This window comes from Pseudomonas sp. UBA3149 (genome assembly GCF_002364655.1).
GTDB classification, from domain to species: domain Bacteria; phylum Pseudomonadota; class Gammaproteobacteria; order Pseudomonadales; family Pseudomonadaceae; genus Chryseomonas; species Chryseomonas luteola.
Genome location: NZ_DEYV01000010.1, coordinates 514,136 through 629,478, shown reverse-complemented (window position 1 = coordinate 629,478; position 115,343 = coordinate 514,136). Strand labels below are relative to the sequence as shown.

Annotated in this window: 103 protein-coding genes, 4 tRNA genes and 2 pseudogenes (2 of these 109 running past the window's edge); 44 read left to right on the top strand and 65 right to left on the bottom strand. The window is 55.6% G+C overall.

What is annotated here, in order from left to right:
* The 3 genes from B3729_RS08965 to msrB all read right to left on the bottom strand — a co-directional run.
* Nucleotides 1-540: the 5' portion of an ATP-binding protein gene (locus B3729_RS08965; protein ID WP_286787651.1), read on the bottom strand. Its footprint begins 357 nt before the window's first position; the window shows 540 of its 897 coding nt (coding positions 1-540); its start codon is at nucleotides 538-540; its stop codon lies beyond the left edge, outside the window.
* A gap of 76 nt (nucleotides 541-616) precedes the next feature.
* Entirely contained in the window at nucleotides 617-1,132 is a 516-nt protein-coding gene (locus B3729_RS08960) for a glutathione peroxidase (RefSeq protein ID WP_150348598.1), read from the bottom strand.
* Complete coding sequence (gene msrB / locus B3729_RS08955; protein WP_286787648.1) at nucleotides 1,125-1,523, bottom strand: peptide-methionine (R)-S-oxide reductase MsrB; 399 nt, start codon at nucleotides 1,521-1,523, stop codon at nucleotides 1,125-1,127. Before msrB ends, B3729_RS08960 begins: the two co-directional genes overlap by 8 nt.
* Before the next feature lie 196 nt (nucleotides 1,524-1,719).
* Between msrB and B3729_RS08950 the strand changes: the two genes are divergently transcribed.
* The 24 genes and pseudogenes from B3729_RS08950 (at nucleotide 1,720) to nuoN (ending at nucleotide 29,188) form a co-directional block, all read left to right on the top strand.
* Entirely contained in the window at nucleotides 1,720-2,931 is a 1,212-nt protein-coding gene (locus B3729_RS08950; protein ID WP_010794891.1) for a pyridoxal phosphate-dependent aminotransferase, read from the top strand.
* Between the two features lie 4 nt (nucleotides 2,932-2,935).
* Entirely contained in the window at nucleotides 2,936-3,376 is a 441-nt protein-coding gene (locus B3729_RS08945; RefSeq protein WP_010794892.1) for a hypothetical protein, read from the top strand.
* 93 nt (nucleotides 3,377-3,469) lie between these two features.
* Nucleotides 3,470-4,345, top strand: coding sequence for a protease HtpX (gene htpX, locus B3729_RS08940; protein ID WP_010794893.1), 876 nt, complete (start codon nucleotides 3,470-3,472; stop codon nucleotides 4,343-4,345).
* Between the two features lie 498 nt (nucleotides 4,346-4,843).
* Nucleotides 4,844-7,072, top strand: coding sequence for an NADP-dependent isocitrate dehydrogenase (locus tag B3729_RS08935; RefSeq protein WP_286787644.1), 2,229 nt, complete (start codon nucleotides 4,844-4,846; stop codon nucleotides 7,070-7,072).
* A 92-nt stretch (nucleotides 7,073-7,164) separates the two neighbouring features.
* Nucleotides 7,165-7,605 carry an NUDIX hydrolase gene (locus B3729_RS08930; RefSeq protein ID WP_286787643.1) on the top strand — a complete coding sequence of 147 codons (441 nt, stop codon included), beginning with the start codon at nucleotides 7,165-7,167 and terminating at the stop codon, nucleotides 7,603-7,605.
* Between the two features lie 57 nt (nucleotides 7,606-7,662).
* Nucleotides 7,663-8,781 carry a tRNA 2-thiouridine(34) synthase MnmA gene (mnmA, locus tag B3729_RS08925; RefSeq protein WP_125888304.1) on the top strand — a complete coding sequence of 373 codons (1,119 nt, stop codon included), beginning with the start codon at nucleotides 7,663-7,665 and terminating at the stop codon, nucleotides 8,779-8,781.
* Entirely contained in the window at nucleotides 8,778-9,398 is a 621-nt protein-coding gene (gene hflD / locus B3729_RS08920) for a high frequency lysogenization protein HflD (RefSeq protein WP_125888303.1), read from the top strand. The genes mnmA and hflD overlap by 4 nt, the downstream gene beginning before the upstream one ends.
* A gap of 89 nt (nucleotides 9,399-9,487) precedes the next feature.
* Nucleotides 9,488-10,858, top strand: a complete 1,371-nt coding sequence (purB, locus tag B3729_RS08915) for an adenylosuccinate lyase (protein WP_286787642.1) — start codon at nucleotides 9,488-9,490, stop codon at nucleotides 10,856-10,858.
* A 57-nt stretch (nucleotides 10,859-10,915) separates the two neighbouring features.
* Nucleotides 10,916-12,088, top strand: coding sequence for a cupin domain-containing protein (locus B3729_RS08910; RefSeq protein ID WP_019365794.1), 1,173 nt, complete (start codon nucleotides 10,916-10,918; stop codon nucleotides 12,086-12,088).
* Nucleotides 12,081-12,500 (top strand): annotated as a pseudogene (locus tag B3729_RS08905) (GNAT family N-acetyltransferase); the annotation flags it as partial. The gene B3729_RS08910 and the pseudogene B3729_RS08905, both read left to right, overlap by 8 nt.
* A 509-nt stretch (nucleotides 12,501-13,009) precedes the next feature.
* Complete coding sequence (locus B3729_RS08900) at nucleotides 13,010-13,798, top strand: secretin N-terminal domain-containing protein (protein WP_286787640.1); 789 nt, start codon at nucleotides 13,010-13,012, stop codon at nucleotides 13,796-13,798.
* 483 nt (nucleotides 13,799-14,281) lie between these two features.
* On the top strand, nucleotides 14,282-14,695 hold the full coding sequence (locus B3729_RS08895) for an NADH-quinone oxidoreductase subunit A (RefSeq protein WP_010794902.1): 414 nt from the start codon (nucleotides 14,282-14,284) through the stop codon (nucleotides 14,693-14,695).
* A gap of 10 nt (nucleotides 14,696-14,705) precedes the next feature.
* On the top strand, nucleotides 14,706-15,380 hold the full coding sequence (locus tag B3729_RS08890) for a NuoB/complex I 20 kDa subunit family protein (protein ID WP_010794903.1): 675 nt from the start codon (nucleotides 14,706-14,708) through the stop codon (nucleotides 15,378-15,380).
* Between the two features lie 45 nt (nucleotides 15,381-15,425).
* Complete coding sequence (nuoC, locus tag B3729_RS08885) at nucleotides 15,426-17,207, top strand: NADH-quinone oxidoreductase subunit C/D (RefSeq protein WP_286787639.1); 1,782 nt, start codon at nucleotides 15,426-15,428, stop codon at nucleotides 17,205-17,207.
* Nucleotides 17,204-17,704 carry an NADH-quinone oxidoreductase subunit NuoE gene (gene nuoE / locus B3729_RS08880; RefSeq protein WP_173869050.1) on the top strand — a complete coding sequence of 167 codons (501 nt, stop codon included), beginning with the start codon at nucleotides 17,204-17,206 and terminating at the stop codon, nucleotides 17,702-17,704. The genes nuoC and nuoE overlap by 4 nt, the downstream gene beginning before the upstream one ends.
* Nucleotides 17,701-19,050, top strand: a complete 1,350-nt coding sequence (gene nuoF, locus B3729_RS08875; protein WP_074823909.1) for an NADH-quinone oxidoreductase subunit NuoF — start codon at nucleotides 17,701-17,703, stop codon at nucleotides 19,048-19,050. The genes nuoE and nuoF overlap by 4 nt, the downstream gene beginning before the upstream one ends.
* A 151-nt stretch (nucleotides 19,051-19,201) precedes the next feature.
* Nucleotides 19,202-21,919 (top strand): NADH-quinone oxidoreductase subunit NuoG, encoded by a 2,718-nt coding sequence (gene nuoG / locus B3729_RS08870; RefSeq protein WP_074823906.1) that lies wholly within the window; start codon nucleotides 19,202-19,204, stop codon nucleotides 21,917-21,919.
* The gene (gene nuoH, locus B3729_RS08865; RefSeq protein WP_074823903.1) at nucleotides 21,916-22,911 is read left to right on the top strand and encodes an NADH-quinone oxidoreductase subunit NuoH; all 996 of its coding nucleotides are present in this window, start codon (nucleotides 21,916-21,918) and stop codon (nucleotides 22,909-22,911) included. The genes nuoG and nuoH overlap by 4 nt, the downstream gene beginning before the upstream one ends.
* 11 nt (nucleotides 22,912-22,922) lie before the next feature.
* Entirely contained in the window at nucleotides 22,923-23,471 is a 549-nt protein-coding gene (nuoI, locus tag B3729_RS08860) for an NADH-quinone oxidoreductase subunit NuoI (protein WP_010794909.1), read from the top strand.
* 10 nt (nucleotides 23,472-23,481) lie between these two features.
* Nucleotides 23,482-23,994 carry an NADH-quinone oxidoreductase subunit J gene (gene nuoJ, locus B3729_RS08855; protein ID WP_010794910.1) on the top strand — a complete coding sequence of 171 codons (513 nt, stop codon included), beginning with the start codon at nucleotides 23,482-23,484 and terminating at the stop codon, nucleotides 23,992-23,994.
* A gap of 19 nt (nucleotides 23,995-24,013) precedes the next feature.
* Nucleotides 24,014-24,322: an NADH-quinone oxidoreductase subunit NuoK gene (nuoK, locus tag B3729_RS08850; RefSeq protein ID WP_010794911.1), complete on the top strand. Its 309-nt coding sequence runs from the start codon at nucleotides 24,014-24,016 to the stop codon at nucleotides 24,320-24,322.
* Nucleotides 24,319-26,166 carry an NADH-quinone oxidoreductase subunit L gene (nuoL, locus tag B3729_RS08845; protein ID WP_286787638.1) on the top strand — a complete coding sequence of 616 codons (1,848 nt, stop codon included), beginning with the start codon at nucleotides 24,319-24,321 and terminating at the stop codon, nucleotides 26,164-26,166. Before nuoK ends, nuoL begins: the two co-directional genes overlap by 4 nt.
* Nucleotides 26,167-26,196: 30 nt before the next feature.
* Complete coding sequence (nuoM, locus tag B3729_RS08840) at nucleotides 26,197-27,729, top strand: NADH-quinone oxidoreductase subunit M (protein ID WP_010794913.1); 1,533 nt, start codon at nucleotides 26,197-26,199, stop codon at nucleotides 27,727-27,729.
* 7 nt (nucleotides 27,730-27,736) lie between these two features.
* Nucleotides 27,737-29,188 carry an NADH-quinone oxidoreductase subunit NuoN gene (nuoN, locus tag B3729_RS08835; protein ID WP_010794914.1) on the top strand — a complete coding sequence of 484 codons (1,452 nt, stop codon included), beginning with the start codon at nucleotides 27,737-27,739 and terminating at the stop codon, nucleotides 29,186-29,188.
* A 53-nt stretch (nucleotides 29,189-29,241) separates the two neighbouring features.
* Here the strand turns inward: nuoN and B3729_RS08830 are convergent, their stop codons facing one another.
* The 7 genes and pseudogenes from B3729_RS08830 to B3729_RS08805 form a co-directional block, all read right to left on the bottom strand.
* Nucleotides 29,242-30,291 carry an AI-2E family transporter gene (locus tag B3729_RS08830; protein WP_010794915.1) on the bottom strand — a complete coding sequence of 350 codons (1,050 nt, stop codon included), beginning with the start codon at nucleotides 30,289-30,291 and terminating at the stop codon, nucleotides 29,242-29,244.
* Nucleotides 30,292-30,399: 108 nt separating this feature from the next.
* Nucleotides 30,400-31,155, bottom strand: coding sequence for a methyl-accepting chemotaxis protein (locus B3729_RS24770; protein ID WP_409438652.1), 756 nt, complete (start codon nucleotides 31,153-31,155; stop codon nucleotides 30,400-30,402).
* A gap of 102 nt (nucleotides 31,156-31,257) precedes the next feature.
* Nucleotides 31,258-31,938, bottom strand: a pseudogene (locus tag B3729_RS24765) (cache domain-containing protein); the annotation flags it as partial.
* A 226-nt stretch (nucleotides 31,939-32,164) separates the two neighbouring features.
* A complete protein-coding gene (locus tag B3729_RS08820) occupies nucleotides 32,165-33,502 on the bottom strand; it encodes a sensor histidine kinase (RefSeq protein ID WP_286787634.1) in 1,338 nt (445 codons plus the stop codon).
* Nucleotides 33,499-34,164 (bottom strand): response regulator transcription factor, encoded by a 666-nt coding sequence (locus B3729_RS08815; RefSeq protein ID WP_286787633.1) that lies wholly within the window; start codon nucleotides 34,162-34,164, stop codon nucleotides 33,499-33,501. The genes B3729_RS08820 and B3729_RS08815 overlap by 4 nt, the downstream gene beginning before the upstream one ends.
* Entirely contained in the window at nucleotides 34,164-34,463 is a 300-nt protein-coding gene (locus B3729_RS08810) for a PepSY domain-containing protein (protein WP_371106363.1), read from the bottom strand. The genes B3729_RS08815 and B3729_RS08810 overlap by 1 nt, the downstream gene beginning before the upstream one ends.
* Before the next feature lie 14 nt (nucleotides 34,464-34,477).
* Entirely contained in the window at nucleotides 34,478-34,786 is a 309-nt protein-coding gene (locus tag B3729_RS08805) for a PepSY domain-containing protein (protein ID WP_019365781.1), read from the bottom strand.
* 173 nt (nucleotides 34,787-34,959) lie between these two features.
* Here B3729_RS08805 and B3729_RS08800 point away from each other — a divergent pair, with 173 nt between their 5' ends.
* Entirely contained in the window at nucleotides 34,960-36,042 is a 1,083-nt protein-coding gene (locus B3729_RS08800) for a patatin-like phospholipase family protein (protein WP_286787632.1), read from the top strand.
* Nucleotides 36,043-36,104: 62 nt separating this feature from the next.
* Nucleotides 36,105-37,214, top strand: a complete 1,110-nt coding sequence (locus B3729_RS08795; RefSeq protein WP_181123552.1) for a DNA topoisomerase IB — start codon at nucleotides 36,105-36,107, stop codon at nucleotides 37,212-37,214.
* Between the two features lie 16 nt (nucleotides 37,215-37,230).
* Here B3729_RS08795 and prmB read toward each other — a convergent pair whose 3' ends face one another.
* The 4 genes from prmB to B3729_RS08775 form a co-directional block, all read right to left on the bottom strand.
* On the bottom strand, nucleotides 37,231-38,139 hold the full coding sequence (prmB, locus tag B3729_RS08790) for a 50S ribosomal protein L3 N(5)-glutamine methyltransferase (protein ID WP_286787631.1): 909 nt from the start codon (nucleotides 38,137-38,139) through the stop codon (nucleotides 37,231-37,233).
* 73 nt (nucleotides 38,140-38,212) lie between these two features.
* Complete coding sequence (locus B3729_RS08785; RefSeq protein ID WP_286787630.1) at nucleotides 38,213-39,076, bottom strand: rhomboid family intramembrane serine protease; 864 nt, start codon at nucleotides 39,074-39,076, stop codon at nucleotides 38,213-38,215.
* On the bottom strand, nucleotides 39,073-40,044 hold the full coding sequence (locus tag B3729_RS08780) for a metallophosphoesterase (protein WP_286787629.1): 972 nt from the start codon (nucleotides 40,042-40,044) through the stop codon (nucleotides 39,073-39,075). Before B3729_RS08780 ends, B3729_RS08785 begins: the two co-directional genes overlap by 4 nt.
* Nucleotides 40,044-40,928: an NAD(+) kinase gene (locus B3729_RS08775; RefSeq protein WP_010794926.1), complete on the bottom strand. Its 885-nt coding sequence runs from the start codon at nucleotides 40,926-40,928 to the stop codon at nucleotides 40,044-40,046. The genes B3729_RS08780 and B3729_RS08775 overlap by 1 nt, the downstream gene beginning before the upstream one ends.
* 106 nt (nucleotides 40,929-41,034) lie before the next feature.
* Here B3729_RS08775 and B3729_RS08770 point away from each other — a divergent pair, with 106 nt between their 5' ends.
* On the top strand, nucleotides 41,035-41,925 hold the full coding sequence (locus B3729_RS08770; protein ID WP_286787628.1) for a DUF1853 family protein: 891 nt from the start codon (nucleotides 41,035-41,037) through the stop codon (nucleotides 41,923-41,925).
* Between the two features lies 1 nt (nucleotide 41,926).
* Here B3729_RS08770 and B3729_RS08765 read toward each other — a convergent pair whose 3' ends face one another.
* The 3 genes from B3729_RS08765 to B3729_RS08755 all read right to left on the bottom strand — a co-directional run bounded on the left by B3729_RS08765 (nucleotide 41,927) and on the right by B3729_RS08755 (nucleotide 46,457).
* On the bottom strand, nucleotides 41,927-42,832 hold the full coding sequence (locus B3729_RS08765; protein WP_409438651.1) for a 1-aminocyclopropane-1-carboxylate deaminase/D-cysteine desulfhydrase: 906 nt from the start codon (nucleotides 42,830-42,832) through the stop codon (nucleotides 41,927-41,929).
* A gap of 29 nt (nucleotides 42,833-42,861) precedes the next feature.
* Nucleotides 42,862-44,202 (bottom strand): chromosome partitioning protein ParA, encoded by a 1,341-nt coding sequence (locus B3729_RS08760; RefSeq protein ID WP_286787626.1) that lies wholly within the window; start codon nucleotides 44,200-44,202, stop codon nucleotides 42,862-42,864.
* 221 nt (nucleotides 44,203-44,423) lie between these two features.
* Entirely contained in the window at nucleotides 44,424-46,457 is a 2,034-nt protein-coding gene (locus B3729_RS08755) for an NADPH-dependent 2,4-dienoyl-CoA reductase (protein WP_286787625.1), read from the bottom strand.
* A 217-nt stretch (nucleotides 46,458-46,674) separates the two neighbouring features.
* On the opposite strand from B3729_RS08755, the gene B3729_RS08750 reads away from it, so the two are divergent.
* Together B3729_RS08750 and B3729_RS08745 are read left to right on the top strand one after the other, a co-directional pair.
* Nucleotides 46,675-47,670, top strand: coding sequence for a hypothetical protein (locus B3729_RS08750; RefSeq protein WP_010794931.1), 996 nt, complete (start codon nucleotides 46,675-46,677; stop codon nucleotides 47,668-47,670).
* Nucleotides 47,667-48,704 (top strand): AraC family transcriptional regulator, encoded by a 1,038-nt coding sequence (locus B3729_RS08745; protein ID WP_010794932.1) that lies wholly within the window; start codon nucleotides 47,667-47,669, stop codon nucleotides 48,702-48,704. The genes B3729_RS08750 and B3729_RS08745 overlap by 4 nt, the downstream gene beginning before the upstream one ends.
* 140 nt (nucleotides 48,705-48,844) lie before the next feature.
* On the opposite strand, the gene B3729_RS08740 is transcribed toward B3729_RS08745, so the two are convergent.
* The 17 genes from B3729_RS08740 to leuC form a co-directional block, all read right to left on the bottom strand.
* Nucleotides 48,845-48,921 (bottom strand) — tRNA-Asp (locus B3729_RS08740).
* 100 nt (nucleotides 48,922-49,021) lie between these two features.
* A complete protein-coding gene (locus B3729_RS08735; RefSeq protein WP_074823866.1) occupies nucleotides 49,022-49,774 on the bottom strand; it encodes an SDR family oxidoreductase in 753 nt (250 codons plus the stop codon).
* A 14-nt stretch (nucleotides 49,775-49,788) separates the two neighbouring features.
* Complete coding sequence (locus B3729_RS08730; protein ID WP_286787624.1) at nucleotides 49,789-51,000, bottom strand: O-succinylhomoserine sulfhydrylase; 1,212 nt, start codon at nucleotides 50,998-51,000, stop codon at nucleotides 49,789-49,791.
* Nucleotides 51,001-51,011: 11 nt separating this feature from the next.
* Nucleotides 51,012-52,517 (bottom strand): amidophosphoribosyltransferase, encoded by a 1,506-nt coding sequence (gene purF, locus B3729_RS08725; protein ID WP_010794935.1) that lies wholly within the window; start codon nucleotides 52,515-52,517, stop codon nucleotides 51,012-51,014.
* 53 nt (nucleotides 52,518-52,570) lie between these two features.
* A complete protein-coding gene (locus tag B3729_RS08720; RefSeq protein ID WP_197872261.1) occupies nucleotides 52,571-53,110 on the bottom strand; it encodes a CvpA family protein in 540 nt (179 codons plus the stop codon).
* A gap of 55 nt (nucleotides 53,111-53,165) precedes the next feature.
* Nucleotides 53,166-53,828, bottom strand: a complete 663-nt coding sequence (locus tag B3729_RS08715) for an SPOR domain-containing protein (protein ID WP_286787623.1) — start codon at nucleotides 53,826-53,828, stop codon at nucleotides 53,166-53,168.
* A gap of 3 nt (nucleotides 53,829-53,831) precedes the next feature.
* The gene (gene folC / locus B3729_RS08710) at nucleotides 53,832-55,118 is read right to left on the bottom strand and encodes a bifunctional tetrahydrofolate synthase/dihydrofolate synthase (protein ID WP_125888280.1); all 1,287 of its coding nucleotides are present in this window, start codon (nucleotides 55,116-55,118) and stop codon (nucleotides 53,832-53,834) included.
* Nucleotides 55,118-55,987 carry an acetyl-CoA carboxylase, carboxyltransferase subunit beta gene (accD, locus tag B3729_RS08705; protein ID WP_286787622.1) on the bottom strand — a complete coding sequence of 290 codons (870 nt, stop codon included), beginning with the start codon at nucleotides 55,985-55,987 and terminating at the stop codon, nucleotides 55,118-55,120. The genes folC and accD overlap by 1 nt, the downstream gene beginning before the upstream one ends.
* A 276-nt stretch (nucleotides 55,988-56,263) precedes the next feature.
* Complete coding sequence (locus B3729_RS08700) at nucleotides 56,264-56,884, bottom strand: phosphoribosylanthranilate isomerase (RefSeq protein ID WP_125888279.1); 621 nt, start codon at nucleotides 56,882-56,884, stop codon at nucleotides 56,264-56,266.
* Nucleotides 56,885-56,939: 55 nt separating this feature from the next.
* A complete protein-coding gene (gene truA, locus B3729_RS08695) occupies nucleotides 56,940-57,797 on the bottom strand; it encodes a tRNA pseudouridine(38-40) synthase TruA (protein WP_122042182.1) in 858 nt (285 codons plus the stop codon).
* 2 nt (nucleotides 57,798-57,799) lie between these two features.
* Nucleotides 57,800-60,592 (bottom strand): FimV/HubP family polar landmark protein, encoded by a 2,793-nt coding sequence (locus B3729_RS08690; RefSeq protein WP_286787621.1) that lies wholly within the window; start codon nucleotides 60,590-60,592, stop codon nucleotides 57,800-57,802.
* A gap of 132 nt (nucleotides 60,593-60,724) precedes the next feature.
* A complete protein-coding gene (locus B3729_RS08685) occupies nucleotides 60,725-61,735 on the bottom strand; it encodes an aspartate-semialdehyde dehydrogenase (RefSeq protein ID WP_286787620.1) in 1,011 nt (336 codons plus the stop codon).
* A gap of 110 nt (nucleotides 61,736-61,845) precedes the next feature.
* Complete coding sequence (gene asd, locus B3729_RS08680) at nucleotides 61,846-62,958, bottom strand: aspartate-semialdehyde dehydrogenase (RefSeq protein WP_010794944.1); 1,113 nt, start codon at nucleotides 62,956-62,958, stop codon at nucleotides 61,846-61,848.
* 57 nt (nucleotides 62,959-63,015) lie between these two features.
* Entirely contained in the window at nucleotides 63,016-64,098 is a 1,083-nt protein-coding gene (gene leuB, locus B3729_RS08675) for a 3-isopropylmalate dehydrogenase (protein ID WP_286787619.1), read from the bottom strand.
* Nucleotides 64,099-64,152: 54 nt separating this feature from the next.
* A complete protein-coding gene (locus B3729_RS08670) occupies nucleotides 64,153-64,917 on the bottom strand; it encodes a class I SAM-dependent methyltransferase (protein WP_286787618.1) in 765 nt (254 codons plus the stop codon).
* A gap of 10 nt (nucleotides 64,918-64,927) precedes the next feature.
* Nucleotides 64,928-65,572, bottom strand: a complete 645-nt coding sequence (gene leuD / locus B3729_RS08665) for a 3-isopropylmalate dehydratase small subunit (RefSeq protein WP_286787617.1) — start codon at nucleotides 65,570-65,572, stop codon at nucleotides 64,928-64,930.
* A gap of 10 nt (nucleotides 65,573-65,582) precedes the next feature.
* Nucleotides 65,583-67,007, bottom strand: a complete 1,425-nt coding sequence (gene leuC, locus B3729_RS08660) for a 3-isopropylmalate dehydratase large subunit (RefSeq protein ID WP_019365757.1) — start codon at nucleotides 67,005-67,007, stop codon at nucleotides 65,583-65,585.
* Nucleotides 67,008-67,131: 124 nt separating this feature from the next.
* On the opposite strand from leuC, the gene B3729_RS08655 reads away from it, so the two are divergent.
* A complete protein-coding gene (locus tag B3729_RS08655; RefSeq protein ID WP_286787616.1) occupies nucleotides 67,132-68,004 on the top strand; it encodes a LysR family transcriptional regulator in 873 nt (290 codons plus the stop codon).
* A gap of 56 nt (nucleotides 68,005-68,060) precedes the next feature.
* Here the strand turns inward: B3729_RS08655 and B3729_RS08650 are convergent, their stop codons facing one another.
* From B3729_RS08650 to B3729_RS08540, 23 genes are all read right to left on the bottom strand, one after another.
* Entirely contained in the window at nucleotides 68,061-68,531 is a 471-nt protein-coding gene (locus B3729_RS08650) for an Hsp20 family protein (protein ID WP_010794950.1), read from the bottom strand.
* Nucleotides 68,532-68,659: 128 nt separating this feature from the next.
* The gene (locus B3729_RS08645; RefSeq protein ID WP_010794951.1) at nucleotides 68,660-69,625 is read right to left on the bottom strand and encodes a tRNA dihydrouridine synthase; all 966 of its coding nucleotides are present in this window, start codon (nucleotides 69,623-69,625) and stop codon (nucleotides 68,660-68,662) included.
* 17 nt (nucleotides 69,626-69,642) lie between these two features.
* On the bottom strand, nucleotides 69,643-70,080 hold the full coding sequence (locus B3729_RS08640; RefSeq protein ID WP_019365431.1) for an acyl-CoA thioesterase: 438 nt from the start codon (nucleotides 70,078-70,080) through the stop codon (nucleotides 69,643-69,645).
* Between the two features lie 83 nt (nucleotides 70,081-70,163).
* Nucleotides 70,164-70,240, bottom strand: a tRNA-Arg gene (locus tag B3729_RS08635).
* A gap of 67 nt (nucleotides 70,241-70,307) precedes the next feature.
* Nucleotides 70,308-70,384: transfer RNA gene (locus B3729_RS08630), tRNA-Arg, on the bottom strand.
* 108 nt (nucleotides 70,385-70,492) lie between these two features.
* Nucleotides 70,493-70,583 (bottom strand) — tRNA-Ser (locus B3729_RS08625).
* Between the two features lie 59 nt (nucleotides 70,584-70,642).
* Nucleotides 70,643-70,828, bottom strand: coding sequence for a carbon storage regulator CsrA (gene csrA / locus B3729_RS08620; protein WP_010794953.1), 186 nt, complete (start codon nucleotides 70,826-70,828; stop codon nucleotides 70,643-70,645).
* Between the two features lie 165 nt (nucleotides 70,829-70,993).
* Nucleotides 70,994-72,229, bottom strand: a complete 1,236-nt coding sequence (locus B3729_RS08615; RefSeq protein WP_010794954.1) for an aspartate kinase — start codon at nucleotides 72,227-72,229, stop codon at nucleotides 70,994-70,996.
* 97 nt (nucleotides 72,230-72,326) lie between these two features.
* Complete coding sequence (gene alaS, locus B3729_RS08610; protein WP_286787615.1) at nucleotides 72,327-74,951, bottom strand: alanine--tRNA ligase; 2,625 nt, start codon at nucleotides 74,949-74,951, stop codon at nucleotides 72,327-72,329.
* Nucleotides 74,952-75,071: 120 nt separating this feature from the next.
* Nucleotides 75,072-76,076 (bottom strand): low-specificity L-threonine aldolase, encoded by a 1,005-nt coding sequence (gene ltaE, locus B3729_RS08605; protein WP_010794956.1) that lies wholly within the window; start codon nucleotides 76,074-76,076, stop codon nucleotides 75,072-75,074.
* A 55-nt stretch (nucleotides 76,077-76,131) separates the two neighbouring features.
* On the bottom strand, nucleotides 76,132-77,151 hold the full coding sequence (gene astE, locus B3729_RS08600) for a succinylglutamate desuccinylase (protein ID WP_286787614.1): 1,020 nt from the start codon (nucleotides 77,149-77,151) through the stop codon (nucleotides 76,132-76,134).
* Nucleotides 77,152-77,179: 28 nt separating this feature from the next.
* Nucleotides 77,180-77,464, bottom strand: a complete 285-nt coding sequence (locus B3729_RS08595; RefSeq protein WP_010794958.1) for a hypothetical protein — start codon at nucleotides 77,462-77,464, stop codon at nucleotides 77,180-77,182.
* A gap of 8 nt (nucleotides 77,465-77,472) precedes the next feature.
* Entirely contained in the window at nucleotides 77,473-78,819 is a 1,347-nt protein-coding gene (gene astB, locus B3729_RS08590) for an N-succinylarginine dihydrolase (RefSeq protein ID WP_286787613.1), read from the bottom strand.
* Nucleotides 78,816-80,279, bottom strand: a complete 1,464-nt coding sequence (gene astD / locus B3729_RS08585) for a succinylglutamate-semialdehyde dehydrogenase (RefSeq protein WP_286787612.1) — start codon at nucleotides 80,277-80,279, stop codon at nucleotides 78,816-78,818. The genes astB and astD overlap by 4 nt, the downstream gene beginning before the upstream one ends.
* 11 nt (nucleotides 80,280-80,290) lie before the next feature.
* Nucleotides 80,291-81,301, bottom strand: a complete 1,011-nt coding sequence (gene astA / locus B3729_RS08580) for an arginine N-succinyltransferase (RefSeq protein ID WP_010794961.1) — start codon at nucleotides 81,299-81,301, stop codon at nucleotides 80,291-80,293.
* Nucleotides 81,302-81,395: 94 nt separating this feature from the next.
* Nucleotides 81,396-82,412, bottom strand: a complete 1,017-nt coding sequence (gene aruF / locus B3729_RS08575) for an arginine/ornithine succinyltransferase subunit alpha (protein WP_286787611.1) — start codon at nucleotides 82,410-82,412, stop codon at nucleotides 81,396-81,398.
* 75 nt (nucleotides 82,413-82,487) lie between these two features.
* The gene (locus B3729_RS08570; RefSeq protein WP_286787610.1) at nucleotides 82,488-83,708 is read right to left on the bottom strand and encodes an aspartate aminotransferase family protein; all 1,221 of its coding nucleotides are present in this window, start codon (nucleotides 83,706-83,708) and stop codon (nucleotides 82,488-82,490) included.
* A 276-nt stretch (nucleotides 83,709-83,984) separates the two neighbouring features.
* Entirely contained in the window at nucleotides 83,985-84,458 is a 474-nt protein-coding gene (locus B3729_RS08565; RefSeq protein ID WP_010794964.1) for a glycine zipper 2TM domain-containing protein, read from the bottom strand.
* A 188-nt stretch (nucleotides 84,459-84,646) separates the two neighbouring features.
* Nucleotides 84,647-85,792, bottom strand: a complete 1,146-nt coding sequence (locus B3729_RS08560; RefSeq protein ID WP_010794965.1) for a glycerate kinase — start codon at nucleotides 85,790-85,792, stop codon at nucleotides 84,647-84,649.
* Nucleotides 85,793-85,841: 49 nt separating this feature from the next.
* Nucleotides 85,842-87,200, bottom strand: a complete 1,359-nt coding sequence (locus B3729_RS08555; RefSeq protein ID WP_286787609.1) for a GntP family permease — start codon at nucleotides 87,198-87,200, stop codon at nucleotides 85,842-85,844.
* A gap of 134 nt (nucleotides 87,201-87,334) precedes the next feature.
* Nucleotides 87,335-88,438: a sugar diacid recognition domain-containing protein gene (locus tag B3729_RS08550; protein ID WP_122042164.1), complete on the bottom strand. Its 1,104-nt coding sequence runs from the start codon at nucleotides 88,436-88,438 to the stop codon at nucleotides 87,335-87,337.
* Between the two features lie 29 nt (nucleotides 88,439-88,467).
* Entirely contained in the window at nucleotides 88,468-89,115 is a 648-nt protein-coding gene (gene pdxH, locus B3729_RS08545) for a pyridoxamine 5'-phosphate oxidase (protein WP_239381042.1), read from the bottom strand.
* Nucleotides 89,116-89,239: 124 nt separating this feature from the next.
* Nucleotides 89,240-89,947 carry an OmpA family protein gene (locus B3729_RS08540; protein ID WP_286787608.1) on the bottom strand — a complete coding sequence of 236 codons (708 nt, stop codon included), beginning with the start codon at nucleotides 89,945-89,947 and terminating at the stop codon, nucleotides 89,240-89,242.
* Between the two features lie 293 nt (nucleotides 89,948-90,240).
* Between B3729_RS08540 and B3729_RS08535 the strand changes: the two genes are divergently transcribed.
* The gene (locus B3729_RS08535; protein WP_010794970.1) at nucleotides 90,241-91,098 is read left to right on the top strand and encodes a formate/nitrite transporter family protein; all 858 of its coding nucleotides are present in this window, start codon (nucleotides 90,241-90,243) and stop codon (nucleotides 91,096-91,098) included.
* A 63-nt stretch (nucleotides 91,099-91,161) separates the two neighbouring features.
* Here the strand turns inward: B3729_RS08535 and B3729_RS08530 are convergent, their stop codons facing one another.
* The 3 genes from B3729_RS08530 to B3729_RS08520 all read right to left on the bottom strand — a co-directional run bounded on the left by B3729_RS08530 (nucleotide 91,162) and on the right by B3729_RS08520 (nucleotide 95,135).
* The gene (locus tag B3729_RS08530; RefSeq protein ID WP_122042163.1) at nucleotides 91,162-92,319 is read right to left on the bottom strand and encodes a serine hydrolase domain-containing protein; all 1,158 of its coding nucleotides are present in this window, start codon (nucleotides 92,317-92,319) and stop codon (nucleotides 91,162-91,164) included.
* Nucleotides 92,320-92,378: 59 nt separating this feature from the next.
* Nucleotides 92,379-94,523, bottom strand: a complete 2,145-nt coding sequence (dinG, locus tag B3729_RS08525) for an ATP-dependent DNA helicase DinG (RefSeq protein WP_074823795.1) — start codon at nucleotides 94,521-94,523, stop codon at nucleotides 92,379-92,381.
* 354 nt (nucleotides 94,524-94,877) lie between these two features.
* On the bottom strand, nucleotides 94,878-95,135 hold the full coding sequence (locus tag B3729_RS08520) for a DUF1145 domain-containing protein (RefSeq protein WP_286787704.1): 258 nt from the start codon (nucleotides 95,133-95,135) through the stop codon (nucleotides 94,878-94,880).
* Between the two features lie 225 nt (nucleotides 95,136-95,360).
* Here B3729_RS08520 and B3729_RS08515 point away from each other — a divergent pair, with 225 nt between their 5' ends.
* On the top strand, nucleotides 95,361-97,565 hold the full coding sequence (locus B3729_RS08515; protein ID WP_286787607.1) for a S8 family peptidase: 2,205 nt from the start codon (nucleotides 95,361-95,363) through the stop codon (nucleotides 97,563-97,565).
* A gap of 56 nt (nucleotides 97,566-97,621) precedes the next feature.
* Here the strand turns inward: B3729_RS08515 and B3729_RS08510 are convergent, their stop codons facing one another.
* Nucleotides 97,622-98,263 (bottom strand): OmpA family protein, encoded by a 642-nt coding sequence (locus B3729_RS08510; protein WP_286787606.1) that lies wholly within the window; start codon nucleotides 98,261-98,263, stop codon nucleotides 97,622-97,624.
* A 143-nt stretch (nucleotides 98,264-98,406) separates the two neighbouring features.
* Between B3729_RS08510 and B3729_RS08505 the strand changes: the two genes are divergently transcribed.
* The gene (locus B3729_RS08505) at nucleotides 98,407-98,904 is read left to right on the top strand and encodes a DUF6231 family protein (RefSeq protein WP_010794976.1); all 498 of its coding nucleotides are present in this window, start codon (nucleotides 98,407-98,409) and stop codon (nucleotides 98,902-98,904) included.
* A gap of 2 nt (nucleotides 98,905-98,906) precedes the next feature.
* The gene (locus B3729_RS08500; RefSeq protein WP_286787605.1) at nucleotides 98,907-99,380 is read left to right on the top strand and encodes a YchJ family protein; all 474 of its coding nucleotides are present in this window, start codon (nucleotides 98,907-98,909) and stop codon (nucleotides 99,378-99,380) included.
* A gap of 8 nt (nucleotides 99,381-99,388) precedes the next feature.
* Here B3729_RS08500 and B3729_RS08495 read toward each other — a convergent pair whose 3' ends face one another.
* Nucleotides 99,389-99,928 carry a hypothetical protein gene (locus B3729_RS08495; RefSeq protein ID WP_286787604.1) on the bottom strand — a complete coding sequence of 180 codons (540 nt, stop codon included), beginning with the start codon at nucleotides 99,926-99,928 and terminating at the stop codon, nucleotides 99,389-99,391.
* 257 nt (nucleotides 99,929-100,185) lie between these two features.
* Between B3729_RS08495 and B3729_RS08490 the strand changes: the two genes are divergently transcribed.
* The 3 genes from B3729_RS08490 (at nucleotide 100,186) to B3729_RS08480 (ending at nucleotide 101,639) form a co-directional block, all read left to right on the top strand.
* Entirely contained in the window at nucleotides 100,186-100,680 is a 495-nt protein-coding gene (locus B3729_RS08490) for an LEA type 2 family protein (protein ID WP_010794979.1), read from the top strand.
* Nucleotides 100,681-100,683: 3 nt separating this feature from the next.
* Nucleotides 100,684-100,881, top strand: coding sequence for an SEC-C metal-binding domain-containing protein (locus B3729_RS08485; RefSeq protein WP_010794980.1), 198 nt, complete (start codon nucleotides 100,684-100,686; stop codon nucleotides 100,879-100,881).
* A gap of 110 nt (nucleotides 100,882-100,991) precedes the next feature.
* Nucleotides 100,992-101,639 carry a glutathione binding-like protein gene (locus tag B3729_RS08480; RefSeq protein ID WP_074823778.1) on the top strand — a complete coding sequence of 216 codons (648 nt, stop codon included), beginning with the start codon at nucleotides 100,992-100,994 and terminating at the stop codon, nucleotides 101,637-101,639.
* A gap of 49 nt (nucleotides 101,640-101,688) precedes the next feature.
* Here B3729_RS08480 and B3729_RS08475 read toward each other — a convergent pair whose 3' ends face one another.
* Entirely contained in the window at nucleotides 101,689-103,302 is a 1,614-nt protein-coding gene (locus tag B3729_RS08475) for an APC family permease (RefSeq protein ID WP_286787603.1), read from the bottom strand.
* Between the two features lie 283 nt (nucleotides 103,303-103,585).
* Between B3729_RS08475 and B3729_RS08470 the strand changes: the two genes are divergently transcribed.
* The 3 genes from B3729_RS08470 (at nucleotide 103,586) to B3729_RS08460 (ending at nucleotide 108,027) form a co-directional block, all read left to right on the top strand.
* Entirely contained in the window at nucleotides 103,586-106,063 is a 2,478-nt protein-coding gene (locus B3729_RS08470) for a penicillin acylase family protein (protein ID WP_286787602.1), read from the top strand.
* 163 nt (nucleotides 106,064-106,226) lie between these two features.
* Nucleotides 106,227-107,432, top strand: a complete 1,206-nt coding sequence (locus tag B3729_RS08465; RefSeq protein WP_286787601.1) for a CmpA/NrtA family ABC transporter substrate-binding protein — start codon at nucleotides 106,227-106,229, stop codon at nucleotides 107,430-107,432.
* Between the two features lie 19 nt (nucleotides 107,433-107,451).
* Nucleotides 107,452-108,027 carry an ANTAR domain-containing response regulator gene (locus B3729_RS08460; RefSeq protein ID WP_010794985.1) on the top strand — a complete coding sequence of 192 codons (576 nt, stop codon included), beginning with the start codon at nucleotides 107,452-107,454 and terminating at the stop codon, nucleotides 108,025-108,027.
* 6 nt (nucleotides 108,028-108,033) lie between these two features.
* Here the strand turns inward: B3729_RS08460 and B3729_RS08455 are convergent, their stop codons facing one another.
* A complete protein-coding gene (locus B3729_RS08455; RefSeq protein WP_286787600.1) occupies nucleotides 108,034-109,746 on the bottom strand; it encodes a diguanylate cyclase in 1,713 nt (570 codons plus the stop codon).
* A gap of 207 nt (nucleotides 109,747-109,953) precedes the next feature.
* Here B3729_RS08455 and B3729_RS08450 point away from each other — a divergent pair, with 207 nt between their 5' ends.
* The 4 genes from B3729_RS08450 (at nucleotide 109,954) to B3729_RS08435 (ending at nucleotide 114,260) form a co-directional block, all read left to right on the top strand.
* Entirely contained in the window at nucleotides 109,954-110,160 is a 207-nt protein-coding gene (locus B3729_RS08450; protein ID WP_010794987.1) for a hypothetical protein, read from the top strand.
* The gene (locus B3729_RS08445; RefSeq protein WP_125889245.1) at nucleotides 110,161-110,937 is read left to right on the top strand and encodes a hypothetical protein; all 777 of its coding nucleotides are present in this window, start codon (nucleotides 110,161-110,163) and stop codon (nucleotides 110,935-110,937) included.
* Nucleotides 110,938-111,313: 376 nt separating this feature from the next.
* The gene (locus tag B3729_RS08440) at nucleotides 111,314-112,525 is read left to right on the top strand and encodes a nitrate/nitrite transporter (protein ID WP_010794989.1); all 1,212 of its coding nucleotides are present in this window, start codon (nucleotides 111,314-111,316) and stop codon (nucleotides 112,523-112,525) included.
* A 64-nt stretch (nucleotides 112,526-112,589) separates the two neighbouring features.
* A complete protein-coding gene (locus B3729_RS08435; RefSeq protein WP_286787599.1) occupies nucleotides 112,590-114,260 on the top strand; it encodes a bifunctional protein-serine/threonine kinase/phosphatase in 1,671 nt (556 codons plus the stop codon).
* A 41-nt stretch (nucleotides 114,261-114,301) separates the two neighbouring features.
* Here the strand turns inward: B3729_RS08435 and B3729_RS08430 are convergent, their stop codons facing one another.
* Nucleotides 114,302-115,343 carry the 3' portion of a phosphoethanolamine transferase gene (locus B3729_RS08430; protein WP_286787598.1) on the bottom strand. 644 nt of this gene lie beyond the right edge of the window, so only the last 1,042 of its 1,686 coding nucleotides appear in the window; its start codon lies beyond the right edge, outside the window; the stop codon is at nucleotides 114,302-114,304.

Sequence of the window (115,343 nt, the reverse complement as noted above, 5' to 3'; positions counted from 1 at the left end):
TGCATAAAGCAGAACGTTATCAGGCGCCTGCTCAAGCGAGCCATCCAGTACGCTTTTCAGCACTCGATAGTCATCGTTGCTGGCATCAAACGACAAATCATCACAAAACAACACAAACCGCTGAGGCTGTTTACTGATTTGCGCAACCACACGTGGCAGATCTGTCAGATGATCACGCTCAATCTCTATTAGCCGCAATCCGCGCTGTGCATACTCAGCGAGCAATGCTCTGACCAGGGATGACTTGCCTGTACCGCGAGCGCCCCATAACAGAGCATGATTGGCGGGCATGCCGTCTACAAACTGCTGCGTATTCTGCCCAAGCAGGACCTGCTGTCTATCAACGCCCTGTAAATCAGATAATCGCAGCTCCAGATTGACTTCAATAGGCTGCAGATACCCTCCCTGCCCTTCACGACGCCAGCGAGCCGCAACGGTTTGAGACCAATCAATCGGCTCGCGCAGTGCTGGCAATAAAGGCTCCAAACGGGCCAGCACGCCTTCCGCACGTGCCAGAAATGTATCGAGTCTAGATTCCACGTACTTATCCTTACACAAAAACGGCGGCTCACCTTTATACATAGCGAGAGCCGCAAGATTCAGCATGACATTCGAGTCACAGCGAAAGAAACCGCTCTACCTGTCCCTTTAGCGACGCAGGCTTCTCTAGCGGCGCGAAGCGTTTGATCTTTTCACCATCGCCACTAACCAGAAACTTTGTGAAATTCCACTTTATACGCTGCGTACCTAGCACCCCCGGTGCCTTCGCCTTTAGTACCTCGAATAAAGGATGGGCATCGGCACCGTTGACCTCTATCTTTTGAGATACGTTAAAGGAGACACCAAAGCGGGCCTTGCAAAACTGTTCGATCTCACCATTGTCAGCAGGCTCCTGATGACCGAACTGATCACATGGAAAGGCCACAATTACTAGCCCTTGAGCCTTGTAAGCCTGCCACAACGTCTCAAGCCCCTCGTATTGAGGCGTGAATCCACAGCGACTGGCAGTGTTGACCAACAGATAGGCTTGCGCAGAAAGATCAGCCAGGCAGCACACTTTCCCATTCATCAATGTAAACGGAATCTGCAAAAGGCTTTTGCCTTCCGCAGCTTGAGCGTCTGTTTTATTCATCACGCGGGACAAGATCCAGCGCAACGGAGTTTATGCAGTAACGCAAACCCGTCGGTCGTGGACCATCCGGGAACACATGCCCCAGGTGCGCATCGCAACGCGAACAAAGCACCTCTATACGATGCATCCCATGACTAAAATCCTCTTCCTCTCGCAAAGCATCATTCGAGATAGGCTGATAAAAGCTGGGCCAGCCACAGCCTGAACTGTATTTGGTCTCCGAGTCGAAAAGCGCTTGCCCACAACAGACACACTGGTACACCCCAGGCGTCTTGGTATCACAGTACTTACCTGTATACGGCGCTTCCGTCGCCTTTAGCCTGCACACCCGAAACTGGTCATTATCCAGCTGGTCACGCCAAATATCTTCGGATTTGATGACTTTATCCATAGGATGAACACCTCCGCCATGGAAAAGGCCCCATCTGTCTCTTTTGAAAACGCAGGGGCAGTCGTATGATCTGCTTCCAGTCTGTCACTCGTTGAGGGCGCTGCCAAGCCGATAGGCACGCCTACCTACAGTCAGACATCGACCATGCACCTTTCGCAGGTCGCTCTTCGCTATTACCAACCGGGATCCGTTACACATGCAGGTCAGTAAATCGAACAAGCTAGCCAACGTCTGCTATGACATTCGTGGGCCAGTGTTAAAGCATGCCAAGCGTCTGGAGGAGGAAGGCCACCGCATCCTCAAACTCAACATTGGCAACCCCGCACCGTTCGGTTTCGAAGCACCTGAAGAAATCCTTCAGGATGTGATCCGCAACCTGCCTACCGCACAAGGTTACAGCGATTCCAAGGGCCTGTTCAGCGCGCGCAAGGCAGTCATGCAGTACTACCAGCAAAAGCAGGTAGAGGGCGTTGGCATTGAAGACATCTATTTGGGTAACGGTGTATCCGAGCTGATCGTCATGGCCATGCAGGCCCTGCTCAACAACGGTGATGAGGTTTTGATCCCGGCGCCAGATTATCCCCTCTGGACTGCAGCTGTCAGCCTGGCGGGCGGCAAACCTGTCCACTACCTATGCGATGAGCAATCGGACTGGTTTCCGGACCTTTCAGACATGGCCAGCAAAATCACCTCCAATACCAAGGCCCTGGTGCTGATCAACCCGAACAATCCTACGGGTGCCGTGTACTCCAAAGAGGTGCTGGAAGATATCGTGGAGCTGGCGCGCCAGCATAACCTTGTCATTTTTTCGGACGAGATCTATGACAAGATCCTGTACGACGAAGCAGTGCATATTTCAACGGCTTCGCTTGCGCCCGATGTCCTGTGCCTGACGTTTAACGGCCTGTCGAAATCCTACCGCGTGGCAGGCTTCCGTTCGGGCTGGGTTGCCATTTCCGGTCCTAAACATAAAGCTCAGAGCTATATCGAAGGGCTTGATATCCTTGCCAACATGCGCCTATGTGCAAACGTGCCCAGCCAGCATGCCATTCAGACCGCCCTGGGCGGTTACCAGAGCATCAATGACCTGGTACTGCCCAACGGGCGCTTATTGGAACAGCGCAACCGGGCCTGGGCGCTATTGAACGACATCCCTGGCGTAAGCTGCGTAAAGCCTATGGGGGCGCTATATGCCTTCCCCAGGATCGATCCAAAGGTTTGCCCAATCCACAATGATGAAAAGTTTGTTCTGGATCTTCTGCTTTCGGAAAAACTGCTTATCGTTCAAGGCACCGCCTTCAACTGGCCTTGGCCTGACCACTTCCGTGTAGTGACCCTGCCACGCGTGGATGACCTTGAACAGGCTATTGGCCGAATTGGCAATTTCCTCAAACATTACCGGCAGTAGTCCCATGGACCTCCATATCGAAGACTTCTACAAGGATGCAGCGAAAGGCCTGCTGGCGCTTTATCAAAGCTTTCCACGCAAGGCGACGCTCTATGTCGAAGATCTGATTGGACGAGAGGAACCCGACCAGTTCGGGCTTCCCAGTGTTAGACATCAGAGCTGTTTTAGCGCGCTGCTCTGGCTGGCTGAAGAGGACTATCTGCGCTACACCACTAACCTTGGTTATGATGCACTTGACCAGGCCATCCTGACCGAAAAAGCGTTTCTACGTCTTTCAGCGAGTCACGCCCATTTACTCAAGGAAGCAGAAGCGCTTCCGCCTAGCGTGAGACGCCAACGTTCTACCCTAGCCCAGCATCTACGGGACGCTCTGGCAGAAAGCGATAGCGAACGAGTGGTGCTGTTGACGCGTCTTTTACTCAGGCCTGCCAACAAAACGACATAGTTTGAAATAGTCGATTGATTGAAACCCTAACAACCGGACCTTATATACGCCGCTAGGAAATAGTCTTCCGGTTGTTAGGAGAAGCTTTACACCATGATGCGAATTCTGCTGTTCCTTGGCACCAACTTGGCCGTACTGCTGATCGCCAGCATTACGCTTAAAGTGCTGGGAGTAGATCGTTTTACAGGCCAGAACTACGGAAGTCTTCTGATTTTCTGTGCCGTCTTCGGTTTTGCCGGCTCGCTATTCTCGCTATTCATTTCCAAGTGGATGGCCAAGATGAGTACCGGAACCGAAATCATCAGTCAGCCCCGGACTCGTCACGAGCAATGGCTACTGCAAACTGTTGAGGATCTGTCTCGCGAGGCGGGCATCCGGATGCCTGAGGTCGGCATCTTTCCTGCCTATGAAGCGAATGCCTTTGCAACGGGCTGGAACAAGAATGATGCACTGGTTGCGGTAAGCCAGGGTTTGCTTGAGCGCTTCTCACCTGAAGAAGTGCGCGCCGTCCTGGCGCACGAGATTGGTCACGTAGCCAACGGCGACATGGTGACACTGAGCCTGATCCAAGGCGTCGTGAACACCTTCGTCATGTTCTTTGCTCGCATATTCGGCAATTTCATCGACAAGGCCGTCTTCAAGACAGAGGAAGGTCATGGGCCCGCCTATTACATTACCAGTATCGTCGCTGAACTGGTTCTGGGCATCCTGGCGACTATCATCGTCATGTGGTTCTCGCGCTTTCGCGAATTCCGTGCCGACGAAGCAGGCGCACGCCTGGCAGGTACAAATGCAATGGTTTCTGCACTGCAGCGCTTGCGTGCGGAACAGAACATTCAAGGACAAATGCCAGACACCCTGACCGCTTTTGGTATCAAGAGCAGCAAGGGCCATGGCTTTGCTGGTCTATTCATGAGCCACCCTCCTTTGGAGGAGCGTATAGAGGCGCTACTGCGCCAACAACGCTAAATCAAATAAAAAGCCCCGACCTGCTCGGGGCTTTTTATTACGCAGCAGTTAAAAGACTTTATTCGTTTAAAAACTAATTTATTAAAACCAATAAATTAGCCAAGCCCCAAGCAGGAACTATGCTCTTTTAAAGAGCCAATTGTTCAGAAAATAAACATTTGAAAGGTAATCACTTCACTTATAAAGATTTGTGTAGTTATTCAAACAAACCCGGCAATGCGAAAGACCTCCCTAGCTGATATACTCCGTGACGATTTTTGGGCCCTAGAAGCCCGAGATCAATCCGGGACGGGTCCGGTCGGGCCTGCCTCAGTGTGTGCAGGCTTGAAACCCGGCGCGTCGTTAACGGCAAACCTTTCTGGCCTGCTCAAGTGCCCGGAATTGTTCTCAAATCTCGCGTTTTCATCTGCGTCTACCGGTGCCTTGTCGGTGAACTAGCTGGTTCGGTGCCATTCAAATAGGCGCAATCGCTATGATACAGAGAGGTTAACGTAACAAATGTCTACAACGTCGAAGATCATCTATACGCTTACAGACGAAGCACCTGCCCTTGCCACCTATTCCCTGCTTCCTATCGTCAAAGCGTTTACCGAATCATCAGGCATTGCTGTTGAAACCCGCGACATCTCTCTAGCTGGCCGCATCATCGCTACTTTTCCTGAATATCTAAGCGAAGACCAAAAGATTTCTGACCACTTGGCTGAACTGGGCCAACTGGCTACTACTCCCGAAGCCAACATCATCAAGCTGCCTAACATCAGCGCCTCGGTTCCTCAGCTGAAAGCAGCTATCAAGGAACTTCAGGATCAAGGCTACACACTACCGAACTACCCGGACGAGCCAAAAGACGACACGGAAAAAGACGTCAAATCTCGCTACGACAAGATCAAAGGCAGCGCTGTTAACCCGGTTCTCCGCGAGGGTAACTCTGACCGCCGCGCACCTCTTTCCGTCAAGAACTACGCCAAAAAGCATCCCCATAAAATGGGCGCCTGGAGCGCAGACTCCAAGACCAAGGTCGCGCACATGAATGAGGGCGACTTCTACGGCAGCGAAAAGTCTGCGCTGATCGAAGCATCAGGCACGGTCAAGATCGAGCTGACCACTAACGATGGCAGCACGCAGGTACTGAAGGAAAAAACATCCGTAACAGCTGGCGAGCTGATCGATGCATCAGTCATGAGCAAGAAGGCTCTGGCCAGCTTTATCGAAGCCGCCATTGCTGACGCAAAGAACAGCGACGTTCTGTTGTCCCTGCACCTCAAGGCAACCATGATGAAGGTCTCTGACCCCATCATGTTTGGTCACGTAGTTTCGGTGTTTTATGCTGATGCGCTCAAAAAGCACGCTGACACGTTGAATCAGTTGGGTGTTGATTTAAACAATGGTATTGGTGATCTGTACGCCAAGATCAAAACCTTGCCGGAAGACAAGCAGGCAGAAATCGAAGCGGATATCAAAGCCGTTTACGAGCAGCGCCCCCAGTTGGCCATGGTGAACTCTGACAAGGGTATTACCAACCTGCACGTTCCAAGCGATGTGATTGTCGATGCCTCCATGCCCGCCATGATTCGTGAATCAGGCAAGATGTGGGGCGCCGATGGCAAGCTGTACGATACCCTGGCCATGATCCCTGATCGCTGCTATGCCGGTGTCTATCAAGCGGTTATCGAAGACTGCAAGCAAAACGGCGCTTTCGATCCGGCTACCATGGGTAGCGTACCTAACGTAGGTCTGATGGCTCAGAAGGCCGAGGAATACGGCTCCCACGACAAGACGTTCAAGATCCCCGCTGACGGCGTGGTTCGTGTTACTGACACCAACGGCAATGTTCTTCTTGAGCATACTGTCGAGGCAGGTGATATCTGGCGCATGTGCCAGACCAAGGATGCTCCGGTCCGCGACTGGGTAAAACTGGCAGTTAACCGCGCACGTGCCAGTAACACCCCGGCAGTGTTCTGGCTGGATCCTGCACGCGCCCATGACGCCCAATTGATCAAAAAGGTACAGACCTACCTGAAAGATCACGACACCGCTGGCCTGGACATCCAGATCCTCTCTCCGGTTGAGGCAACTCGCCTGTCCCTTGAGCGCATCCGTGCAGGCAAGGACACGATTTCCGTTACCGGTAACGTGTTGCGTGACTACCTGACCGACCTGTTCCCCATCATGGAGCTTGGTACCAGTGCCAAGATGCTGTCCATCGTTCCGCTCATGAACGGTGGCGGTCTGTTCGAGACTGGCGCAGGCGGTTCTGCACCCAAGCACGTTCAGCAGTTCGTACAGGAAAACCATCTGCGTTGGGACTCTCTGGGTGAATTCCTGGCGCTCTCCGAATCGCTGGATCACTATGGCCATGCAACCAATAACGCCAAGGCTCGCCTGTTCGCCAAGACACTGGACCAGGCCAACGGTAAGTTCTTGGACAGCAACAAGTCGCCTTCACGCAAGGTAGGCGAACTGGACAACCGTGGCAGCCACTTCTACCTAGCCCTTTACTGGGCTCAGGCATTGGCTGAGCAAACCGAGGATGGTGAACTGCAGGCGAAGTTTTCCAAGCTGGCCAAGCAGCTTGCCGACAACGAAGCCAAGATCGTTGCCGAATTGAACGAAGTACAGGGCAAGCCTGTGGATATTGGGGGTTATTACCACCCGAGCGCAGAACTTGCCAGCAAGGCAATGCGCCCAAGCGCGACCCTCAACGAAGCCCTGGCCACGCTGTCCTAATATGACACGCTAGTGCTTACAGAACCCCGGCCCAGTGCCGGGGTTCTGCTTTCAGCCTTTACCTCTATGCTTCACTGAAAACAGGGCCTCTTATGAAATGGGAACCCCATATCACCGTCGCAACCGTTATTGAAGATCAGGGACGTTTTTTGTTTACTGAAGAACTGATTGATGGCCAGCCACGTCTCAATCAGCCGGCCGGGCACCTTGAGGCCAATGAAAGCCTGCTCGACGCCGCCCGTAGAGAAACCCTCGAAGAAACCGGTTGGGAGGTTGAGCTTACAGGTGTCACAGGCATTTATTTGTATACCGCTCCCAGCAACGGCGTGACCTACCAGCGCGTCTGCTTTTCAGCACGCCCGCTTCGCCACCTACCCGAGCACCCACTCGACGAGGGCATTATCGGCCCTAAGTGGATGACACGAGAGGAGCTGATTGCAAATGAGGCCTCCTGGCGCAGTGAGTTGGTCCTGCGCTGCGTTGATGATTATCTCAGCACTGGCTCCTTCCCCTTGGAAGTGATCCGTCTCTAAGTCGCCGCGCCCTGCCCTACCCTGTTAAACTGTGCTTTTTCCTGAATACTTCTGCATATGCATACGCCCTCTTCAACACGCGTCATCGTCGGCATGTCAGGCGGAGTGGACTCCTCTGTTTCAGCGCTGCTCCTGAAGGAACAGGGATACCAGGTCGAAGGCCTCTTCATGAAAAACTGGGAAGAGGATGACGGCACTGAATACTGTACAGCCAAAGAAGACCTGGCTGACGCCCAGGCAGTGTGCGACCGGATTGGTATCAAGCTGCACACGGCCAACTTCGCAGCCGAATATTGGGATAACGTCTTCGAACACTTCCTGGAAGAGTACAAGGCAGGCCGAACGCCCAATCCGGACATCCTGTGTAACCGGGAAATCAAGTTCAAGGCATTTCTTGACTACGCCTTGATGCTGGGGGGCGATCTTATCGCCACGGGTCACTATGTTCGCCGTCGGGACGAAAACGACCAGACCCAGCTACTAAAAGGCCTGGATCCCAACAAGGACCAGAGCTATTTCCTCCACGCAGTGGGTGGCGAACAGCTGGCCAAGACATTGTTCCCGGTAGGCGAACTGGAAAAGCCCGAAGTTCGCGCGATTGCCGAAAAATACGGACTGGCCACAGCACGAAAAAAAGACTCTACCGGTATCTGCTTTATCGGCGAGCGCCGCTTTGCCGATTTCCTCAAGCAGTACCTGCCCGCTCAGCCCGGCAATATCGAAACCACCGAAGGCAAGATCATCGGCAAACATCATGGGCTGATGTATCACACCATTGGTCAGCGGCAGGGGCTGGGCATCGGTGGCATGAAGGATTCCGGAGATGACCCATGGTACGTCCTGAGCAAAGACCTGAAGCGTAACGTTCTGATCGTTGGTCAGGGTAACGAACACCCCTGGCTGTATTCTCAGGCGTTGACCGTCAACACTATTTACTGGGTCAACCCGGTCGATTTGACGTCCCCTCTCAAGCTGAAAGCCAAAGTACGGTATCGCCAGCAGGATCAGGCCTGCCGCCTTGAAAGAACAGCCACCGGTTATCGTGCTGTCTTTGAAGCGCCACAAAGGGCTGTCACCCCAGGTCAATCTGTCGTTTTCTATGATGGAGAGATTTGCCTGGGCGGTGGTGTTATCGAAGACGCTGAGCCTGCATATAGGGAGAGCCCTGCAGCATGACGTCGATACATGAGCAACTGGTAGCACTGGGTGCTGTCTTCGAGGCCGCGTTTCTAGTCGATCGCCTGGCCAAGACGGGACAGATCAGCGAGGCGCCACTGGCCTGCATGTTGGGCAGCCTGCTGGTTACAAACCCACAAACCACGCTTGAGGTCTATGGCGGGGACAGTATCGACCTGCGCGATGGCATGAGGGCGTTGTCCAGCGCCCTAGAGCGCAACCCCTCAAGCCTGCAGCGAGAGCCTCTTAAATACGCCTTGTCGATGATCGCTCTGGAACGACGGCTAGACCGGCGCGAAGATATGCTGGAACTGATTGGCAAGCGCCTTGATCAGGTGCAGCAGCAGGTTCAACACTTTGGTTTGACGCATGAAAACGTCATTGCCAGCTTTGGCAGTATCTATGAAGACACACTGAGTACATTTCGCCAGCGTATTCAAGTGCATGGCGAGATGCGTTACCTACAGATACCGGCCAACGCCGCCAAGGTGAGAGCATTGCTATTGGCCGGCATTCGTTCTGCCCGTCTCTGGCGACAACTCGGCGGACACCGCTGGCAGATGGTCTTTAGTCGACGCAAAATGCTTGATGAGCTCTATCCTCTCCTGAACAGCTGATCAGCCATCTCGCTCGCGCTCAGCCAAACATGGCGCTTTGGTGTATGCTATCGCGCCTTTTTCCTCTCATTGACTGTCGAGAATGCCCCATGCAGCTTTCCTCGCTTACCGCGGTTTCGCCTATTGACGGCCGCTATGCCAGCAAAACCCAAGCCCTGCGCCCGATTTTCAGCGAATACGGTCTGATCCGTTTCCGCGCCATGGTTGAAGTTCGCTGGCTCCAGCGTCTGGCCTCGCATGATGCCATCCCCGAAGTAGCACCCTTCTCCACGCAGGCCAATGAGATTCTGGAAAAGCTGGTAACCAGTTTTAGCCTGGAGCAGGCAGAACGGGTAAAGGAAATCGAGCGCACGACCAACCACGACGTCAAGGCTATTGAGTATCTGCTGAAAGAGCAGGCTGCAGCACTACCTGAGCTCAATGCCGTCAGCGAATTCATCCACTTCGCTTGCACATCAGAAGATATCAATAACCTTTCTCATGCACTCATGCTTCGCGAAGGTCGTGATACCGTTCTATTACCACTGATGCGTAACATCTCGGGCGCCATCCGCGAGCTGGCACACCGTTTTGCCGACGTCCCGATGCTGTCGCGCACTCACGGACAGCCAGCCTCCCCTACTACACTGGGTAAGGAACTGGCCAACGTGGTGTATCGCCTGGACCGCCAGATCAAGCAGATTGCTGGTATCGAGCTGCTTGGCAAGATCAACGGCGCCGTAGGTAACTACAACGCACACCTGTCGGCCTATTCCCAAATCAATTGGGAGGCGAACGCACGAGCCTTCGTCGAGAATGACCTGGGTCTTACCTGGAACCCCTACACTACGCAAATCGAGCCGCATGACTATATTGCGGAACTGTTCGATGCCATTGCTCGCTTCAACACCATCCTGATCGATTTTGATCGGGATATCTGGGGCTATATTTCGCTAGGCTACTTCAAGCAGAAAACCGTTGCGGGCGAAATCGGTTCTTCGACCATGCCACATAAGGTCAATCCGATCGACTTCGAGAACTCCGAAGGCAACCTTGGTATTGCCAATGCACTTCTGCAGCACCTTGCCAGCAAGTTGCCTATCTCTCGCTGGCAGCGCGACCTGACCGACTCGACGGTGCTTCGTAATCTGGGTGTCGGCTTCGCCCATAGTGTTATTGCCTATGAAGCCACGCTCAAGGGCATCAGCAAGCTGGAGCTGAATGCGCAGCGTATCGCTGACGATCTGGACAACTGCTGGGAAGTCTTGGCCGAGCCGGTTCAAACCGTCATGCGTCGTTACGGCGTAGCTAATCCGTATGAAAAGCTCAAGGAATTGACCCGCGGCAAAGGCATCAGCGCCGAAGCCCTGCAAACTTTTATTGAAGGGTTGGACATTCCTGCAGAGGCCAAGGCAGAACTCAAGGCGCTGACACCTGCCAACTATATTGGTAATGCTATAGAGCAAGCCAAGCGTATTTGAATACCGAGCCTATTCTTATGCCCGGCTGCGCCGGGCTTTTTTATTTCAGAGACAGACATGAACGCAGACACTCCTTTGCAACTGTTGGGCGGCCTGACGGCTCGAGAATTCCTGCGCGACTATTGGCAGCGCAAACCCCTGTTGATCCGTCAGGCCATCCCGGATTTCGAAACACCGCTATCTCCTGACGAACTGGCTGGCCTCGCCCTTGAGGAAGAAGTTGAATCACGCATCATCGCGCCCGGAGAACAAGGCCTATGGCAGCTACGCCAAGGTCCCTTCAAGGAAGAAGACTTTTCTACCCTGCCTGAGCGTGAGTGGACACTGCTCGTTCAAGCGGTTGACCAGTTCGTTCCTGAAGTAGCCGAATTGGTCGAGCCATTCAAATTCCTGCCAAGCTGGCGCATCGACGACGTCATGATCAGCTATGCAGCACCAGGCGGCGGCGTTGGTCCCCACTACGACAACTACGACGTATTCCTTTTGCAAGGTTATGGTCGACGTCGCTGGAAGATCGGTCAGCGTTGCACCAGTGAAAGTCCTTTACAGGACAACCCGGATATCAAGATCCTGGCGGAATTTGAGCAGACCGATGAATGGGTGTTGGAACCCGGCGACATGTTGTATCTACCCCCTCAGCTTGCCCATGATGGCATTGCCGAGGATGAGTGCATGACCTATTCGATAGGTTTTCGCGCACCCAGTACCTCAGAGGTCTTGACGCACTTCACCGACTTTTTGACTCAGTTCATCCCGGAAGAAGAGCGCTATAGTGATGCAGGCACTGAACCTGTGCAGGCAGCAGACTCTGGCCAGATCAAGCAAGACGCTGTAGATCGCCTTAAAGCCCTTATACAAGAACACATCAATGATGAGCGGATGCTATTGGCCTGGTTTGGCCAATACATGACCGAGCCGCGCTACCCTGAGCTGATCAGCGGCGAGTCTCTTCAAGAAGGTGATCTGGTCCAAGCTCTGGAAGATGGCGCCTGCCTTATACGCAACCCCAGCGCACGACTGGCCTGGTCACAAATGGGCGACGATGTGATGATTTTCGCGAGCGGTCAAAGCAGATTACTTTCCGGCCACCTTCAACCCTTGCTTGCACTGGTATGCTCAGCTGACGCATTGCATCAAGAAAACCTGGGCAACTGGCTAGAGGATGAAGCCGGCCGGGAACTGATACGCGAACTCATTGAACAAGGCAGCCTGGTATTTGCTGATGAGTGACCTCTCTATCCGCGTCGCAGACTGGAAGCGTGACAACGAGGCCCTGAGACATATACGAGAAACCGTATTTATCCAAGAGCAGGCTGTACCGCCAGAAATGGAATGGGACTCGGAAGATGAGCATGCCATACACTTTCTGGCTCAAGAGGGTCTTTATCCAGTAGGCACTGCTCGCCTACTGGAGGATGGCCGCATAGGTCGCGTTGCGGTTTTACGCGATTGGCGCGGCCTCAATGTTGGCTCAACCATCATGCATGCAGTGATATCCGAGGCCGAGCGACGCGGATTACACCGTCAGGTTTTAAGCGCACAAATCCAGGCCATTCCGTTTTATCAGCGCCTGGGGTTTACTGTCACCGGTGATGAATATCTGGAGGCGGGTATTGCCCATGTCGACATGACCAGACACTCTACGCTGGAGCAAACAGAGGCCGTAGCAGCCGATGAAAAGCGTGAGATGCGCTTCGAGACTCCTGATGCTGCTGCTCTCCATATCGTTGAATTGCTTTCCCAGGCCCGACGCAGCATCTGTATCTATAGTCCAGACTTTGAACCACAACTCTACAACCGCAGCGATGTAGAGCACGCCATTACACGTTTTTTACTGACGCACCCTCGCAATCGCCTGCGCGTACTGCTCAAGGACTCAGGCCAAGCTGTACGCCAGAGCCATCGACTCATCAATCTGGCACGACGCCTGACCAGTAACTTTTTAATTCGCAGGTGCTCGCCTGATTATCCGGCAGACGACACCGCTTACGTACTGATAGACGATCAGGGCCTGGTGATTCGCAACAACCCACAGCTATATACCGGCACGGCCTATTACAACGCGAGAGCCACTGTTCGCTTGCAACAGAGCAGATTCGACAGCATCTGGCAAACCAGCCAATCGGACCCTAACGTGAGAAGCATGGTGTTATGAAGCCCTATCGCGCGTACTTGGCCTTATTTCTGTCCATGCTGATGACTGCTTTCGCAGCACAGGCGGCACCTCGTACTGAAGTGATTCCCCTTAATTACAGAACCGCCGATGAACTGCTGCCTATCGTGCAATCCACTTTGGGCTCAGAAGGCAAAGTCAGTACCTATGGCAATCAACTCATCGTTAATGCTGAGTCGAACAAAATCACTGAAATCAAAAGCCTGTTATCTCAATTGGATACAGAGCCGCATCGCCTTTTGATTACTGTCGATACACGCGATGCAGATGAGGGCGATGAGCAGGGTTACTCGGTTAACGGACGACTGGGTAATCATCCAGACACGCAGGTTCGCATCATCAGTAACAGCACCGGCACACAGCAAGACGGCACACAGCAGGTACAGGCAACGGAAGGCTCTCCTGCCTTGGTCAAGATTGGTCAAAGCGTGCCTATTTCCGCCACTGAAATCGACCCTTACGGTCGCCCTTATACCCGTACTGAGTATCGCGATCTCAACCGTGGCTTTTACGTTACTGCCAGCCTTACAGGCAATCTTGTACATTTGACAATAGATGGCGGCAACAACAGCCTGGACAGAAATCAGCCCAACACTATCAATACTCAATCCACCAGCACCCGCGTCAGCGGCCGGCTAGGTGAATGGATTACGCTGAGTGGTTTTTCACAGAATGCTTCACGTTCTGAGGACGGAATTCTGTATGAATATTCAACTCGGGGCAGTCAGGATACTCAACTCAGGGTTAAGGTAGACCTTCTCGAATAAAAAACACCCTGGCGTATCAACCTTCAAGACGCACATATCTCATTAGCGTCCATGCGCTGATTGCACTTCACAACACGCTTCATCTGACGTATTCGAATCCAGGTGATATCAATAAGATATTACCTGGACCCTTCATATTAAAACGCTCAACTTACGCAGCTTATTTATAAAGAACAATACTTCTAGCAATTGAGAGTGAGCCTGCTACGCTAATAACAAGAGCGATTTGCACGTATAAAACCAACTAAATCACTCAATTATTAGAGCGTCTAAACAGCGAATTTAGTTGAGAATAAATCTTAATAAACAAAGATTTAATCCACTTTACCTGAATACGATTGACGGAGATCATTTAAACAAATCTTTTTTCGTCAAAAATTTTACACACGCGTTATTCAGGAATAGAATTCCACCGCCGCTTGCGACGTCATGTCGCAGGATGAGGCAGGATTTTTACTAGCAAAAACGATAAGGACCATGAGCATGCCTGATACGACCGGTCTTCTAGCTCACAATTGGAGCTTTGCGATTTTCCTTTTGGGTGTAGTCGGTCTTATAGGATTCATGCTCGGCGTTTCCAGCCTGCTAGGCAGCCGTGCTGTTGGCCGTAGTAAAAACGATCCCTTCGAGTCGGGTATCGTTCCTACCGGTGGAGCGCGACTGCGCCTCTCCGCTAAATTCTATCTGGTCGCGATGCTGTTCGTGATCTTTGACGTCGAAGCGCTCTTTCTCTTCGCATGGTCCGTATCCGTCCGTGAGTCAGGATGGGCTGGATTCATCGAAGTTACAGTTTTCATAGCAATTCTGTTGGCGGGTCTTGTTTACCTATGGCGGATCGGGGCGCTCGACTGGGCTCCTGAAGGCCGCCGTAAGCGGCAGGCGAAGCTAAAACAATGAGGCTTTGGCGATGCAATACAAACTTACCAGGATCGATCCCGATGCGGTCGTAGAACGCTATCCGGCCGGGACACGGGAAACCGTTTCCGATCCGACTGAAGGGCAAGTCCATAAGAATATCTTTATGGGTAAGCTCGATGACGTCCTGCACAACACTGTCAACTGGGGGCGCAAGAACTCCCTCTGGCCTTACAACTTCGGTCTTTCGTGCTGCTATGTGGAAATGACCACAGCGTTTACCGCGCCGCACGATATCGCCCGCTTTGGTGCTGAAGTTATCCGGGCCTCACCGCGGCAGGCGGATTTCATGGTGGTGGCAGGTACCTGCTTTATAAAGATGGCTCCGGTCATTCAGCGTCTGTACGAACAGATGCTCGAACCCAAGTGGGTCATCTCAATGGGCGCCTGCGCTAATTCCGGTGGTATGTACGACGTGTACTCGGTAGTCCAGGGCGTGGACAAGTTCCTGCCTGTAGACGTCTATATTCCGGGCTGCCCTCCTCGCCCCGAGGCATTCCTCCAAGGCTTGATGCTCTTGCAGGACTCGATTGGCGAAGAGCGTCGTCCACTCTCATGGGTTGTTGGTGAGCAAGGTATTTATCGTGCCGAGATGCCAGCCCAACGAGAGCAGCGACGCGAACAGCGTATTCAGGTAACCAACCTGCGCAGCCCCGACGAAGTGTGAGCCCTCAGGCTCACACGTGACGTTGACCGATAGCGACGGATAATCATGACTGCAGACACTGTTCTGTCCGCACCCCTGCACGCTGCCCAAGATGAAGGTGTGGTGGGTGAACTCAAGGCACGCTTTAGCGCGGATGCGCTAACTGTTCAAACCACTCGTACGGGCATGCCCGTAGTGTGGGTGTCTCGTGAAAAGCTTAAAGAAGTACTGACCTACCTGCGTAACCTGCCGCGTCCGTACGTCATGCTGTACGACCTGCACGGCATAGATGAACGGCTGCGTACCCAGCGCCGCGGCCTGCCGCCGGCCGACTTCACTGTGTTCTATCAGTTGATGTCCATCGAGCGGAATAGCGATGTGATGATCAAGGTCGCGCTGTCGATGAACGACCTGACCTTGCCCACCGTGACTGATATCTGGCCGAACGCTAACTGGTACGAGCGTGAAGTCTGGGACATGTTCGGCATCCGGTTCGACGGCCATCCCCTGCTCAAGCGGATGCTGATGCCTGACAGCTGGCAAGGCCACCCGCTGCGCAAGGACTATCCAGCCCGCGCGACGGAATTCGACCCCTACGCCCTGAACGCGGCGAAGCAGGATCTGGAGCAGGAAACCCTGCGCTTCAAGCCTGAAGAATGGGGCATGAAGCAGCAGAGCGACACGTCTGACTTCATGTTCCTGAACCTGGGTCCGAACCACCCGTCCGCCCACGGTGCCTTCCGTATCATTCTTCAGCTGGACGGCGAAGAGATTGTCGACTGCGTTCCCGAGATCGGCTATCACCACCGCGCAGCCGAGAAAACTGGCGAACGTCAATCCTGGCACAGTTACATTCCTTATACCGACCGGGTTGACTACCTGGGCGGTGTCATGAACAACCTCCCCTACGTACTGGCCGTTGAAAAGCTTGCCGGAATTACAGTCCCTGCACGGGTTGAGGTGATTCGAATCATGATGTGTGAATACTTCCGCATCATGAGTCATCTCCTGTTCCTGGGTACCTATATTCAGGACGTGGGCGCCATGACACCGGTCTTCTTCGCCTTTACGGATCGTCAGCGCGCCTACAAGGTGGTAGAAGCCATTACCGGCTTCCGGATGCACCCGGCATGGTTCCGTATTGGCGGTGTGGCCCATGACCTGCCTCGAGGATGGGACAAGCTGGTCAAGGAGTTCGTTGACTGGCTACCCAAACGTCTGGATGAATACGAAAAATCAGCCATTCGGAACAGCATCCTAAAAGGTCGTACCGTAGGTGTAGCCCATTACAACACTGAAGAAGCGTTGCGCTGGGGCGTAACCGGCCCGAACTTGAGAGCCACCGGCCTGAACTTCGACATGCGCAAGGCAAGGCCTTATTCGGGTTATCAGAACTTCGAATTCGAAGTGCCTATCGCGCACAACGGCGATGCCTATGATCGTTGTCTGGTCCGTATCGAAGAGATGCGTCAGAGCCTGCGTATTATCGATCAGTGTCTGAAGAACATGCCTGAAGGCCCCTTCAAGGCAGACCATCCGCTGACGACGCCGCCGCCTAAAGAGCGCACGCTGCAACACATCGAGACCCTGATCACTCACTTCCTGCAAGTTTCCTGGGGACCGGTCATGCCGGCCAACGAATCCATGCAGATAATCGAGGCGACCAAAGGGTTGAACAGTTATTACCTGACGAGCGATGGCAGCACCATGAGCTACCGGACTCGCATTCGTACGCCCAGCTTCCCGCATCTGCAACAGATCCCCTCGGTGATCCGAGGCAGCATGGTGGCGGACCTGATCGCCTACCTGGGCAGTATCGATTTCGTCATGGCCGATGTGGACCGCTGATCATGAGTACACTGATTCAAACTGATCGTTTCGAGCTGAGTGAAACCGAACGCTCTGCCATCGAACATGAAATGCATCACTACGAGGATGCCCGTGCGGCATCTATCGAAGCACTGAAAATCGTTCAAACGGAACGTGGCTGGGTCCCGGATGGCGCTATCTATGCCATCGGTGAAATCCTCGGCATTCCTGCAAGCGATGTGGAAGGCGTAGCTACCTTCTATAGCCAGATTTTTCGTCAGCCCGTCGGCCGTCATATCATCCGCGTCTGCGACAGCATGGTCTGCTATATCGGTGGCCATGAATCCGTACTGGGACAAATCCAGGAGCAATTAGGTATCGGCCTGGGCCAGACGACCGCTGATGGTCGCTTTACCCTGCTCCCGACATGCTGCCTTGGCAACTGCGACAAAGCCCCTGCCCTGATGATCGATGAGGACACTTACGGCAATATCCAGCCGTCCGGTGTCGCCAAATTGCTGGAGGGTTATGTATGACGCTTACCTCCGTGGGTCCTGCGAACAAAATCGCTCGTACACCTGAAACTCACCCGCTTACCTGGCGTCTGCGTGACGATGCCGCGCCGGTCTGGCTTGAGGAATACACGTCCAAAGACGGCTATAGCGCTGCGCGCAAGGCGCTGGCTGACATGGCATCTACGGATATCGTTCAGACTGTCAAGGACTCGGGCCTCAAGGGCCGCGGTGGTGCGGGTTTCCCGACTGGCGTCAAATGGGGCCTGATGCCTGCTGATGAAAGTCTGAACATTCGTTATCTGCTGTGCAACGCTGACGAAATGGAACCTAACACCTGGAAGGACCGCCTGCTCATGGAGCAGCTGCCGCACCTCCTGGTAGAAGGCATGATCATCAGCGCACGGGCCTTGAAGGCCTACCGCGGTTATATCTTTCTTCGTGGTGAGTATGTCGATGCCGCACACAACCTGAATCGCGCCATCGAGGAAGCCAAGGCCGCCGGCTACCTTGGCAAAAACATCTTTGGCAGTGGCTTTGACTTCGAGCTGTTTGTTCACACCGGTGCAGGCCGCTACATCTGCGGTGAAGAAACCGCCCTGATCAATTCGCTTGAAGGCCGCCGGGCCAACCCACGTTCCAAACCGCCTTTCCCTGCTGCTGTTGGCGTCTGGGGCAAGCCGACTTGCGTAAATAATGTCGAAACCCTGTGCAACGTGCCAGCCATCGTCGCCAATGGCGTTGATTGGTACAAATCATTGGCGCGCGAGGGAAGCGAAGACATGGGTACAAAACTCATGGGCTTCTCCGGCAAGGTCAAGAATCCCGGGGTGTGGGAGTTGCCGTTTGGCATACCCGCTCAAGAGCTATTCGAAGACTATGCTGGCGGTATGCGCGAAGGCTATACCCTGAAGGCCTGGCAGCCAGGTGGTGCAGGCACGGGCTTTCTGCTGCCGGAGCATCTCTCGGCACCTATGTTTGCTGGCGGTATCGCCAAAGTGGGTACCCGTATGGGTACCGGCCTCGCCATGGCGGTAGACCATACCGTTAATATGGTTTCGCTGCTGCGCAACATGGAAGAGTTCTTTGCCCGTGAGTCCTGTGGCTGGTGTACGCCCTGCCGCGACGGTCTGCCATGGAGCGTCAAGCTCTTGCGCGCGCTGGAAAAAGGCGAAGGTCAAAGCGGCGATATCGAGACGCTACTGCAGCTATGCACCTTCCTTGGCCCAGGCAAAACGTTCTGTGCTCATGCCCCTGGTGCGGTCGAGCCACTGGCCAGCGCAATCAAGTATTTCCGCAGCGAATTCGAGGCGGGCGTGAAGAAGGCTCCCAGCGAGCCCCAGCCTTCCGTTGTAGAAACAGTCATTTGATTTGTGTGCCGGCTCGCTGAGCTGGCCACTGTCGCCGCCTGAACGCATGTGTAAAGACGGCGACACCGTGATTCCAATAGCCACGCCGCGGTAAGGCTGTGGAAAGGCTCAAGCCTTTCCAGGTCCCCCGGCAAACGAAGACTGAAGAACCATGGCCACTATCCACGTAGACGGCAAAGAGTACGAAGTCGACGGTGCGGACAACCTTTTGGAGGCTTGCCTGTCCCTCGGTCTCGATATTCCCTATTTCTGCTGGCACCCGGCGCTCGGTAGCGTCGGTGCCTGCCGACAGTGTGCGGTCAAGCAGTTTGCTGATGAGAACGACACCCGTGGTCGCCTCGTCATGTCCTGCATGACGCCTTCGACGGACAAGACCTATATATCCATTGATGACCAGGAAGCCAAAGACTTCCGCAGTAGTGTCATTGAATGGCTGATGACCAACCATCCGCACGACTGCCCGGTTTGTGAGGAAGGCGGTCATTGCCACTTGCAAGACATGACCGTGATGACAGGCCATAACAAGCGCCGTTATCGCTTCACCAAGCGCACCCACCAGAACCAGGACCTGGGCCCGTTCATTTCCCATGAGATGAACCGCTGTATCGCCTGCTACCGCTGCGTGCGCTATTACAAGGATTACGCGGGCGGCACTGATCTGGGCGTTTATGGCGCCCATGACAATGTGTATTTTGGCCGCGTTGAGGAAGGCACACTGGAAAGCGAGTTTTCCGGAAACCTGACTGAAGTCTGCCCAACCGGTGTGTTTACCGACAAGACCCACTCCGAGCGCTACAACCGCAAGTGGGACATGCAGTTTGCACCAAGCATCTGTCATGGCTGCTCGTCTGGTTGCAACATCAGCCCCGGTGAGCGCTATGGCGAGCTTCGTCGTATCGAGAACCGTTACAACGGCTCGGTTAATCATTATTTCCTGTGCGACCGTGGCCGCTTCGGGTATGGCTATGTGAACCGCAAGGATCGCCCTCGTCAGGCACTGCTGCGTAACGGCTCGCTCAACGCAGGGGTAGATGCTGCACTGGATAAGGCTGCCGAGCTATTGCGTGGGCGCAGGGTAATCGGTATCGGCTCTCCCCGTGCCAGCCTGGAAAGCAACTATGCACTACGTGAACTGGTAGGTGCAGAAAACTATTACAGCGGCATGGCCAAGCATGAGCTTGAACATGTCCGCCTTGTATTGGATGTCTTGCGTAACAGCCCTCTTCCTGTACCCACCATCCGCGACATCGAGCACCATGACGCTGTGCTGGTGCTAGGCGAAGACCTGACCCAGACCGCAGCCCGTGTCGCCCTGGCAGTCCGTCAGGCAGCCAAAGGCAAGGCAACCGATATTGCAGCGGCAGCTCGTATTCCTGAGTGGCACAAGGCGGCTGTCCAGACCATCGGGCAGTCCAGCAAAAACCCCGTGTTTCTGGCCAGCCTGGCTGAGACACGTCTAGATGACATCGCTGCGCAGACTATCCACGGTGCGCCGGAAGATCTGGCTCGCTTCGGCTTTGCACTGGCCAACGCTCTCGACGCTTCCGCTCCGGCAGTAGAAGGTCTGAGCGATGAAGTAGCGCAGCAGGTCAAGTTGGTGGCCGACACCCTGCTCAATGCCAAGCGTCCGCTCATTATCTCGGGTACTTCACTGGGATCACGCGCGCTGATCGAGGCTGCTGCCAACATTGCCAAGGCACTGGCGCTGAAGGAAAAGAACGGCTCGCTGAGCCTTGTCGTTCCCGAAGCCAACAGCATGGGCCTGGCCATTTTTGGCGGCGAGTCGGTAGATGATGCGTTCGACGCGCTGACAGCGGGTAAAGCCGACGCGCTGGTCGTGCTGGAAAACGACCTGTTCCGTCGCGCCGACTCTGCACGCGTAGAAGAAGCACTCAAGGCAGCCAAAACGTTGATCGTACTGGACCATCAGCGTACAGCTACGGCAGAGCGTGCCGACCTGATCCTGCCAGCCGCAAGCTTTGCGGAAGGTGATGGCACCCTGGTAAGCCAGGAGGGCCGTGCCCAGCGTTTCTTCCAGGTGTACGAGCCTACTTATTACGATCCGAGCAGTCTGATTCGTGAAGGCTGGCGTTGGCTACATGCACTGCATAGCACCTTGCAGGGCAAGGCCGTGGACTGGACGCAGCTGGACCAGGTTACTGAAGCCTGCGCAGCAAGCCATCCAAGCCTGGCTGGCATTCGGGATGCAGCGCCCAGCGCGTCCTTCCGTATCAAGGGCCAGAAGCTTTCCCGTGAGCCTCACCGTTACAGCGGCCGTACTGCAATGCGCGCCAATATCAGCGTTCACGAGCCGCGTACGCCACAGGATATAGACTCTGCCTTCGCCTTCTCCATGGAAGGCTATTACGGCAGCGCCGAACCCCGTCAGCAGATCGCATTTGCCTGGTCTCCTGGCTGGAACTCGCCGCAAGCCTGGAACAAGTTCCAGGACGAGGTAGGCGGACATCTGCGTGCGGGCGATCCTGGTATTCGTCTGATTGAGTCTTCTGGCGATCGCCTGAGCTGGTTCAACGCCATTCCGGCAGCCTATTCCGCTCAGGCGAACCAGTGGAAAGCCGTACCGATCCATCATTTGTTCGGCAGTGAAGAGACCTCGGCTCGCTCGGAGACTTTCCAGGAGCGTATCCCCGAAGTTTACGTCGCGCTTGCAAAAGCTGATGCAGACCGTCTGGGCGTCAATCCTGGTGCCAAGGTCAGCGTTACGGTTGCTGGTCAGGCGCTGAGCCTGCCGCTGATGGTCAAACCTGGTCTGGCTGCTGGCTTGATCGGCTTGCCGGTGGGGTTTGAAGGCATCCCAGCCCGCCTGGCGGGTCTTACCATCGATCGCGTCCAGGAGGCTGCGCAATGAGTTGGTTAACCCCTTCCGTCATCGCCATTATCCTGGCCGTCGTGAAGGCCATCGTGATCCTGTTGGCCGTCGTTATCTGCGGCGCGCTGCTTAGCTGGGTCGAGCGCCGTCTGCTTGGCCTTTGGCAGGATCGTCACGGGCCAAACCGTGTCGGTCCTTTCGGTGCCTTCCAGCTGGGCGCCGACATGATCAAGATGTTCTTCAAGGAAGACTGGACGCCACCGTTCGCGGACAAGACGACGTTCATGCTGGCACCCGTCATTGCGATGAGCGCCTTGCTGATCGCGTTTGCCGTGGTACCGATCACACCTACCTGGGGTGTGGCGGACCTGAACATTGGTCTTCTGTTCTTCTTTGCGATGGCTGGCCTTGCAGTCTATGCAGTGCTGTTCGCAGGCTGGTCTAGCAACAATAAGTTCGCCTTGCTGGGTAGCATGCGCGCTTCAGCCCAAACCGTCTCCTACGAGGTGTTCATGGGGCTTTCGCTCATGGGCGTCGTCGCGGTGACCGGCTCTTTCAACATGCGAGATATTGTTGAAGCGCAGCATCAGGGCTTGTGGTTCATCATCCCTCAGTTTTTCGGCTTTTGTACCTTCCTGATCGCAGGCGTTGCGGTGACTCACCGCCACCCCTTTGACCAGCCGGAGGCAGAACAGGAGCTGGCAGATGGTTACCACGTTGAATATGCCGGCATGAAGTGGGGCATGTTCTTCGTAGGCGAATACATTGGCATCGTGCTGGTGTCTGCCCTGCTCGTCACGCTGTTCTTTGGTGGCTGGCATGGTCCGCTGTTGCCACCCTTCATCTGGTTCGCCCTGAAGACTGCATTCTTCATCATGCTGTTCATTTTGCTGCGTGCGTCTATCCCACGTCCGCGCTATGACCAGGTGATGGCGTTCAGCTGGAAGGTGTGTCTGCCGCTGACCCTGATCAATCTGCTCGTTACCGGTGCGGTGGTTTTGTATAACGCCACCCCGGCCGTGGTTCACTGAGGAGAGCCGCCATGTTCAAAGAAATAGTCAATGTCGTGCATGGCACATGGACTCAGCTACGAAGCGTGCTGATGATCTTTTCCCATGCCTTTAGAAAGCGCGACACCCTGCAGTACCCCGAGGAGCCGGTTTATCTGCCGCCTCGTTATCGAGGCCGGATTGTCCTGACCCGTGATCCCGATGGGCAGGAGCGCTGCGTGGCGTGCAACCTGTGTGCGGTAGCGTGCCCGGTAGGCTGTATTTCCCTGCAGAAAACCGAAGCAGAAGACGGTCGCTGGTATCCGGAGTTCTTCCGTATCAACTTCTCCCGCTGCATTTTCTGCGGCATGTGTGAAGAGGCTTGTCCTACCACCGCTATCCAGCTGACACCGGACTTTGAGATGTGCGAGTACGAGCGTCAGAACCTGGTGTACGAGAAGGAGCATCTGCTCATCTCCGGACCCGGCAAGTACCCGGACTACAACTTCTATCGCGTCGCCGGTATGTCCATTGCGGGCAAACCTAAGGGTGCTGCGAAGAACGAGGCCGAGCCAATCAACGTCAAGAGCCTGCTGCCGTAAGGACGGAAAGATGGAATTTGCTTTCTATTTCGCTGCCGGTGTCGCCGTACTGGCCACGTTCAGGGTGATTACCAACCGTAATCCGGTACATGCCCTGCTCTACCTCATCATCTCGCTGCTAGCGGTCTCGATGACCTTCTTCAGCCTTGGCGCTCCATTCGCCGGTGCGCTTGAGGTCATCGTATACGCTGGCGCCATCATGGTGCTGTTCGTATTCGTCGTGATGATGCTCAACCTCGGCCCTGCCGTGGTTGAGCAGGAACGCAAGTGGTTAACGCCTGGCATCTGGGTTGGCCCTTCGATTCTTTCCATCGCGTTGCTGGTCGAGTTGCTGCTGGTACTGGGCAGAATGCCCGGCGGTGCAAGCATCGGTCATACCACGGTTGATGCAAAAGCGGTTGGTATCAGCCTGTTCGGCCCCTATCTGCTAGCGGTCGAACTGGCGTCGATGCTGCTCCTGGCTGCGCTGGTTGCGGCCTATCACCTAGGCCGGCAACAAGACGTCAAAGGCGTCGGCGAGTAACTCGTTAAGGAATGGACCTATGAATGCGATACCTCTGGAACATGGTCTGGCACTTGCCGGCGCGTTGTTCGCCCTGGGTCTGGTTGGCCTGATGGTACGGCGCAACATCCTGTTCATATTGATGAGTCTGGAAATCATGATGAATGCTTCCGCCCTGGCTTTTGTGGTCGGTGGCAGCCGTTGGGGGCAACCGGATGGTCAGGTGATGTTCATTCTGGTACTGAGCCTTGCTGCTGCCGAGGCGAGTATTGGCCTGGCGATCCTGCTGCAACTGTATCGCCGTTTCCAAACCCTCGATGTCGATGCTGCCAGCGAGATGCGCGGATGAACCTGTTACCTCTTACCTTCGTCTTTCCCCTTATCGGGTTTGTGCTGCTGGCGTTTTCCCGTAGCCGCTGGTCCGAAAACCTATCTGCCCTGATTGGAGTAGGCTCAATCGGGCTATCTGCGCTTACAGCCGCCTGGGTTAGCTGGCAGTTCCTGTCCAGCCCGCCGCCTTCCGGCGCTGTCACCCAGGTGCTGTGGAACTGGATGACCGTTGATGGCTTTGCACCCAACATCGCGTTGTACCTGGATGGTCTCTCGGTAACCATGCTGTGTGTGGTCACCGGTGTAGGCTTTCTGATTCACCTGTTTGCCTCCTGGTACATGCGCGGTGAAGCAGGCTATGCACGCTTTTTTGCCTATACCAACCTGTTCGTGGCAAGCATGTTGTTCCTGGTACTGGGCGATAACCTGCTCTTCCTCTACTTTGGTTGGGAAGGTGTAGGCCTGTGCAGTTACCTACTGATCGGGTTCTACTACAGCGAACGTGCCAACGGTAACGCCGCACTCAAGGCCTTTATCGTAACCCGCGTGGGCGACGTGTTCATGGCCTTCGGTCTGTTTATCCTGTTCATGACACTGGGCACGCTGGATATCCAGGAACTGCTGACTCGTGCGCCAGATGTGTTCACGATGAACGATCCGCTGCTGATGCTGGCTACGCTGATGCTGCTGGGTGGTGCGGTAGGTAAATCTGCCCAGCTGCCTTTGCAAACCTGGCTGGCCGATGCGATGGCAGGCCCGACCCCAGTATCGGCGCTGATCCACGCAGCGACCATGGTGACTGCCGGCGTATACCTGATCGCCCGTTGTCATGGATTGTTCGAGCTGACGCCTTCGATTTTGCATCTAGTGGGTATCGTGGGTGCGGTTACGCTGGTTCTGGCAGGCTTTGCAGCACTGGTACAGACCGACATCAAGCGTATCCTTGCTTACTCCACCATGAGTCAGATCGGCTACATGTTCCTAGCCCTGGGTGTAGGCGCCTGGAGCGGTGCGATCTTCCACCTGATGACCCATGCGTTCTTCAAGGCGCTTCTGTTCCTTGCATCCGGCTCGGTCATCCTGGCCTGCCATCACGAGCAGAACATCTTCAAGATGGGCGGTCTGTGGAAAAAAATTCCGCTGGCCTATGCAAGCTTCCTAGTTGGTGGCTCAGCGCTGGCAGCGCTACCGCTGATTACGGCTGGCTTCTACTCAAAAGACGAGATCCTCTGGGAAGCCTTTGCCAGTGGCCATCAGAATCTGCTGATTGCAGGCCTAGTAGGTGCCTTCCTGACCTCGATCTACACCTTCCGCCTGATCTTTATCGTGTTCCACGGTGAAGCCAAGACTGAGGCCCATGGTGGTCATGGGATCGCACATCACTTGCCACTAATCGTACTGATCGTATTGTCCACCTTTATCGGCGCCTGGATCATACCACCGCTGGCGGGTGTACTGCCTCAGTCGGCTGGCCATGCAGGTGGCGAAGCCAAGCACAGTCTGGAAATTGCCTCAGGCGCCATTGCATTGGCCGGCATCCTGTTGGCGGCCCTGCTCTTCCTGGGCAAGCGTCGCTTTGTCAGTGCACTTGCCAAGAGTGCTCCGGGTCGATTCTTTGGTACTTGGTGGTATCACGCCTGGGGCTTCGACTGGCTCTACAACTGGATCTTCGTGAAGCCTTACCTGGCGATTACCCGACTGCTGCGTAGCGATCCGATCGACAAGGCGATCCTGATTGTCCCGATCCTCGCGCGTGCCGGTAACCTCACGCTGAGCCTTACAGAGAACGGCCGCCTGCGTTGGTATGCTGCCTCCATCGTGGGTGGTGCAGTGCTGCTTCTGGCCGCACTGCTTCTGGCCTGACTTGAATCTACGAAAGGAATTGAGCCCGTCATGATTCTGCCTTGGCTAATCCTGATCCCCTTCATAGGCGGTCTGCTGTGCTGGCTGGGAGATCGCTCCGGCAATCTCCTGCCACGCTGGATTGCTTTATTAACCATGCTATTGGAGCTGGTGCTTGGCCTATGGGTCTGGTGGCACGGTGACTTCAGCTTGGCCCCCGCTCCGGGTAGCGAGCAGAACTGGACCGTTGAATTCCAGTATCCCTGGATTGAACGCTTTGGTATCAGCCTGCACTTCGCCATGGACGGCCTATCGCTGCTTATGGTGTTGCTGACTGGTCTGTTAGGTCTTTTGGCTGTTGTCTGCTCTTGGCGCGAGATCCAGAAGCATGTTGGCTTCTTCCATCTGAACCTGCTATGGATTCTAGGTGGTGTGGTTGGTGTGTTCCTGGCTGTCGACCTGTTCCTGTTCTTCTTCTTCTGGGAGATGATGCTGGTGCCGATGTATTTCCTCATCGCACTCTGGGGTCATAGCTCCGCCGACGGCAAGAAGAGCCGCATTACCGCTGCTACCAAGTTCTTCATTTTCACCCAGGCCAGCGGCCTGATCATGCTGGTGGCCATCGTGGCCCTAGTGCTGGTGCACTACAGCGCAACTGGTGTGCTGACCTTTGAATATGAAGACCTGCTGAAAACGCAGATGGATCCAACGACTGAATACCTGCTGATGCTGGGCTTCTTCATTGCCTTTGCCGTGAAGCTGCCTGCCGTGCCGGTTCACTCCTGGCTCCCCGATGCACACGCGCAGGCACCGACAGCCGGCTCCGTAGACCTTGCCGGTATTCTGTTGAAAACAGCTGCTTACGGCCTTCTCCGCTTTGCCGTACCGCTGTTCCCCAACGCTTCGGCCGAGTTTGCACCCATTGCGATGTGGCTCGGGATCATCGGAATCTTCTACGGTGCGTTCCTGTCCTTCGCACAGACTGACATCAAGCGTCTTGTGGCCTATTCCAGCGTTTCGCACATGGGCTTCGTGTTGATCGGTATCTACTCGGGCAGCCAGCATGCACTGCAGGGTGTCGTGGTACAGATGATTGCCCATGGTCTTTCGGCAGCAGGCTTGTTCATCCTGTGCGGTCAGCTCTATGAGCGCCTGCATACACGCGACATGCGTGAGATGGGTGGACTCTGGGGTCGCCTCCCCTACCTGCCGGCCCTCAGCCTGTTCTTCGCTTCGGCGTCGCTGGGCCTGCCGGGTACCGGTAACTTCGTAGGCGAGTTCCTGATTCTGATGGGTGCGTTCCCGATGGTGCCGCTGACCGTTGTGATCGCTACATTTGGTCTGGTTGCGGCTTCGGTGTACTCATTGATCATGATCCACCGTGCGTACTTCGGACCTGCGAAGTCTGAAGGGGAATTGCCGGGGCTCAATGCACGCGAGCTGTCCATGGTACTGCTTCTGGTCGGTCTGCTGATCCTCCTGGGTGTTTATCCGCAGCCCATTCTGGATACGTCGGCAGCCAGCATGAGTGGTGTACACCAGTGGCTGGGTACAGCTTTCTCTTCCATTGTTTCTGCCCGGTAGTAGCGCCATGACCTTTACAACGGAACATCTCATCGCACTTCTGCCGCTCCTCATCACCGGTCTGACCGCCGTCGTGGTGATGCTGGCGATAGCCTGGCGGCGCAACCACACCGTGATTCCGACACTGTCGGTAATCGGTTTGAACCTGGCCCTGCTATCCATTGTGTACTCGATGCGGGTCGTCGATATCGACGTCACCAGCCTCATGCGCATGGATGGCTACACCTACTTCTATACCGCACTGATCCTGATTACCACGTTGGCATGCATGACGCTGTCGCATGCTTACATGGAGGGATACTCCAGCAACCGTGAAGAGCTTTACCTACTGCTTTTACTGTCCTGTACGGGCGGTATCGTGTTGGTAAGCTCGCAGCATCTGGCTTCGCTGTTCATTGGCCTTGAGCTGCTGTCCGTACCGGTGTATGGCCTGGTGGCCTATTCCTACTTCAATCGCCGCTCCCTTGAGGCTGGCATGAAGTATCTGGTGCTATCTGCTGCTGGCTCGGCCATTCTGCTGTTTGGCATGGCCCTGCTGTATGCACAGTCCGGCACCCTGAGTTTTAGCGGAATCGGTGCGCAGCTGACTCAGCAAGCCTCGGCCGGCCTGCTGCTGGAACTCGGTATCGGCATGATGATCGTAGGTCTGGGCTTCAAACTGTCGCTGGTACCCTTCCATTTGTGGACGCCAGATGTCTATGAAGGCGCACCGGCACCGGTGGGCGCTTACCTGGCTACTGCGAGCAAGGTTGCCGTTTTCGCTGTCGTGGTTCGTCTGTTCCAGACCATGCCCGCTGCGCTGAACGATACATGGCTGCACAACCTGATCGCTTTCATCGCCATCATCTCCATTCTGGTCGGCAACCTCTTGGCCCTGATGCAGAGCAACCTCAAGCGTCTGCTGGGCTACTCTTCCATCTCACACTTCGGATACCTGCTCGTAGCCCTCGCTGCCAGCAATGGTATTGCGGTAGAGGCGATTGGGGTGTACTTGGCGACTTATGTCGTTACCAGCCTGGGAGCCTTTGGCGTGATCGTGCTCATGTCCAGCCCAAGCAATGGCACACGTGATGCCGATGCGCTGTTCGAGTACCGCGGACTGTTCTGGAGACGCCCGTATCTGACCGCCGTTCTAACAGTGATGATGCTGTCGCTTGCAGGTATTCCGCTGACGGCGGGCTTTATCGGCAAGTTCTATATTATTACGGTGGGTGTCGAGTCCCATCTGTGGTGGCAGACCGCGGCGGTCGTTATTGGTAGCGCCATCGGCCTGTTCTATTACCTGCGTGTCATGGTAACGATGTATCTGGTACAACCAGGTCTGAGCCGTCACGATGCCCCCATGAACTGGGGTGAGCGTGCCGGCGGTATCATGCTTATCGCCATTGCAGCCCTGACGCTGCTGTTGGGTGTTTACCCGCAGCCCTTGTTGCAAGTGCTTCAACATACAGGCCTGTAAGGGCCTCTCATAAAAAAGCCCCAGTGATGGGGCTTTTTTATTGCCTGAACTTTTTATTCCTCTTCACGGTGCATGAAGAGGTCCCATACCGACATGAAGAGCGCCGCCACCAATGGGCCAATGACGAACCCGTTGAGACCAAACAGTGCCATTCCGCCTAGTGTGGAAATCAGTACCACGTAGTCGGGTAGCTTGGTGTCCTTGCCTACCAAGATAGGACGCAGAATGTTATCTACCAGGCCGATGACGATAACGCCGAACAGAATCAATACAACCCCTTGCCATATCGAGCCTGTCAGCAGGAAGTAAACCGCAACCGGCCCCCAGATCAGCCCAGCGCCTACTGCCGGCAACAACGACAGGAACGCCATTATTACGCCCCAGAGAACAGCAGCCTCAACACCGAGTACTCCCAGGATAAATCCACCCAACGCACCCTGAACAACGGCCACGATAATGTTGCCCTTGACGGTGGCCCGGATAACAGCCGTGAACTTGCGTAGCAGGCTGCGCTTGTGAATCTCGCTCAAGGGAATGGCTTTGCGGATCAGCCCTACAAGGTATTGCCCGTCTCGAAGCAGGAAAAACAGCAGGTACAGCATAATGCCAAAGCTGATGACCAACTGAAACGTCCCCTGCCCTACCAACAAGGCCCTGCTTGCCAATGCCTGACTACCTTGGGCAACGCTTTGCGTCAGGCGCTCGCGAATACTTTCTGGGTCAGTGATATCGAATCGGTGCAGTACACTTTTGATACCGTTCGGTAGTGCCTGCCACATGTGCTGAAAATATTCGCCGAAATTCAGCTGGCCGCTGTTGATTCGCTGATACAGCGCACTGCCTTCCTGAACAAGAGAAATACTAATCGCTGTGACCGGCAGAATCACGATGAGTAAACAAACACCCAAGCTGCTCAGCGCGGCAAGGTTTTTACGATTGTTGTAGCGCCTGAGAAACCAGCGCTGCATAGGGGCGAAAATAATCGCCAGGATCGCTCCCCAAAAAACCGCGCCGTAATAGGGCAACAGAATCCAGGCAAATGCGATCGAGACAATAATCAGAAGAAAGATAAATGTTCTATTTTCAAGTCGCGTGCTTTTCATCAGGGTTCCAAAGTCCATTCAAGAGCAACGAGCGTCGCTTTTGGTTAGAACACTGGATACCACGCACTTGTTCCTGAGGGCTCAGCCAGAGCCCTCAGGAATGTCGATTTAAACGCGGAACTGCTTGACCAGGCCGTGGAGGCGATCCCCTAGCGAGACTAGCCCCTGGGTAGTGGTCGCACTCTGCTCAGCCCCTGCCGTCATGGTTTCAACCGCACCAGCAATCTCGTGGACGCTACGGTTGATTTCCTCGGAGACCGCCGTCTGCTCTTCGGCTGCACTGGCTATCTGGGCGTTCATGGCATTAATCGTACCGATCAGCTGGCTGATGGTATCGAGTGAGGCGCCTGCCTGACTGGCCTGGACAGTCGTACTTTCACCTGCCGCACCAGAGCGACGCATCGACTCAACCGCCTTTTGCGTACCCTGTTGCAGGCGATCGATCATTCCCTGGATCTCCTGGGTACTTTGCTGAGTACGGCTTGCCAGGGCACGAACTTCGTCGGCCACGACCGCAAAACCACGACCCGCCTCACCAGCCCGAGCCGCCTCGATAGCAGCGTTCAAGGCCAGCAAGTTGGTTTGCTCGGCAATCGAACGGATGACATCCAGCACGCTGACAATAGACTGCACGTCCTGCTGCAGACTGTCGAGCGACATGCCGCTGTCACGCACTTCATCGACCAGAGAATGGATGCCTGCCACACTACCCTCAACCACACGTTTGGCTACACGCCCTTGCTCATCGGTCTCACGGGCAGCTCCTGCCGCTTGCTGGGCACTTTGCGCCACTTCATGAGCCGCTGCGGACATCTCGTTGATAGCCGTGGCAACCTGATCGGTTTCGCTACGCTGGCGCTGCATGGCCTGCTCGGTACGACGAGCCTGGGCAGCCACCTCATCCAGCAAACCGGTGAGCTGCTGAGTGATGTCGATTACCTGCTGTACGGTTCCATGAATCTTGCCAACGAATCGATTGAACGAGCCAGCAAGCCGGCCCAACTCGTCGTTACTCTGCACCGGCAGTCGACGTGTCAGATCGCCTTCGCCATCAGCAATGTCATCAAGGTTTGCACGCATGAGCTCAAGCGGACGCAACACTCGCATGGCAAATAGATGAGCCGCAATGGCGATGATGACCAGCACTACCAGCGAGACGCCGATGATGGAGAACAGCTGAGTCAAGGTCTGCGCACGTACATCGGCCTCGATCTTGCCCAGCCGCTCCTCAACGCCATCCAGGTTGATGGCAGAGCCCAGGACCAGGTCCCACTTGGGCAGGTATTCGGTATAGCTCAACTTGGGAACCAAGGTAGTTTTGCCAGGCAATGTAGAGGAATAGCGGACATAATGAGTGCCATCCTTGCCTGCACGGACCAGCTCCTGGTTCAGGTAAACGCCGTTCGGATCCTTGTTATCACGAAAGCTCTTGCCTATGCCTTCAGTGTCGTTTCCCTTGAAAAGGCGGATGACGTTTGAGTCATAGCCAAACATATAGCCATCTTTGCCATAGGTGATGCCAGACAAAATCCTGATTGCCTCGGCGCGGGCCGCCTGATCACCGTCGGCTGAAGCATCGTAGAGCGGCTTGACCGCTGTCAGGGCAACCTGCACGTAATTCTTCAGGGTTACGTTGCTTTGCTCCATCAAGCGATCACGCGTTGTCTGTATATCGCGCTCGGCTTTATTGCTCAGCATCACATAGGAAATACCGCTAATGATCAGGGTAGTAATTACAACAGGTAGGAGCGCCAGCAGGAGCACCTTGGCTTTTAAACTCATCACTGAGACCTCTTAGGTTGTTATCTAAGTAGGTTTTCGGCCAAGCGAAACGAAAATGAAGGTCGATCGATAGTGCTCTATCCGTATGGTCTCAATCACCGGGAGCAGATCGGGAGGCTCGGAGCGGCAGCCGGACCAAAACTTTCAGCCCGCCCAGGGAACTGCTTTCCAGGCTGAGCGTACCTGCGCAACTGTCCACAATGTCACGCGCAATACCAAGGCCCAGGCCATGTCCCATGACTCGCTCATCCAGACGCGCACCTCGCTCGAGAATATCCTGTCTGGATTCAGGCGCGATACCTGGCCCATCATCATCAATACTGATCTCATAACAGGCATCTTTCTTCAGTACCGTCAGCTCTACCTGGCTGCTCGCCCATTTACAGGCGTTATCCAACAGCGTACCCAGCAATTCAAGCAGGTCTTCGCGATCCCAGGGCAGTTTCAAACCGGAAGGCACATGACAAGAGATCGTCAGGTCGTTGTCATGGATCTGCTTGAGCATGGCGCAGAGCGAAGGCAATTCAGCCTCGCAGTCCAGATAGACACCGGGAAGCTGGTCACCGGCCAGACGAGCACGGCGCAACTCCCGCTCAAGACGCTGCTGGATCTGCTCAAGCTGATCGCGCAGGATGTTCTGCAGTTCAGGATGCACACTCAGTTCTTGCCGCTCCGCAAGGCTTACCAGCACGGCCAGAGGCGTTTTCAATGCATGCCCCAGATTACCGATGCCATGGCGGGCACGCTTGAGATTATCCTCGGTATGACGCAGCAGATGATTGATCTGCTCCACCAGCAGCTCAAGCTCTTGGGGAACCTGCGTATCCAGCTGGCTGCGCTGCCCCTGTTGCAGTTGAGCCACTTGTTGCCGGACCCGCTCAAGTGGCTTTAAGGCGCGCCTTACCGTAATCCGTTGTAGAAAAAGGATTACGATTAACGCAACCAGCCCAATACCGGCACCTATACGTAGCATTCGACTGAAACTGGTCAGGAGCGGGTTGTAATCCTGTGCAACGACAATGCTGAGCTTTTGCCCCAACCGCTGATAATCCGCGCGATAGACCAGGAGGCGCTGATCTCCGGGGCCATTGACGAGATGTCTGGTCAGCCCTACGTGCGTAGGTCTCTCAAGCACATGATCCCATAACGACCGGGAGCGCCAGCGAGGTTCTCCTATGTCGATCTCGAAATAACGCCCGGAAAATGGCCGTTGATAGGCGGGATTAAGGCGCTGCTCATCCAGCTGCAGCCCGTTTGGCCCCCGCGCAATAGCCACCAGGAGGTTTTCGCTCTCTGTCTGAAGTCCGCTTCCCAGATAATCCCGTAGCGCCGTATCAACCAGCCAGCGTGCGCCCAGTATCAATAAAAGTCCGGATATCAGCAGAGCGGAGGCCAAGCCAATGCCCAATCGCTGCTGAATGGACTTCATGCAGATTTCCCGAAGCGGTAGCCCTGTCCTCGCCGTGTCTCGATAATATCGCGCCCCAATTTACGCCTGAGATGGTTCACGTGCACCTCGATGACATTGGAGTCACGCTCGCTTTCACCGTCGTAGAGATGTTCACCCAAATGACTTTTGGACAGGATCTGCCCTGCATGCAACATGAAATACCGCAGCAGCCTGAACTCTGCGGCGGTCAGCTCGATGCTTTCATCCCCGCGATTAACACATTGCCGTGACTCATCCAGACTCAGACCGGAAGCCTGCAATGCCGGCTGATTCACCAGCCCGCGGGCACGCCGCAATAATCCTTGAATCCGCAAGGAAAGCTCTTCAGGGTGGAACGGCTTGGTCAGGTAATCATCGGCGCCAGCCTTGAGCCCATCGATACGCTCGGCCCAACCACTGCGCGCCGTCAGAATCAGTACCGGCGTAGAAAGTCCCTGCGTGCGCCACTCCCTAAGCACATCAAGCCCAGAACGCCCCGGCAGTCCCAGATCAAGTACGATAAGGTCATAAGGTTCGACTGCCCCCTGGTATGCCGCATCACGGCCATCAGCCAGCCAGTCTACGGCATAGCCTTGTCGTGTCAGGCTGGCCATTAACTCATCCGCCAGCGGAACACTGTCCTCTACCAACAACAGACGCATCAGTCGTCTACCTCGTCCTTCAAAATCGTACCGTCAGTGGCGCTGATTTCCAGCTCGCGCACAACGCCCTTGTCTACCAGAAACTCGATCTCATAGACATAAACACCATCTTCCTCTTCAAGCTCCGCCTCCAGCAATGTTGCCTTTGGATAGCGCGCATAAGCCTGGTTGATAAGCTGCTCAAGAGGACGAATTCTTCCTTCCTGACGAAGCCGCAACGCCTCATCCTGGTCAAGGTCGCGAGCGCTTGAAAGCCCGCTGGCTGACAGCAATGTCAATACCAGCAGGCCTTTCATCATGCTGCTACCCAGGCTCAATCGTCCTGTACATCCTTGAGCACTTCGCCCGTTGCGGCATCGAGTTCCAGATCCCATGTCACACCTTTCTGGTCACGTAACTCAACCTGATAGATATAGCGTCCATATTCTTCTTCCAGCTCAGTGTCGTGAGTCGTCGAGCCAGGATGCTTGGCGATAGCCGCCTTGTTCAATACGTCGAAGGATTTGATGGTACCTGCATCACGCAGCTTGAGCGCTTCGTCAGGTCCCAGGTCGCGGGCTTGGGCCGCACCGGCCAGGGCGGTCAGGCTGGCAGCGGCAATCAATGTAGTCAGTGCTTTCATGTGTATGTCCTCACGGGTTATTCAGTAAGTTCACCTTAACGAGGCAGCCTTAATTCAGCCTTAATCTCATTTTGGAACTACATGGTCAGCCCAACGGTCTTTCGCAATCAATGCCATACCTGCTCCGCATCGCGGCGGTGCGTTTGTATACTGGCTGTCCGTATGGAGTCCTCATGACAGCTATTCACATCAAATCTCCTTCCCTCGTTATCCGCGCGGGCACGCAGGCGCTGGCGAATATTCGCCAGCAGGGCCTGTCACCCGCAGACGTAGGTATTATCCCAGGCGCAGCAGGCGGCCCGAAAGCACTAGGCTTGCAAGGGCTAGACATCGCGCTGTTTGGTGAATGGCTGCCTCGCTCACCACGGGTGCGCGCATTGGTTGGCGCATCCATTGGGGCCTGGCGCTCCGCATGTGTCTGCCTACCGGATCCGGCAGACTCATTACGCCGGCTGGGCGACCTCTATACCGGATTGCATTTTCCCAAAGGTATTGGAATCAGGCAGATCAGTCAGATTTGCGAAAGCATGCTGGATGAACTGCTGGGAGGGCGTGACGAGGCGATTCTGACCGCACCAGGCTATCGCCTGAACATCATGATTGTTCAGGCATTGGGCCCTCTGGCCAGTGACCAGCGCCGAACATTAAGCCTTGGCCTGGGCGCTGTGATCCGCGACAACCTGATAGCACGGTCTCGTCTGATTCGCCATTTCAGCCGTATCGTGGCCCATGATTTGCGCCAGGCGCCGCCGCTGGATGAACTGAATGATTTCCCAACGCGGTACCATGCGCTTCGCCCCGACAACCTTCGCCAGTCGTTGCTGGCGTCAGGCTCCATTCCACTGGTCATGGAGGGCGTAACAGATATCCCTGGCTTTGGCTCCGGTACTTACCGTGACGGGGGACTGCTCGATTACCATCTGGATCTTCCCTATCGCGGGAATGACATTGTGCTCTATCCACATTTTATCGATCGCATCATTCCTGGGTGGTTCGACAAGGGCATCTTCTGGCGCAAGGCCAATACACATAACCTGCGAAATGTGGTGCTACTGGCACCCTCACGGTCTTACCTTGAGCGGCTACCTGGTCGAAAGCTTCCCGACCGCAAGGATTTCACCCGTTATGCAACCGACCCTGCCACACGGCAACGTCACTGGCATACAGCCATGGCGGAAAGCCAGCGGCTAGGTGATGAGTTTTTGGAGCTTGCCGAAAGCGGTCGGTTAAAGGATCAGATATTGCCTCTCGTCTAGAGCGACGAACCGGCTACTAGCCCTGCGGTCTTCATAGAAAGCAGTCCACAGCCGGTGTTTTCATGTCAGAGAGTGCCTCATTTATTCCCCCGACCGCCGAGGGTACGCTGCCCGCCCCTGGAGACGAGCGCGACGATACAGGTACAGCCCTGTGCCCCCCGCTACCCTCGGACCTTCACTATGTGGATGACACGCAGCCAGGCCTGCGGCGAAAAAAGCTGCGCGGGAAGTTTATCTACCTGGATGCCCAAGGCGAACGTATTCGCGATCAGGCTGAAATTGACCGCATCAACAAACTGGCCATTCCACCCGCCTATACGGATGTTTGGATCTGTGCCGATCCTTGTGGCCATTTACAGGCAACGGGGCGGGACGCCCGAGGACGCAAGCAATACCGATATCACCCACGTTGGCGCGAAATCAGAGACACTGACAAATACGAACGGATGCTGGAGTTCGGCAATGCCCTTCCCAAACTGCGCAAGCGGATAGAAGAGCATCTGGCGCAACGCAAGCTGAACCGGGAAAAGGTCATGGCGACCGTTATCAGCCTGCTGGACGCCACCTTGATTCGCGTAGGCAATCAGCAATATGCCAAAAGCAATAAATCGTACGGCCTGACCACCCTGCGTAACCGGCATGCAGACGTTACCGGCAATACGATTCGCTTTCACTTCCGTGGCAAAAGCGGTGTCGAGCACAACATCAAGCTGACAGACCCGAGGCTTGCACGTACCGTCAAGCGCTGCCTTGAGCTACCCGGCCAACACTTGTTTCAGTATCTGGATGAAGATGGCGATCGGCATACGGTCACCTCGTCAGACGTAAATGCCTACCTGCACGAACTCAGTGGTGCCGACTTTACTGCTAAGGATTACCGCACCTGGGCAGGCAGCGCCTTGGCTCTTTCTACGCTCAAGTCACTGCGCTACGAAACTCAAACTGAAGCCAAAAAGCACCTTCAGGAGATGGTCAAGCAAGTATCCAGTACGCTGGGCAATACACCGGCAGTATGCCGCAAGTGTTATATCCACCCGGGCGTCATGGATGCATTTATGGCTGGCGAACTCGGCTCGCTACCCAAGCCGCGCAAACGCAAGGGACTTCGCGAAGAGGAAGTCGCCCTGCTCATGTTTTTGGAGCGCCTGGTCGAGAAGACGCAGGCAGCTTAGGTATTCGAGCCGCCTACTAGAGGCGGCTCTGGAACAGCGATTGATGCTCCTGGCACTGCTTGGCAGACAGCAGAAAGACCCCGTGACCGCCCCGCTCGAACTCGAGCCACGTAAAGTCGACTTCGGGATAAAGCGCTTCGACGTGTACCTGACTATTGCCCACCTCAACGATCAACGTGCCGGTGTCAGTGAGGTGATCCGCGGCTTCAGCCAACATTCGGCGCACCAGATCCAGCCCGTCTGAGCCACAGGCAAGGCCCATTTCCGGCTCGTGGTGATATTCAGCCGGCATGTCGGCAAAATCTTCTGCGTCCACGTAAGGTGGATTTGACACGATCAGGTCAAAACGCTGCCCTGGCAGTCCAGCAAACCCATCCCCTTGCACGGTATAAACCCGGTCTTCAAGGTCATGCCGCTCTATGTTCTGCCAGGCGACCTCCAATGCATCAAAGGAGAGATCGGCCAACGCGACTTCTGCATTAGGGAACGCATAAGCACAGGCAATACCAATGCATCCCGAGCCGGTACAGAGGTCCAGGACTCGAGCAGGCTCATGGGGTAGCCAAGGCACAAAGCGGGCATCAATCAATTCAGCAATCGGTGACCGTGGCACCAACACACGTTCATCAACCATAAACGGCAGCCCACAAAACCAGGCTTCGCCTAACAAATAAGCCGTCGGAATGCGCTCCTGAATCCGTCGGTGAAGCAGGACGCTCAAGTCGTAGCGCTCATCATCTTCCAACCGGCAATCCAGGTAGCTGTCAGACATTTCCCAAGGCAGATGCAAGGCGCCTAACACCAGCTGCCTGGCTTCATCCCACGCATTGTCGGTGCCATGGCCAAAATAAAGCCCTTCGGCGTGGAAGCGGCTCACCGCCCAACGGATATAGTCACGAAGAGTGCGTAAACGGGATTCGGTCATCTAGGGCTCCTTTTCAGCGGCATAGTGTAGCCTTGCAGCTCTGCCCACGAAACGTCAGATGCACTCCTCCAGTCTAGCGGCGCGTCCTGGCAATCAGGCCACCCAGAACGCCCGTTACACAGCCGGCCAGCAGACCTCCTACATGAGCGCCATTGGCAATGGCACCAAAGCCAAGCACATCAATGGCGCCGGTCAGGCATATACCCAGCCAGGCAAGCATCATGATGACAACGCCCTTTGGCATTCGATACGCCGGGGTGGGTGCCAACAGCTGGAATAACCAGCAATGGCCCAGCAGGCCATAGAGCACACCTGACAATCCGCCAAACAGTGCCGGGCCACTCCACCAGTACTGCACAAGGTTGGCTGCCAGTGAAAAGAGGACGGTTAACGCCAATAGCATCCACCCCTTTTGACGAAACTCAATGCGGCGCCCCAGCTCCCAATACCACAGGGAATTCATGGCCAGATGCAAAACACCAAAGTGCAGAAACATGGGTGAAACAAACCGCCACCACTGATTTTGTTCAAGGGTATAGGAGATGGAATAGAACTCGATGTACGTATCGTAAAGCCGAAAGTCTAGAAAGGTAAGCCAGCGAACAGCCTCATAACGATCGCCCAACAAGGTAATCGCAGCCACGATCAGTGTGATGAGCAGGACGCCTGCAGTTACAGGACTTGCCCGTAGCTGCTCCTTGAAGCCAGGCCGAGTTACAGCAGGCCGAACATCAGAGATCTCACCGGCCGTGTCCCCTTGCGGATAGCGTGCATACAGGTTACGCACCTCGTCTACCAGTCCCGGATCAGTAACCCACACCACTTGTGCATCGCGTTCTTCAGTCACTCGGTGAGGAATATGCAGACGACGGAGTAATTGCGTAAACCCTAGCAGGTCCGTTTCGAGTCCTACACGTAACGCAGGCTGTGCATTCATTCCGCCCCTCCTGTTGACGGCACATCGACCCAGACGAATTTCTTTGGATCCAGACGATGCTCCTCATCCAGCCGATACGCCACCAGCTTTCCGTTGTTCACGGCACTGTAATCCAGACAGGCGAGATTAGGCCGTATCGGTTCAGGATGACCGTCGAGCCAGTAATGCCCTACAAACAGCAGCGGCTCATCGACGCCATAACACATCAGGCTGGACTTCTCGGTTTCACTTAGCCGCTCGCAGGCCACATCATCCGGCAAACCATCTGGCTGAAAGACAATATCGCCGTATGTCTGCGGGTCTTCCTCCCAGAATTTGATTCGGAACCGACCGCGTGTGAAGCCATCACGCCCCGTCATTTTCATGCCGTTGGGCAGCGGCAGGGAAACGCCATTGAGCAGCCGAGAGCAGGCGCGATTAGCTAGGCTCCCCGGAATGGCCGACTGCTGAATGAATCGCTCATCGATATACCCACCCGGATAGACCTCATCAATGGCAGCAATCAGGGACGAATCCCAATAGGCATGTACCAGCCTGAAACGTCCGGCATCGATATACAAGGGCAACTCATACAGCCATGTGAGAAAGTCATTCCACTCCGCAGAATGGTGATCGAACTGCACCAAGGTCGTCTGGATCACCCGCTCGTAACGAGAGGTATGCTCACGAACGTATCGCTTGTGACTTTCTGGCGGCGCCGGCGTGTGCCAGCTCAAGGCATTGATTTCATGGTTACCCAGCAGGCACATTGCCTGGCCTGCCTCCACCATGTCACGAATGCAGTGCAGCGACTCTCGCACATGAGGCCCACGATCAAGGATGTCCCCTAGAAAGAGCGCCATCCTTCGCGGATGCTGCCAGACACCGTTGTGTCGGCGATAGCCCATTTGGTCCAGCAAACGTTCAAGCACATGAGCGCAGCCGTGAATATCGCCTATCAGGTCATAGCCACGATCAGGGTCAAGCATCAATCATTCCCCAGACGGCTGCTCCAGCCGAGCTTCGTCCGGCAAACCTCGTAATAGTTATGATCCAGTGGGTGGATGAGTCGCAGTTTGTGCGGCTTTTTCTGGATGGTTACGACGTCACCAGGCGCGCAATTAAGATGATTCTGTCCATCACATGAGACCTGCGGATAGATCTGCATGTTCGGCGAGACCACGATTTTCAGCTCGCTGTCGCCACTGACTACAATGGGGCGGCTGGACAAGGTATGTGGGTACATCGGCACGATGACAATCGCATCCAGTTTGGGATGCATGATGGGCCCTCCGGCTGACAGCGAGTAGGCTGTCGAGCCTGTGGGTGTCGCGACGATAAGCCCATCGGCCTTCTGAGCGCAGACGAACTTGCCATCGATATGCAGGGCAAACTCGATCATGCGGGTCGATTTGCCCGGATGCAGGACAACATCATTCAGAGCATCGGCCTGACCAATCGTTTCTCCCTCACGGCAGACAAAAGCATCCAGAAGAAAACGTGTCTCGACGATATACTGCCCCTCAAGCACCTCGGCTACCTTGGTCTCAAGCTCATCCGGGCGAATATCGGTCAGAAAACCCAGATTGCCACGGTTGATACCCAGAACAGGTACACGCGGGCGCGCCAGTACACGTGCCGCCCCCAGCAGACTGCCATCGCCTCCTACCACAATAACCAGATCGCAGACCTCGCCCATGGTTTTACGTGAGCAGGTTTCCAGGCCGTGACCGGGCATGACCTCGGCGATAATGTCTTCTAAGATCACATGCAGGCGCCGCGCCAATAAGAATGTTTTGAGCCGGCGAATGGTATCCAGCACTTGAGTGCTGCCCAGACGGCCGATAATGCCGATTTTCTGAAAAGAGTCCATACGCGGCCGTAGCCCTTCTATGGCAAGAATGTCGATAAATTATGCGGGCAAGCGGCAAGGCACAGCAAACCGTACACCCTTGTCCAACTCGGCGTATGCTTGAGTGATGAGCAATCCATTCCAAGCACTGGCCGTACTGCCTTACACGCTTCGCCACCCAGCGGTGCGTGATCTAGCCTGGGTAATCACCTCTCCGCCCATCCTGGACCGAGCGGAACAACGTCACCCCTTGGCTGCAAGCAATTGGACAGCAAAACCTGGCAAATTAGCCGATTGGCTCCATGAGCTTGATCGAAGTCCTGCATTGCTGACAGGCTGGCTTACCCAGGGAAGCGACCGCCGCCTTGGGCGGTACTACGAATTGCTCTGGCAATTTGCCCTCACCCATGCCCCTGGGGTTGAGTTGCTGGGAGCCAATCTACCGCTCCGTACGGCGACTCATACGCTGGGCGAGCTTGATCTCCTGATCCGAGATGATGAAGGCGTTCATCACCTTGAAGTAGCGGTTAAATATTATCTGGCAACGGGCCTTCCGCAATCACCGGAATGGTTGGGCCCAGGTGGCGAAGATCGACTCGAACGCAAGCTGAGTCATTTTCTAAACCGGCAGTTACCCTTGTCGCAGTCGCCGGAAGCACGCGTTCTGTTTAAAACACTCGGTATCGTCTCTGTCCAGCCTTGGCTATGGATGGGCGGTTATCTGTTTTATCCACCCGCGGGAGCCATACCATTTCCCAGCTGCTCCCCACACCATTTGCGGGGTTTGTGGCAACGCTTTGATAAAGCGAAGCAAGAGGAAGGCGCATGGAAACTACTTCCCAAGCAGCGCTGGCTTGCGCCTGCACACCGACACGATGGACATGCTCCATTCGACTTCAACGTCGAGCCACATTGGCCTCGGTTACTTGTGCACTTTGACGAGGAAGGTCAGGAAGACCACCGTTTATTCTGGGTACCTGAGACATGGCCTTTTATACCGGAAAGGGCCGAACACTGATCTATGACTTCAGCAGCTTTAACAGGTTGTCCTGCATCGCCCGACGCCCCTGTAGACCGCCCGTATGCAGCGCTATAATGCGCTGTCCGGCTGGAATATCTCCCGCCTCAACCGCACGGCGAAGCGCCAGCAATAGCTTGCCTGTATAAAGTGGCTCGAGTGGTATTTGTGTTTCGGTCTCGAACGAGGCCATAAAGCTGGCCAATTCGGCATCAATACGTGCAAATCCTCCTAAACTCGCATCGAGCCAACGGATATCTGTATCAGGTTGACCCGCCTCGCGCACCCAACGCGCCACCTGATCGGGAACGTTGTAGCGCAGCGGGACAGATAGCGTCCCGATGACAGGATGTCTGCCAGCCTCTCCTACAGCCAGACCGGCCAGCGTCGTTCCCGTACCAGCAGCCACCCACAGCGCATCATAATCAGACCAGCCAATCGTGTTCAGCTGCGTCTTAATATAAGCAACCAGAGGTATACACCCCTGCATGCCCAGCGAGCCACCGCCCCCTTCGGGAATAGGCAAATAGCCTGGGTAACGTGCCAGCCATTCACCCCAGAACTCGTCATCGCGTCGGGCCCGATAACCTCCGTAACCCAACCAGTGCAACTCCATTTTCCATTTGCGCAGGTCATCAACTGTTGGCGTACCCTGCGGCTCGCCTCTCAGGAGCCCTACAGTTTTCAAGCCGAGCCGTTGTCCGGTAGCTGCAAGTGCATGCAGATGATTGGAGTGCGGGCCACCGAGGCTAATCAACCCTGAAGCCCGTTCGATATGCGCCTGCTGGAGGTAAGCCGCCAGCTTATAACTCTTGTTGCCGGAAACCAGAGGGTCCACTTCATCAAGGCGAAGCAGTGCCAGTCGGACTCCCGCCTTGCTCAGCCATGTGGTTGCAACTTCTTCCAGCGGTGGACTTTTTAACAGCAAGTCCAATGTTAACCTACCTGGTTTTTCAGAAACGCCGCTGTTTGATGCTGAAGACAGCAGTCAGACTCGCCTCGAATGAACTGGCGAGGTGAATCAACACGTTGGAGCGGCTTACTACACGGCATGCCACCCGGTAATGCCCTTTGGCAAACAGGATGCTTGTAATGAGAAAGCCATTGCTCGTAATGCGGTTGTGTCACCCGGCAGTGCATAGCTGTGTAAGCCAATGGGCTTTCAACAAACCGCATGACATCCGCGCGTGACAGTGTCATGTGCCCTGCACCAGGCTGGTAAGTCACGAATATGACGCCACTGTCTGCCATTCTTTCAAGCAGCTTGCTGCCACTCCCCGCTTCAAGCCGTGCACATTTCGCCTTGAGCTGCTCGAGCTCTTCTTCCAATTGCGAATCCAGCTCCTCCCGATAAGCCAGCTCAACTTCCCGGATGGCCAATTGTTCCTTGTAGTCGGCTACTGCCGTTTCGATACGGGCCTGCTGCTCGGCCTCGAATTGAATCTTGAACGCCTCGAGCTTGTATTCGCTGTTTTTCTCCAGGGCTCGCAATTGCTGAGTCAGCTCATTTCGAGTCGAACGATACTGACTGGCCTCCTGCTCCAGCTTTTTCATCAGCATACCGTTCATCCGCTCCTGCTCAGCCAAGGCAGTCTGCAGGTGCTCGGCTTCCTGCTTGAGCTGAACCAGCTCCTCTTCATGCTTGCGCGTCAGGGCGAGGATACGCAGCCGCTGCTGGCGCACAAGGTGGTCCATCTTTGCCTGATGCTCTTGTTCGAGATTGGCCAGATCAACATGTACAGTCGACGCAGAGGGCTCTTGAACATACCACTGATGCTCTTCTGCCATATGAAGATGTTCAGGTTTGACTTCGTCAACGACAGCCTCGGTACGGGCCAGCCCAAGCTGATTACGCTTGATGCATTCTCGAAGCTCAATCAGGTCATTTCGACCTGCGACAAGCTCAGGGTCCCACAGGCTGGGCTGATGCCAGGAAATCGGACACTGACTGCGACAGGCAAGCCTGATAGGTCCTGCGCCCAGATCCGGGCCACGCCCGGCGCGCTCGGCCATTTCGCGTAGCGGAATGTTCCAATTGGGGTCTGCAGCCCCCGTACGGGTGAAATCCAGATAGAAAAAGACACCTGATCGGATGCACAGCTGTAGATCGATCGTCACATAGGCCAGCCGAACTCGCCGCTGGGCGAATTGGGGCAATGCAAAGAAGGCATCCAGCAATGCTTCGAATTCGTGATAGAGCATTTCTTTGATGACTGATCCTTCTTCATCAAAGAACAGCACCGCTTCGGCTCGTTGAGCCTTATTCAATGTATTCATGGGGCAGTCCTCGACCCATTGGAAAAGCGCATGACTCATAGGCGCCTTGGCACCGGACGTACAACCGGACAGCACAACACATTTATTTAAGGCACATCGGCCCTAAACCCATTGCTACAGTCTAGGGCCTTTCAGTTAAAAGACTAGGTGGTTTATGTGAACGACTCAGCACCTATGCACATTATTGTTTGGCAAGCTGTTTCAGTGCATGCAGTCAGGTTTCATAACATCGCTGCCAGGCGGGCACCCTGATTGATGGCCCGCTTAGCATCAAGCTCTGCAGCCACATCTGCCCCTCCAATAACATGCACAAGCTGTCCAGCCGAAGACAGGGCATCCAACAGGACTCGTTTGGGCTCCTGCCCAGCACAGACAATGATGGTATCAACGGCCAGAACCCGAACGTCTTCACCAATCCGAATATGCAATCCTTGATCATCAATACGGAGATACTCCACCCCGTTCAGCATTCTTACCTGACGGTGTTTCAAGCTGGTGCGGTGAATCCAACCTGTTGTCTTGCCCAAGCCTTCGCCCATCTTAGTCGCTTTACGCTGCAACAGATAAACCTCTCGAGCAGGGGGTGTAGGCTCAGGCGAAATACCTGTAACTCCCCCTCTGGCCTGTAGGGTCGTGTCGATTCCCCACTCTCGCCAGAAGGCTGTCGGGCTCAAGGTATCCAGATGCGCCTGATGAGTGACAAATTCAGCCACATCAAACCCTATTCCTCCCGCACCAATAACCGCTACCCGTGCACCAATGTCCTTATGTCCGTATATGGCGTCCAGATAGTTGATGACAGACGGATGCTCAATACCCGGGATGGACGGCGTACGTGGTATGATTCCTGTCGCCAGAACGATATCGTCATAACCTCCCTGAATCAGCTCTTCAGCCTGCACTTCGTGCCCCAGCCTTACGGTAACGCCTGTAAGCTCAAGACGTTTACCAAAGTAGCGAAGCGTCTCGTTGAACTCCTCCTTGCCCGGTATACGCCTGGTAACATTGAACTGCCCTCCGATAATTTCGGAGCGCTCAAACAGAGTCACTGAATGGCCCCGCTGTGCTGCTATGGTGGCTGCCGCCAAACCCGCCGGTCCTGCACCAATGACTGCAATACGCTTGGTCTTACTGACAGGGCTGTAGTTGAGCTCGGTTTCATGGCACGCCCTTGGATTGACTAGACAGCTGGTCAGTTTGCCCGCAAAGGTATGATCCAGGCAGGCCTGGTTACAGGCGATGCACGTGTTGATCTCATCTGCCCGTCCTGTAGCAGCCTTTATAACGAACTCAGGATCAGCCAGGAACGGGCGCGCCATGGAGACCATGTCCGCCTGCCCTTCTGCCAGTATGCGCTCTGCCATATCCGGCATATTGATGCGGTTGGTAGCAATCAAGGGGATATTCACTCTACCCTTCAGCTGAGCAGTTACCTGACTGAATGCTCCCCTTGGCACCAGTGTCGCAATCGTGGGAATGCGCGCCTCATGCCAGCCAATGCCGGTATTGATCAGCGTGGCGCCAGCCCGCTCGATCGCCTGGGCCAGTTGCACAATTTCTTCCGGGCTACTGCCGTCCTCTACCAGATCCAGCATGGACAGACGGAAGATCACGATAAACGCCTCACCCACTGCTTCCCGAATCTGCCGTACCACTTCTACAGCCAGGCGGATACGGTTCTCATAGCATCCGCCCCACTCATCCTCACGGTGGTTGGTTCGCGCCACAATAAACTGGTTGATGAAGTATCCTTCCGACCCCATCACCTCTACACCGTCGTAACCTGCGAGTTGAGCCAATCGGGCACACCAGACGTAGTCATCGACCTGCTTGTAGACTTCCTCGGTAGTCAGTGCCTTTGGCTTGAAAGGGTTGATAGGTGCCTGAAGAGCCGAAGGGGCGACAAGCTTTGGGGTATAGGCATAACGTCCTGCATGAAGAATCTGCAGGCAGATCTTTCCATCACAGTCATGAACCGCCTGAGTGACTGTTTTGTGGCGGTAAGCCTCTTCCTCAGTAGTAAGCTTGGCCGCACCGCTATACACCGCACCCTCCTCGTTGGGCGCAATCCCTCCAGTCACGATCAGACCAACTCCACCGCGGGCACGCTCGGCAAAATAAGCCGCCATGCGCTCAAAGCCATCCGGCCGCTCCTCAAGCCCTGTATGCATGGATCCCATTAGCGTTCGGTTTCGCAGCTGGGTGAAACCCAGGTCTAGCGGCTCAAGCAAGTGAGGGTAATGAATAGCAGTCACGGGAATCTCCAAGGCCAATGGCTAAAAGCCTGTTATGGACGTTATGGGAAAAACATAAGCTGCCTGTCCCGCAGACTCAATCACCGTAAATGACAACTCATTAACCATGGTGCACACCCCCGGCTTGGCTTTTAAAGGCATTTTCCCTACCCTGACGTGGAATTTTCAGCCAGAGTGTTCAAGCCCTTGGGCACGCCTGGTTCAACGCGGAGCTTTAATGCGCAAGTTTGTATTTCTATTCATCATCTGCATCTTCGCTGCAGTCGCAGGCTGGATAGCCCAACGGCCGACCTTTCATTATTTATCGGATTTGCGAAGCGAGCTGGCAATCAATGCAGGCGAAGCCAAGGGCCACGGCAACCTGCTGGCGATTCAGCCGGAGCTGTTTGCACTCGACTACCAGACCCCTGAGCGTCTGCGACTGAAGCTTGAAGGCTACCTCGCCAAAGCCCAGCGCGAGGGATTGCTCAATGACAAGACGATTGTGGTATTCCCCGAGCATATTGGAACAGGGCTTATGCTTACTGGCGAGAAACCTATCGTTTACAACACTGCCCAGCTAAACGAAGCTCGCCAGTGGCTAGCCCTCAGCAACCCCGTCAAGTTCACCCGTGCCTGGCTTGCATCAAAAAGCGATCAGCGATTCGATGAAGCCCTGCTGAGAATGAAAGCCTGGGATATGGCAGGAAATTATCAGATCCTGTTTGGCGGGCTGGCTCGCCAGTTTTCGGTTACTGTTGTGGCGGGCTCGATCGTTCTACCCTCTCCACGCATGAAGGAAGGCCTGTTACGGGTTGGCACAGGCAAGCTCTACAACACCTGCGTAGTGTTTGATCCAACGGGCCATCCACTGGCAAAACCGTATCGCAGCCCCTGGCTATCCGGCAAAGAACATCCTGGCATCACGCCACAAGTCATCGAAACTGCTGCCGGTAAGCTAGGCGTCATCCTAGGCAGCGACTCAATTGACATGCAGGCGAACGTAAAGACGGACCTTTTGGTCATACCCGCCCTGAGCGAGCGCAGCACGCTGGACATACGCCAGGCACTTCAGGCTACCGGGGCGCATGCTGGCGTTCAGGTGTTTGCCAGCGGTCAAGCATGGGGGCTTCGCTCAACGCCTCAGAGCAAGCTTATGCTCAAGGAGCAACCGATTCTCACGCCACTCGATACCCCACAGGGCGGCGCCAAGTTGCTAAACCTCTGGCTATGAATCGAAAGCGCCTGCGCCTGGGTGATTTATCAGTAGGATTTGTCCACGCCCTGGCCAACGCGGTACGTGCCAGAGGCCACGATCCAACGACGCTGTTGCTCCGCTTCGGCATTGATGACTCGACGTTTGCAACACCAAATGCACGCCTGTCCATTCCCCGATACATGCGACTGGGACATGCTGCCATTCAACTTACCCAGGAGCCTGCTCTAGGACTGGATATCGGCCAGCAGAGCCTGCCTGTCCATCTGGGCCTTGCCGGCATAGCCAGCCTGCATGCACCAACACTGGGAGACGCCGCTCGTACGCTGCTGGATTATGAATTGTTGTACGGCAGCAATTACCGTGGACAGTCTCGCTTCACTCGCCAAGACAGCCATGCCTGGATGCATTTCTACTCCATCAGTCCTTACAACGATTACAACCGATTCGTGGTAGACCAAGTACTGTCTGGATGGATCGCAATGCTAGGAAACATCACAGGTAATCCTGTAAGGCCAACCAGGGTCCTGATCGAATATCCCCGCCCCTCCTGCACGGCATCTTACGACGAACGCTTTGGCTGCATGGTGGAGTTCGGTGCAGAAACCAATGCAATCATGCTTGATGCCAAGACGTTGGCCTTTCCAGGTCTTAGTTATTTTCCAGGCACCTGGAAAGCGCTTCTGGACATCTGCAGAACTGAGCTGCAGCAGATTACACGGCAACACAGTCTAACCGAGCGTATCGTATCTATACTCGGCCCTCTGCTAAAAAACGGAGAGCCTTCGCTTGAAGAAATTGCAAAGCGTCTACAGATGCCTGCCTGGACACTGCGACGAAAGCTGGCAGATGAGGGAACACGTTATCTGGATATTTTGAACGATACGCGTCGAGAGCTTGCTATAAGCTATATTCGCGATACAGATTTAAGCTTTGGAGAAGTGGCGTACGTGCTTGGCTTTGCCTCTGCCGCTGCGTTTCAGCGAGCGTTCAAGCGTTGGACACTCCTGACTCCAGGAGATTTCCGCAAAGCTATTCGCAAGGAAGGTTAAGCGTTTATGTTTGCAGTAGTGCTTGCTCACTAAACCTGACAGTTAACGAAGCAAGCTTTTGAGATAATCATCCAAATGGCATGTCATGCTTCGAGTTGCTCGGAGATGGCACAAGGATGTTAATGAGAGCAAAGATAAAATGGCGCAGCGGACGGGACTCGAACCCGCGACCCCCGGCGTGACAGGCCGGTATTCTAACCGACTGAACTACCGCTGCGCGTCGGTCGGGCTAACGCCCGGAAGAATCAAGAGGTCACCCTCTTGGATGGCGCGCATTTTGCGCATACCTCTTTGATCCGTCAAGATTTATTTATCATTTAATCCAAATAAATCATTTTCTTGGTCATTCCACCGTCAACGGTAAATTCCTGACCGGTAACAAATTCAGCTTCCTCTGATGCAAGCCAGGCTACCAGCGCTGCCACATCTTCTACGGTGCCTACCCTTCCTACCGGATGCTGCTCATGATCCAGCTCCGTCAACGGCTCAGCCTGTTGCTGAGAAAGATCCCGGGAATCAATCCAGCCAGGGCTGACAGCGTTCACACGAATATCTGGCCCAAGGCTCATGGCCAGCGCATGGGTAAGTGCAACAAGACCTCCTTTGCTGGCAGCATAGGCTTCGGTGGATATTTCTGACTGCTGCGCGCGCGTCGATGCCACATTGACGATGGAACCACGATTGGCACGAAGATAGGGAGCGGCATACTTGGCTGTCAGCATAGCGCCCGTCAGATTAACCGATAGCACCTGATTCCAGCGTGCCAATGTCAGTGTTTCCAACGGCTCGTTATGGGGGTCGGAGAGGCCGGCATTATTCACCAGAAGGTCAAATCGGCCAAACTGACCCACCACCTCGGCAATGACGGCCTCCACCTGACTTTCGTTCGCCACGTCCATTTCCATGAACCAGGCACGATCGCCAAGCGCTTCCACCACACGCGTCCCACGGCTACGGTCGATATCAGCCAGAACCACCTGCCATCCTTCGGTAATGAGCCAAGCCGAGACACCCAGCCCAATACCACGCGCCGCCCCTGTAACCAGCGCTACCTTGCTACCGGTCAACATTTGATATGCCTCATTCACAACGCTGCTATACCTCGAGCCAAATCGGTCTTGATGTCCTCAATGTCTTCCAGCCCAACGGCAATGCGAATCAAGCTGTCGCTGATGCCCGCATTGGCCCGCTCAGCCGGCGATAAACGACCATGAGACGTGGTAGCAGGATGAGCAATGGTCGTTTTGGTGTCGCCCAAATTAGTGGTTATGGAGATCATGCGCGTAGCATCAATGACACGCCATGCGGCCTCTTTGCCACCTGCCACCTCGAAGCTGACCACGGCACCAAAGCCGCTCTGCTGGCGCTTGGCGAGTTCATGCTGTGGATGACTTTCCAAGCCAGCGTAAAACACTCGCTCAACATCGGGCTGCGCTTCCAACCAGCGCGCCAGCTGCAGTGCTGACTGACTGTGCGCCTGCATGCGAATCTTCAGCGTTTCAAGTCCCTTGAGGAACAGCCATGCATTGAAAGGACTCAGCGTGGGGCCTGCTGTACGCAAAAAGCCCACCAGCTCCTTCATGTGCTCGGCACGTCCTGCGACCACACCACCCATGCTACGACCCTGTCCGTCGATATACTTGGTTGCTGAATGCACCACGATATCAGCGCCCAACGCCAACGGCTGCTGCAGTACGGGCGTACAGAAACAGTTATCGACCGCCAAAAGCGCACCCTGGGCATGGGCTACTTCAGCGAGCGCTGCGATGTCGACCAACTCGGCAAGCGGGTTAGAAGGTGACTCGACAAAGAAAAGCCTGGTGTTCGGCTTGCAGGCACCACGCCATGCCTCGATATCTGATAACGGCGGATAATCCACCTCAACACCAAAACGCTTGAGGTACTTCTCGAACAGGCTAATGGTGGAGCCAAACACGCTGCGCGAGACCAGCACGTGATCACCTGCACTGCACAGACTCATCACCAACGCCAGAATGGCCGACATACCGGAAGCGGTAGCTACCGCCTGCTCTGCCCCTTCAAGCGCTGCAATTCGCGTTTCAAAGGTCCGTACCGTAGGGTTGGTGTAACGCGAGTAAACGTTACCCGGTACTTCGCCAGCGAAACGTTTGGCCGCATCGGCTGCACTTCGGAAGACATAACTCGATGTCAAAAACAGCGCTTCACCATGCTCACCCTCAGGCGAGCGGTTGTAGCCTGCGCGAACGGCAAGGGTATCGAAACCTACACCGTCCAGGTCGCTATCAAGCCGCCCGGCGTCCCAGTCATGACTCATGCAAAAGCTCCTCAGTCGTTGTACAGGTCGATGATGGCATGCACCGCATGTGACGTGGTTTTAGCAGCATCATTACGGGCCTGCTCGATATTGAGCAGGTATGCCTCATCGACATCGCCTGTAATGTACTGGCCATCAAACACTGCGCAGTCGAAGTTTTCGATACTTGGATTGCCACCACGAACGGCATCGACCAGATCATTGAGATCCTGATAGATGAGCCAATCCGTACCGATCAGGCGCGCAACGTCTTCTGTAGAGCGACCGTGTGCGATCAGCTCATGGACGCTGGGCATATCGATACCATAGACATTGGGATACCGCACCGCAGGCGCCGCTGAACAGAAATATACATTCTTTGCGCCAGCTTCACGGGCCATCTGAATAATCTGCTTGCAGGTAGTACCCCGAACGATGGAGTCATCAACCAGCATGACATTCTTGCCTCGAAACTCCAGCTCAATGGCGTTCAGCTTCTGGCGAACCGACTTCTTACGCGCAGCCTGCCCCGGCATGATAAACGTGCGGCCGATATAGCGATTCTTGACGAAGCCTTCACGAAATTTGACGCCCAGGTGATTCGCCAGCTCCAGTGCTGCAGTGCGGCTTGTATCCGGAATGGGAATAACTACATCGATATCATGATCAGGGCGTTCCCGCTGAATCTTCTCAGCCAGTTTTTCACCCATGCGCAACCGCGCCTTGTACACAGAAATACCATCGATAATGGAGTCCGGACGAGCCAGGTAAACATGCTCGAAAATGCACGGCGCATATTTGGGATTTGCCGCGCACTGGCGCGTGAACAAGCGACCGTCTTCAGTAATGTAAACCGCCTCGCCAGGAGCCAGGTCACGAATGAGGGTGAACCCCAGGACATTCAGCGATACGCTTTCCGAGGCGATCATGTACTCGACGCCCTTTTCGGTATGACGCTGCCCAAACACGATTGGCCGAATGGCATGGGGGTCCCGGAAACCTACCATGCCATACCCGGTTATCATGGCGATAACGGCATACCCTCCCCGGCACCGCTCATGTACGCCAGAGACGGCAGCAAACACATCATCTTCAGTGGGTTGCAGCTTGTTACGCACTGCCAGCTCATGTGCAAAAACATTGAGCAGCACTTCCGAGTCGGAATTGGTGTTTACGTGACGCAAATCCGACTCATAGATCTCTTGAGAGAGCTGAGCCACATTGGTCAGGTTACCATTATGCGCCAGTGTAATACCGTAGGGTGAATTGACGTAAAACGGCTGGGCCTCAGCAGAGGATGAACTGCCGGCAGTGGGATAACGGACGTGGCCGATACCGATATTGCCAACTAGACGCTGCATATGTCGCTGTTGAAACACATCCCGAACCAGCCCGTTGTCCTTACGCAGATAGAGCTTTCCGTCCAGGCTGGTCACTATGCCAGCTGCATCCTGACCACGATGTTGTAGGACGGTGAGCGCGTCATACAACGCCTGGTTGACGTTTGATTTGCCCACAATGCCAACGATGCCACACATGTGACGGAACCCCACTGTTAAGACTAGTTCGATTGGATGCGTGAACGCATCGTTTACTTGGCAATACCACCCAGCTCATTAAGCGTGTGCGGCACGGCTGCCTGAGTCATCCAGTTCCCTGCAAACCCCAACATGAAGTTCTTGGACCAGTCAGCCACCAAAAGAAAATGGGGAAGCAATACGGATTGCTGCCACCAGGGATCCTGCTGTACTGGAGCCAGGCTCAGCAGCCCTACCAGTACCACGATCAACAAGCCGCCACGTGCGGCCCCGAAAGCCATTCCGAGAAAACGGTCAGTACCTGAAAGCCCGGTGACCCGAATCAGCTCTCCCAACAGGAAATTGACCAGAGCACCGACCATCAACGTAGCAATGAATAGCAGCGCGCATGCAGCAATGATACGCCCTGAAGGAATCTGGATATAGTCGTTGAAGTATTGAGACAGCGCACCGCCGAACAGCCATGCTACAGCACCTGCCACTATCCATGTCAGCAATGAAAGCGCTTCCTTTACAAAGCCACGCTTCAAGCTAATCAAACTGGAAACAGCGATAACGCCAATGATCGCCCAATCCGCCCAGGTGAAGCCCACGGTGAGACCCACAACTAAAAAAGGCCCTGCATATTAGCAGAGCCTTTCGATTTGGTTAACCGCGTTCCGGCTGGAAACGCACTACAAAGCCATTTACCTTTTGCTGACGGCTTAACTGGTCACGTAAGCGGTCTGCCTCCCCTCGGTCAACGACAGGACCTACAAACACGCGATTCATCCCATCCACACTGCGTACATATGCATTGTAACCCTGACTGCGCAGCGTGTTTTGCAGCTCATTTGCACGAGCCTTGTTAGACAGGCTGGCTAATTGCACGGACCAGCTTACAGGCAGATCGTTGTTGTCCAGCCGCTTCTCCAGCTGAGCGGCGGGCGCTGGCTGCGTAGACGGCGCCGCCGCTGGTGCAGCCTTGGCCTGGGGTGCCTGCGCTACAGCAGGTGCGCTGGCCTGAGAGGCAGGAGCAGTGGGTTGTGAAGATTGAGCAACTGGCGCATCAGCGTTGGAAATCTCCGGCACGGATGCAATTGGCGCACTGGGTAACGAAGCTGCATTTTCAGGCTTGTCCGGTATCACCTCTGGCGTTTCTACCGGCTTTACAGCTACTTCAGGCATTGCAGGGGCCTGGGGTCGAGGTGCCGGCTCTACAACCACCTGGCGGGTCTCATCCTGACGAGTAAAAAGCATTGGTATGAATACAATGGCCAGGGCAACCAGCACCAAGGCACCAACGATACGCTGCTTGAGCACTCGATCCATTTTTTATTCCCCTTGTGCTTGGCTATGCAACCAGCCTAGCGCCTCTGCCACGCTGTAGAAAGAACCCAATACGATGATTTCATCGTCTTCCGTAGCCATTTCAGCCGCTGCACTTAATGCATTTCTTATAGTGTCGTGACAATGCACGGCCTGCCCCTGATTGCGCAACGCAGCATGTAGCTCTTGCGCAGAACGGCTCCGAGGCGTTGGCAGCTCAGCCACAAACCATTCGCCGATCACTGCAAGCAGTGGTGTAATAACGCCGTGCAAATCCTTGTCAGAAAGCAGGCCAAATACAGCCAGGCGACGCCCACTGGGTTTGCGTACAGATAATCGCCGAGCCAAATACTCTGCTGCGTGGGGGTTATGCCCCACATCCAGAAGCAAGTGAATTTGCTTGTTATCGATACTTACCTGACGGCGATCCAGCCGCCCTACTACGGCTGTGTCCAAAAGAGCCTGGACTATCCTTTCAGGCACCCACTCGATATCTAGCAACGCATACGCCTGCAAAGCCAGCGCAGCGTTTTCCATAGGAAGATCAAGGAAAGGGATGCCGGGCAATGTCAACACCTCGCCATCAGCGGCTACGCCCTTCCAAAACCAACTATGGGACTCCATAAGAAGATCAAAGTCTTTACCCCGGCAAAACAGCGGAGCATTCAGACGCTCCGCCTGCTCCAGCAGTGGAACAGGCGGATCAAGGTCGCCACAGAGGGCAGGTTTTCCCGAACGAAAAATACCCGCCTTTTCAAACGCAACGCTTTCTCGCGTGTTACCGAGCCATTCGGCGTGATCCAACCCAATGCTGGTGACAAGTGCCAAGTCAGCGTCGACCAGATTAACTGCGTCCAGGCGACCGCCAAGCCCAACCTCGAGAATGACCGCATCGAGCTCCGCACGCGCGAACAGCCAGAAGGCAGCAAGCGTGCCCATTTCAAAATACGTTAGCGAGGTGTCTTGACGTGCCGCCTCAACGGCAGCAAATGCCTCACATAACGTCTGATCGTCTACGTCCTGCCCATCAATGGAGACACGCTCGTTATAGCGCAACAGATGCGGCGAACTGTAAACCCCGACACGCAACCCCGAGGCACGTAACAGTCGAGCCAGGAACGCACATGTCGATCCCTTGCCGTTTGTTCCTGTAACCGTAACGACTCGAGGCGCCAGACGCCCCAGCGCAAGTGCCTGAGCCACCTTGCGCGAGCGGTCCAACCCCATGTCAATGGCAGTGGGATGCAGTTGTTCGAGGTAACTCAGCCAATCGGCCAGGGACTTGTTGTTCATCAGGCCGCCGGGCTAGGAACGTTCTGCAGGGTAGCCAGCAACTTGGAGAGACGACTACGCAGCTCAGCGCGCGGCACAATGATATCCACCGCACCATGCTCAAGCAGGAACTCACTGCGCTGGAAACCTTCCGGAAGCTTTTCACGCACAGTCTGTTCAATGACGCGAGGGCCTGCAAATCCGATAAGTGCCTTGGGCTCAGCAACAATCACATCACCCAACATGGCAAGACTTGCCGAAACACCGCCATATACAGGGTCTGTCAAGACGGAGATAAAAGGAATCCCCTCTTCACGCAAGCGCGCCAATACTGCAGATGTCTTGCCCATCTGCATCAGCGATATCAGCGCTTCCTGCATACGAGCCCCACCCGACGCCGAAAAACAGACCAGCGGACAACGCTGTTCCAGAGCCACATTGGCGGCGCGTACAAAGCGCTCACCCACGACCGCGCCCATGGAACCGCCCATGAACGAAAACTCAAATGCGCAGGCCGCCACCGGCATACCCATCAGCGAGCCCTTCATGGCAATCAGGGCATCTTTTTCACCAGTCTCCTTTTGAGCGGCCGTCAGACGATCCTTATATTTCTTACTGTCGCGAAATTTCAGGCGATCAACAGGCTCCAGCTCAGCGCCAAGCTCCTCGCGCCCGTCCGCATCCAAAAAGATGTCCAGACGACGACGAGCATTGATGCGCATGTGATGACCACACTTCATGCAGACATCCAGATTCTTTTCCAGCTCCGGGCGGTAAAGCACCGACTCGCAAGAAGGACACTTGTGCCAAAGCCCTTCAGGTACAGAACTGCGTTTCACTTCGGAACGCATGATCGAAGGAATCAGTTTATCTACCAGCCAATTGCTCATGCATTACTCTCCACTTGCATGGGCTCGCATGTATCAAGTCCTGAGCTCGACACACAATCCCTGAGCGAATTATGAATTGATGGTGAACGGAGATTGAACAGCATGTCCAACTCAACGCCACCAGGCTCCACCCTAACGGGCTAGCCCAACCTAAACTCTGCTAGTAATTATCAAGCAGAAAAATCATTGATGACCCGAAACGGTTCGGGCCCGACTTAGCCTGTTGACGGTCTTAATTCAATTGCCGTCACATGGCCTCAGTTGATCCTTTTAATCCTAACCACGCCGTACGGCATCAACGAATGCACGAACCTTTTCGTGATCCTTTATACCCTTGGTTGACTCTACCCCGCCGCTGACATCAACAGCGTAAGGACGCACTCTGGCAATGGCATCGGCTACATTTTCAATCCCAAGCCCACCTGCCAGCACGATAGGCTTGGATAATCCCTGCGGTATTTGCGCCCAGTCAAATGCCTGCCCTGTTCCACCGGGAACACCTTGAACATAGGTATCTAGCAAGATGGCATTTGCACTGGCGTATTCCTGACAACGAGCAGCAATGTCTTCACCCGGCTTCATACGCAGCGCTTTCATGTAGGGCCGACGATACCGCGCACAATCGGCTGCCGTCTCCTCACCATGAAACTGCAACAGATCAAGCGGCAAGGCATCCAGTGTTTCGTCAATCTCACAGCGGGACGCATCGACGAAAAGCCCTACCGTTGTCACGAATGGAGGCAAAGCAGAAATGATGCGCTTGGCCTGGGGGATCGATACGGAACGAGGGCTTTTCCTATAAAAGACGAGCCCGATAGCATCGGCGCCAGCATGAGCGGCGGCCAATGCATCCTCGACGCATGTGATTCCACAGATTTTCACACGGACCGCTGACACGTCTTTTTACCCGGACTGAAAAATCAGACGATGGTATCAGAAGGCGGAGGCTTAGTCAGTTCGCCATATCAGGGAGAGCCGACAGGAAATGCGGCCCCAGGTAGCGCTCAGGCAAATCAAACTCTTCAGGGTATTCGACCCTGACCAGATAAAGCCCATAGGGATGCGCCGTCACGCCTCCCGCTTTACGATCGCAGGCGTCCAGCACTTGGGCAGCCCACTCGACAGGCCGCTCGCCTGCACCGATCGTCATCAATACGCCTGCTATGTTCCGCACCATATGGTGCAAGAAAGCATTGGCCCTGATATCGAGCACAATAAAGCAGCCGAACACCTGCACATGCAGATGATGAACAGTCTTGATGGGAGATTTGGCCTGGCACTGTTGCGCACGGAACGATGTAAAATCATGCGTCCCAACCAAAAGGGCCGCAGCACTTCGCATTCGCTCAACATCTAGCGGACGGTGATTCCAGGTAACTTGCTCGGCCAGATGAGCAGGTCGAATAGGATCGTTGTAAATCACGTAGCGGTATCGACGCGCGACGGCTGAAAAACGCGCATTAAAATGATGAGGCATGGGCTTAGCCCACGCTACGCTAATATCTTTAGGCAGGTTGGCATTTGCCCCTAGCACCCAGGCATGAAGCGGACGGTCAATCGCCGTATCAAAATGTACGACCTGACCGCTGGCATGCACAGCCGCATCGGTACGACCCGCACAGGAAACCGTCACAGGCTGAGCTGCCACCCGGCTCAATGCTTTCTCAAGGGCTTCCTGCACGGATATCACACCAGCCTGCTGCCTTTGCCAGCCGCGGTAGCGAGCCCCCATGTACTCTACACCAAGGGCTATTCTTGAAACGCCAACGGCAGCCTCCTCGGCTGCCGCTGTGTTAACACTTTCAGTCATATTCAACTCAATTGGGCCAACATCTCGCGAGCCTCATTACGCTGGGCATCACTACCTTCGGCCAGAATCTCATCAAGGATATCTCTAGCCCCATCCGCGTCGCCCATATCGATATAGGCTCGAGCCAGATCAAGCTTGGTTGCCGTCTCATCTTCACCCGAAAGGAAGTCGAAATCGTCATCAAGACCTGAACCACTCTCTGCAGAAAAACCGCCGAAGTCAGTACTGGCTTCGTCTTTGCGCTTCTCAGCTACAGTCTCTTCCCTCAGATCAGGACTGCTCTGCTCCAGGTCAGCATTGGCGCGCTGAAGCTCAGCTTCGAAGCTGTGTGCTTGTGGGTCAGCCGCTTCAGGCGTTTCACGCTCAGCAATAGGCTCTGGCTCTGCTCCTGGCTCGTCAATGGAAAGATCGAAGTCATCCGACAGATCATTCACGTCCGAAGGCTTCGTTTCATTATCTGGCAGATCGAGACTGAAGTCATCCTCAGGAGCATGAACCGCAGGCTCGCTAAAGGCCATCGGCTCAGCGTTGCGATCCGACTCGTCCAGATCCAGAGAGAACTCGTCATTTAACGCCGTATGCTCGGGTGCTACCGGACGCTCCGAATCACTCGACAGATCGAAGTCAAAGTCAAAATCGTCATCCTTGGCAGTCTGAGCAGTGGTTTCTTCTGCGGTAAAATCGAATGTATTCGTATCTTCGCGCACCACCGCTGGCTCTTCAGTGTCATCCAGCTTGAAGTCATCGAAATTCAGATCGAAATCGTCATCGAGCTTCTCAGTAGTCTCGGGCTCATCAAGGCGATGCTCCTCGGACTCACTGACCTCGTGCGCAGCAGCCAGCGCTGCCGCACCCAAGACTGTTGCAGCCGCCGCGGCAGCCATGGCAGGGTAACGGGACTTGAGCTGCTCGACTTCCGGCTGGGATCCACCAATTTCACGCAACTCATTTTCCTGGCGAATGAAGCCCTCACGGTCGCCCATCTCGGCATACACTTCCATGAGTTTCAAACGCAAGTCAGCGCGATGCGGCTCCTCATCACTGGCTTTCTGCAGAACATCAGCAGCCTGATTGAAGCGCCCATAGGCCATATAGATATCAGCCTGACCTAGCGCGTCAGACGGCTGCTTGGCATCGGTGTTCTGATTATCCAGATTGCTTTCGGACAGGTCACTTATATCCAAGCCGTCCAGACTGCTTTCATGAATATCGGGATCGACACGATAGGCACCAATGGACTGCTCCTCTTCCAAGGCGGCCTCACGCTCGGCTTCACGCATGGCGTTGCGGCGAGAGATGACCATCAGAAGAACCAGCAGCGCCAACAGCGCACTGCCACCAATTACACCCAACCAGAGGGTGTTTCCAAATATCTGATCAAGGAAACTGGCGGGCTCTTCGGCAACAGGTTCAACAGGCTGAGCCGGAGCTGCAGTGGCGGGCATGGCAGGCGTAGTAGCCGAAGGCGCCGCGGGTGTTTCGGCCGGCACTTCTGGAGCACTGGCCGAATCGGGTGCAGTATCCTCTGGCGTAGCGGGAGGCGCTGCTTCAGCCTGTTCAGGCGCGCTTTGATCAGCCGTAGGTTGAGCAGGCTCACCCTCTGGCGTTGTGGCCGGCGGAGTGATTACCGGAGCCGACGCCTCAGGGGATTCTGGAGCAACACCCTGATTGGCAGCCGAAGCCTGCAGCTGAGCTAGCTGGGCATCCTTGAGTTGCATCAGCTTTTGCAACTTGTCCAGCTGACTTTGCAAATCGCTCATGCGACTCTTGAGTTCTTCGTTTTCGCGACGAGTCGAATCCAGACTTTCTTGCGTCACGGCCAGCTTGTCTGCCAGCGCCTGGTTATTACCGCTATTTCCCTGGTCGCTACCAGAGGCTGATTTGCCCTGCTGACCGGAAAGCAGGCGCAGATTGTCCTGCTGCTCGGCCGCCCCCGGTGCACTCTCCGGGCCTTGCCTGTTGGTAGCATCAAGTTGTCGAGGCGAACCTGGCACGTTGGCGGCATCAGCGGCCTGCAGACCACCACGCCAGGCTCGGTTCTGAGCAGCCACTTCTTCCAATGCTTGGCGCTGGGAACGCACTCTGATCTGCTCATCATTGGGGAGACGAAGAACCTGCCCACTCTTCATCAAATTGATGTTATTGCTCAAAAACGCACTAGGGTTACGATCCTGGATAGCCAGCATCATCTGGTGTACAGAGACGTTGTCGTTGGGACGAGTACGGTCTGCCACTTCCCACAGGGTATCTTTCGGGCTGGTCGTGTACTCACCATTCATGGTGACAGGCACACCCGCTGCACCTGAAGGTACCGGGGTTGCCGCTGGACGCGCAGGTCTTGATGGTGCAGGCGCCGTAACAGGCGCTACGGGTGCTGCCGCCGTTTGAGGCGTGTAAAGCGGTGGGTCCAGTAGAACGGTGTACTCGCGAAGCACGCGACCGCTTGGCCAGCTCACTTCCAGCAGGAAGTTCAAGTAGGGCTCACGTACCGGCTTGGATGACGTAATACGAATAACACTACGCCCGTCCGCTCGGACTTCAGGCGTAAATTTAAGATCGGTCAGAAAATAGTTTCTATCGACGCCGGCTTTACTGAAGTCTTCAGGGGAAGCCAGAACGGGGCGCAATTCTTCTGCTGAAAGGTCGCGAACATCCTTGAGGTCAATGACCGCATTGAATGGCTGATTCAGTGATGAATTCAGATGAATATCACCGAGGCCAAGGCCATACGTCGCTCCTGACGCAAAGGCGGATGCCGCCGCGATTGCTAGCACTAATTTTCGAACCCGAACCATAGCTTTCCCTTATGATTTCTGTCGGCAGCAGATTTGCTTACCTAGGTACCGTTCAAGATGACCGGCCAGTTTGAACGGTACGCCTAGCCAATTATTTACTGATAAGTCTGCCCTAACTTAAATCAGTATCTTTTACAGATAATGTTTTATCAATAATTCAGCCGTTTGCACGGCATTAAGCGCAGCCGCCTTTCGAACATTATCTGAAACGATCCACATTTCAATCAGATGTGGATCTTCAGGATTATGTCTGACGCGCCCAATCAATATTTCATCACGTCCGATCGCATCATCCACGACCGTTGGATATTCTTCTGCATCAAACAATTCCAAGCCTTCATGCTTAGAATAGGCCAAATTCAGATCTTTTATAGCCAAAATATCACGTGTTTTAACGGTTACCGAAAGACTATCGCCAAAGAACACTGGCACTTGAATACAACTGACCGCCAATGTTCCGAGACTGTCGCCCAACACTTCTTTACACTCGCCCATGACTCTATGCTCAATTGCAGTATAGCCATCTGACTGTGGTTCACCGGTCTGTGCTAGCACATTGAATGCCAACTGCTTGCCAAATACCTTTGGTTCCAGTGGACGCGCATTTAGCAGCTCGGTTGTTTGCCGCGCCAACTCTCGAACACCGGCCCTACCCCGACTAGAGGCAGCGAGACAAGCGGTAACAGTTGCCTGCTCAATAGCACTTTGATGGCAAATGGGAGCCAGTGTACTAATGAGTACTGCGGCAGGTGCACTCGGCACTGACAGCAGACAAGGCCCTTGCTGCTGGCCAATGAGTTCGCTGCTGACGTCCGGCATCACACGCGGCGAACGTAAGCTATCCAAAGAGCCAGTCAGGTCAATAACCGAACATCCCGCCTCGAACGCTTTTTCTGCCAACGTCCCGGCCGATACCGTATCAGCTGCCATAAAGGCCAGTTGAGCCTTGCCAAAATCAAAGTCATCAGCTGCCGTTATGCGCAGGTTTCTGCCGCGAAAGGCAATAGACTGACCAACAGAGTCAGCTGACGCTACCAAATAAAGGTGGACGAGCGGGAAATCACGCTCCTCCAGCAATGTCACGATAGCTTCGCCAACGTTGCCTGTTGCACCAACGACAACGACCGAAAGGGATGTGTTCATGTGCAGGGGCCCAGAATGAAAAAAGGCGGCACTGTAGCGGCCGCCTTTAAGACTTTCAATTGCCGTGAATCATGGAGAAGCATGATCTCAACGGAATGAGGAGTAATACATCAACGCTCAAGCAAAATACGCAGCATACGGCGCAGCGGCTCAGCCGCTCCCCATAGCAACTGATCGCCGACAGTGAATGCGCCCAGGTATTGGGAACCCATGTTCAGCTTACGCAGACGACCTACCGGCACGTTAAGCGTGCCTGTTACCGCAGCAGGGGTCAGCTCACGCATGCTGACTTCACGGTGGTTCGGCACCAGCTTGACCCATGGATTGTGCTGACTGATCAAACCTTCGATATCGGAAATCGGCACGTCCTTGTTAAGTTTGAGGGTCAATGCCTGGCTGTGGCAACGCATGGCGCCCACGCGGACACAGATACCATCGACAGGAATCGGGTTTTTGAAGCGGGCCAAGATCTTGTTCGTCTCCGCTTGCGCCTTCCATTCCTCTCGGCTCTGTCCATTAGGCAGCTCCTTGTCGATCCAGGGAATAAGGCTCCCTGCAAGCGGCACACCGAACTGCTCTACCGGGAAAGACTCGCCCCGTAGCGTTTCGGCCACCTTACGATCAATATCCAGAATCGCACTGGCAGGATCTGCCAGATCGTCAGCAACGCTTGCATGCGTCGCACCCATTTGGCGAATCAGCTCACGCATGTTTTGAGCACCGGCACCTGACGCTGCCTGATAGGTCATTGCGCTCATCCACTCAACCAGGCCAGCCTCGAACAGCCCGCCCAGAGACATCAACATCAGGCTAACGGTGCAATTGCCACCGATGTAGTTCTTGGTGCCCTCGTTAAGCGCCTGGTCGATCACTCGACGGTTTACGGGATCCAGAACGATCACGGCATCGTCATGCATACGCAAGGTAGACGCAGCGTCAATCCAGTAACCGTTCCAACCGGCTTCCCGCAGCTTCGGGAAAACTTCGCTGGTGTAATCGCCGCCCTGGCACGTGATGATGACGTCCAGGCCCTTGAGTTCGTCAATGCTGTAGGCATCTTTCAGCGGAGCGATATCTTTTCCAATGGAAGGACCTTCGCCCCCTACATTGGAGGTGGTAAAGAACACCGGCTCGATCAAGTCGAAATCACGTTCATCCAGCATACGCTGCATGAGCACGGATCCCACCATACCGCGCCATCCGATTAAACCTACACGCTTCATTGCTACTGCACCTTTTTTGGAAGTGGCGGCCGGAAGCGCTCCGGCCGGCCGTACAGATTACTCACTTGCGAGCGCCGCGACTACTGCCTCGCCCATTTCGCGAGTACCTACTTTTTGACAGCCCGCTGACCATATATCGCCTGTACGCAAGTTCTGGTCCAGAACACGGCTTACCGCCTGCTCAATCGCCTCAGCGGCCTTTGATTGGTTGAAGCTGTAGCGGAGCATCATGGAAACGGAAAGAATCGTAGCCAACGGGTTGGCAATGCCCTGTCCGGCGATATCCGGCGCCGAACCATGACAGGGCTCGTACATGCCTTTGTTGTTGGCATCCAGCGAAGCGGAAGGCAGCATACCAATCGAACCGGTCAGCATTGAGGCCTCATCCGACAGAATGTCGCCAAACATGTTGTCCGTCACCATCACGTCGAACTGCTTGGGCGCGCGCACCAATTGCATGGCCGCATTATCGACATACATATGACTCAGCTCGACATCCGGATAATCCTTGGCGACCTCTTCCACAACCTCTCGCCATAGCTGACTGGACTCCATGACGTTAGCCTTGTCTACCGAGCAGAGTTTCCTGCCGCGGACACGAGCCATTTCAAAACCGACACGTGCGATCCGGCGAATTTCGCTTTCGCTGTAGGGAAGCGTATTAAAACCCTCACGCTCACCGTTATCGAGCGTGCGGATACCGCGAGGGCCACCAAAGTAGATCCCGCCGGTCAGCTCGCGCACGATCAGGATGTCCAGACCTGACACCACTTCTGGCTTGAGGGTAGAGGCCTCCGCCAATTGCGGATAGAGAATGGCCGGACGCAGATTGGCAAACAGACCTAGCGCAGAACGAATCTTGAGCAAACCCTTTTCAGGACGAATCGCACGATCAAGCTTGTCCCACTTGGGACCACCCACAGCACCCAGCAGAACAGCATCTGCTGCCTGAGCCTTTTCAAGCGTCTCATCAGCCAACGGAACGCCATGCCTGTCGATGGCTGCACCGCCGATCACATCTTCGATCAGCTCGAAATCCAATGCGAACATGTCGTTGACGCGATTCAGAACCTTAACAGCCTCAGCCATGATTTCAGGGCCAATGCCATCGCCTGGCAGAATGAGGATCTGTTTGCTCATTGTTATCTCACTTATCCATGGAAAAGTAGAGGTGGTGCAAGGGCACCACCCAGATCATATAGGCTGGGCCCAAAGTACCATCACATCGACGGTAAAGGAGCCGTCCTTGTCAATTTCGAAATAATGACGGACTTCCTGGCCAATCCGGCCCTGCACTGTGCGTATGGCCTGACGCATGGGCTCAGGCGTATTCATCCGCTCAGCCCACTCCAGGAAGTTCAAGCGCAGCCGCTGGCGAACACAGCGGGTTACTCCCAGACGAGCAACACCCAGCATCTGGAGCCACTCAGCCATGGAGTAGTCTCTGACGTGACTGTTATCACGCAGGATTTCTACGGTCTGAAGATAGGTATCAAGACGGGGGTTGGCAGGCGAGATAACATCTACAAACGCAGCCTGACCATTGAAACGCAGCACACGCCGCACCTCGCTCAGAGCTGAGCCGATGTCACGCCAATGATGCGCGGAATACCGACTAAGAACGAAATCAAAGCTGGCATCCCCAAACGGCAGACGCTCAGCCATCCCGGGTTGCACACTGATATTGTCGATGCCGCGCTCATTGGCCGTACGCTTGACGATGGCCAGCATCTCTTCTGACAGATCCAATGCCACCACCGAGCCCGCCACAGGCGCAATGTTGTAGCTGACATGGCCGGCCCCACACCCGAGATCCAGAACCTTTGCCTGCTCGCGTTTGGCTACCTGTTCCCGCATCTCCTGCAGTTCAGAGCCTTGAGCATGGACGTTACTCCCCAGGTACGACTCAGCCATCGTACCGAATTGGGATTGGACAATTTGTTCGTGATCATCAGCCATGTTGCCTACCTCATGCGTTTTGAAACAACCAGGGATTGGCCTGTTGGTATGTCTTTTCGAATGCCCTGACGGCATCCGCATCCTGCAGGGTCAGACCAATGTCATCCAACCCATTAAGCAAACAGTGCTTGCGGAACGCGTCGATTTCGAAGGGAATGGCTTTGCCATCAGGACGTTTCACAACCTGCGAGGCCAAATCGATTTCAAGGGTATACCCTTCTGTCGACTCAACCTGAGCAAAGAGTTCACTCACTTCCTGTTCTGGCAGGACGATTGGTAATAAACCGTTCTTGAAACTGTTGTTGAAAAAGATGTCAGCAAAACTCGGAGCAATCACAGCGCGAAAGCCGTATCCATCCAACGCCCAGGGCGCGTGTTCACGAGACGATCCACACCCGAAATTCTCCTGTGCCAGAAGGATGCTGGCACCCTGGTAACGGGACTGATTAAGCACGAAATCCGGATTGAGTGGACGCTGGCTATTGTCCTGCCCAGGTTGCCCTACATCCAGATAACGCCACTCATCAAACAGGTTGGGGCCAAAGCCGGTCCGCTTGATAGATTTCAGAAACTGCTTAGGGATGATCTGATCCGTATCGACATTGGCGCGATCCAGTGGAGCAACCAAGCCAGTATGCTGAGTAAATGCCTGCATGAGATGCTCCTTAAACGCGGCCGAATTCACGAACGTCAACGAAATGCCCTGCAATCGCTGCCGCAGCGGCCATGGCGGGACTTACCAGATGCGTACGACCACCGGCACCCTGACGCCCTTCGAAGTTGCGGTTGGATGTGGATGCGCAGTGCTCACCGCTTTCAAGGCGATCCGCGTTCATTGCCAGGCACATTGAGCAGCCCGGCTCACGCCATTCGAAACCTGCGTCGATAAAGACCTTATCCAGACCTTCTTTTTCAGCCTGAGCCTTTACCAGGCCAGACCCAGGCACCACCAGCGCCTGCTTGATGGAACTTGCCACCTTGCGGCCTTTGGCGACAGCCGCCGCGGCGCGAAGGTCTTCAATGCGAGAGTTGGTACAGGAGCCAATGAACACTCGATCCAGACGGATATCAGTAATAGGCTGACTGGCCTGCAATCCCATGTATTTCAATGCGCGCTCAATAGAGCCACGCTTCACGGCGTCTCGCTCCTGGGCCGGATCAGGAACGGCTTGGTCTACCGCAACCACCATTTCAGGGGAAGTCCCCCAGCTAACCTGAGGCTTGATCTTGGTCGCGTCCAACTCGATGACGGTATCAAAGACAGCGTCTTCATCAGAGACCAGCCCGCGCCATACTGCTACGGCTTGCTCCCAATACTCGGGCGCAGGGGCAAAAGGGCGTCCTTTTACGTAATCGATTGTGGTCTGATCGACCGCCACCATGCCTACGCGTGCGCCCGCCTCAATTGACATGTTGCAGATTGTCATTCGGCCTTCCATCGACAAGGCGCGAATGGCACTGCCCGCAAACTCGATAGCGTGCCCATTACCTCCCGCCGTACCGATCTTGCCGATCACAGCCAGAATGATGTCTTTGGCGGTTACGCCGAAAGGTAATTCACCCTCGACGCGTACCAACATGTTTTTCATTTTCTTCGCGACCAGGCACTGGGTCGCAAGCACGTGCTCAACCTCGGACGTCCCGATACCATGAGCCAAGGCCCCAAGCGCACCATTGGTGGACGTATGGGAGTCACCACATACCACGGTCATGCCAGGCAGGATAGCGCCCTGCTCTGGGCCTATGACATGCACAATGCCCTGGCGCACGTCATTCATCTTGAATTGAGTAATACCGAAGTCATCGCAGTTTTCGTCGAGCGTACGAACCTGAATGCGAGACGTCTCATCCTTGATGGAAGCAATACCTTCCTTACGATCCGGCGTGGTTGGCACGTTGTGGTCTGGCGTTGCCAGATTGGCGCCTAGACGCCAAGGCTTGCGCCCAGCCAACCGCAGGCCTTCGAATGCCTGAGGTGAGGTCACCTCATGAATGATATGACGATCAATGTATAGCAGTGCCGAACCATCATCGCGCTGCTTGACCAAGTGCATATCCCAGAGCTTGTCGTAAAGGGTCTTGCCAGCCATCACTAACGTCCTCATCGGCGTGTTTCTATGCCCTTAGGGCTTGTAAGGTGATCCTAACGCTTGATGCTCTCATAAAACAAATTCATAATTTTCATGATCTGCATAACCATTAGGAATCCATCTTTTGGATCTGAATAACCTCAATGCGTTTATAGCAGTTGCTGAGAGTGGAAGTTTTTCCGAGGCAGGCGAACGGCTGCATTTGACACAACCTGCCGTCAGCAAACGAATTGCCAGTCTTGAACAGCAACTGGAAACGCGTCTCTTCGATCGTATTGGGCGAGAAATCAGCCTGACCGAATCAGGCCGAGCGCTTTTGCCCAGGGCCTACCAAGTAAAAGACGCCTTGGCTGACACGCGAAGAGCACTGGCCAATCTCAATGGAGAGATTGCTGGCAAACTGATTTTAGCCACTAGTCATCACATCGGATTACATCGGCTACCGCCGGTACTCAGGACCTTTACACGCCTATACCCAAAAGTTTCTCTGGATATTCGTTTTCTTGACTCAGAAGCGGCATATGAGGAAGTGCTACAGGGGCGTGTGGAACTTGGCATTATCACCTTGGCGCCAGAAGCATCGCCGCTTATCCAGGCCTCACCTGTCTGGGATGACCCCCTCGATTTTGTCGCAGCGCCTGAGCACCCCCTGGCCATGTCAGAGCAAATCAGTCTGGCTGACGTTGCTGCGCACCCCGCCGTTTTCCCAGGCGGAAATACCTTTACCCATCACATCGTGCGGGGCTTATTTGAGGCGCAGCAGCTCACCCCTAACATTGCAATGAGCACAAATTATCTGGAGACCATTAAAATGATGGTCTCCATCGGCATTGCCTGGAGTGTCCTGCCGCGAACAATGCTTGATGACCAAGTCGTGAGACTTCCCTTGCCGGGAATACACCTCAAACGTCGCCTGGGCTATATCGTTCACACAGAACGAACGCATTCCAATGCAGCCAAGGCCTTTATGAAGCTATTGAACGATTTGCATGTATAAATAAAAAAGGGGCCGCACATGGCGCCCCCTTTTCTACTGTTTGATGGCCGCTGTACTTAGGCACTCTGACCTTCCAGTGCAGGCTTTTCATCGGCACTCAACTGACCGTTGATGGCGATGCGTTTGGGCTTGGCCTCTTCCGGTACTTCACGTACCAGATCGATGTTGAGCAGGCCATTCTTCAAGCTCGCACCTTTCACCTCGATATGATCAGCCAGGCGGAAGGACAGCTTGAAGGCACGCTGGGCGATGCCCTGGTGCAAATAGGTCACGCTGTCGGCGCTCTTCTCACGACGGCCGCTCTTCACGGTCAACACGCCCCGCTCCACTTCGAGCTCAAGGTCGTCTTCGGCAAGGCCGGCAGCCGCAATCACGATGCGATAGCGATCGTCGCCGTGCTTTTCCACGTTATAGGGTGGGTAAGAGCTACCCGACTCGTTGCGCAGCGCGGATTCGAACAGGTCATTGAAGCGGTCAAATCCAACGGAATGGCGGAACAAGGGAGCAAGAGAGAATGCAGTGTTCATATAGGGAATCTCCTGAGTCATCAGCAAGTTTCAACGCAAGGCCCGACTTCGGCGCCCTGCAGGATTCCATATAGGAACCCGCTCGCTTTTTTCAAGTGGTACGCCCGATGAACGGTAACTGAACTGGACTATGCAACCGAAGGAATTGAGGGCTGCAAGCCAAGCAGCGTATCGATCCGCTCGCATTCTGTCTCACGGCGTATTTCGCCAAACAACGTCAGCGCCTCCTCATAATTACGAGAAAGCATACCCAACCACTGCTTGAAACGTCCCGGCGCATAGCGTGGCGCCATCTTCTGGCGCGCTTTGAGCCAGAAAATCTGTAGCAGCGCGAACAGCTCTTCCCACTGCATAGGCTCAACATGCTCACCCTTGACGCTGGCCGCTATCTGTCGCGCCAGGTCAGGCCGGGAAACCAATCCACGCCCCAACATAACTTCCGCGATACCGCACACCTCACGGCACCGCCAGTAATCCTCCAGCGTCCAGATCTCGCCGTTAGCCAGTACAGGAACGTCGACGACTTCCGCAACCCTGGCAATCCACTCCCAGTGAGCTGGCGGTTTATAGCCATCTTTTTTGGTACGGGCATGCACAACCAACTGTTGCGCCCCGCCAGAAACCAACGCTTGAGCGCACTCCAGCGCGCCTTCAGGGCTGTCATAGCCCAACCGCATCTTGGCTGTCACCGGGATAGACGAGGGCACGGCACGACGAACATGCGAGACAATCGAGTGCAACAGCTCTGGCTCGTTAAGGAGGATGGCACCGCCCTTGGAGTTGTTAACAGTCTTGGCAGGACAACCAAAATTCAGATCAATGACCGGAGCACCCAGCGTACAGGCGTACGCCGCATTCTCTGCCAGGCAGACAGGGTCCGACCCTAGGAACTGGACTCGCATGGGTACTCCCGCTCGCGTCATCGAGCCGCTTGCTAACTCCGGAGCGTATTTTTCATACGTTGCTAGAGGCAATAGCCGGTTGGTAATGCGAATAAACTCCGTGACACACCAGTCGATGCCACCCACCTGCGTCAGCAGGTCGCGCAGAATCTCATCAACCAGCCCCTCCATGGGCGCCAAAGCGATTTGCATGTAGACCTCTGGAACACTTAAAGCGAATCAGGCAGCGCCTGACCGTAACCCTGAATGAAAGCCTCAGGCATACGCCGCGGCTTACCTGAAGAGAGCTCTATACATACGAAAGTCGTGACTGCACGCAGCAAGGTCATACCATCGGACGGGCGCATCAGTTGAAAACGACGTGTCATACGTAGCCGCCTGTCCCAATCAGTCAGCCATGTTCCCAGCAGCAACTGATCACCTTCGAAAGCACTTGCGAGATAGTCGATCTCGTGCCGAACTACCGCCATGGCGCGGTCCAACCGGTGAAACTCGTCAACACCAAGTCCTAAGCTACTTGAATGCTGCCAAGCACACTGTTCTAGCCAGGCGACGTAAACAGCATTATTGGCATGCCCAAGCGCATCGATGTCAGTCATTGATACCTGCAACGATATGACGAACGGATTTTCAAGTTCCCAGTTCATATAGCCTCGCCGGAACATGTCTGCGTAAGTTTTTTCAGGGCACAAAAACAAAGGGCTTGCATTTCTGCAAGCCCTTTGGGGTATGGCGCGCTCGAGAGGATTCGAACCTCTGACCGCTCGGTTCGTAGCCGAGTACTCTATCCAGCTGAGCTACGAGCGCGCAACTTGGTGCTTTTATTCCAGACCACCACTGGTAAAACCGGGTGCTTGTTAAACACCCTTCAAAATGGCGCGCTCGAGAGGATTCGAACCTCTGACCGCTCGGTTCGTAGCCGAGTACTCTATCCAGCTGAGCTACGAGCGCGCTGAGGGTGCACATTATAGGCTCATATCTTTTTGAGTCAAGCGAATTTCTTAATAGAATCAGAGGGATAGAACTCTGAATCGCTTTTCCCGGAGCCTGTAACGTAAATGGCGGTGAGGGAGGGATTCGAACCCTCGACACCCTTTTGAGGTGTACTCCCTTAGCAGGGGAGCGCCTTCGGCCTCTCGGCCACCTCACCGCGACGGGGCGTAATATACGCGATTTTTTCCCGTATGCAAGCAAAAAGTTAAATAAAAATCAGATGTTAGGTTCTTGGTCCTTTTCCTTTTGAATTCGCTGGTAGATTTCCTCACGGTGAACCGCCACTTCTTTAGGAGCATTCACCCCAATGCGCACCTGATTTCCCTTAACGCCCAAGACCGTTACGGTCACTTCATCACCTACCATAAGGGTTTCTCCAACCCGTCGAGTTAGAATAAGCATTCCTTTTCTCCTTTCGTTCAGGACCACAGTCTGCAAAAAAATCAGGATCAATTCCGGGAACCCGCGATCCTTACTGATCTATTGACCAATACCGCCAGAAAGAAAGTTCCGGCGGCATGATCAAATCGATGGAAGGCATCCAAAAACGCCCTCCAGAGAGATTGGCTATTCGCTTACCCGAGCAGGCGCATCGAGTTCGAAAGCCGTGTGAAGGGCACGCACAGCCAATTCCAGGTATTTCTCTTCGATAACGACCGACACCTTGATCTCAGACGTCGAAATCATTTGTATATTGATACTTTCTTTAGCCAGCGCTTCGAACATTTGACTCGCTACCCCGGCATGAGAACGCATACCCACCCCAACGATTGATACCTTGGCGATCTTGGTATCACCGGTTGCCTCACGTGCGCCGATGGTCGCTGCCGTCTGCTTTAGGATTTCAAGCGCATTCTGGTAGTCGTTACGGTGTACCGTAAACGTGAAGTCCGTGGTGTTATCGTGCGAAACATTCTGCACGATCATGTCGACCTCAATATTGGCCGCACTGATGGGACCCAGGATCTTGAATGCAACGCCCGGGGTGTCTGGAACACCGCGGATGGTCAGCTTGGCTTCGTCACGATTAAAGGCGATGCCGGAGATGATCGGCTGTTCCATGGATTCCTCGTCATCAAGAGTAATTAGGGTGCCTGGACCCTCTTTAAAACTATGAAGTACGCGCAGAGGCACGTTGTATTTGCCTGCAAACTCAACCGAGCGAATCTGCAGAACCTTCGAGCCGAGACTGGCCATTTCCAGCATCTCCTCGAAGGTGATCTTTTCAAGACGACGTGCATGAGGCACTACGCGCGGATCAGTGGTATACACACCGTCCACATCGGTATAGATCTGGCATTCATCTGCCTTGAGCGCAGCTGCAAGCGCGACACCCGTGGTGTCAGAGCCGCCCCGGCCCAAGGTAGTGATATTGCCCTGCTCATCCACGCCTTGGAAACCTGCCACAACCACGACTCGCCCTGCCTTGAGTTCGGCACGGATACGATGTTCGTCAATGCTGACGATACGCGCTTTGGTAAAAGCGCTATCGGTCAGGATCCGGACTTGTCCACCGGTGAAGGACACGGCCGGAACACCCCGCTTGGTCAATGCCATGGCAAGCATGGCGATGGTCACCTGCTCACCTGTTGACACCATTACATCCAACTCGCGCGGGTTTGGCTGCGGCATGATTTGCTTAGCCAGGTCGATCAGACGATTGGTCTCGCCACTCATGGCAGAAACCACTACTACGATATCGTCACCGGCTTCGCGAAACTTCTTGACCTTTTCGGCCACCTGTTCGATGCGCTCGACAGTACCCACCGAGGTGCCGCCGAACTTCTGTACGATCAATGCCATTTGATTGCTGCCTAACGCGAGGGCGCTCATTTAACAATTCAGGTATACACCTGCCAAGGGCTCACAGAGCGCGATGCGAGCCCCATCGCTTATTCAATCACAATCCCGCTTCGGCAAAGCTGCGGGCCAACTCAAGTGCGCCTTCCAGCGCAGCCGGATCGGTACCGCCACCCTGAGCCATATCAGGGCGACCACCACCCTTCCCGCCCACATGCGCAGCAGCCTGCCTCATCAGATCGCCCGCCTTTAGTCGACCGGTCAGATCCTGGGTCACGCCCGCGACCAGCACGACCTTACCGTCTTGCTCGCCACCCAGCAGAATCACGGCAGAGCCCAGCTTGTTCTTGAGCTGATCGACCATAGCCATCAGCGCTTTGCTATCCAGCCCATCAAGGCGAGCAGCCAGCACCTTAACGCCCTTGATCTCGACGGCAGACCCCGCCAGGTCATTACCAGCTGCGCTGGCGGCCTTGGCCTTGAGCTGCTCAAGTTCCTTTTCTAGCTGACGGTTACGTTCAAGCACACCGGAGAGCTTATCGAGAACATTTTCACGACTGCCTTTGAGCAGGCCTGCCGCTTCCTTGAGCTGCTCTTCCGCCTTGTTCAGGTATGCCAGCGCACCAGCACCAGTTACCGCCTCGATACGGCGTACACCCGATGCCACACCGCCTTCACTGATGATCTTGAACACACCAATATCACCGGTGCGGGCAACGTGAGTGCCGCCACAAAGCTCAATGGAGAAGCCGTCACCCATCGTCAGTACGCGCACGGTATCGCCATACTTCTCACCGAACAGCGCCATGGCCCCTTTGCGCTTGGCGCTTTCGATGTCCATTAGCTCGATTTGAACCGTCGTGTTCCGGCGAACCTCGGTATTGACGATTTCTTCCAACTCCTTGAGCTGTTCAGGTTTGATAGCCTCGAAGTGACTAAAGTCGAACCGCAGACGCTGACTATCAACCAGAGAGCCCTTTTGCTGGACGTGATCGCCCAGCACCTTACGCAGTGCGGCGTGCAGGAGGTGAGTCGCCGAGTGGTTAAGTGCCGTAGCCTGGCGCACAGAGGCGTCGACTTGTGTTTCCAGCGTCTCGCCTACCTTGAGCGTACCAGCGGCAACCAGGCCATGATGCAGGAACGCACCGCCTGCCTTGGTGGTGTCACGCACATCGAAACGCTGGCCGTCAGCGAACAGATAACCGCTGTCACCCACCTGACCGCCCGACTCGGCGTAGAAAGGTGTCTGATCAAGCACCACGACACCCTCGTCACCTTCAACCAGTTGAGGCACCGGGCTGCCCGCCTTGAACAGCGCAACGATCTTGCCATTACCGGCGTGACTGTCATAACCCGTGAAGAGCGTCTCGCCTTCGACTTTGACCAGACTGTTGTAGTCCACACCAAACGAGCTGGCCGAGCGGGCTCGCTCACGCTGAGCTTCCATTTCACGCTCAAACCCTTCCTCATCCAGGGTCAGGTTGCGCTCACGTGCGATGTCGTTTGTTAAATCAACGGGGAAGCCGTAGGTGTCATACAGCTTGAACACCACATCACCCGGGATCACATCGCCTTCAAGGCCAGCCAGATCCTGCTCCAGAATCTTGAGGCCCTGCTCCAAGGTTTTGGCAAATTGCTCTTCCTCGGTACGTAGAACGCGCTCGATATGTGCCTGCTGATCCTTTAGCTCAGGGAATGCCTGGCCCATTTCAGCCACCAGGGCCGCCACGATCTTGTGAAAGAACGTACCCTTGGCGCCGAGCTTATTACCGTGACGGCAGGCACGACGGACGATACGACGTAGTACATAGCCGCGACCTTCGTTGGAAGGCAGTACACCATCGGCAATCAGGAAGCCACAGGAACGAATGTGGTCGGCTACAACCTTGAGCGAAGGCGCGTCATCATTGGCGCAGCCGATTGCCTGCGCAGAAGCCGCCAAAAGATTCTTGAACAGATCAATTTCGTAGTTGGAGTGAACGTGCTGCAGAACGGCACTGATACGCTCAAGCCCCATCCCCGTATCCACACTGGGCGCCGGCAACGGGTGAAGAACCCCGTCAGCCGTACGGTTGAACTGCATGAATACGTTGTTCCAGATCTCGATATAACGATCACCGTCTTCTTCTGGCGAGCCGGGTGGACCGCCCCAGATGCCTTCACCATGGTCGAAGAAGATTTCTGTGCAAGGACCGCAGGGACCTGTGTCGCCCATTGCCCAGAAATTATCCGAGGCGTAAGGAGCGCCCTTGTTATCACCGATACGAACCATGCGCTCGGCAGGCACGCCAACGTCCTTGGTCCAAATGTCGTAGGCTTCATCGTCGGTGGCGTAGACGGTAACCCAGAGCTTTTCCTGCGGCAGACCCAGCCACTTGGGTGAGGTCAGGAATTCCCACGCATAACTGATGGCGTCACGCTTGAAATAGTCGCCAAAGCTGAAGTTACCCAGCATCTCGAAAAAGGTGTGGTGACGTGCTGTATAGCCGACGTTTTCCAGGTCGTTATGTTTACCGCCGGCACGTACGCATTTCTGACTGCTGGTCGCACGGGTATAGGTGCGCTTTTCAAGGCCGAGGAAACAATCCTTGAACTGGTTCATGCCTGCATTGGTGAACAGCAGGGTTGGGTCGTTCGCGGGGATCAGCGAACTTGAGGCCACTCGAGTGTGCCCCTTCTCTTCAAAGAAGCGGAGGAAGGCTTCACGGATTTCTGCGCTTTTCATAAATTCTTCCAGACAGATACAGGGCTACAGCGCGCCAGCAAAGTCTTGCAGTATATCGGGACGGAGCGCCGGCTGTCGTCAATTTGCGATATAGGCGTTGCCTATTTGATTCAAGTGGATTCAGGCCTTGCGATAGGCGGCGAATGCCTCCAGCACGGTTTCAATGTTTGCGCTGGATACATCCAGATGCGTCACCAACCTTAACCGTGCGGCCGGGCTGACTACAATGCCTCTTTCTCGCAGAAAAGAAGCGAGTTTGGGAGCCTTGTCGCCCGCGGCAAGGTAAACCATATTGGTCTGCACCGGCTCGACAGTGTAGCCCAGCTTTTCAAGTCCTTCAGCGAGGCGTGCTGCGTTGGCATGGTCTTCTGCCAGTCGGGTCACGTTGTGCTGAAGCGCGTAAAGTCCTGCTGCCGCCAGGACGCCCGCCTGGCGCATGCCGCCGCCAACGACCTTACGCCAGCGAATGGCCTTATCGATCAATCCCTGGCTGCCACACAGAACCGATCCTACTGGCGCGCCAAGACCTTTTGAGAGGCACACCGATACAGAGTCGAAGTGACGTGTAATGTCTTTTGGTGGAACGCCCAGCTTGACGACCGCATTGTAGAGACGGGCGCCATCCAGATGGAGTGCCAATTCATGCTCGTGGGTAAAGCGGCGTGCATCCGCAAGATAGCTCAGGGGAAGCACCTTGCCATGCATGGTGTTTTCCAGCGCCAGAAGGCGGGTACGTGCAAAATGAAAATCCCTGGGCTTGATGTAGGACGCTACGCGATCCAGATCCAGGCTTCCGTCAGCCTCCATCTCGACTGGCTGTGGCTGGATCGAGCCCAGAACAGCGGCCCCACCGCCTTCATATTTGTAGGTATGCGCCAGCTGCCCTACTAGGTATTCATCACCTCGCTCGCAGTGCCCCATCAGCCCCAGCAGGTTGCTCATGGTCCCACTCGGCACAAACAAACCAGCCTCGAAACCCAGCTCATCTGCCAGATAATGCTGCAACTTGAGAACGGTAGGGTCCTCACCGTAGACGTCGTCCCCCACCTCAGCCTTCGCCATGATGTCGCGCATCGCTGGCGTAGGCTGGGTGACGGTATCGCTTCTCAAATCGATGAGGCTCATGCAAACAGCTCCGGAAAGAGAAAATCCCGATGCTAATGCAAAGCCGCCTCGAAAATCACGAATTGTCTAAAGCTTTGGTTGGAACGATCAAAATCCCTGCGCGCAGACCGGGCCTTACGTTGGGATTTGGAAAGATGATCCTGGCGTCCGTTTCAGTGACTATCCACTTTTGAGAACCATCCTCTGCAAGCAGATAGCCTTCGGGCAGTGGACTGAAATTCGCGACATCGTCAGCCAGATGCAGGCGAAACGCTTCACTCTGCTTGATGATTTCTCGCGATACGTGAAACACCTTGAGCCGCTCCAGTGTTTGCGGCAACTCGGGCTCGCACTGCTCAATCATAGCCTTGAGTCGGGACTCGAGCTGACTGACATCGACTCCGGCATTCTGACCGAATGGACGAGCCTTTCCCAACTCAAGCGTAAAGGCTTCAGCCTGATGGGCCGCGTAGCTGTAAGCGCTGAAGGTGATACCAGGCTTGCTCTGCAATAGCACAGCGTCAATACCGGCGGCTTCGAGCCTGGCCATCTCGGCCTGCGAGTGCTCTCGCCCCTCGCTCCAGGGATACAGCGCAAAACGCTCGATAGCGGAACCACGGATCGCCGTATGCAGATCGTAATGCAGTCGAGCCCTGTCCGGCTCGCTGAAAAACTGTGCGACCAAGCGCTCCAGCTGATCGGCCCGCTGAGCTTCGAATCCTGACGTCAGCACATGCTTACCGTTGAACAGGCGATTCATATCCTGCTCGACAAAGCGAACGTTGCGCCGCATGGCTTCAGGATTGCCCAGAAGAAAGAGAATGCGAACACGAGGCTTTATCTCACCTCTCGCAATGCGTTTGAGCAGCCGATCCAGCATTTCGATAGGTGCTGTCTCGTTGCCGTGAATACCGGCTGAAAGCAGAAGGTCGACCCCTGCATCCGTTCCGTTGGACGGCTTGACGAGCAAGGCGCCCTCACTCAACCACTGCAAGCGAATACCGCTGGAGGTGACCTGGATTTTTTCGGCTGGCTCTCGGCCAGCCAGTGTGAGTTCAAGCAGTTTGCCCAGAGAAAGACCGTACTGTTCCGTCATGATGATCCTGGCTGGCAAGTAGTGTTAGTCAGTGATCATGCCCACAACCACAATCTGGACCATGCTCATGGTCCTCTTCGACCGGCTCCAGACTGAGCGCCAGTCCAAACTGGTTCACTGCCTGCGGGCGTAACCCCAGTACCGGGGTCTCAGCCTCATCTTCAAAGGACTCGGCATAGATCGTAAGCCCACCCTGTCCGTCTGGCTCCAGCCAGAGGTCACGGCCATTGATTTGAACGGCAACGCGGGCAGCTCGCGCTTCGCGGCGCTCGCCTTGGGTGTCTTCGAGAATAAGGGACAAGCTTTCGATCATGTCTGTACTCAATCGATCTGGAATGGATAAACCGAACCCAGCTTCAAGATTTGTGTAAGCTCATCCAGGGCTGTTCGGCACTCGAATAGTAGCTGCGGATCAGCCAGATCAGATACGTTAAGGCGATCCCGGTAGTGAGTATCTACCCAGGTTACCAGTCGTGTATAGAGCTCGGACGTCATCAGCACACCAGGATTGACGGCTTCAAGCTCTGTCTGCTTCAGCGCTACACGTAGCCGTAGACAGGCTGGCCCCCCACCGTTCTGCATGCTCTGTTTGAGGTCGAATACCTTGACCTCGCGGATAGGCCCATCACTTTTGACGAGCTGATCCAGATATGTCCACACCTGAGCATTCTGGCGGCACTCTTCAGGCACGATCAGTAGTGTCTGGCCATCCGGCTTGAGCAGCAATTGGCTATTGAACAGGTAAGACCGTACCGCGTCATTGACGCTTACCTGACTACGGGGTACGCATACGGCGCGCAGCGTCCCGCCACGTCGAGCCAGCTTGTCGGTCAACTCCTTGAGCACGCGATCGCTTTCGAGGAAAGCATCCTCGTGATAGAACAATACTTCAGCATTGCCCACCGCGATCACGTCATTGTGGAAGACCCCCTGGTCGATGACTTCAGGATTCTGCTGAGCATAGACCACACCCTCTTCCGTCAGTCCATGCAGCCGCGCTATGGCCTGGGAGGCTTCCAGGGTTTGACGCGCCGGATAACGCTGCGGCGCCGGGTAGCGGTTGTCGAAAGCACTCCGACCAAACACGAAGAACTCTACGCCAGCCTCGTCATAGTCGCGGCAGAAACGCGTGTGATTGGCAGCCCCTTCATCACCAAACTGGTTTACGGCCGGCAAGGCCATATGATGCGCAAAATGCGTTTCATCACGAAACATGGCTGCCAGTACACGACTGGTCGTAGGGTGCTCGATGCTACGATGAAACTTACTGTTCAGGTTGGCTGCCGTGAAGTGCACCCGTCCATCTGCCGTATCTGCGCTAGGACTGATGGTAGCGGCATTGGCCGTCCACATTGAAGAAGCAGAGCTGACCGAGGCAAGCAGCGGCAAGGCTTCCCTGGCGGCGCGCTCTATGACCTGAGCATCTGTCCCGGTGAAGCCCAGCTGGCGCAACGCAGCAACGTGGGGACGCTCCTGAGGCGCGAATACGCCCTGTTTGAAGCCGAGCTCCATCAACGCTTTCATTTTGGCCAGCCCCTGGCGAGCGGCTTCGCGAGGATTCGAAGTGAGCTGCCCATTGCTTTGAGAGGCTACGTTTCCATAGGAAAGCCCACCATAGTTATGGGTGGGGCCGACCAATCCGTCAAAATTGACTTCATAAGCGTTCATAGATGGACTCCAGGCAACAGTGTTGCCGGTAAATCAAGCGTGTCGGCTTCCAGCGAGGCGACCGGATAAGCGCAGTAGTCCGCCGCATAATAAGCACTGGGACGATGATTGCCGGAAGCGCCTATACCGCCAAAGGGAGCACTGCTGGCAGCACCTGTCAAAGGCCTGTTCCAATTGACAATGCCCGCGCGCGACTCGATCAGGAATTGTTCGTACCTCGCGCTGGATGACGAGAGCAAGCCTGCCGCCAGGCCAAAGCGGGTAGTGTTAGCCTCGCGTACAGCCTCGTCGAAGCTCTCATAGCGAATGACTTGCAGCAACGGCCCGAAGAACTCCTCGTCAGGACGATCGGCAACGCTGGTCACATCCAGAATGCCAGGCGTGAGCAAAGCGCTCTCAGCGTTGGGCTGAGTCATGGTCAGTAGCGGCATTGCACCCTTGGCCAGGAAACGCTCTTGTGCTTCAAGTAGCTGGCGGGCAGCGTCCAGAGAGATCACAGCCCCCAGGAAAGGAGCAGGCTCTTCATCAAACCGCCCTACTTGCAGCCTGGCCGCTGCCTGTACCAGACGCTCCAGAATGATGTCGCCCTGCTCCGTATTCGGTACTAACAGACGGCGTGCACAAGTGCAGCGTTGCCCGGCTGAAATGAAGGCAGACTGTACAATCGTGTAGACCGCTGCATCGATCTGATCGACCGTGTCGACCACCAGCGGATTATTCCCTCCCATTTCAAGCGCCAGGATCTTGTGGGGGGCACCGGCAAACTGTTGATGGAGCAAGGCGCCCGTCCGGCTTGACCCCGTAAAGAACAGCCCATCGAGGTCAGGCTGCGCAGCCAAGGCAACACCAGTAGCGCGAGCCCCTTGCACTAGGTTGAGTACACCTTCCGGTAACCCCGCCTCGATCCAGCACTTGACCGTCAGCTCGGCGACAGCAGGCGTCATCTCACTGGGCTTGAAAACAACAGTATTTCCTGCCAGCAAAGCCGGCACGATATGCCCGTTGGGTAAGTGGCCTGGGAAGTTATAAGGACCAAATACCGCAACAACACCATGGGGCTTGTGTCGTAGCCGCGTTCTAGCCTCGCCCAAGACGCCCGCCTTTTCACCCGTGCGCTCATGGTAGGCCTGAACCGAGATGGCCACCTTGTTTATCATACTGGTGACTTCTGTCGCAGCTTCCCAAAGAGGCTTGCCGGTTTCCACACCAATGGTATTGGCCAGTTCCTGACTACGCGTCTTGAGTGTTGCTGCAAAGGCTTCGAGCACCTTGATACGCTCGTCCAGCGGCTTGCGAGCCCATGCAGGAAAAGCGGCGCGAGCAGCGGCTATAGCGTCCGATACCTGCTTGTCAGAGGCTTCGTTTCCATGCCAGATCACGATTTGCCCGACAGGGTTGAGCGAAGTGAATTCGGCGCCTTCGCCAGCCAGCCATTGACCGCCAATGTAATGCGTACTCATGTCGTTTTCTCCTAGGGCGCTACTGACACTGCGCGGACCTGAGCGCCAGCAGACAGCTGCAGCCTTCTCGCCGTAACAGGGTCAACCACCAGTGTTCCAGAGGCTACCCGTGCAGGTGCAGCGGTAATTCGGCAGCCTTCTCGCTTACGGTTGTGAATTACATAGGGCTGGGCATCTTCGCCCGGCGTGCCGATGGACAAAACGAGTATCTGGCTATCCCGAATGGCACGAACCTTGTCGGTTTCGCATTCAATTGCCGGGCCCGCGTCGAAGATGTCCACATATCCCTGGTAGGCAAACCCTTCTGCATTGAGCATGCGAAGTGCAGGCTCGGTATCAGGATGGACGCGACCAATGACAGCCCGTGCTTGCTCTGAAAGGAAACACGTGTAAAGCGGAAACTTGGGCATGAGTTCGGCAATGAATGACTTATTGCCCACACCGGTCAGGTAATCCGCTTGAGAAAACTCCATCTTGAAGAAGTTACGCCCCAGGTTTTCCCAGAAAGGCGAAAGTCCTCGGCTGTCCGACACCCCACGCATTTCTGCGATCAGCTTATCTGAGAACAACGAGCGGAACTCGGCGATGAACAGAAAGCGCGCCTTGGACAACAGACGGCCGTTCAATCCGTTACGATGGCCTGCGTGCAGAAATAACGAGCAGAGCTCCGAATTACCGGTCAGGTCATTGGCCATGAACAGCGTGGGAATCTGCTGGTGGATATTGAGTTCGCGAGAGGCACTGACTGTCAGCCCCACCCGGTAGTTGTACCAGGGCTCACGTAGACCTACGGCGCCGGCAATACCGGAAATACCGATAACGGTGCCATCGTCCTGCTCGAGTACGAAGAGATAATCCGCATCGGCACGCTCGACGTCGCCGCGGAAGGTTTTTTCAGCCCATTCCACCCGATGAGCCAGACGCTCTTCACTGGCAGGCAAAGTGGTAAGCCCGGCGCCTGTAGTGCGCGCAAGCTCGATTAGCGCGGGCAGATCCGCGCGGGTGACAGGACGAATGATCATATTCCCTCCGATGACCCAGGCCGGCGCTTCGCCGCGCCTGCGTCTGACGTGCCCTGGGCACGCACTACTCTCATGACGACAGCACGTATCATGGTTAAACAGCGACGAGCCGTACGGTATCGCCAGCCTTGACGTTGAGCGCGGCGGCGGCGGCACTCGACAGAACTGCCGGCGCTCCTGGCTCCCAATCGAGCTCGTGAACAATGGCACGGAAGTCCTGTAGCAGATCATTGCTGATCAGATAGGCACGGTTGCCGTCGACCGCATCCTGCACCTCCACCGCGACCACATGACTCCCTGCCATCGAACGGATGTTGTTGGTACGCGCATGCAACGTCGGACCGCCATCGAAAATATCGACGTAATTGTCAGTTTCGAAGCCTTCGCGGGTCAGGATATCGAAAGTGATCTGCGCACGTGGATGAACCTGGCCAATGGCCTCTTGGGCGGCATCTGTCAACAACGGCACATAGATCGGATAGATCGGCATCAGCTCCGCCAAAAAAGTGCGACTCTTGGCACCGCAGATGCGCTCCGCTTCGGCATAGCTCACATCAAAGAAGTGACGGCCTACTGAGTCCCAGAACGGCGAATCGCCCTGCTCGACACTCATGCCTACGATTTCGACCACGACAGACTCGGCAAATCGCTCGGGATGGCCAGCCATGAACATCAATCGACCCCGAGAATTGAGCTCGGCTATAGGGGTATCCAGAAAATCACGATCGATGTAGAAGCTGCTCAGCACACTGTTGCCCGTCAGGTCGTGGCAGAGTGAAAGCACATGCGTCTTATTGTGAATCTTGAGCTCACGCGAGGCATGGATAAAGGTCTCGTTGCGAAAGCTGTAAAACGGTTCGGAAAAGCCAGCCGTGGCAATGATGGCTGAACAGCCAACCAGACGCCCCGTGTCTGAATCCTCCAGAACGAAGAAATAACTTTCCTCGCCATTGAAGCTTACTTCGGCGGCAAAAGAGGCTTCTGAAACCCGGATCTTTTCCTTGAGCCGCTCGATGTCATCCGGCAAAGAGGTGACACCTACCGGACTGTCCGCGGCCAGATGCTGCACATGGGGCAAATCAGCTGCCCGAGCAGGTCGCATCACCAGCATGAAGTCACTCCTTCTAATTTTTCTAATTGAAATCGCTCTTGAATACCGTGGCGCCTCCCTGCGCCACGTTCAGGCTCAAGCCTGGGTAATGCGGGCCACAGCGCGCTCCAGGCGCGCCAGGCCTTCATCAATGTCAGCCTCGCTGATGACCAGACTGGGAGCAAAGCGGATGACATCCGGACCGGCCTGAAGCACCATCAGCGACTCCTCGTTGGCTGCCGTCAGCACTTCCTTCGCCCGACCTTTCCAGGGCTCGCTCAGCGGAGCGCCAATCAGCAGGCCCATCCCGCGAACACCGGAAAAGATGCCGTACTTGCTGGCCATGGCCTCAAGCGCGGTACGGAAACGGTTATGGCGAGTCTTCACACCCTCTAAAACCTCAGGCGTGTTGACTACGTCCAGCAGGGCGGAACCGATAGCACAGCCGAGAGGGTTACCACCGTAGGTGCTGCCGTGAGTGCCTACCGAAAGATGTGCCGCCAGCTTGTCAGTTGTCAGCATTGCCGCCAACGGGAAGCCGCCACCAATGCTCTTGGCTGTGGTCAGGACATCAGGTGTGATGCCGTAGTGCATGTAGGCATAAAGGTGGCCGGTACGGCCTACCCCACTCTGCACCTCATCGAATACAAGCAGTGCGCCATATTGGTCGCACAGGTCACGTGCGCCTTGCAGATACGCCTGGTCACCCGGCAGTACGCCACCCTCGCCCTGGATAGGCTCGAGCACGACCGCGCAGGTCTTTTCGGAGACGGCCGCCTTGAGCGCGTCCAGATCGTTATAAGGCACATGGGTGATACCTTCGATCTTTGGACCAAATCCCTCAGAATACTTGGGTTGCCCGCCCACGCTTACCGTAAACAGTGTGCGGCCATGAAAGCTGTTGGTTGCAGCAATGATTTCATAACGGCTTCCGCCACTGACGTCATGCCCGTAACGACGGGCCAGCTTGAACGCAGCCTCGTTGGCTTCTGCGCCGGAGTTGGCAAAAAACACCCGGTCGGCAAAGGTAGCGTCAACCAGCTTGCGAGCCATGCGTAATGCAGGCTCGTTGGTGTAGATGTTGGATACATGCCAGAGCTTGTTAGCCTGCTCCATTAAGGCCTGCATCAGGGCGGGATGACCGTGCCCCAGTGCGTTAACCGCAATGCCGCCGGAGAAGTCGATCAGCTCACGCCCGGCCTGGTCCCAGATGCGTGAACCTTCGCCTCGGACGGGAATGAATGCGGCGGGCGCATAGTTGGGCACCATGATCTGGTCGAAGTCGGTGCGTTGCACCGAGAGCTGCGGAGCAGACATCGAAAATTCTCCTGCCTGTTGTGGGCTAGCGATGGAAGGATTGTAGGGAGTAGATCACGCCGGGCATTGCCGCTATGCGACAACTATTTACAGCGCACAACCAGCCAGCGGAGCGGCTTACAGATATGCGACAGAAAACATCGGCAATACGCAGTCTAGGGTGTACGGAGAGATGCGGGAAGCATCAGTAGATGCTCATCTTTAATGCACAGCTAGGCAACAATGAGTGAAACGCTGAAATACTGGCCGCAGAAACGCTTTCTGCGGCCACTGATCTTACTGGGCAGAATTAGGTGCTACACGGCTGGTACCGTTTACCGTCACGATGCGTACGCGCTCGCCTACCCGGAATACCTCTCCCTTGCTGACTTCCTGTACATAGGCACGTGTACTGCCGTCGTCTTCACGTACCGTCACCTCTACACCGTTGGCGCGAGTAAAACCTTCTTCAGTGGCGGCACCAAGCAGGCCACCCGCTACGGCGCCCACGATAGCGGCGACATAGCTACCCCGACCGCCACCTACGCCACTGCCGGCGATACCACCTACCGCCGCACCGGCACCTGCGCCGATGGGGGTCTTGGTTCCTTCAATCTTAACGGGGCGCAAGGCTGTGATGGTCCCCATGCGTACGGTCTGAACCTGACGAGCCTCATCGCGTGAGTACACGTCACCGGTCTGGCTGGATACGCACCCGGCCAGCAGCGCGGAGGCGGTCAGTGCAGTAATAATTTGAGTGGTCTTGTTCATCATTCAACTCCAGTTCCTACAGGGCTGTTCTCGGCGGAACCCTATGGTGGACCCTCTGCCTTACAGGAATGTTCAGCTTTTATCATCCTCTCATATGGCCTCAAGGCAAACGGTTGAATCTTTTGATCCAGACAGCTTTCGTTCATCCGCTTCGCTTGCTTTACCTGAAATAGGACGACTCATCCTGTTCAACCCTCGCGTGATTGCCGGGCCAGACGCCAGACACGAGCAAGGTCGGTTGCGCGCGCACGCAGCTCCTGTGCGGCGGTCCGACAGGCCTGCTCCAGCGTGACAGGGCCAGGCACCAGACTGAATGCCGCCTCAATTCCTGCCTCATATACCTGCTGGTAGTGCGCACCCAAGCTACCCACCAATGCAATGACAGGCACATCAGCCTCACGGGCGACCCTGGCAACTCCTATGGGCGTCTTGCCATGCAGGCTTTGGTAATCCAGTTGCCCCTCTCCGGTAATGACCAGATCCGCGTCCCGGAGCGCCTCTGCCAGCCCGGAAACTTCTGCAACCAGCTCGACACCCGATCGAAAATGCGCCTGAAGAAAGGCCCTAGCAGCAAAACCCAGCCCCCCTGCCGCTCCCACTCCTGGAAAGCAACTGTGATCTTCCCCAAGTACTTGAGCTGCAACCTGAGCGTAATGCCCAAGTGCTGCATCCAGCACAGCGACATCCTCAGGCGTTGCGCCCTTCTGAGGGCCAAAGACATGGGAGGCACCATGAGAGCCACACAAGGGGTTATCGACATCGGCAGCCACATCGATCTGAACGGTAGCAAGACGCTTATCCAGGCCGTTCAGCTCAATACGGGCAAGTTCGGCTAACGCAGCGCCCCCTGGCGGCAAAGGTTGACCATGTTTATCCAGGAACTTGACTCCCAAGGCGTTCAGCAACCCCGCACCGCCATCATTCGTAGCGCTGCCACCCAACCCCAGGATAATTCGTCGGGCTCCAGCATCCAGTGCAGCGCGGATCAACTCACCGGTACCGTAGCTACTGGCTCGTCTGGCATCCCGCTGCGCTTTTGGCACCCAGTGCAAGCCGCTGGCAGCCGCCATCTCGATCACGGCTGTCCCCTCGCCCAGCCATCCCCAGTGAGCCAATACCGGCTGCCCCAGCGGCCCCTGCACGGTCAGCTCACGACGCTCTCCTCCGGTTGCAGCCAGCAAGGCCTCGACCGTGCCCTCTCCTCCATCGGCCATGGGTTTGAGTTCGATAGTGGCGGAGGGAAAAACCGCTCTCCAACCCTCTGCAATAGCCTGGGCGACCTCGGGTGCGCTCAGGCTTTCCTTGAACGAATCAGGTGCAATCACGAGTTTCATCAATGTTCTCCCGGCTGACGGTTCGCCTGTCGATGGGTATGGCTGCTCGTTACAGCAGGAAAAGACTTAAAAGCCATACCGTAGCCATCCCGGCAAGTCCTTGAATCAGGGTAGCGAGTGTCTGGGCACGGTACGCTGTGGCTACGCTCATACGGCTGAATTGAGTCACAACCCAGAAAAAGCTGTCGTTGGCATGTGAAACCGTCATCGCTCCAGCGCCGATCGCCATTACGGTCAATACACGCCCTATCTCACTGTCGAGTCCCAATTGGCCCAGCAGTGGTGCCACCAAGGCAGAGGTTGTCACCAGTGCGACCGTAGTCGAGCCTTGGGCTGTTTTCAGGGCGGCGGACACTACGAATGGCATGAACAGCCCAATCCCCAAGGCGGAAAGCGTGCTGCCAAGGTAATCGCCCAGTGGAGTGACTTTGAGCACGGCACCAAACGCCCCACCGGCGCCGGTAATAAGCAGGATGGGAGCCGCTGATAAGATGCCTTCAGCTACATGGTTCTGAAACTCCTGGCGCTTGTCATCGCCCTTGAGCAGCGAACAGGCCAGCACCAGGCCTACCAGCAGCGCCGGGACGGGTTGCCCAATAAAACCCAACAGCGTCAACACCGCCCCTTCTCCGAAAGGCTTGCTGGGAAAGGCAGCGATTGACCCCAGGCAAATCAATCCAATGGGAACAAAAATTGGGGCAAAAGCCTGCCAGGCGCTAGGAAGTACACCATAACTTTCGCGTAATGCCGTGAAATCCGCTTGGGAAGGCATCGGCGTGCCATCGTCGACCAGCGGGATGTCTTTATCCAGGAAGCGGTTGGCCCACCAAAGCCCTGCCATGGCTGTCACGAATGACACGACAAGGCCAACGCCGATAACCAATCCGAGGCTTGCATCGAGCCCTAGATTACCTGCAGCCGCAATCGGCCCCGGCGTAGGTGGCACAAAGGTATGCGTAGCATAGAGGCCAGTCGCCAGGGCTACACTCATGGAGATCAGGGAGACCTTCATACGAGCAGCCAGCGCATTTTTCAGCGAATTGAGGATCACATAACCGGAATCGCAGAATACGGGTATCGATACCAAGTAACCGATGATGGACAACGTCAGGGTGGGAAAACGCTCACCAAGTACACGAATCACGGTTTCCGCCATGGTTATGGCCGCGCCGCTACGCTCCAGAATCACACCGATAATCGTGCCCAGCACAATGACGATACCGATATATCCCAGGATGCTGCCAAAGCCTGCTGTAAGGGTTTTGGTGATATCGGCGAGGGGCACCTGATAGGCGAAACCGGCGAGAAAAGCCGCCAGGAGCAAGGCCAGAAATGGATGAAGCTTGAAGCGTGTGGTGGTCACGACGATGAATGCTATCAACGCCACCAGAATAAGGACGAGGCTCATGACAGGCTCCGGTTGTTATTGTGATCGGATAACTGTGGATGAGCTTATTGTGCTATCAGTTCAATGAGTTCCGCTTGGTACACAAGCACAAGATAAGCACCTGATTTCACCCTATATATTGTGCATCTGCACAATCAGGCGCATTCCAGCAGACTGATTCCCAGCGACAGGTAAAGCCACTGCCCCAGCATATCGTGGCTGAGCCCAGTCAGCTCACAGATACGCTCGAGACGATAGCGCAACGTATTCCGATGGATATTCAAGGAGGCGGCACAGGCAGATGCCTGCCCATGGTGCTCGCACCACGCCTGCAAGGTTTCTCGTAACACGCCATTTTCATCCTGCGCAAACAGCCGCTTCAAGGGATCGAGCCACCCTTGCAAAAGCCAGCTCTGCCGCTGGCTGTAAAGCAGTGCCGTCAGCCGGTGCTCATCCAGCTTGAGTAGCCGCACATCAGGCAGGCACGCACGGGCATAGGCTTGCAGCAAGCGCAGTGATTGGCAGGCCTCTCGCAAGTCAACCAGACTTTCCAGCGGACCCGATGCTGTAACGCGTAATACGTTCAGCCCCTTGGCCTTTGCCTGATCAAGCCAGAGTTGTTCTTCATGAGGCCGCCCGAGCGGACGACACCAGAACCATTCCTGCATACCGACGGGGGCGCAAAAACTCTCCAGATTGGCAGACAACATGGCGCTCAACGCCTTGGCCGAACGGGAGTCTGAGGCTTCATTCAGCTCGATAAGGCATACCTGACGTGGCCAGCTCAGGGGTACCTGCTGTCGCTCAGCCTCAACAGAAAGCGTGTTCAGGCTTACCGAAGGGTCCAGCAATTGGCCGATCCAGCTGTCCAGTCGATGCCGCTGCCAATGACGCTCCAGATGCGATTGTCGCTGCTCCACCAACATTTCGGCCGCCATGCGGACCAGCTCGGCATATGGCCTGACAACCTCGGGCCTACCCGTGATACCGAGGACCCCGATCAACCGCTCGGCATAGAGCAGTGGCATGTTAACCCCCGGCTTCACACCTCGCAGGCAAGAGGCGGCCTGATCGTCGATCTCGACGACTCGACTGTTGGCCAACACCAGCTGAGCGCCTTCGTGACGGGTATGCAATCGCAAGGGATCACCGCTGCCGATAATCATGCCCTGCGCATCCATCACATTGACGTTGTAGGGAAGGATTGCCATGGAGCGATCCACAATGTGTTGCGCAAGGGTTGAATCAAGTTCAATCACGGCAATCCCTTCCTTTACATGAGCACTGTTTAAGGAGCCAAACGCTGGCGCTTCCAGCCCTCTCCTTCACGGCGGTAATCGAGTCGATCATGCAAACGGCTAGAGCGGCCCTGCCAGAACTCGACCCGCTCGGGAATCAGCCGATAGCCTCCCCAATGTGGCGGGCGCGGTGGCTCCTCATGGGCAAAGCGTGCCTGCACTTCAGCCACTTTCGTCTCAAGCTCTTCCCGACCGCCCAGCACCTGGCTCTGCGGCGAAGCCCAGGCGCCCAACCGACTACCCAACGGACGGACACGGTAGTATGCGTCGGACTCTTCAGGGCTTACGCGCTCGACCACACCCTCGATTCGCACCTGACGCTCAAGTGCGGGCCAGAAAAAGGTCATGGCGGCCCTGGGCTGCCCAGCGAGCTGCTGCCCCTTGGCACTTTCGTAATTGGTGTAAAACACAAACCCCTTGGCGTCTACACCCTTGAGTAGAAGTACACGACAATGGGGTTGCTGCTCGGCATCAACCGTTGCCAGTACCATGGCATTGGCTTCTACAGGGGGCTGCTCGGTTTTAACAGCATCCTCAAACCATTGGCCAAATAAGGCAAATGGCTCGGCGGGCGCCTGCGCTTCGGTTAATCCGTCGCGGGTGTAATCACGACGCATGTCAGCCAGCGTCTGGGTCATGGCAAGCTCCTGATTGGGAATGGAACTTACAGCTTACCCAGTCATGCGCCAGGTTGCTTGACTCATGCCAGGTATATGGCGAATTGGCATCCGAAACCAAACGGTTCCGGATGCCTTTACTGACTCAGCGCTTACTTTGCAGAGAGGCCAATACCACTGTACGTGGCTGGATAAGGACCTCGACACGACGGTTCTGAGCGCGCCCTTCGGCATTGTCGTTTGCTGCGCGCGGCTGGGTATCGCTCAGACCACGAACGACCAGACGATTGCCATTAAGCCCGCTCAGACGAAAGATGGAGGCTACCGCCTTGGCGCGGCCGAGACTGAGCTGGTCATTAACCGCCTTGGAACCAGTGCTATCCGTGTGTCCCAGCACAATGACGGCGCTCTGGTCATCCTTGAATACCAGCTTGGCGGTACGGCCCAGCGGGCCGAGCATGGATGGCAGAAGCATCTCAGCACGATCAGGGTTGAAGGAGTCGTCAACGTTGGCGATCAGCAGTAAGCCGTCCTTTCTACGCTCCATTTGCATCTTGCTACCGGCGATGGCTTCGCGGATCGTTTTTTCATGCTGATCCAGCCAGTCCTTGCTGACTGTTATCTCTTGGGCTTTCGCTTGAGCCTTTGCCTCGGTTACAGTCTTGTCGCTCTTGCCAAACGGCCACCACCAATGTCCGCCGTCCGCTTTCGCCTGGGTTTCGGTCTTTTGCGTTTCTACCTTCGCCTGGGGGACTGGCTCCTTGGCAGTGGCAACGTCGCTTTCCTTGTGAAAATAACTGCAGGCGGAAACGCTCATGCAGAGAACGACAGTAGTAGTCTTGAGCAGCTTCATGCGTTTTTATCCCATCAGGCGCAAGCCCGCCGAATCGGCACCGACAGGCAAAGTTAAAGTGGTTTCTTAGATTGTGTCTTTAACTGATTATTTCGCAAGGGGTGTACGTTGTCCTTTTGTATCAACCGACAAGCGGTTGAGTAGACTCGGTGGCGAAACGGTCAGGTGAACGAGGGCGGCAAGGGTATCACGTCATAGACGGTGCTTATCAAACGATAGATAGCTCGCTATTGAAATTGCTATTGGCCATCACTACGCTGGGCGCGTCAATTTGTCCTCCCTTGCGTACACTCATGTCTATAAATACACCTAAAGAAATCGCAACACTGGCGATACAGGCTGGTATTGCCAAAAATCGGCTTTCCATTCCTACCCTATTCATTCTTGGCGTTATGGCCGGCGCGTTCATTGCGACTGGTTTTCTTCTCGATATTCACGTTATTGGCACCATGCCCGCCGAATGGGGCTCGTTTGCAGGCTTCGTTGGCGCAGCGGTTTTCCCGGTCGGCCTGATCATGACCGTGCTGGCAGGCGGTGAGTTACTGACGGGCAATATGCTGCTGCTTCCTCTGGCACGTTTTGCAGGCGGTATCAGCACGATGGGGGTGATTCGCAACTGGCTATGGGTCACGCTTGCCAACTTTGTCGGCAGCCTGGCTGTCGCGTACTTCTTCGGTCATATGCTGGGTCTCACCGAGGGTGCATTCCTGGGCAAGACCGTTGCCATTGCGCAGGCAAAGATGAACGCCGACTTCCTTCACGCCTTCGTTTCCGGTATCGGATGCAACTGGCTCGTCTGTCTGGGCGTCTGGATCGCGTTTGCCAGCAAGGATGTGGTAGGTAAAGTCGTGGGCATGTGGTTTCCCGTCATGGCCTTTGTTGCCATCGGTTTTCAGCATGTGGTTGCCAACATGTTTATCATTCCAGCCGCTATCTTTGCAGGCCAGGCTACCTGGGCCCAATGTCTGCCCAACCTGGTAGCGGTTTTCCTGGGTAATGCTGTGGGTGGCGCCGGCTTTGTAGGGTTGGCCTATTTTCTGGCCTATCGCCCTGCATCTGCGCAAGCGACGGCCGATCTGGCGTCAGCGCTACAAAAGACCCAGGCGGATCTTGCACCCACAACACCCACACTCAAGGCCGTGAACGACTGATAAGTTGAAGTGCATAGCGGATTGACCGGCCACCCCTGCCGGTCAATCCATCCTATTTTGATGTCAGAGGCATTGCCCAACGGCTTCTGCCAGCTGCTGAGCTCGCGGGTCCATGAGAATATAAGGTCCCAATGTGTTGGTGGCGAAACCAAATGCTACCCTGCGCTCAGGGTCGGCGAACCCGATAGACCCACCCGCCCCTGGATGACCAAAGGCCTGCACGCCCAGGCCATAGGTTGCGTTGGCGTGGTCAGGCTGGTCCAGCATGAATCCCAGGCCGAAGCGTGTCGAGGTCATTAGCGTCCTGTCGTCACCCCGACTATGTTCCGTGAGCATGTGCTGCAAGACCGTCTGGTCCAGCAATCGACCGTCGAGCAGCCCCGCATAAAACCCTGCCAGTGAGCGCGCATTGCCATGACCGTTGGCGGCAGGCTGCTCGAAACGGCGCCACTCCGGTTTATTGGTGCTGGTCAGAATGCCCGGCGGGTTGGCAAAAGCACGGGTACTCAAGGCTTGGGGGTCGGTCATGGTGGTCTTCAAGAGACGCTGGGCGGCAGCATCCCCCATGTCGCCCTTGCCTCGAGCAATATGCGCAACCCGATACTCTTCGCTCTCAGGCAGACCGATATGAAAATCCAGCCCAAGCGGCCTGGCCGTTCGGGCAACAATAGCTTCCCCTGGTGAGCGGCCATCAATGCGGCGAATCAGTTCTCCCATCAGCCAGCCATAGGTCATCGGTGAATAGCCGTGGCTCTCGCCTGGCGTCCACCAAGGCGTTTCGGCGGCAAGGGCAGCCGTCATGGTGTCCCAGTCATACAGCGCACTGGCAGGCAATGGAGCACGCAAGGCAGCCAGTCCTGCCTGATGGCACAGTAACTGGCGCACCGTAATGGCGCCCTTGCCTGCAGCCGCAAATTCCGGCCAGTAGTGTTGTACTGGTTTATCCAGTTCAAGCCTGCCCTCTTGAACCAACTGCATGGCGGCCACGGCAGTAAAGGCTTTGGTGCAGGAAAATAGATTCAGTATCGTGTCCGTCTGCCACCCGCTCTGCGCATCCTTGTCCGCCGTGCCTGCCCAGAGATCCAGAACGGTTTCGCCGTCCACCTGAACGCACAGGGCTGCACCGCGGGTATGCACGCCTCGCCCCGGCTCGTCGAACAGAGCACTGAAGCGGTCCCTGACGGTTTCAAAGGCCAGATCGAAATAACCTTGGATCTGCACAGCTGTCTCCTCATCGTGGTCATATTCAAGTCTCTCACACTGACGAGAAGAGACCTCTACTACTGCACTTCCAGCCGGAACGGCGGTAAGGTGCTCAGGATGGCCTTGCCATAACGCTGCGTAACGACACGACGATCCAGCAGGCTGATCGTGCCGCTGTCCGACTCGGTGCGCAGGAGACGTCCACAAGCCTGGATCAGGCGCAGCGAGGCATCGGGCACAGCGATTTCCATGAACGGATTGCCACCCCGTGCCTCGATCCATTCGGCCAAAGCAGCCTCGACAGGATCATCCGGCACCGCAAAGGGAATCTTGGCAATCACGACGTGCTCACAATAAGCCCCGGGCAGGTCGACTCCTTCGGCAAAGCTGGCCAGACCGAACAATACGCTGGGCTCGCCATCATCCACGCGGGAGCGGTGTTTATTGAGTGTCTCCTGCTTGGACAGGTTGCCTTGGATCAGTACACGGCGGCGCCAGTCACGCTCCAGCCCATCGAAGACATCCTGCATCTGTCGCCGGGAAGAAAACAGCACCAATGCCCCCTTGGCCCCTTCCAGCATATCGGGCAGCTCTCGCACGATAGCCGCCGTATGGGCCGCAGAGTCTCTCGGATCCGCCTGCAGATTAGGTACGCGCAATAACCCTGCCTCGGCATATTTGAAGGGACTGGGCACAATTGCCGTGTTGGCGCTTTGAGGCAGGCCTGCCCGCATCCGAAAACGATCGAATGTCCCCAGCGCCGTCAAGGTGGCGGAAGTTACCAGCGCGCCATAAGCCACATTCCATAGCGTACGCCGTAGCGTTTCCGCAGCCAGGATGGGACTGGCATTGACCTCGATATCATGGAATGCACCGGACTCTACCAATGTCAGCCAGCGCGCCATGGGTGGTGAGTCGGTCGGATCTTCCAGCGTAAAGGCCGTCCACAGCTCCCAATTACCCTGGGACCGAGCCAGCAGGCTGCCAAACAACGGATACCATTCCTCAGCCTGATAGCTTGCAATGCCAATGCTTTTCTCCCCGTCCATGGCCTCTTTCAAGAGGTCCGTAAGACGAGTGAACAGGTCGGACAGCTGGGCAAAGCCCTTTTTGAGCTCAGTCCCCATTTCCCTTAAATCCGCTGGGACGAGGCCACCAACGAACCGATGGCGAGGCCGATCACGTCCCTCCATGTCTTCGCCAGCGCGAAACTCGGCCAGCTGCTCACAGGCTGTAAACATGAACTGCTGCTGGGTACGAATCTGTCTCGCCAGTTCAGGTACTTGCTCAACCAGCCGTCCCAGCTCGCCCGGCAAGGGATGTTGAGCTAGCAGCTTGGTCAGATTCTTGGCGATTTGCTCCAGCCACTCGGCCGTGGAACGCAGGCGGGTAAAGTGAGCGAAGTGATTGATCGCCTTGTCCGGCAGGTGATGGCCTTCGTCAAACACATAAATGGTATCGCGCGGGTCGGGCAGAATAGCCCCGCCACCGAGCGCAAGGTCAGCCAGTACAAGATCATGGTTGGTAACGATCACGTCTACCTTGGTCATGCCTTCACGGGCACGGAAAAAGGCGCATTGCTGAAAATTCGGGCAGTGCCGATTGGTGCACTGCGTATGGTCAGTGGTTATTCGTGACCAGTGTTGGTCATCAATGGCTTCTGGCCAGCTGTCACGGTCACCGTCCCAGCGATTACTGGCCAAGCGCTCGATCATCTTCGTAAACAGCTTCTGACCAGCCTCATCGACGTCGATCGTAAAGCCATCATCCGCAAACAGCTGAGCGGTCGTATTCTGGGCTTCGCTTTCCTGCAACATGAGATCCAGGCGCGACAGGCACAGGTAGCGCCCTCGCCCCTTTGCCAGGGCAAAATTGAACGACAGACCACTGTTACGCAGGATATCTGGAAGGTCCTTGTTGACGATCTGCTCCTGCAGAGCCACCGTTGCCGTCGCAATGACCAGACGCTTGCCGGCCGCCTTGGCCGCAGGAATGGCGGCGAGACTATAGGCAACGGTCTTGCCGGTACCGGTTCCGGCTTCCACAGCCACGACGGCAGGATCGCCAACGCGACGCCCTTCGTCATCCTGCTTGATCGCACCGAGCCCTTTGGCCGTCTCGGCAATCATCAGCCGCTGACCATAGCGCGGCTTGAGCGACTTGGCTTCGAGAAAGCGGGTATAAGCCCCCTGAATCTGGGACTTGAGTTCGGCACTAAGCATGGGGTTCCTCGACAGGGAAGCGTCATACGCTTCCAGCAGGCGCCACCGGCAGGTGACCCTATCAGCGATACAGCGCTGTATAAAATATCAGTAGTTTGGGAAAGCGGCTAATCGTAATGCACTTTTGCCGACGTACTGATTATATCACTAGCAAAAAAGACTTTTCGGTGCCGACCTCCCTGATCTGGAGCGGTTAAACCTAAAAAGCCTTGATTTTTCCTAAAGATACAAACGGTGTTTTCAAACCATGGCAAATCACATGATAAAAAACTGAGGCGATTAGCTATGGAAGAGCAGGCCCAACAACTGGACCGAGTCTGCTCCTTCAACCCATAGTTGTTTTAGCTCGGCTATTCAGTGGCCTGGAGCTGATCGTGTTGGTAGGCGATACCAGTGAAATACACCAAATAGCACTATCCATAAACGATTACGCCACGGATATGAACTTTGACGGAGTTGCCGGTTGAGCATGAGCACCTCCAAGACGCGCAAGCAAAACAGCACGACTCCAGCAAGATTCAGTAAAGCCTCGAACGGAAAGGCAAAAGGCTGGAACACGTTAGTTATGACAACGAGCCAGAATAAAAGAGAAAGAAATTTACCGATAATCATCAGGGCTGAGGACATGCTTTGTATTCAACATAAAAACTAACGTGATGTTGATTCTACTACCTAATGGAGATCAAGGCCGTCAGAGCATTTATGTAGCTTCCTTCCGTCTGTTCCCTGTTTCTTCCAATGGTCGGAAATTAACGTCGTCAGGCTTAAGGTCACGAGCGAGAGGCCGCCATACAAACAGATCCTCGTAGTGCTTATCCTTTGTCTGGTGGTTCTACCGTGAAAAGAAAAAAACTCTCGCTTACCTGCCTAGCCCCTTTGGCTTTGCTGAGCCCCTTTTCAGAGGCCAACGAGCTTAGCTGGAATTTAAAGCTAATCGGCCTAACGCCTACTTTTTACATTAACCAGCCTCTAGGGCAAGGTGTACGCGTGGGCGTATTGGATGGCTTGGCTGACTATAATCATCTGGAATTTAGTGGCCGACTTAATCGCAGCTGGCTCAGCCCGAACGGACAATACACATCTTTTGATAATCACGGATCGCATGTTGCAGGAATCATTGGAGCCGCCATGAACGGCAAAGGTACTATGGGTGTAGCGCCACGTGCCTCGCTGTCCAATGTAGCTGTATTTGATAACCGCGGCTGGGTCGCCGGCTTGTCTACATCCAATGCCATGGCTCGGGTCATAGCTGACGGCGCGCGCGTTACTAACATGAGCTATGGCCCTACGACTGCAGGTGACCTGGCCTATCCCGAGACGTTGAGCGCCATTAGCACTTATCGCCATCAGACAGTAGCCGTACTGGCAGCAGGCAATAATGGTGCGGTCCTAAAGAATGAACATTGGTCTTTGCAAAGCGCTCCGCTGGCTAACCTGGTCATTGTTGGTAGCGTGGATAGCAACAAGGCCCGCTCGGCCTTCTCCAATATCCCTGGCGAATCCTGTTTTACCACCTATCGATGCCAGGAAGCTGATAAGTTCAAGTATCGCTTTTTGATGGCCCCCGGCGGCAAATGGATTTATTCCACCGGTCCTAATAATAGCTATTTAGGCATGGCTGGTACGTCCATGGCAGCGCCTCATGTATCAGGTGCAGCGGCACTTCTCTTATCGAAGTGGCCTTTCCTAACTCCAGCGCAAACGGTCGATATTTTATTTAGGTCTGCGGAGGACTTAGGCGCAAAAGGCGTTGACTCCGTATACGGCTGGGGTCTTATACGCGTTGACCGCGCCATGGCGCCTGTCGGTCAAACACGAATTTCAACGGGTGCTACTGTCACGAGTAATAGTGTTCCAGCTAACTCGACGCGGCTGATTATGCCAAGTGCAATGGGAAGTAGCCGCGTTTTACGGTCAGCCATGCGCGATGCTGTAGTCTTTGATGAAGTAGGCCGCGACTTTCAGGTCGATGCTTCACAATGGAGTCATAACCGTACACTGGCGCTTGATTTATCTCGCCACTTGGCGCGTATGGTTGACATATCTCAACCAGATGTCATTTCACAGCGCTTGACTTCCAGCCTGACGCTGACAAGCCTCAGCACTCCTGCATTGAGAGGCGAACAAAACCTTACTTCGCCTCTTGAAGATACCGCAGAAGACAAGCGTCTCTCGCAGATGCCCGCCTGGCGCCTGGATGGCCAGACGAAAGACTTGTCCCTCAGCATTGGTAAAGGGTTTTCCTTCAGTGAAGCCTTCCTTGGTACGACTACTGCCCCCCTTTTTCTAACAGAGCGCTCGGCAGCTGAGCTGCCTTTGTCAGGATTAGCTAAGGAGGACGTATTCGGCCTTACTCGTCTCACACTAACTGACACCCTTGCCTTTTCAGTAGGCTTCAGTGAGCTATCCGACTCGACTCTGACAGCCAAAGCCCAAGGTACGCTGATAGCTGCACGCCTTGCTTATGCACCCAGCAAGCGCGTCGAAGTAGCAATCACGCAAACCGTTCTGGACGAGAAAGACATGACGCTCGGAGGCCCTTCAACGGGGGCGCTAGCGTTGGGCAAAGCCGCCCATACGGTAGCAACCGGTCTTAGTGTGACGATGAAACCTTTTCCTTCAGTACAGACACAGGTACACCTGACAGAAGCGGTAACACATCTAGAGGCAAGCGATACGTCTCTGTTCCGCTCTATAGATAATCTGCCAAGCCGGGCTTATGGTGGGTCCGTCATAAAGACAGGTGTCTTCAATGCAGAAGATGCGCTCGGCCTTAACATTACGAAGCCTCTGCGCGTTCATAGTGCACGTGCCTCCCTGGACACGCCTATTGGTCGAACAGATCAAGGTAGCGTGTTGTATAACCGTAGCGTGGTTAACCTGGAGCCACAGGGCAGCCAGACTGATATCGAGTTGAGCTACCGGGGAAAACTGGGAAAGCGTACCGGCTTTGGTGTCAGCCTGTTCCATCAGGACCAATTTAATCATCAGCGTGGCGAAACGAATAGCGGCGTCTCGTTCAGCGTTAAGATTGACCTTTAACTTCACGTACCCGACAGATACCCAAGGATCCTTTTGAGGTCCTTGGGTATAAGAAATCACTGACGCTCGACCAGAATTTCTACGCGCCGGTTGGTAGCACGACCTTCTGCCGTTTCGTTGGTAGCTACGGGCTGGCTTTCCCCAAGCCCTTGGACAGAGACGATACTGGCCGCCGGAACGCCCGACTGAACCAGGTAATTACGCACGGCTGCTGCACGACGCTCAGACAGGCGCTGGTTGTACTTTTCAGTACCCTTGCTGTCAGTATGTCCGTTAATGGTCAGCCGTGTCGTGGACGCTTCGTTTCTTAACCGGGAGGCTACGGTATCGAGCTGCGCACGGTCCGCCGGGCTGATTTCGGCCGAATCGAAGGCAAAGTGCAGATCACGTACAACAATGGTCTCTTGGCGAGGAAGCGGCTCGGGTGCAGGCGTGGGAGCCGGCGCAGGCGCTACCGGTTCGACAGCAGCTACCTGCTCTTCGCCCTGCCCATGAACATAGCAGTAAGCCCCCGCCGTGGCGCCGGCAACCAGCCCGCCCCACCCAGCATAGCTACTGCTTTCAATGGCTCCGACGGCCGCACCCGTGGCACCACCAATGGCGGCACACGCAGGCCAGTCCGTTTTCTTTATACCAGCGCAACCTGTTAAAACACTGCCCACCAGGATGAGGGGTAAAGCGGTCCTTATAATCGTCATTGTTGTCTCCTATTAAGGACTAGAAAAAGCGACCTCGAAAAAGGGATTGGACATCGATTTCTCCGCTCCGTCAGACTGGCGGTACAGGCCTGATCTTGACAGTGCCGCTTGATTAGTCTCCACAACAACCGCCGAGGTTCCACATGACCGCGACATTATCGTCACGTACTCCGCAACAGGCCTTGGCCGCGCTATTGGATCACTACACCCCTACTCGCCTGCTTATGGTCAGTGCCAGCGAGATACCCGCCGTGCAGGCTTTCAAGGCAGCTCACCCTGACTGCGAGTTGACGCAGTCCCCTGCCGGATCATTACAGGAACCGGTATCCCACCAACGCTATGACCTGGCTATCCTGGCTGACTGTCTGGAACACCTGTCAGTACGTGAAGGTCAGCAACTACTGGGCGGAATCCGCAACCTCAACGCCAGTCGGCTGGCTGTCCTAGTCGATCTGGCCGCCAGCCAATGGCAGCCCAGGGACTTCTATGCTCTGGCCATGCAACAGAGCGAGCGCTTTCAGCGTGATCAGCAAACCCTGACGTTGTTCACGTATGATCTGCATGATTACAAGCAGGTACCGGACTGGCTGAACGCCCGCTTCTGGGCCCATCCTGAACTCTTTGGAAAATATTGGTGGTAACGATGGCATCTGCTCCTTGCCCATGCGGCAGCGACGAGCTACTCGACAACTGCTGCGGCCGCTATCATTCAGGTGCCCCAGCCCCTACAGCGGAGGCGCTGATGCGCTCGCGTTACAGCGCCTATGTGCTGGGGTTGATCGACTACCTGATCAAGACGACCTTGCCTGCACAACAGGCAGGACTGGACAGGGCAGCCATAAGCGCCTGGAGCGCCCAGAGCACCTGGCTTGGGCTTGAGGTTGAAAGCCATGAGCCTCTGGGAGGCGTGCCTGAACACGCCTGGGTTATCTTTGTGGCCCGCTGGCACGATGCACAGGGGGACCATGCACACCGTGAGCGCTCGGCGTTTGTTCAACAGCAGGGGCGCTGGTATTTCCTGGATCCGACCGTGGCCATGACGGCAGGCCGCAACGACCCTTGCCCATGTGGTAGCACGACCAAACTCAAGAAATGTTGCGGCCCTTTCCTGCCATAGTAGAGCCGCTACACCAGTTTGAGATGAGACGTATCGGGCACCTGGACGGCTGTCTGTGGCCTTTCCTCGCCCATGTCGCTTCCTACCGGTGCCAGCGTGAGCTTACCCAGATCAACCTGGGGCGGAGCGACCTCGGCCTTCTGGTCCTGCAGATCCGCTCCAACCGGTGCCAAGCCAAAGTCCGGAGCATCGACATTGACGAACGCCGCCATGACCTCATCGCGCGGCGCGACGGATACGCGACGTGCTACAGGCGATGCGCCCGATTCCGGCTTCTCGGTGGCGACTGGAGCTGGGGCAAGGTCGATCTCTTCCGCAATTACCATTGACACGACTTCAACCCTAGCACCGGCATGGGTCAGCGCAGCCCGATATTTTTCAGCAGCGGCTGCATCCAGTCTATTCTTGATAATGACGCGGCGCCCGGAAAACAGCTGAGCGATACGCTTCTCGTCCGCCTGGAACAACCGAGCCAGGTTGGCACGTACTTGCGCTTCGTCAGCACCTGGCACTACCTCACCGGAAAAGGCGATCTCGAAAAGGCTCATGTTCATCATCCTGTCTAGCTTGAGGGCTATAAGTTCTGTAGATTGCTTACCGCCTGAGGAGCGGCTAGCCCGTTTTTCAACCTGTATAAGTACAACATAATGGCCCAGGCACTTGCCGACTTCAGAATAAAATGAGCATGGCTCGCGTTTGGGTAAGGTCCAGCTTATGCCAGGCACGCCTGTGCAACAATCGGACCGAGCTATTTTTCAATGCGCCGACGCGCTGTAACCGCTGCCCTTCGTTATGGAGTCGTCACATGTTTTTTCGGGCATTCAACAGGAGAGTCCTAGGTCTCTCGCTAGGCATCCTGATCCTGTTTGGAATCAGTGGCTGTACGTGGTTCTCCAGGGATTATGAAGACCCTGAAATACAGCTGACCCAGGTAGACCTGCTCAAAGCCAAATTATGGGGACAGGAATTCCTGTTGCACTTCAAGGTGGACAACCCCAACGATATCGATCTGCCCATTCGTGGCATGACGTATGCGATCTACCTGGAAGATGTTCCCCTTGCCGAAGGCGAAACGGGGCGTAACTTCACGATCCCAGCCTCTGGCAGCACGGAGTTTACCCTCCCCGTGCAGACCAATATGTGGCGGTACGTCAAAGACATCGTCAAACTGATCAAACGGACCGACAAGCCCGTTCATTATCGTCTCGTTGGCGAAGTGAAGACCGGCTTGATGTTTGGCCGCAGCGTCTATATATCGCGCAGCGGCGAGATCGTCCCGAACAATTTTTTACCGGAGTAATCAATGAACCAGCAACCCCACGTCCACGGCCCTGACTGCAATCATGACCACGATCACGGCCATCATCACCATGTTCATGGGCCGCATTGCAATCATGGTCCAGCTACCCCTGTTCGAAACCCACTCAAAGAGATCGGTCGCAACGATCCCTGCCCGTGCGGAAGCGAGAAAAAGTACAAGAAGTGCCACGGCGCTTCATGAATAAATGACGGCCCACTGATGTGGGCCGCTCTCGTTCATCGTTCCTTTCGAACTGTAAGCGTCCAGCCCGGTCACTCCTTTGGCAGTACCCTTTGCCCCGGAGAGCCTTGATGATCGATCTTTATTACTGGACTACCCCTAACGGCCACAAAGTAACGCTGTTTCTTGAGGAAGCCGAACTGCCCTACCGCATTCATCCCATCAACATCATGAAGGATGAACAGTTTGCGCCAGATTTTCTGAAGATTTCGCCCAACAACAAGATTCCTGCCATTGTCGATCAGAACCCGGCAGATAATGGCAGCCCCGTGACGCTGTTCGAGTCTGGCGCCATCCTGCTCTATCTGGCGGAAAAAACCGGCAAGTTCATCCCGCTGAATATCCGCGGACGTCAGGAGGTCATGCAGTGGCTATTCTGGCAAATGGGCGGTCTGGGCCCTATGGCGGGTCAGAACCACCATTTCGGGCGTTTCGCCAAAGAGAAGATTCCTTATGCGATTGATCGGTACGTGAGCGAGACCGCGCGTCTTTACAGCGTACTGAACAAGCGCCTGGAAGATCGGGACTTTGTAGCCGGTGGGGAATACACCATTGCCGACATGGCCATTTACCCGTGGATCGTGCCGTACGAATGGCAACAGCAAAAATTAGAAGATTATCCAAACATCAAGCGGTGGTTTGAAACGATCAGCATGCGAACTGCCACTGTTCGCGCCTACGATCTCGTCAATAAGGTAAACCCGCCAGCGGCAAGCTGACTACCGGAGCAGGCGTCGGCAGCGCTATAGCGACCGACGCCTGTCATGATCACGTCAGCGGCTGACCGTCATCATCGTGGAAGCGCGCCTTTTCAACCGCTGGCGTGCGCCAGCCAGCCGACACACCCCACAGGAAAAACACCAGACCAATCACCGCCACTACCGCCAGATCCTCTCCGTATGGCAGATAACCCTGGCCACCGAAACGGTCGCTTCCCGCCCAGGAGACCGCTGCCAACACCGGCAGGAAACACAGCAGCCACAGCGAGCCGAAGAAATGACGGCTGAAACCCTTCCACCCCTGCTTGGCCTGGTAGTAGATGTATATGGGCAACGCCGCCACGATCAGCAGCATGATTTCACCTGTCCGAGGCCACTTGGCCCAGTAGAGAAGCTCAGTGGCGAAAATAAACGCCAGTGCGGCTAAAACAGACAGCCCTCGGATTCGCAAGGGGCGATAGAGCTCAGGCGCCGTCCGCCGCAATGCCATGACACTTACCGGCCCGGTCAGGTAGGAAATGATCGTGGCAACAGAAATAACTGCCGCCAGTGTGCCCCAGCCCCGGAAGAAAAACAGGAAGATGAAGGACACCGCAAGGTTCAGCCACATGGCCGGGCGGGGAATCCCGAACTTGGGATGTACATGCCCGAACATGGCCGGCAGGCTGCCGTTGCGCTGGATACCATAGATCATCCGCGCAGTGGTGGCGGTATAAGTAGCGCCTGTTCCGCTCGGGCTGACAAAGGCGTCCGCATAGAGCAGAAAGGCTAGCCAGTTCAGGTTCAAGGCCAGCGCCAGTTGGGCAAAAGGTGAGCTATATTCAAGACCTGCCCATCCCTCGTGCAGATGCTCAGGAGGAACGGCGCCTAGAAAAGCGACCTGGAGCAGCAGGTAGATCACCGTGGCGATAATGATCGAACCGATTACCCCAAAGGGTACGCTACGGCCGGGATTATGCGCCTCGCCTGCAAGGTTTACCGGACTCTGGAAACCATTGAAACTGAACACAATGCCGCTGATGGCTACTGCTGTCAGAACGGCCGAAATACTGATGGAGTGGTCTTCGCCGGTGATGCCAACGGTAAAATTCTCACTGTGAAAACCTGACAGCATGAGCGCTATGGCGGTCAGTGCCGGTACCACTAACTTGAATATCGTGATTGCGCTGTTACTGCGGGCATAGAGCTTGACGCCCCAGAAGTTGAGCAGGAAGTACACGACTACCAGGAGCGCGGCCAGTATCAGACCGGTTGTACTCAACTCGCCATGACCGCTGCTGACACTGTAAAGGTCCTGCGCCCATTGCCAGGGCCAGGACGCCATATACTGAACAGAAGCCTCTGCCTCGACCGGGATGACCGATACAATCGCGATCCAGTTGGCCCATCCGCCAATGAACCCTACCAGAGAGCCGTGCGAGTAGTGCCCATAGCGCACCATGCCGCCCGACTCTGGAAACATGGCACCCAGCTCGGCATAGGTCAGCGCGATGAAAAGAATGATCACTGCACCTAATAACCACGCATAGATAGCCCCAGGGCCTGCCAGCTGGGCAGCATGCCAGGCACCAAACAACCAGCCGGATCCGATGATCGACCCCAGCCCAGTAAACATTAAAGCTAGAGGCCCTAAATCGCGACGGATCGCGCGCTCATTCGACATCGTGTACTCCTTGGTCAGCGCCTTAAAAGACGGACTCAAGGCCGATGAACAGAGCAACAACGGGCCAAAAGTCGCCCGTCCAATTGGCGAAGCGACAAATCATGTCAGAATGTTTCTGTCGTGATAAGGATTAAATGTCGTTTTTAAACAAGTGTGATCCGCTTCACTGGTCAGAAAAATCACACCCGCTGGCGGAATGGACTGGACAGTGCTTGCCTGGATAACAACGCCTCACTAACGTAGCGCGCTTTTGAAACCCTGCTCCTCTGGAGACTATCCGTTCATGGATTTTCCTGCTTACCGGCGCCATCTGGGTCGCCTTGGTCTTGTTTCAGTACTGGGGCTTGCGGGCTGCCAGACAACGTTTGATCAACGTGACACGGATAGCCTTCCACCCAGCTCGGGCGTTCAGCCCATCAAGGGACTTGCAGAAAACGCGTCGATTCGGCGAAGCGAACTGGGCGTGCCCCTGATCGAAACATCGACCTTTCACGATGCGCTGTTCACGCTGGGTTATGTCCACGCATCGGATCGACTGAGCCAAATGATTACCTTGCGCCTGCTGGCGCAAGGACGGCTGGCAGAAATGGCAGGGCCGGACGCATTGGACACCGATCGCCTTATGCGTGCGGTCAATCTTAGGAAAACGGCAGAAACTGCCTACAAGAATGCATCGCCACGCCTGAAGAAGTTCCTAGAGGTCTACGCTCGCGGCGTTAACGCCTACCTGTTCCGTTACCAGAACAAGCTTCCAGCAGATCTGGCCGCCATCGGTTATCAGCCTGAATATTGGAAGCCTGAGGACTCCGCCCTGCTCTTTGCTCTGCTCGATTTCAGTCTGTCCGTCAATCTGAACGAGGAACTGGCCAGTCTGGCGTTGGCACAGAAGGTCAGCGCCGATACCTTGGCCTGGTTGCTGCCCAGCTATCCCGATGAGCCGATTCCCGTCGACGAAGCTGCCAAACTCAAGGGTTTGTCCTTGGCGGGACAAATCCCAGGGCTGGAGGCGTTGAACGCAGCCTCAACACGCCTCGCCCAGGTAAACGGATTGACGGTTCCCGCCGGAAGCAGCTGGGCCATTGCTCCGCAGCGCAGTCGCAGCGGCAAGAGCTTGTTGGCAGGTGACCTCAGCCAATCGCTAGCCCTGTCATCGGCCTGGAGCTACGTACAGGTTCGTGCGCCCCGTTATCAGGCGGCAGGATTGTCCCTGGCGGGAACGCCGTTCATTCTTTCCGGCTACAACGGCAAGCTGGCCTGGTCGTTTTCTCCAGCCATGGGCGACACTCAGGATCTATATCTTGAACGTGTACGCACCCAGGGCAGCGGCTTGAACTACGAGGTCAATGGAAAATGGACACCTGCAGCGGCCCGTTCCGAGACCTTTTTCATCAAAGGCCAGCGGCCGGTACGAGAGACTGTCTTCGAAACCCGGCATGGCCCGCTGATCAATCATCAAGTCGGCCAGCAAAGCGGTTATGGTCTGGCCTTGTGCAGGGCTACGCTCGATACGGACAAATCCATGGATGCAGTATTCGACCTGAGCCGGGCCAAGGATGTTGACCGCGCGTTCGAGATAACTCGAGACATCCGAGCGCTTGCGCTGAATATAGTCTTTGCCGACGCCGAACATGTTGCGTGGCAGGTGACCGGCCTGTACCCCAACCGCCGAGAAGGACGCGGGCTGCTGCCCTCACCCGGGTGGACCGATCGTTATGAATGGGATGGTTTTGCCGACCCGATGTTGCATCCTTATGACCAGGACCCTTCCCAAGGGTGGCTTGGCAATGCTGGCAACCGTACGGTGCCGCTGGGGTATGGCATGCAGCTGTCGAGCTCATGGCAGGCTCCCGAGCGGGCCGAACGTATCGCTCAGCTTGCAGGCTCGCAGACACGGCTGGAAGCTCGCAACCTGATGGCCATGCAGGCAGACCAGACCTCACCGTTGGTCGCCAAGGTCCAGGCCATGCTGAGCGCACCGGGCATGGCTCAGCCCCTCAAATCGGCCATCGAGGCCCTACCGGCTGAGCAACGCGCACATGCCAGCGAGGCCTTGCGCCGAATCGGCACGCTCGATGGGCGCCTATTGGCCACGTCAGCCGATGCGGCCGTCTATGAAGCATTTCTGCAGGCTACCGCTCGACTGACTTTTGCCGATGAACTGGGAGGAAACAACAGCCCGGCGATGCAGGCCCTAAACCGGATCGCCCCGCTCTCTTACTCAGCTCAAATCGATCATCTTCTGACCCGGGACGATAGTCCTTTCTGGAATGATACCCAGACGACAGCCGGACACGACAAGCCGGCCATTCTTGCCCAGGCGCTTGCCTCAGCCATTGCCGAATGCGAGCAGGCCATGGGTAATGACCGAAACAGCTGGCAATGGGGGCGTCTGCACACGTATGACTGGCAGGGCGAAACCGAACAGGCGGCTGCCCGGCCAGGTACCAATACACGCTATCCCGCTCGCCGGGCATATCCAGCAGGCGGTGACTTCTCGACGCTGGATCGCTCGGCCTATGGCTGGGGCAACGGCTTTGGGGTACACAGTGCCAACAGCTTGCGCATGGTCGTGGATTTTGGTCAGCCGGAACCGTTTATGGCCATTGATGGCAAGGGGCAGTCGGATAATCCGGCCAGCCCCTACTACGGCAAGGGCATCGAGCCCTGGCTGAAAGGTCAGTATTCCAGCTTTCCCTTCCAGCCGCACAATCTGGACCGTGTTTATGGCACGCGTCGTCTGACGCTAACGCCTGCCCAGTAAGCGAGCCGGCCCTGGCATATCACTTGCTTCATGTCTCTTCAGAAGCAAGTGCCAACGTCGGCATTTGCTGACCGTATATTCGACAATGGCGTCGTTCTGCGCCGATAACCCTTGTTATCGGCCTTAACGGCGCTTTTTTATTTAGGTTTTGCCAAGGCTTGCTATGACGACGATTAACGCCCTCGCCTGGGTATCAGGCTCGGATGCACCAGAACGGAGCATTGTAAATCTGGGCTTCATGCCCCTGACCGACGCTGCCTCGCTGATCGTGGCAGCCACTCAAGGATTTGCTCAACCCTACGGATTGACCCTGCACCTGCATCGTCAGCCGTCCTGGTCAGCCCTGAGGGATCGTCTACTCAATGGCGAGCTGGATGCGGCGCACAGCTTGTACAGCATGATCTATGGCCTGCAATTGGGGCTGGGCAGTTCGTCACCCACCGACATGGCTGTCCTGATGGGCTTGGCCCAGAATGGGCAAAGCATCAATCTCTCAGCCTCGCTCGCGACCGAAGGTGTCACTACAGCTGAAGCACTGGCACACCGTATCCGGCAGTCTTCGCAGGCTCCGCTTGTGCTGGCGCATACCCTGCCCACCGGGACTCATGCGCTCTGGCTGTACTACTGGCTGGCCGCCAAAGGCATCCATCCGCTGGAAGATGTGAGCACCGCCGTGGTGCCTCCACCGATGATGGTGGAGCATTTACGCGCCGGCCGAATCGATGGGTATTGTGTAGGCGAGCCCTGGGGCGCCTCGGCCATTGAGCAAGGCCTGGGCGTGACCCTGGCTACAACGCAATCCATCTGGCCGGATCATCCAGAAAAGGTGTTGGCCTGTACCCGTGCGTTTGCCGAGCAGAACCCCAACACGGCCCGCGCCTTGATCTGTGCCCTGCTCGATGCCAGCCGGTTCATCGAGGAAAGCCTCGAGAATCGTCGCAGCACTGCACAACTGATCAGCGGCGCCGCTTATGTCAATGCACCGGTAAGCGCCATCGAGCCGCGCATGTTAGGTCAGTACACAAATGGACTGGGGCAGCGCTGGCAGGATGAGTATCCCCTGCGCTTCTTTCATAAGGGTGCAGTCAATATGCCCTATCTATCAGATGGCATGTGGTTCATGACTCAATTCCGCCGCTGGGGTCTTTTGCGCAATGATCCTGACTACGTGGGAGTAGCCCGTCAGGTACAGCAGCTCTCGCTTTACGGCGAGGCGGCAGCGCGTGTAGGCGTGGAGGTTCCTGATCAGCCCCTGCGCAGCGCTACGCTCATTGACGGCCGGGTATGGGATGGACAGGATCCGGCAGGCTACGCCCGCAGCTTTAACCTGCATGCCCTGGCTGACGCCATGCTTAATCCACTGACTTGACTTCGAGGCGACAAGCACCATGCGCATTCTGCTTATCGACGACACTCCGAAGAAGGTAGGCCGCCTGAAGGCCGCCCTGCTGGAAGCCGGCTTTGACGTAATCGAAGAGTCCGGCCTGACCATAGACCTGCCCGCCCGAATCGAAGCGATCCGCCCCGATGTCATCCTGTTCGACACCCAGTCGCCCAGCCGTGACGTTATGGATCAGGTATGCCTGGTGACGCGAGACCGCCCTCGGCCAATCGTCATGTTTACCGACGAGCACGATCCAGATGTCATGCGCCAGGCCATTCAGTCAGGTGTGAGCGCCTATATCGTGGAAGGCATTCATGCCCAACGGTTGCAACCGATCCTCGACGTGGCCATGGCACGCTTCGAAACCGATCAGGCTCTGCGCGCCCAGCTGCAGGCACGGGAACAGCAACTAGCCGAGCGCAAGCGAATCGAGCTGGCGAAAGGCATGTTGATGAAAATGCGGGACTGCAATGAGGAGCAGGCTTACACCCTGATGCGCCGCCAGGCCATGAGTAAACAGCAGAAGCTCGTTCAGGTCGCCGAGCAGATCATCTCCATGAACGAGCTGCTCGGCATGTAAAGCCCCTCATTGACGTTGTTGCACGGAGTGCGCTGGCGAGGTTGGCAGCGCAGTGACCGTCTGACTCAAGCAGACCCGGTTGCGGCCCTGCCGCTTGGCTTCGTAGAGCGCCTTGTCAGCGGCCTGCAGCAGTTCCTCGGCTTTCTGGCCGCTCTGTGGATACATGGCAATACCCAGCGAAATGGTGACCGGGCCCAGAGGTGCACCGCCATAGACCAGTTGCATGTGACTGACCGCCTCACGTAGCGCCTCGCAACGCGCCAGGGCGCCTGCCTGGGTGCACTCGGGCAATACCAGGGCAAACTCCTCTCCACCAAAGCGGCAGGCCAGATCACTGGCCCTGACCAGGCGTTTAACCTCCACGGCCAAATGCCTTAAGACCGCATCGCCAGCCTCATGGCCGTGAGTATCGTTAAACCGTTTGAAGTGATCCACGTCGAACAGCACGACAGCCGTTGTCGTCTGGTTGCGACTGGCACGCAGCAGTTCGCGGCTCAGAGTCTCATCGAGGAAACGGCGGTTGTGCAGTCCGGTCAGCGCATCCACGATGGACTGATGACGCAGGCTGTCACGCAGGGCCAGGTTCGCCACGCCCAGGGATACCTGCTCGGCAAAGGCTTCGGCCAGCTTGAGTCCTGAGGTGGGATGCTCGCACAGCGTCAACACACCGATAGGCTCACCCTGCGCCATCAGTGGCACACAGATGTAGCCGCCTTGCGCCTGGACGACATTGACCAGATGGGGACAGACCAGATCCTTGGTTACGTCCTGGACATCATGGGTCTGCCCACGACGCACCGACCAACACTGGTGAGGCTCGAACATGGTCTTCTGCTCAACCCAGCCATTCCAGGCTCCTGCGAGTTCCAGGACATCCCGCGAGGGGTGATACAGATGAATACACCCTGGGGCGGATCCGAACAGCTGGCTGGCGAACCGGGTGATGATGTCGTAGCACTCGGCAAAGTCCGTAGTTGAATGCAAAGCGCTGGCCATACGGCTCATGAGCTCCGTTTCACGGTTGCGCAGTTCGAGCTGTTGCATGCCGTCGCTTAATTGCTCTGAGAGTTCAAGCAGGCGTTTTTCGCTTGTCTTGGTCTCATTTAGTACGCGGAACGTGAACTTATAAAGAATCGCAACGAGGACCAGATCGAGCATGGCAATAAGCAGGAGCGCAATACGGATGATCTGACGACGCCATTCCACCTGCCGGGACAGCAATAGGCTCTCTTGCGACATACGATTTTCAATCGTGGCGACTTCCTGTCGAATGGTATCCATGAGCCGTTTTCCCTCCCCCGTGCTGACCCGTGCTACTGCCTCGGACAGCCCCCGCTCACGGCGCAGCTGAATAGTGCCATTCCAATAGGCTCGCTGCTGACCGATCATATCCTGAAGGGCAGCAAACTCAGGGTACTGCTTCGCATCCATTGCTTGCCGCAAGGGAATCACAAGATGGTCGACCTCGGCATATCCTTGAAACAGAGGCGTCAGATAATCTTCACGGCCTGTAATGATGAACCCACGCTGGCCGGTTTCACCATCCTTGATTGCTGAAAATAAGCGCTGCAGCTGTTGGAGGCGCATTTCAGCTGCTTCGTAGTTATCCAGGCCGCTGCGAATCCAGCTGGTGCTGCTAAGAGGCACAATCACATTGAGAACCAGCATGGCGATGATTAGGCTGAATCGGCTACGCAACTGCGAAGCAGTCTTGGTCATTGCTTGTTTCCAGGAGATGCATCTATCGGATTAGAAGTCTAGCCGCTGCTGATCAATCCATAAGCAGTGTTTGCAGGAAGCAATCGAGCAAAAAGGCAGAACAACGGTCATACCGGTAAGTCTGCCTGTTTTTTCCGGCAGGCGACAGGTTTGTTCGATCTCTCTTGAAGGCGGCCCCTATCTAGGCTATAAGCCCGGAAACCCCGTATGGACATCATCATGCTCAAACACTTGATCGGTCTGTTCAGAGCGCCTTCGGAAGAAGAGCGGAAATTGGCGCAAACGATCAACAACTCGTACAAGTCTCTTCGGGTCGTAGGCCGCGGTACCATTCGGATTGATCCTGAAGAAGTGTTCGACTCGCCGGAGTTCAAGCAGGATCTCGACCGAGCCAAGCGCCTTATCAACGGCTAAATGTTTCTTCTCCTTCTTCTGCCTATCCTGGTTAGCGGGTTTCTCGTCTGTCACAAGCACCCGCTTTTCTACTATCGCCTGCATCGCTACGAGGGACAGTACCTCTATTTGCAGAGCGCCCGGCTGGGTCTGTTTTGCGCGCTTCTTTCGCTGACCCTCAACCTCATGCTGTTTCTGCTCGTGGCCCAGCATGACTGGACGGTTGCAGGCCGTACCTTTTCGCTCGATTACTTTTCCGGCCTGGCGAGCCTGATCCTGCAGACCCATGCCATTGAGGAGGCGAGCCAGGCCGCCCAGCTCTCCTGGATTCTTATCCTCACCGTGACCGCACTCATGATCCCAAGGCCCTGGGCATTTCTGGCCAAGGCTTACATCAAGCGGCGGCATGGGTTGAAGGAAGAGAACTATGCGATGTTTCTCATGGCCGGCATTCTTAAGGACAGTCCGTTGGATGACCTGCTATTCAATGCCACGATCAACCGTGAAACCCTGATGCTCTCTCTGGAGGAGCGCAAGGTCTACGTAGGCAAGATCACGACCCTGGGTGAACCCAGCGAAACGGAAGGTGCCGATCAGGAGGTCTGCATCAAGCCGATCATGAGCGGCTATCGGGACAAGGACAAACTCTGGGTAACGTTCACGACCCACTATGCCGATGCGGACAAGGATATTTACCTCACGCTGAAGCAGAGCCAAATTCTGTCTGCGACCAAGTTCGACTTTGATGCCTACGAGCGCTTTGTCCGCAGTAAAAAGCCGGACCATGTAACGTCTTAACAAGACGATGCCTGTGCCCCATATCCGGGCATGTCTATCCACGATGCGCTGTAATGATTCAAACGGGCGGATGGTCTGACGGTAAAACCGCAGGCCAGAGCGCTTTGCTGACTTGGCGTGGCGTTTGCTAATCCATCCGTAACGGTAGCCAACGGCGGTTACCCACCTACGACAAAGGCGTCGCGTTGCTCCTGCTCCGGCAGAGGGCAACGTGGCGCCTTTGTCGTTTCTGCCCCAATGCCCGGGGCGGGTGGACGCTCCGCGGTTGTGCTGAATGCCTGGCATTTCACAACGCACGTCAGGCGCGTTCGCCTTGTGATGTTCGAACTGAGGCCCTGCCGCGTGGCGGGTACATCGTTGATTACGAGGTGCACGAATGAACACGAGTTTCTGGAAAGCCGGCCATGCGCCGACCCTGTTCGCCGCGTTTCTATATTTCGATCTGAGTTTCATGGTCTGGTACGTGCTTGGCCCGCTAGCCGTGCAGATCGCGGCCGACCTGCAACTGACGACTCAGCAACGCAGCATGATGGTCGCCACGCCCATTCTGGCAGGCGCCGTGCTGCGTCTGATCCTCGGCTTTGTGGCTGACACGCTCTCGCCCAAGACCGCTGGCATTATTGGCCAGATCGCCGTTATCGCGGCGCTATTCGTGGCGTGGCAGATGGGTATCGACAGTTACGAGCAGGCTCTGCTGCTGGGACTCTTTCTGGGTTTTGCCGGCGCTTCCTTTGCCGTCGCCCTGCCACTGGCCTCGCAATGGTATCCGCCGCAGCATCAGGGCAAGGCCATGGGCATTGCAGGTGCCGGCAACTCGGGAACGGTCTTCGCGGCGCTGTTCGCTCCTGGTCTTGCAAAACTGTTCGGCTGGACCAACGTCTTTGGCTGGGCGTTGATTCCGTTGGTCGCTACGCTCGTCTTCTTCGTATTGTTTGCACGCAATGCACCGCAGCGGCCTGCGCCGAAGAAACTAGCCGACTATGCCAAGGCCCTGGGTGACCAGGACAGCTGGTGGTTCATGTTTTTCTATAGCGTGACCTTTGGTGGTTTTCTCGGCCTTGCCAGTACCCTGCCGGGTTACTTTCATGACCAATATGGCCTGGAGCCCGTCGTTGCCGGCTATTACACCGCTGCCTGCGTCTTTGGCGGTAGCCTGATGCGCCCGCTGGGTGGCGCGCTGGCTGATCGGATCGGCGGTATCCGCTGCCTGTTGGGCATGTATACCGTGGCAGCTGTCTGTATTGCCGCAGTAGGCTTCCATCTGCCCAGTGCAACGGCCGCCCTGGGGCTGTTCGTAGTCGCCATGCTGAGCCTGGGCGCAGGCAATGGCTCGGTTTTCCAGCTGGTGCCGCAGCGCTTTCGCAAGGAGATCGGCGTCATGACTGGCTTGATTGGTATGGCAGGTGGTATTGGAGGCTTTGTTCTGACGGCGGGCCTTGGTGCCATCAAGCAATCCACCGGTGATTATCAGCTGGGCCTCTGGCTATTCGCCTGCCTGGGCGTACTGGCCTGGTTTGGTCTGCTGAGTGTGAAGCGGCGTTGGAGAACCACCTGGGGATCGGCGGCCGTGTCTGCCGCACGCGTTTAACTCGAAGCGCCCGTCAAACGACGGGCATTTCGCTTCTAAACCTCTCTACTTCCTGACCGAATCCATGCCCCTTACCTTGAGCATCGGTGAAGCCACGGCCACCGGTCCACGACCTGAAAACCAGGACGCCCTGCGTAGCGTCACGCCGGCTCCCGCTCTGGCACTTAGCAAGGGGCATCTGTTTGCCCTGGCCGATGGAGTAAGCCACTGCGTCGACGGCAAACTGGCTGCTCGCTCAACTGTACAGGCGTTGGCGATGGATTATTACTCAACGCCCGAAACCTGGCCTATTGCACAGTCACTGGATCGTCTGCTCCTGGCACAGAACCGCTGGCTACAAGCCGGGGCCCAAGGCCAGCCGTTACTGACGACGCTGACGGTCCTTGTGCTCAGAGGACATCGTTATACCCTTGCCCATGTAGGCGATTGTCGAGCCTATCACCTTAGAGGCCAGACACTCTCCTGTCTGACAGAAGACCACGTCTGGCAACAGCCCGGCATGCAACATGTTCTGACACGTGCTCTGGGGCTGGAAGCTCATCTGATCGTGGACTTTCATGAGGGTGATCTGCAAATCGGTGATTGTTTCCTGCTGGTCAGTGATGGGGTCTGGGCCTGCCTGGGTGATGCGGCTATACGACGTATATTGTTGGATGAAGCCAACCCCATGTCAGCGGCCCATGCCTTGATCCAGGCAGCCCATCTGGCGGGCAGTCAGGACAATGCCAGTGCATTACTGGTACGTGTTGACGCCCTGCCTGACAAACCCTTGGCGGATGCCCTCGCCGAGGTAGCGGGCTGGCCTGTTCCACCACGACTCAAAGAGGGCCAGATGTTCGAGGGCTGGCAGGTCGAACAGCGCTTGGCGATCTCTCAGCAGTCCTGGCTGTATCGCGTGCGTGACGGCGCCGGGCGGCCCTGGCTGCTCAAGACTCTCTCCCCAGGTCAGCAAGGTGATACCCAGGCCATGCAGGCGCTCCTGATGGAGGAGTGGTTTCTGCGCCGCGTCGCCGGAAGGGCTTTTGTCGAACTGCATCCACTGCCTCAACGTCAGCACCTGTATTACGTACAGCGTGAATACCCGGGCCGCACGCTGGCTGTCCAATTCAAACAGACCGGTCCATTTCCGCTTGGCGAGTGGCTGGATACCGCAACCCGCCTCTTGCGCGCTCTGGGTCAGCTGCATCGGCGCAATATTCTGCACCGGGATATCAAACCCGAGAATCTGCACCGGGGCGATGATGGCGAACTCAGGCTACTGGACTTTGGCCTTGCCTATTGCCCTGGCCTTTCCCATGAATGCGAGGGCGCGGTGCCGGGTACGCCCAGCTATCTGGCGCCCGAAACGTTCGAAGGTGCCGCACCAGGGCCGCAGCAGGATCTCTTTGCAGTAGGCGTTACGCTCTATTACCTGCTAACAGGCCATTATCCCTACGGAGAAATAGAGGCCTTCCAGCGACCGCGTTTTCAACAGCCGGAACGTGTGCTGCACTATCGGCACGACGTACCGCTCTGGCTGAATGACTGGTTAATGCGCGGTGTAGCGGTCGATCCAGCCCAGCGTTTCGAGACGGCAGAGGAAGCCTTATTACTTTTAGAGCAAGGCGAGCGGCAACCTGCATTACCGCCCAAGGCATTGCTGGAGCGCGAGCCATTGAAATTCTGGCGTACAGTGGCCTGCGTTTCGTTATTGATCAATCTCGCCGTTGTGCTGCTCTGGTTGTATCGCCATTGATCGATCTGACGAGCCAGCCCGCTAAGGCCAGCTCGCCTGTTTCAGTTGAGCTTGTTCGCGGGCGGTTGCGTTGACGGGCTCGTACTGGCCACGGTTGCCCCTGAGAGCTGACGGCAGCTGGCAAACAAATCCAGCCCCGGGTTATAGACCTGGGTATGGACACGCAGGAGACCCAACATGGAATGGAACAGGTTGTCCTGGCTGAGCGAGTCATTCCGGTGGACCGCTACACACTGGCTATTCACACCCATCGACTGCTGATACGGCTGAGAAAACCACGCTACGCTGGCGATATGCTTCTGTTGATCCGGCGCTACGGCGTACGGCATGCCATGAAGAAATACATTGTACTCACCCAATGACTCACCATGATCGGACAGGTAGAACATGGCGGTACTCACCTTGTCCTGGTTGTTACGCAGGGTATTGATCAGGCTCGCCAGGACATGATCAGTGTAGCGAATGGTGTTGTCATATCCATTCACGATACTTTCCCGTGAGCACTGGCTCAGCTCGTTGTTCTTGCATACCGGGGTAAAGTACTCGAAGGCCGCCGGGTAGCGTTTGAAATAGGCCGGGCCGTGGCTGCCCATCTGGTGGAGCACCAGCACGGTGTCGCGCTGCATGTGATCGATGATGCCCTGTATATCCTTGAGCAGGATTTCATCATGACACTCGCCATCGCTGCAGAATGCCGGGTCCTGAGCCTTTGTCAGGCTTTCGAAGGCCACACGGTTACAGGTTTCCTTGCAGCCGGCCTGATTGTCGCGCCAGATCACGTCATATCCAGCCCGCTTAAGCACATCAAGCAGGTTCTCCTGACTTTTGGCCACACTGTCACTGTAATGCGCGCGGGTCAGATTGGAGAACATGCAGGGTACGGATACTGCCGTCTCGGTGCCGCAGGAATGCATGTCGGTAAAGCTGATCACGCCCTCCTCCTGGCGCAGCTCGGGCGTTGTATCGCGGCCATAGCCATCCAGGCCAAAGTTGTCGGCACGTGCGCTTTCCCCAACGACCAGAACAGTCAATGTCTTGTGCGCACCGGCGCTGACGGGCGCCAGGCGTACAGCATCCGTACCG

What these genes read in the sequence shown, in the direction of transcription:
- B3729_RS08960 (WP_150348598.1), bottom strand. Translation starts at nt 1,132, where the DNA reads ATGAATAAAACAGACGCTCAAGCTGCGGAAGGCAAAAGCCTTTTGCAG.
- msrB (WP_286787648.1), bottom strand. Translation starts at nt 1,523, where the DNA reads ATGGATAAAGTCATCAAATCCGAAGATATTTGGCGTGACCAGCTGGAT.
- B3729_RS08950 (WP_010794891.1), top strand. Translation starts at nt 1,720, where the DNA reads ATGCAGGTCAGTAAATCGAACAAGCTAGCCAACGTCTGCTATGACATT.
- B3729_RS08945 (WP_010794892.1), top strand. Translation starts at nt 2,936, where the DNA reads ATGGACCTCCATATCGAAGACTTCTACAAGGATGCAGCGAAAGGCCTG.
- htpX (WP_010794893.1), top strand. Translation starts at nt 3,470, where the DNA reads ATGATGCGAATTCTGCTGTTCCTTGGCACCAACTTGGCCGTACTGCTG.
- B3729_RS08935 (WP_286787644.1), top strand. Translation starts at nt 4,844, where the DNA reads ATGTCTACAACGTCGAAGATCATCTATACGCTTACAGACGAAGCACCT.
- B3729_RS08930 (WP_286787643.1), top strand. Translation starts at nt 7,165, where the DNA reads ATGAAATGGGAACCCCATATCACCGTCGCAACCGTTATTGAAGATCAG.
- mnmA (WP_125888304.1), top strand. Translation starts at nt 7,663, where the DNA reads ATGCATACGCCCTCTTCAACACGCGTCATCGTCGGCATGTCAGGCGGA.
- hflD (WP_125888303.1), top strand. Translation starts at nt 8,778, where the DNA reads ATGACGTCGATACATGAGCAACTGGTAGCACTGGGTGCTGTCTTCGAG.
- purB (WP_286787642.1), top strand. Translation starts at nt 9,488, where the DNA reads ATGCAGCTTTCCTCGCTTACCGCGGTTTCGCCTATTGACGGCCGCTAT.
- B3729_RS08910 (WP_019365794.1), top strand. Translation starts at nt 10,916, where the DNA reads ATGAACGCAGACACTCCTTTGCAACTGTTGGGCGGCCTGACGGCTCGA.
- B3729_RS08900 (WP_286787640.1), top strand. Translation starts at nt 13,010, where the DNA reads ATGAAGCCCTATCGCGCGTACTTGGCCTTATTTCTGTCCATGCTGATG.
- B3729_RS08895 (WP_010794902.1), top strand. Translation starts at nt 14,282, where the DNA reads ATGCCTGATACGACCGGTCTTCTAGCTCACAATTGGAGCTTTGCGATT.
- B3729_RS08890 (WP_010794903.1), top strand. Translation starts at nt 14,706, where the DNA reads ATGCAATACAAACTTACCAGGATCGATCCCGATGCGGTCGTAGAACGC.
- nuoC (WP_286787639.1), top strand. Translation starts at nt 15,426, where the DNA reads ATGACTGCAGACACTGTTCTGTCCGCACCCCTGCACGCTGCCCAAGAT.
- nuoF (WP_074823909.1), top strand. Translation starts at nt 17,701, where the DNA reads ATGACGCTTACCTCCGTGGGTCCTGCGAACAAAATCGCTCGTACACCT.
- nuoG (WP_074823906.1), top strand. Translation starts at nt 19,202, where the DNA reads ATGGCCACTATCCACGTAGACGGCAAAGAGTACGAAGTCGACGGTGCG.
- nuoH (WP_074823903.1), top strand. Translation starts at nt 21,916, where the DNA reads ATGAGTTGGTTAACCCCTTCCGTCATCGCCATTATCCTGGCCGTCGTG.
- nuoI (WP_010794909.1), top strand. Translation starts at nt 22,923, where the DNA reads ATGTTCAAAGAAATAGTCAATGTCGTGCATGGCACATGGACTCAGCTA.
- nuoJ (WP_010794910.1), top strand. Translation starts at nt 23,482, where the DNA reads ATGGAATTTGCTTTCTATTTCGCTGCCGGTGTCGCCGTACTGGCCACG.
- nuoK (WP_010794911.1), top strand. Translation starts at nt 24,014, where the DNA reads ATGAATGCGATACCTCTGGAACATGGTCTGGCACTTGCCGGCGCGTTG.
- nuoL (WP_286787638.1), top strand. Translation starts at nt 24,319, where the DNA reads ATGAACCTGTTACCTCTTACCTTCGTCTTTCCCCTTATCGGGTTTGTG.
- nuoM (WP_010794913.1), top strand. Translation starts at nt 26,197, where the DNA reads ATGATTCTGCCTTGGCTAATCCTGATCCCCTTCATAGGCGGTCTGCTG.
- nuoN (WP_010794914.1), top strand. Translation starts at nt 27,737, where the DNA reads ATGACCTTTACAACGGAACATCTCATCGCACTTCTGCCGCTCCTCATC.
- B3729_RS08830 (WP_010794915.1), bottom strand. Translation starts at nt 30,291, where the DNA reads ATGAAAAGCACGCGACTTGAAAATAGAACATTTATCTTTCTTCTGATT.
- B3729_RS24770 (WP_409438652.1), bottom strand. Translation starts at nt 31,155, where the DNA reads ATGCAGCGCCAGCGTAGCGAAACCGATCAGGTTGCCACGGCTATCAAC.
- B3729_RS08820 (WP_286787634.1), bottom strand. Translation starts at nt 33,502, where the DNA reads ATGAAGTCCATTCAGCAGCGATTGGGCATTGGCTTGGCCTCCGCTCTG.
- B3729_RS08815 (WP_286787633.1), bottom strand. Translation starts at nt 34,164, where the DNA reads ATGCGTCTGTTGTTGGTAGAGGACAGTGTTCCGCTGGCGGATGAGTTA.
- B3729_RS08810 (WP_371106363.1), bottom strand. Translation starts at nt 34,463, where the DNA reads ATGATGAAAGGCCTGCTGGTATTGACATTGCTGTCAGCCAGCGGGCTT.
- B3729_RS08805 (WP_019365781.1), bottom strand. Translation starts at nt 34,786, where the DNA reads ATGAAAGCACTGACTACATTGATTGCCGCTGCCAGCCTGACCGCCCTG.
- B3729_RS08800 (WP_286787632.1), top strand. Translation starts at nt 34,960, where the DNA reads ATGACAGCTATTCACATCAAATCTCCTTCCCTCGTTATCCGCGCGGGC.
- B3729_RS08795 (WP_181123552.1), top strand. Translation starts at nt 36,105, where the DNA reads ATGTCAGAGAGTGCCTCATTTATTCCCCCGACCGCCGAGGGTACGCTG.
- prmB (WP_286787631.1), bottom strand. Translation starts at nt 38,139, where the DNA reads ATGACCGAATCCCGTTTACGCACTCTTCGTGACTATATCCGTTGGGCG.
- B3729_RS08785 (WP_286787630.1), bottom strand. Translation starts at nt 39,076, where the DNA reads ATGAATGCACAGCCTGCGTTACGTGTAGGACTCGAAACGGACCTGCTA.
- B3729_RS08780 (WP_286787629.1), bottom strand. Translation starts at nt 40,044, where the DNA reads ATGCTTGACCCTGATCGTGGCTATGACCTGATAGGCGATATTCACGGC.
- B3729_RS08775 (WP_010794926.1), bottom strand. Translation starts at nt 40,928, where the DNA reads ATGGACTCTTTTCAGAAAATCGGCATTATCGGCCGTCTGGGCAGCACT.
- B3729_RS08770 (WP_286787628.1), top strand. Translation starts at nt 41,035, where the DNA reads ATGAGCAATCCATTCCAAGCACTGGCCGTACTGCCTTACACGCTTCGC.
- B3729_RS08760 (WP_286787626.1), bottom strand. Translation starts at nt 44,202, where the DNA reads ATGAATACATTGAATAAGGCTCAACGAGCCGAAGCGGTGCTGTTCTTT.
- B3729_RS08750 (WP_010794931.1), top strand. Translation starts at nt 46,675, where the DNA reads ATGCGCAAGTTTGTATTTCTATTCATCATCTGCATCTTCGCTGCAGTC.
- B3729_RS08745 (WP_010794932.1), top strand. Translation starts at nt 47,667, where the DNA reads ATGAATCGAAAGCGCCTGCGCCTGGGTGATTTATCAGTAGGATTTGTC.
- B3729_RS08735 (WP_074823866.1), bottom strand. Translation starts at nt 49,774, where the DNA reads ATGTTGACCGGTAGCAAGGTAGCGCTGGTTACAGGGGCGGCGCGTGGT.
- B3729_RS08730 (WP_286787624.1), bottom strand. Translation starts at nt 51,000, where the DNA reads ATGAGTCATGACTGGGACGCCGGGCGGCTTGATAGCGACCTGGACGGT.
- purF (WP_010794935.1), bottom strand. Translation starts at nt 52,517, where the DNA reads ATGTGTGGCATCGTTGGCATTGTGGGCAAATCAAACGTCAACCAGGCG.
- B3729_RS08715 (WP_286787623.1), bottom strand. Translation starts at nt 53,828, where the DNA reads ATGGATCGAGTGCTCAAGCAGCGTATCGTTGGTGCCTTGGTGCTGGTT.
- folC (WP_125888280.1), bottom strand. Translation starts at nt 55,118, where the DNA reads ATGAACAACAAGTCCCTGGCCGATTGGCTGAGTTACCTCGAACAACTG.
- accD (WP_286787622.1), bottom strand. Translation starts at nt 55,987, where the DNA reads ATGAGCAATTGGCTGGTAGATAAACTGATTCCTTCGATCATGCGTTCC.
- truA (WP_122042182.1), bottom strand. Translation starts at nt 57,797, where the DNA reads ATGACTGAAAGTGTTAACACAGCGGCAGCCGAGGAGGCTGCCGTTGGC.
- B3729_RS08690 (WP_286787621.1), bottom strand. Translation starts at nt 60,592, where the DNA reads ATGGTTCGGGTTCGAAAATTAGTGCTAGCAATCGCGGCGGCATCCGCC.
- B3729_RS08685 (WP_286787620.1), bottom strand. Translation starts at nt 61,735, where the DNA reads ATGAACACATCCCTTTCGGTCGTTGTCGTTGGTGCAACAGGCAACGTT.
- asd (WP_010794944.1), bottom strand. Translation starts at nt 62,958, where the DNA reads ATGAAGCGTGTAGGTTTAATCGGATGGCGCGGTATGGTGGGATCCGTG.
- leuB (WP_286787619.1), bottom strand. Translation starts at nt 64,098, where the DNA reads ATGAGCAAACAGATCCTCATTCTGCCAGGCGATGGCATTGGCCCTGAA.
- B3729_RS08670 (WP_286787618.1), bottom strand. Translation starts at nt 64,917, where the DNA reads ATGGCTGATGATCACGAACAAATTGTCCAATCCCAATTCGGTACGATG.
- leuD (WP_286787617.1), bottom strand. Translation starts at nt 65,572, where the DNA reads ATGCAGGCATTTACTCAGCATACTGGCTTGGTTGCTCCACTGGATCGC.
- leuC (WP_019365757.1), bottom strand. Translation starts at nt 67,007, where the DNA reads ATGGCTGGCAAGACCCTTTACGACAAGCTCTGGGATATGCACTTGGTC.
- B3729_RS08650 (WP_010794950.1), bottom strand. Translation starts at nt 68,531, where the DNA reads ATGAACACTGCATTCTCTCTTGCTCCCTTGTTCCGCCATTCCGTTGGA.
- B3729_RS08645 (WP_010794951.1), bottom strand. Translation starts at nt 69,625, where the DNA reads ATGCAAATCGCTTTGGCGCCCATGGAGGGGCTGGTTGATGAGATTCTG.
- B3729_RS08640 (WP_019365431.1), bottom strand. Translation starts at nt 70,080, where the DNA reads ATGAACTGGGAACTTGAAAATCCGTTCGTCATATCGTTGCAGGTATCA.
- csrA (WP_010794953.1), bottom strand. Translation starts at nt 70,828, where the DNA reads ATGCTTATTCTAACTCGACGGGTTGGAGAAACCCTTATGGTAGGTGAT.
- B3729_RS08615 (WP_010794954.1), bottom strand. Translation starts at nt 72,229, where the DNA reads ATGGCATTGATCGTACAGAAGTTCGGCGGCACCTCGGTGGGTACTGTC.
- alaS (WP_286787615.1), bottom strand. Translation starts at nt 74,951, where the DNA reads ATGAAAAGCGCAGAAATCCGTGAAGCCTTCCTCCGCTTCTTTGAAGAG.
- ltaE (WP_010794956.1), bottom strand. Translation starts at nt 76,076, where the DNA reads ATGAGCCTCATCGATTTGAGAAGCGATACCGTCACCCAGCCTACGCCA.
- astE (WP_286787614.1), bottom strand. Translation starts at nt 77,151, where the DNA reads ATGACGGAACAGTACGGTCTTTCTCTGGGCAAACTGCTTGAACTCACA.
- B3729_RS08595 (WP_010794958.1), bottom strand. Translation starts at nt 77,464, where the DNA reads ATGATCGAAAGCTTGTCCCTTATTCTCGAAGACACCCAAGGCGAGCGC.
- astB (WP_286787613.1), bottom strand. Translation starts at nt 78,819, where the DNA reads ATGAACGCTTATGAAGTCAATTTTGACGGATTGGTCGGCCCCACCCAT.
- astD (WP_286787612.1), bottom strand. Translation starts at nt 80,279, where the DNA reads ATGAGTACGCATTACATTGGCGGTCAATGGCTGGCTGGCGAAGGCGCC.
- astA (WP_010794961.1), bottom strand. Translation starts at nt 81,301, where the DNA reads ATGATCATTCGTCCTGTCACCCGCGCGGATCTGCCCGCGCTAATCGAG.
- aruF (WP_286787611.1), bottom strand. Translation starts at nt 82,412, where the DNA reads ATGCTGGTGATGCGACCTGCTCGGGCAGCTGATTTGCCCCATGTGCAG.
- B3729_RS08570 (WP_286787610.1), bottom strand. Translation starts at nt 83,708, where the DNA reads ATGTCTGCTCCGCAGCTCTCGGTGCAACGCACCGACTTCGACCAGATC.
- B3729_RS08565 (WP_010794964.1), bottom strand. Translation starts at nt 84,458, where the DNA reads ATGAACAAGACCACTCAAATTATTACTGCACTGACCGCCTCCGCGCTG.
- B3729_RS08560 (WP_010794965.1), bottom strand. Translation starts at nt 85,792, where the DNA reads ATGAAACTCGTGATTGCACCTGATTCGTTCAAGGAAAGCCTGAGCGCA.
- B3729_RS08555 (WP_286787609.1), bottom strand. Translation starts at nt 87,200, where the DNA reads ATGAGCCTCGTCCTTATTCTGGTGGCGTTGATAGCATTCATCGTCGTG.
- pdxH (WP_239381042.1), bottom strand. Translation starts at nt 89,115, where the DNA reads ATGACCCAGACGCTGGCTGACATGCGTCGTGATTACACCCGCGACGGA.
- B3729_RS08540 (WP_286787608.1), bottom strand. Translation starts at nt 89,947, where the DNA reads ATGAAGCTGCTCAAGACTACTACTGTCGTTCTCTGCATGAGCGTTTCC.
- B3729_RS08535 (WP_010794970.1), top strand. Translation starts at nt 90,241, where the DNA reads ATGTCTATAAATACACCTAAAGAAATCGCAACACTGGCGATACAGGCT.
- dinG (WP_074823795.1), bottom strand. Translation starts at nt 94,523, where the DNA reads ATGCTTAGTGCCGAACTCAAGTCCCAGATTCAGGGGGCTTATACCCGC.
- B3729_RS08520 (WP_286787704.1), bottom strand. Translation starts at nt 95,135, where the DNA reads ATGATTATCGGTAAATTTCTTTCTCTTTTATTCTGGCTCGTTGTCATA.
- B3729_RS08510 (WP_286787606.1), bottom strand. Translation starts at nt 98,263, where the DNA reads ATGACGATTATAAGGACCGCTTTACCCCTCATCCTGGTGGGCAGTGTT.
- B3729_RS08505 (WP_010794976.1), top strand. Translation starts at nt 98,407, where the DNA reads ATGACCGCGACATTATCGTCACGTACTCCGCAACAGGCCTTGGCCGCG.
- B3729_RS08500 (WP_286787605.1), top strand. Translation starts at nt 98,907, where the DNA reads ATGGCATCTGCTCCTTGCCCATGCGGCAGCGACGAGCTACTCGACAAC.
- B3729_RS08495 (WP_286787604.1), bottom strand. Translation starts at nt 99,928, where the DNA reads ATGAGCCTTTTCGAGATCGCCTTTTCCGGTGAGGTAGTGCCAGGTGCT.
- B3729_RS08490 (WP_010794979.1), top strand. Translation starts at nt 100,186, where the DNA reads ATGTTTTTTCGGGCATTCAACAGGAGAGTCCTAGGTCTCTCGCTAGGC.
- B3729_RS08485 (WP_010794980.1), top strand. Translation starts at nt 100,684, where the DNA reads ATGAACCAGCAACCCCACGTCCACGGCCCTGACTGCAATCATGACCAC.
- B3729_RS08480 (WP_074823778.1), top strand. Translation starts at nt 100,992, where the DNA reads ATGATCGATCTTTATTACTGGACTACCCCTAACGGCCACAAAGTAACG.
- B3729_RS08475 (WP_286787603.1), bottom strand. Translation starts at nt 103,302, where the DNA reads ATGTCGAATGAGCGCGCGATCCGTCGCGATTTAGGGCCTCTAGCTTTA.
- B3729_RS08470 (WP_286787602.1), top strand. Translation starts at nt 103,586, where the DNA reads ATGGATTTTCCTGCTTACCGGCGCCATCTGGGTCGCCTTGGTCTTGTT.
- B3729_RS08465 (WP_286787601.1), top strand. Translation starts at nt 106,227, where the DNA reads ATGACGACGATTAACGCCCTCGCCTGGGTATCAGGCTCGGATGCACCA.
- B3729_RS08460 (WP_010794985.1), top strand. Translation starts at nt 107,452, where the DNA reads ATGCGCATTCTGCTTATCGACGACACTCCGAAGAAGGTAGGCCGCCTG.
- B3729_RS08455 (WP_286787600.1), bottom strand. Translation starts at nt 109,746, where the DNA reads ATGACCAAGACTGCTTCGCAGTTGCGTAGCCGATTCAGCCTAATCATC.
- B3729_RS08450 (WP_010794987.1), top strand. Translation starts at nt 109,954, where the DNA reads ATGGACATCATCATGCTCAAACACTTGATCGGTCTGTTCAGAGCGCCT.
- B3729_RS08445 (WP_125889245.1), top strand. Translation starts at nt 110,161, where the DNA reads ATGTTTCTTCTCCTTCTTCTGCCTATCCTGGTTAGCGGGTTTCTCGTC.
- B3729_RS08440 (WP_010794989.1), top strand. Translation starts at nt 111,314, where the DNA reads ATGAACACGAGTTTCTGGAAAGCCGGCCATGCGCCGACCCTGTTCGCC.
- B3729_RS08435 (WP_286787599.1), top strand. Translation starts at nt 112,590, where the DNA reads ATGCCCCTTACCTTGAGCATCGGTGAAGCCACGGCCACCGGTCCACGA.